This window comes from Phycisphaerae bacterium, assembly GCA_024102815.1.
In the GTDB taxonomy this organism is placed as follows: domain Bacteria; phylum Planctomycetota; class Phycisphaerae; order UBA1845; family UBA1845; genus JAGFJJ01.
The window spans coordinates 57,672-173,014 of the sequence record JAGFJJ010000046.1 but is presented as its reverse complement, the minus strand read 5'-3'; the positions used below and the strand labels follow the sequence as shown (position 1 = coordinate 173,014).

Sequence of the window (115,343 nt, the reverse complement as noted above, 5' to 3'; positions counted from 1 at the left end):
TCCTCGGGGCCGGCTCCATTTCGTGGTATTATCGCCGGTTTTGGGGTACGAACGAACGTCCGACCAGGCGCGGCCTCACGACCGTCGGGCTTCCACTCATGACGTTAATCATCGCCCTTGCGCTCATTGGGACGCTGCGTTACGTCGGTGTCATGTCCTGGACTCAGGCTATTGGCCACGGCGTGGCTCTCGGGGTCACCGCGCAGACCACGACGGGATTCACGACCACGGATATCGCCGCCTTACCCGCCGCTGCCAAGGCACTGGTAATGGTCGCCATGTTTATTGGAGGCGACTTGGGCTCCACGGCCGGAGGCATCAAGCTCATCCGGTTCTTCATTGTGCTGCGGTTGTTTCAGCGCCTACTTGTGCGCACTACTACGCCGCCACACGCAGTTCTCACGCGACGTCTGGGCGGCCGAAAACTGAGTGATCGGACCGCACTCGACGGACTCCTGGTCATTGCCCTCTTTGTCGTCACCATCCTGCTTTCGTGGTTTGTCTTGCTGCTCTACAACTATGATCCCTTGAATTCGCTCTTTGATGTTGTATCAGCCACTTGTACGGTGGGCTTATCGACCGGCGTCACCGGCCCTGTCCTGCCCGAGTTTCCCAAGATGGTCCTGTGCGTTGACATGCTGATGAGGCGACTTGAGATGATCGCCCTGCTCGTCCTCTTCTACCCGCGTACGTGGATCGGAAAGCGAGCCGATATATCATGAGAATCGTTATCATTGGAGCCGGCGACATGGGCTCCATGACTGCGCGCGCCGTGCTGGACCGTGGTGGTGAGGTGATCATCATCGAGGAAAACCGTGAGCGCATCGAGAGTCTTACCGACGACATGTCCTGTGGCTTCCTTCACGGCGATGGCAGCAAGCCGAAAATCCTCAAGGAGGCCGGCCCATCGCAGACCGATGTGCTGTTCTGCCTTACCAGTAACGACCTAGTGAACATCGTCGCCAGCGTCATTGGGCAGTCGCTGGGTTACGAACGCGTAGTGACTCGGATCGAAGATCCCTCCTACGAGGGCGTCTGCCGACAGCTCGGTCTCAAGGATACCATCGTCCCCAATCAGACCATCAGCCGCTACCTCGTCGACCTCACGCGCGGCCGGGACGTCCTCGAACTTTCCACGATGATCCGCGGTGAAGCACGCTTTTTTGAATTCCAAGCCGGCAAAGAGGACAAGGGCACGATCGGCGAGCTGGACCTGCCCAAGGATGCCCGGGCCATTTGCTTTTACCGAGACGACGAATTTCATCTCGCCGATGCCGAAAGCCACATCCAGAAGGGCGACCGCGTGATCATTCTGACGCATAGCCGGCATGTCGATGAACTGAGGAATCGCTGGCGACCACAGCATGCCAAGAACTCCGGCGAATTCGCCGAGCGGGGTGGTCACGCAGATACGGAGGAGCCTGGCGACTAGCGTCTCCGGCGGCTTACGCGTCGTTCAGGCGGCAGTTACTCCAGGTTCATAGAAGCGCACAAGATCTGGTGACAGTTGAGGTCTCTGCGGACAGGGACGGAACTTATTCCTGGACATAGGATGTAAGAGATGGCCGTGGAAATCCATGAACGCGCCGAGGGTCGAATTCTCGAGGTCCCAGTGACGGGAAAGCTGAGTCGTGAAGATTACGAAAGGTTCGTGCCCGAGCTCGAGCGACGGATTCAACAGTTTGGCAAGATCCGGCTCCTCTTCCAAATGCACGATTTCCACGGTTGGGAACTCGGCGCCCTTTGGGAAGATATCAAGTTTGACGCCCGGCATTTTCGTGACATCGATCGACTGGCTATCGTGGGCGAAGCCAAATGGCAGAAAGGCATGGCCGCGTTCTGCCGACCATTCACGACGGCCGACATCCGATACTTCGAGCATGCGGAAATCGAAAAGGCTCGGGCGTGGCTCGAAGAAGATCAGGATTAGCATCTTCCGCAGCGATACGAGTCAGATCTTGGTGGGGCCCTCGGGTGGAATGGGAGGCACGATTCGACTGGCTGGTTTCTCACCGGTCTCCTCAGGCTCCTGGCGAGGCAAGGGTTGCTCCGGGTTGTCCATCAATCCCGGGTCCCGCCTTGCGTGCTCGATTCGAAAGCCGGCCTGAATCGCCCGTTGCGCCAGTGGTGGGAGCGGCCCGGGATGATCCTCGATATACAGCACCGTACCCGGTGGGAGATCGCTCGGCTGATAGACCCGTGCAGAAAGCTCCTCCACCAGAGCCGGCGCCTCAACCCTCGCGGGCTCGACCTCGTCAGTCAGTACTCCCGTATGAACAACGCGCTCTGACGTCTTCCGTTGCTCCTCAACGTTGAATCCGGGTGCCCGCCAATAAACATGGATCGTTGACATTCGCGGCTTCCTATTTTACTCTTCAGAGATTGGGTTCCGCCGGTGTTGAAACGCCTTGCAACGCCTCTCCGGCAAGCGTTTGTCCCTCGGAACCGGTCTTCACGGCCAGATCACCCAGTGTGACGATGCCGACAACACGCTGCTCGTTGTCGACCACGGGAACGCGACGCACCTGGCGGTCCTTCATGGTCCGGGCCGCATCGGCAACATCGTCATTCTCCTGGAGCGTCAAGGCGCCGGATGTCATGACCTCGCCCACTCTCGTGGTTCGGGCGTCAAGTCCCTGCCCGACGACCCGAACGACGACATCGCGGTCTGTGATCATGCCCACCAGCTTGTGCTCCTGAACTACGGGAAGGGCTCCCACGTTCATCGCGGCCATATGCTCGGCAGCTTTCTGTGTGGGTTCGGCAGAATCGATGACTCTTACGGTTGCAGTCATGACGTCCTTGACTTTCATCGGGCAATCTCCTCAACAATCGTGGGCGTGCCGATGTCGGCAAATCAACTTCGACGATAGCTGAGTCCTTCCTCCTGAACTTCACCTGAACGCGGGATGAAATCACGAAATGCACGCGAGCCGCTGAGCCATTGTTACAACGGGGCTTCTCCGTCGGCACTCATGACCACGCATTTATCGTGGGTCGCGCGCTACGAATGCATTGGTGATGCGCGAGATGTGAAAATGGCGCGGCATGGAGGACGGCCGGGGCCGGCGGAAGCCGGGACGGCTTCCGCCGCGCGACCCGCGCAGACGAAACAAGGGAGCGCCTCAGCCGGTGCTCTGCATCGCCGATGCGATTCCGTTGATGCTGCCGAAGATCACGGGTTGAAGCGCTAATCGCTCTTCTTCATCGCCGCAGCGGTATCGACGCAGAAGTTCGATTTGCAGCAGGTTCAACAAGTCCGTGTCGCCATTCCGCTCGTCGATTGACTGCTTGATCACGAGACGATTATCCAGGAGTTCTTTCTGGCCAGTGATACGGAGTATGGCGTCTCGGGCGCGCTGAAACTCGTCGGTTAGTTGCCTCATCCGAGACGAGGAGGCCATCTCGTCGTAGCAGGCGGCGATGACAAGTCGGGCGCGGGCCATTTCCTGCTGGGCATTGTCGATCATTGTTCGGAAGTACTCCCAATTTTTGTACCAGGCTTGCATCATTCCCAGCGTTTCTGTTGATTCTTGGAGTACCTCGGTCAACGCGGTGCCAATGCCATACCAGCCTGGCACGTTGAGGCGCATCTGTGTCCACGCAAACACCCAGGGGATTGCTCGCAGATTCTGAAAATGTACTGCGCCACCGGATCGCGCCACGGGGCGAGATGCGATTGGCAGGGCGCTGATGTGCGCGATCGGCGACGCCTTTGTATACCACGTCCAGAACGAAGGGTCATCAATCAATTCTCGATACGCCGCCATGGACCGCTCGCCGAGCCTCCACATGAGAGCAAGCTCCGTGGCAGAACGCGCTTCCGCCGCGACGGTCGCTTCCGATTCCGCCAGGATCATTGCGTTGACGAGCTGCTCGAGATGGCGGTGTGTTATGCCGGGCAGGCCGTACCGAAACGAAATCACTTCGCCCTGCTCCGTCATGCGGATGCGCCCGCCCCGGCTGTCGCTCGGTGTCGCCAGGATCGCGCGATTCGACCGACCTCCACCGCGCCCGACGGTGCCGCCCCTTCCGTGGAAGAAACGGAAATCCACGCCAGCCGATCGGCATACTTGCGCTAGCTTCGACTGTGCCGTATGCAGAAGCCAGCCGGACATCAAGTAGCCCCCATCCTTGTTGCTGTCGGAATAGCCAAGCATGATCTCCTGGAACCGATTGCGTGATTCAAGGTGCTTGCGGTACGCGGCGTTCGACAGCATCTGCCGCATGACCTCGTGGGCCCGCGACAGGTCATCGACTGTTTCGAACAGCGGCACGATGTCCAGCCCGCTGCAACCGGCAACTCGCATCAACCAGAGAACTTCCAGCACATCGCTCACGCCATTGGTCATGCTGATGACGTAACTTGCCACGGCCCGTGGTTCATGCCGTCGCGCCTGCTCGACGATGCGAAGAACGGCAAGCAGATCCCGACTTACAGGGGAAACGTCCTCCACACCTGGAGACGTCTCGATGGCCTCTTCACTCATTATCCGAGTGAGCAATTCCTCCTTCGCCGCCTCGTCGAGCTCCGCATAACGCTGTTCCCTGCCCGCTTTCTGCAGAAGCTCGCCGACAACGTCGCCATGGACGGCACTGTGCTGCCGAATGTCGAGGGCAGCCAGATGAAACCCAAAGACATCGGCTTGCGTTCGCAGTTCTCCGATCCCGGTCCACTGCACAATATCGTCCAGTTTCATTCGATGAAGAGTGTCCGTCAGCAAGGAGAGATCCGCCACGAACTCCCGCGTGGAATACGCCTCTGGATTGTCGATGCCTGCCGCCAGCCGGGCGCGCATTTGAAGCAACTTGAGCCGAAATGGCTCGTGCTGCAGCCGCGCCATCGACTCTTCCGGCACGAGCCTGGCAAGATGTGTGGGTTGAACATCCGATGTCAGTTCTTCCGGAACACAGAGCCGCCGATCTGATAGGCTGAGCACGCGCGAGAGTTCGGACAGCTTATCGTCGTAGAGCCGGATGACGGCACGCCGATGTGCCAGCAGACTGGCTTGTGTGACCTCCGGCGTTACTCGCGGATTGCCGTCGCGGTCTCCGCCGATCCACGTGCGATATCGGAGAATCGGGGGAACCACAGGAGCGGTCCCGAAGTACCTACCGATGGCCTCCTCAACATCGCGCATGATAGCCGGTACGGCATGCCAGATTGAAGTCGTCAGGAAATGTAGCGATCCCTCGATCTCCTCCAAGACCGTCAGCCGCTCAATTCGCACCTCATCCGTGCCGTACAGCAAAAGTATCAATTCTTCCAGAGATTTCATCAGCGATCTGCGCTCCTCCTCGTCGTCGTTCAACTGATCGAGAGCGATAACCGCTTCGGCAATAGCCCGTTGCTTGCGAAGCAACGTTCGACGGCGCGCCTCCGTTGGATGTGCCGTGAGCGTCGGCTGAATGTCCAGACGCTGGATGATTCTCTGAAGCTCTTCGCGCGAATGGCCCCGGCCTTTCAGCGTGCAGATCGCTTCTGCGATGGATTCGCGTCGTGGCCTTTCTGTCGTTGCGGTGGCTTGACGACGACGATTGGCCCGGATGATGGCGACCTTCTCGGCCTGGTTGCGTAAATGAAATCGAAGGGTCAACGCTTTGATCAGCTCTCGGATTTCTTCAAGCGAAAGCCGAGCGACTTGTTCCCGCGCCGCTCGAAATCCATCCGTCTCTCCCTCCCCGGAGGCCTGGCGAAGCTCCTTGTAAAGTCGCAGGTGTCCGCTCGGCCCCAAGCGTACCAGCACGCGCTCCAGCACATTCTCCAGCAACGCAACGTCTCGAGTCAGTTCAGTTGTCATGCCGGGATTCTACCAGACTGAACCCGGCGCCGTCAGGGCGACGGCATGCCTTCGTCGCGATATTTACAAGGAATTCAGGTCGCATTACGCGCCCGTTCGCCGCATCACTCATGCCAGCGTACTTGCCTCTTCGAAGCCGGTCGTCTCGCGACCATGATTCCACTTTGAGATTCAGAATGTCTACGGAATTGACGCACGCTGGCCGGACCGCGAGTCGAGCCTTGCGCCTTTCAGCCGCCCTCTCCAGGGCACCGCTGAGCCCGACTAACAGAAGCGAAGCAGAGAATCCAAGTTACGTTCAGGCGCGTGGGCTATTGCGTTGGCGCTGGGAGATCATCGATTCAATGCCTTCTACCGGAACACTACGCGTCGGAACCTCGGGCTACCAGTATGACCACTGGAAGGGGCGTCTCTATCCCGAGGAAGCACCAAAGTCACGCTGGCTCGATATCTATGCGGAAACGTTCGGTACGGTCGAGATTAACAACACGTTTTACAACTTGCCCCGTCCGAGCACGTTCGACGCGTGGCGGGGCAAGTTACCGCAAGGGTTTTGCATGGCGCTCAAATTCAGCCGCTACGGTACACACCTGAAACATCTGAAAGATCCTGATGAGTATGTGGAGCGATTCGTATCGCGCGCCGAACGGCTCGGACGCCATCTCGGCCCCATCCTGGTTCAGCTTCCCCCGCAATGGCATCTGGATCGCAAGCGATTGGCCGGCTTCCTCGAAGCAATTCCGCGCAGAGTGCGCTGGTCCATCGAGTTCCGCGATGCGTCCTGGTTTACCCGTGATGTCTACAGAGTGCTTGAGCGCCATCGCGTTGCCCTTTGTATTCATGACATGCTTCCAGACAACCCCCTCGAGTTTACTACGAACTGGACATACCTGCGATTTCACGGACCGAGGAACCGCCGTAAATTCGCCGGTAGTTATCCGTATCAGAGGCTTGTCGCCTCAGCCAAGCGCGTGCGGACCTGGCTGAAGCGGGGGCGTGACGTCTATGTCTATTTCAATAATGACGAGAGGGGGCATGCGGTCAACAACGCTCGGGATTTCATCGGTTACGTCGACAATCAGTGACGCCTTGTCCGCGGCAATGGCGCGGGCCTTCAGGTCCATGCACTTGCGAGAGGTTGTTGGCCTTCGGGGCACTTACAAAATAGCGCCCGGTCCCAGCCTATTTGTGCTGGCAGTGCGGGCAGAATACCGACGTTCGGCCGCTGACTTTCGTGCGACGTAACTTTCCCTTGCAGCACGGACACTGGTTTTCGCCGCGTTGTGGTGTCAACCAGGAATCGGGCAGGGAATTGGGATCTGCCTTCCGATCAATCGCAGTCCGCAAGACGTGTCGCATGGTACGCCAGATGTCCGAGGCTCTTGCGCGGGTGATCCGACTGACATGCGTGGCTGGGTGTATCCCGGACTGGAATAAGGTCTCATCGGTATAGACATTTCCCAGTCCAGCCAGTACATTCTGATTCATCAGGCGAGTCTTGACCGATCCCTTCCCCACCGTGAGTAACTGGATGAAGTCACTCTTCTTTATCTGGAGTGCGTCTGGGCCGAGAGAGGCTCCCCCGAGAAACGCGTCCCAGTCTTCTACCAGTTGTATTCGGCCAAGTCGGCGCTTGTTGATATAGGCCAGTTGGTAGTGGTCCTCGAATTGGAGAACCAGCTTGCTGTACTTGGGCGGATCTCCGTTGACTTTGAGGTATTTAATGTTGCCGGTCATCCCGAAATGCAGGACGAGGCAACGACCACTTGCGAGCCGAACCCCAAGATACTTGCCATGTCGCGCCGTGGAATCCAGCGCGTCCGCTTTCAGCTTTCGCTGAAGGGCCTTGAGGGAGTCGCCCATGACGACGCGAGCATCACTGGCCGTTGCGCGCACGATGTTGCGATGCAGCGCTGTCGCGTTAATGTACTGACCGAAGACAGCGACGTCAGGCAATTCCGGCACTGATAGGGACTCCTGTCCCGGCGCCGCGGATCACAAGCACAGCATGAACCCAAGGAACAGCAACATCAGAGTCCGTCATGCCGATTGCAGAGCGAGCGCGGCGGCGGGTTCATGAACACGAAAGGTGAATGATTCGGCAAGATAAAGCTCGACTTTGTCGCGGTCGTGCATGGCGTATCCGATCGAAATGTCCTCACCGACGACGAGCTCAAAGTCGCCGCCTCGCGTGGAAAGAAGAACGCCGCCTTGCAGCGCCGGGCTCCAGAGCACTTCACCGCCAAGCGTATTCCGGATGATGCGAATAGGTGGATACCCGGTTGTGCCCGCTTGCATCAGGGCAAAAAAGGGTTCACCGCCCAAGACGAGCGCGTATGGGCCACCTATCCCGGATACCCTCAATGTCCTCACGCCTTCGGCCACGCTCTGCGTCAATGCTCCGGCGTCGGAAGGCAAGGGCACCGCATCGTGCGAAGAGCTCGGAGTGATTCCCTGGATGCCGCCGGCTTCGAAGCCGTGATAAATGGCCGTTTCTTCAAAACGGACCAGTTTTCCGGCAGCCTTCTCCAGGGCACTCAGATCGGGGTTGCGGCAACCACGCGTAATGTTATCGAGCTCCATCTGATTCACGACGAAGGGAATACGGAGTTCGACCAGCGGCTCCACCTTGCGCAGCCCCCAGGGGACCCCACCCGGTCCTTCTGTCTTCGAAATCTCCAGGCGACCGGAATTGGCTGCGCCCATCAACGGCTGATGTGGTCCATCGAAGTCTACCAGCCGCCGAGCGGAAAGCTGGCTCGTGAGTATACGTCGCGCCGTGGAATCAACCTCATTCCATGCCTCGGGTGTCAAAGGGGCAAGCGTTCGTCGGTGCCAATCTGTCATCATGTTGCTCAATTTGTGCTTCCCTATCCGCTGAGTCTACGCAGGCCGAGGTCTCCGACGGTATGCAGGCCTTTGCCTGCAGTCGCCCCGTTGTCCTCGGCGTTGTCTTCCAGTTCGGTGATCGGTTGCGAAGTGAACAAGTAAGTCCTGAGCTTTTCATCAATCTCCGGCATGCGCCGGCGAAGCCACTCCAGCGCCATTGCAGCGTGTTCCATCTCCTCATCTCGATTGTGTAACAGGATTTCCCTCAGGTGGTCATCCTCGCAGACATCCGCCCGCTGGTTGTACCAGTCGATGGCCTCGATCTCTTCCATCAGGCTGGACAGTGCCCGGTGGAGGTCTCGAGCGTCGGGCGACAATTCATCAACTGGTTCATGATATTGCGAAGCCATGTCATGCCTTTCTTCTCAACGCCCTAAGCGGTATTTCGCAGCGGCTCCTTGCCGATCACAACGTACTTACTCTGGTTGCGACCCCAATCCGGCGAGGCGCGGCGGCACATCCTCTTCGAGCTCCATCTTCAGTGAAAGGAACTTGAGCAGATCTTTGAGCGAAAGAATCCCGACAAGTCGTCCATCGTCTACCACCATGAACCTCGAATTGCCGTCGCGCCGCATTCTTCCCAGTGCCTTCACGGCATCCAGGTCCGGTGACATCGTGTTATCCTCGCTGCAAGGGCGTACCAGCTCCTGCACGGCCTTCTGGTCCCACTGCTGTTGTGGAATATCGCGAACCTCGCGCGATGATATGCACCCCACGAGCTTACCGTTCTGCGTCACGGGGAACATGCGGTGGTGGTAACGATAGATATAGTTCTCCACAACATCCTTCAGGCTTGTGGTGGGGGAAACGGTAATCGGCTCCGTCGACATGAACTGGCGAACCGCTTCCCCTTCCAGTGCGCGCCGAACCAGCAGTTGCCGGTAGGACAATTGCGCGGCGCCCCGAAGGAACAGCCCGATTAGGACCCACCACAAGCCGCCGATGAAGTTGCCGGTCACAATGCTTAACAAGCCCAGGACCACCAGCGTGAGACCGAAGATCATTCCAATGTTGGATGTGATGCGCGTCGCTCTTCGCAGATTCTTCTTCCATTGCCAGAGGGCGGAACGCAGCACGCGCCCGCCATCCAATGGAAACGCCGGAACAAGATTAAACACAACGAGGATAACGTTCATGAATCCGACGTATCCCAGCACACCGGTCACGGCCCGCGGCCAATGGAAGAGGCTGCCGGACGAGGCAATGCCTATGCACAGTGCGCCGATAATGACGCTGACGATCGGTCCGGCGACGGCCACTTGGAACTCGGCTCTTGGGCTGGGAGGTTCATCCTGCATTTCCGCTACGCCACCGAATATAAAGAGCGTAATTCCCTTCATGGGCATGCCGTGACGGCGCGCGACCAGGGAGTGACCGAACTCGTGTAGAACAATCGAGACAAACAGGCCGACCGTGGCGACAACACCCATGGTCCAGTACTGGGCTTGGGACAGTCCGGGGTGCGTCGTCGGAAACAGACCCTGGGCCAGCGACCAGCTCAGCAGGAGCACGACCAGCAGCCAGCTAATGTCCGCCCGCACCGGGAACCCGAATAGCGTGAATAGCTTGACGCTCTTTCCAAACATGGAGTGATCTATGCGAAGCGCAAGGTTGCCAACGTATCAAGTGGGCTATCTCTTGCCTCGCGAATCCGAAAAACTCAGTCTGCGCAGCCTTTTAAGTACCAGTCGCGCCCGACCACATCGGACCACGGGCCACGGATTCAAAAGGTGTTCGTCCCTTGAGTATGACACCATCAACCATCGTGGTCGATTCTTAATTACGCAGGCCGCCTGAGATCGCGATGAAATCTGGGTGAATGGTGCGTAATCGTCGAGAGGAGAGCGACGCTCCCTTGACGGGATTGTCCTGCGCGATCCTTGCCATTCCTCTCGGCGGCGTGAGGAAGCGTCAGACCTGACGCGGCTCAGTTGGTCTATCTGCTCGCATTTGCCCGGTCGTCGGGGGAAGCATGCAGCAACCAATAGGCCACTGGAATCACGAACAGCGTGAAGACCGTGGACGCGAACAGGCCGAAGATGAGCGACCAGGCCAGACCCGAGAAAATGGGATCGATCGTGATCGGGGCAGCCGAAAGCATGGCCGTGCCGGCGGTGAGCAGAATGGGGCGCAAACGCACGACCCGACTTTCCATGATCGCGTCGAAGAGCGTCCGCCCGCGGGCCATCGAAAGATGAATGAAGTCGACGAGGATGATCGCGTCGCGGGTGACGATGCCGGCGAGGGCGATCATGCCGATCATACCTGTGGCTGTGAAAAACACGGGATCGGCGTACGCACCGATCTGCCCGCCGGCAAGCGCATTGAGCAGCCAGAATCCGGGCATGATACCGAGGATGCTCAGCGGGATGGCCAGCATGACCACGACCGGAATCATGAATGAGCCTGTCTGCGCCACGAGCAGAACGTAGATGCCGACAAGGGCCGCGCCGAAAGCCAGGCCCAGATCGCGGAAGACATCGAGCGTGATCTTCCATTCGCCCTCGCCCGAGAAGTCAGCGCGGAATCCCCCAGGAATCCACCAGGCGATCCCTCCTCCGGAATCAAAGAACGTACGCCTGTCGACGGAAAGCGGCTGCGCTTGTTCGACCCCGCCGGCGTCAGCTGTCCCGGTATTTTGTGGCGGCTCTCTCGTTTGGTCGGCCAGCACATCGACGACGACATCGGCCGGGGGCCGTCCCGCCGTCTCCGCGAACACGTAGACAACGCGCTGAAGATTCTTGTGGTAAATCGTCTTGGCGACACGCGACTCTTCCCAACGCCCGAGTTCGGCCAGCGCGACGAGATTCCCTCCTCGCCCTTTCACGCGAATCTGGCCCAAGTCCCAGCGACTGGACCGCAAGGAACGCGGCAGGCGCAGTTCGATCATCAGCGGCTGGCGTTCCCACGGGTCGTGCACGATCCCGGCCTCTGCGCCCTCCAGGCAGAGCCGAAGCGACTCAACAATGTCCTCTACGCTGACGCCGTTGATGGCGGCTTTTTCCTGGTCGGGCACGAAGGTCAGCCTCGTCCAGTCCGCTTCAACGGAATCGTCTACGTCAACGACCCCGGGTTCCTTCGCCAGACGCGTCCGCACCGTGTGAGCGGCGCTGATGATCTGCTCATAGGTGTGATCCGGCCGGCCATACACTTCTGCGACAACGCTCGCAATCACGGGAGGTCCCGGAGGCGTCTCGACGATCTTGAGACTTGCACCATGTGCGCTGGCGATATCAGTAAGCGGATCGCGTATTCGCAGGGCAATCCCATGGCTCTGGTCACGCCGGTTCTTCTTGCCGACAAGGTTGATACGGATCTCCGCAACGTTGGGGCCCTTTCGCAAGTAGTAATGGCGAACCATTCCATTGAAATCCATGGGCGAAGCAACGCCGACGTAGGAGACAAAGTCGGCGACCTCCGGCACACTTGCCAGAAAGGACTCAAACGACCTAACCGCGGCATCGCTCCGCTCCAGGGTGGTCCCCTCGTCGAAGTCCAGCACGAGAAGCAACTCGTTCTTGTTGTCGAACGGGAGCATCTTCAGCGGCACATGCCGTGTCGCAGCCAGCATGGCTGCGAGTGCCGTCAGAAGGGCGATGACGCCCAGGAAACCCCACGAGGCAGCTCGCGAGCGAAGCAATGGCGCCATGAGCGGATAGAAGAAGCGGTACAGCGCCGTATTCCTGATTTTTCCGATGTCGTGCGGATCAGACTCCGATTCGCCTTCGCCGGGCCCTTCAGGTCTGCCGCGCTTCAGGAAGTGAAACGCGAGCCAGGGCGTAATGGTGAACGCCACGACCATCGACATAAGCATGGCCACCGGTACGTTCAGGGCCATTGGACGCATATACGGCCCCATCATGCCTGTGATGAAGAACATCGGCAGGAAGGAGACGATCACGGCGAGCGTGGCCGTGATCAGTGGAGGGCGAATCTCGGCGACGGCCTCGAGAACGATCTCGCGCGTTGCCCGGCCACGCAGGACGAAATGCCGGGAGATGTTCTCCACGTCGACGATGGGGTCGTCGACCAGTAAGCCCAGGGAGAGAATCAATGCAAACAGCGTCACGCGGTTGATCGTATAACCCAGCAGTAGATTGACGGTCAGAGTAAGCCCGAAGACCACGGGCACCGCCAGCGCGACGATCAGCGCTTCCCGCCAGCCCATGCCGAGTGTGAGCAGCGCAATGACGATCACGATCGCCACAGCAAGCGCTTCGACGAGCTCGTTGACCTTCTCGTTCGCAGTTCGGCCGTAGTTGCGCGTCACGATGACGTCGATGTCGTCGGGAACCATCTGCTGTTGGAGCTCACGCGCCGCAGTGAGAACCGCATTGGCCACGTTGACCGCGTTTGTGCCCCGCTTCTTGGCCACAGCGACGGTCACAGCGGCGTGGGGGACTTCAGCCACTGAAATTCCCACCGATTCCGAGAGCGGCGTGCCTGCCGAACCGGCGTGCATCTCGAAACCTGCCGCCGGTCCCCACGCGTGACGGACATAAGCTTCGACCTCGTCGGGGCCGTCGACGACATCGGCCACGTCCTTGAGAAAGACCGGCCGATCGTCGTGTACGCCGACTACGAGTTCAGGCAATTCCCGCGATGACGTTACGGGCATCCCGCCCGCCACCTGGAACACTTCATCGTTCCGGGTGAATTCGCCGGAAACCGCAAAGACGTTGGTGCTCTGGAGGGCCGAACGAATTTCCAGCGGCGCAAGTCCGTAAGCCTGCATCCGGTCCAGATCCAGATAAGCGTAAACAACGCGACCTCGCCCGCCAATCACGTAGGCTCGAGAGAGATCCGGTACCTCGGCCAGTCGCCGGGCCATCTCCTCGGCGACTCGGCGCAAGACGAAATCGCTCGAAGTGGCACTCGTCAGGGTGAGGGTGACGATGGGCACGTCGTCGATTTCGACCGGTTTGATCACCCAGCCCGCAACACCCGGGGGAACGATGTCGATATTCTCGTCCATCCGTTTGTAGAGTTTCACCAGGCTTCGTTCGCGATCTTCTCCGACGTAGAAGCGAACGGTGATGACAGCCCGCTCATCCCGCGACATGGAGTAGACGTATTCGACGCCGTCGATCTCGAAGAGGAGTTTCTCCAGGGGGGTGGCGACAAGCTGCTCCACTTCCCGCGCCGAGTGCCCCGGAAAGCTGACAAACACGTCTGCCAGCGGAACGACGATCTGCGGATCTTCCTCCCGAGGTGTGACGTACAGCGAAGTCAATCCGACGGCGGCGGCCAGGAGAATCAGGATCAGCGAAAGGTTGGAATTTAGGAAGGCGGATACGACGGCGTTGGTGAAGTCATGGTGCCGTTCGCTCGAAGGTGTCGCTCCCGAAGCCGCCATGTCTAGGACGCGCTCCCGTCGGCGTCAGGCAGAATCACCTGCTCCCCGGGTCGCAGCCCCGAGAGCACTTCGACGTCTTGGTCAAACGTCCGACCAAGCTGAACCGCACGGCGCTCCTTTGCACCGTTATCAGCTACATCCACGGTGGTGAGTTGGCCGACCCGTCGCACGGCGGCTTGGGGAATCACCAGAACCTCTTCTTCACCCAGCGGAATCAACAGGCGGCCGAACATTCCGGAATAGATGCCCGGCGGACAGGGACCGGTGACCTTCACCGAGAATGTGCGACTGGTCGACTCGGCCTCGGGCACGATCTCGCTGATTCGACCTTGACACCGCAGGTCGAGGGCATCGATCTCGACATTGACTGTCTGTCCGACGGATAGTCGTCGCGTCAACGATTCCCGAACGCTGGCCACGAGCTGCATATGTTCTGGGTCGAACAGCGTCACAAGGGGCTGTCCCGGCGAGACGGTATCACCCGCCTCCACTTTCTTGTCGATTACAACGCCCGTTATCGGCGCGGCAATCGTTGCATAGCTCAGAATCTCGCGCGCCTCCGCGACGGCTTGCTCCGCACGCGCCAAGTTGGCTTCTGCGGTCTTCAAGTCCGTGTCGACCCGATCCCACTCGATTTTCGCCGCCGCACCTCGCTCGCGCAGCTCCGAAACGCGGTCGAATTCGATCTTGGCTTGATCACGTGCGGCGCGGGCGGCACCGGCCGATGCCAGGGCCTGTTCGAGACGGGCGCGAAGATCGGCGTCATCGAGACGGACAAGAATGTCGCCCCGGGAAACCCGCTGCCCCGCCTTGACGCTCACTTCGACGACCTTGGCCAGGAGCTTTGAAGAAAGGGTCGTCTCATGAACGGCCCGAATGGTCCCGACAGAGGGTTCCTCGCGCTGGACACTGATTGTTCTTGCCGCAACCAAATCCGCACCGGGAGGCAAAGTCGCCCGATCCTCCCCGGCTGATGTCACATTGGTGTGCGTGTCGATCTTCGGTTGAAACGTCCCAGCCAGCCAAAGCAGCAGTGCCACGACAATGATAGCGAAGAGGATGCCGATCGCGACCCTCGAGACGATCGAAAACGCGGATCGGGATTCGTCGCTATTGCCCATAAACCACCAGCTCACAAAGACGACGAGACGCCCGCTGCCCGCCCGTCAGAAGGCGACTCTCTGCGCTCCTGAACAACACGCGGATACCCCGCGCTCCAGCTTCTTGCGCCGAAGCAATGCAAATGAGATGCCAATGGACCCGGATTGCGGTACCTGGAGCGCCTTCATCGTGGCTAAGATCTTATCGGGGAACGGTACTATCTCATGACCATTGCGGAACCGCAACGCGAATCGGCCATTGAGATTCCCGAGTACGGGAGTCTTCGAATATCGGGGGTTTGGGCCGACATCGCAATTCTGACTGACCGCTTCCCTGTTGACCCTTGCGGTGGGCATACCGATTCTTGACGACGCCATATCGGCACAAAGCCGATTCTGGCCTCCATGCTTAGCCACGCTTCACGCTTTCACTCCGTTTGGCGACTCGGCGAACACTTCAAACCGGCTCGTATGTGCCAAGAGACTGGGCGACAGGTAAAGCATGTGCGGAAAGAAACGCCTCCGCTGCTTCCAGCCCCATGTAGCGGGCAAGAACTCGTTTGTCGACCCGCGTCAGGTCGACGTAAAAGAGTCCGTCGAGTACGTCTCCGAACTCGCGATCGATGTTGAAGCCGAGCAGCTTGGCGTTGAGCTGTAAATATTGCCGTACGAGCACGGGGACGCCACGTCGGTTCTGTTCGATTTCACGAACCAGCGATTCTGCGTCATCGATGGTTCTAGCCATTACCTTCAGGAGCCGGGTCTCGGCCGGACGCAAACGAGGAAAACGCGGCGGCCGGCGGGGGATGACCAGCCCCGAGAGATTACGGTCACGGTGGTTTGCGCGGAGGAAGGCCATCAACAGTCGCTTTGTCATCGAGTCGTATTCGGCGCTGATGCTGACCGCACCGAGCAGCACGCGATAACGGGGATTGAGTCGCACGAACGCCGCGATTCCCTTCCACAGCAGCAGCAAAGCGGCGTACGAGCGCTGATACTCGGGCGTCACAAACGAGCGTCCCAACTCGACGGCGGGACCAAGTTGCCTCAGGAGTCGCTTGCCGTAGCGGAATAGCGTATTCGTGTACAAACCGGAGATGCCGAATTGCGCGACAATTTCGTCCGTCAGTCCCAACCGATATGCACCGGCCACCTGCCCTCGCTCATCATCCCAGAGCAGCAGGTGCTGGTAGTATGAATCGAATCGATCGAGATCGATGCTCAGGCCGCTGCCTTCTCCCACGGCCCGGAATGTGCATTCCCGCAGACGGCCGATTTCCCGCAACGCGCGCGGGATCCGCGCCGCCGGGCAGCAATAAACGCGAAGCGGGCCCGCTCTGACCAGCTCGAACTCACCTTGCTCACCGATTTCTCGTCGAACATTCTCGATCGGCTCCGGCGCCGCCACAGGAGCCAGCGTTCGATTCGGAGGAACCGGTGGAGCAGCAGAGTGCGTTCGACCAAGCAGAAAGGTCCGAAACCGCATATATCCCGTCAACGACGCCGCAGACTCCCGACGTTTCGATGTCTGGACTGGAATGGGGGTCCCGAGGCGCAACCAGATTGTGGAGCCCCGCTTGTTCAAGAGCTCGCGAACCATCAACGCGGTACGAACGCGCGGGTGCAGCAATCCAAGGAACTGAAAGGCAGAGCTATTTCTTCCATCGATGAAAGCAGGGACAACCGTTGCCTCGAAACGACGGATGAGACGGGCTACGGTCGGGCTCCATTCCGATTCGTCCACGGAACGGGAGGACAGCCGCAGGTGCGCCACATCCCCGGCAGGAAATACGATCAGGGCGCCGCGCTGCCGCAGCCATTCCGCCGCCGCGCGCATGGCGCCGATATTTGAGACATGAGCTTCCGGCCCGCCGTACGGATCAACCGTAATCAGATGTTCACGAAGCTCGGGTATCATCCCCAGCATCGTGTTTGCGAGGATTTTCACATCTGTGCGCACCCGGCTGACCGCTGCTGCGAGGAGCAAGCCGTCGAGCATTCCATGGGGGTGGTTCGCCGCGATGAGTAGCGGTCCCTCCGGAGGAATCAGCGCCATTTCGTCATTGGAAACGCCGAGCGTCACGCCCAAACTGTCCAACGATTGCTCAAACAAGTCCTCGTTTGTTTGCAAACGAAAGCGAGTTCGACGATAGGCATCCTCCAAGCGGTTAATGCCAAGCGCAAGCCGGACTAGCCCCCGAAGTGGTCGCGGGACCGGATCCAACGCCCTGTCGATAAACGAAGCGTCACCCTTGGGAGACACGCCGCGAATTCTCCGCGCCCGGGCATTAGCGGGGAAGGAACGACCAGTCGTTGCGCCAGCGTCTCGGTCCGTTCTTCCCAGGCAACCAATAGAATAGGTATTCGTCTCGATCTGCAACAGTCAGGCGACCGTAACAGCGAGAAATTAAGCTGTCTCTTCAAATCTGCCGGCCTTCGGATAGCAAGTGGCCACCGGAAGGGAACTTGTAATAATCGGGGCATGAGATCTCACGGCGGGGCGGCACTTGTTGGAATTCTCGTGGTTGTTTCCGGGGCCCTGGTAGCCTGGCGGGCACTGGTTCGGCATTCAGCGCCCGATTCTGCCAAAGAAGGGGCGTCTCGGGCTCCAATCGCCGTTGAAATCGCTCCGGTGGGAAGTGGGCTGATGCAGGATATACGAGTCCTCAGCGGTACGCTCGAAGCATCGACGCGGTTCGACGTCGCCGCCAAAGTTGGCGGCCTGATTCGGAAGATCAACGTGGATCTGGGGGATGATGTTCCACGGGGCGAGGTCGTTGCCGAGCTGGACGACGAGGAGTTCGTACAGGCCGCGGCGCAGGCGAACGCTGAACTCGCCGTGCGCAAAGCTGAGCTGCTCCAGGCTCAAGCAGAACTCGACCGGGTAACCTACGATTTCAATCGGCTTGATGCCTTGCGCGAGCGCGGCGTGGCTTCGGAGGTCGAGTTCAGCGAGGTCACGACCCAACTAGCATCGCGTAAGGCCGCAGTGGCCTTGGCCGAGGCACGGGTGCGACAGGCGGCTGCGGCTCTCGAAATCGCCAACATCCAACTCGGATACACGAGCGTGCGCGCTGCCTGGCAAGGCGGCCCCGATCGTGGAACCGTGGGGATGCGCTACGAAGACGCAGGCGACACATTGCAGCCCGGCGATCCCATTTTGGCAATCGTGGGGCTCGACCCGCTTAAGGCGGTCGTTTCTGTTACGGAAGGGGACTACGCTCAGCTGAAAGTCGGACAGGAGGCGACACTGACAACGGACGCCCGCCCGGGTGAAGAATTCGAAGCGGAAGTCATCCGAATCGCCCCGGTCTTCCGTGAGTCATCACGACAGGCGCTCATCGAGCTCCGCGTGGAAAACCCGCGTCACTTGCTTCGTCCCGGCATGTTCGTTCGCGTGCGCGTGGTACTGCGCGAGGCGCATGCGGAGACGATTGTTCCGGCTGCCGCACTTGTGCAGCGAGGTGGTCGGGAGGTGGTATTTGCGGCGGACGTGGATAAGGGCCTTGTTTCGGAGCATCCCGTCGAAACCGGGATTGTACGGGGTGATCGCGTCCAGATCATTCGTCCGCAGCTGACCGGCTACGTCGTGGTTCTCGGGCAGCATCTTCTGGAAGATGGCGCCGCGATTACGGTAGCTGAAACCGCGGAACCAGAATTCGAATGAATCTCCCGCGCGCCTGCGTAAACCGACCCATTACGACAACCATGATCACGTTGATCGTGATCGTGATCGGCGCCTTCGCACTGCACCGTTTGCGCATCGATCTTCTGCCCTCCGTCGAGCTCCCCACGCTGACCATTCGAACCGAGTACCGTGGGGCTAGCCCGGAGGTCATCGAGCAGCAGGTCACGCAAATCATCGAGGAGATCGTCGCCACCGTTACCGGCGTCAAGGAGATTTCGAGTACGTTGGAAGAAGGGCGGAGCTCCGTCCGAGTTACGTTCGCATGGGGCACCGAGATCGACGAGGCGGCAATCGATGTCCGATCCACGCTCGAGGACGAGCTAAACGAACTGCCGGAGGAGATCGAGCGTCCCCGCATACGCAAGTTTGACGTCGCCAGCTTTCCCGTGGTCCTGCTCGGTGTTTCGAGCGACATGGACCCCGTCGAGCTCACGGAACTTGTCGAGGACCAGGTCCGCTATCGATTCGGCCGCATTCCCGGCGTAGCCCAGGTGGACCTGTGGGGAGGATTCAATCGCGAGATTCGCATCGAGATAGACGAAACCAAAATCAATGCTCTCAACATCCCCCTGAATCTCGTTCTCTCCGCAGTGCGAGACGCCAACCTGGACCTTCCCGCCGGACGTATCGAACAGGGGCGCTACGAAGTGACCCTACGCGCACCGGCGGAGTTTGAGGACATGAGCGAGATACGGGGTACGGTCGTGGCCATGCGCCAGGGGGCGCCGGTGACCATCGGCCAGATCGCCCGGGTGTTGGACACGTACGAAAGGCTGACAGAGATCGAGCGTATCAACGGCGTTCGGGGCATTCGCGTCGCCATCCGCAAGGAGGCGACGGCCAACACCGTGGAGGTTTCGCGACGGATCCTGGAAGAAATCAGGGAAATCAACGCCGCCTATCCGCACATCAAGGTCGTGCCGGTGATCAATCAGGGGAATTTCATCGAGCGATCTATCGCCAACGTAGCCCGTTCCGTCTTCTACGGTGGCGGATTGGCCATCGTCGTGCTTCTGCTCTTTCTTCGAAACATTCGCAGCACGATCGTCATCTCCCTGGCTATTCCCATTTCGGTCATCGCGACGTTCGCCGTGCTGTTCTTCGGCGGCTTTACGCTGAACCTGATGACCCTGGGCGGCCTGGCGCTGGGCGTCGGGATGATGGTGGATAACTCGATCGTCGTCCTGGAGAACATATTCCGCCGACGCGATCAAGAGCACGAAGGGAAATATGAGGCGGCCGTTCGGGGAACCGGTGAAGTGGCGTCGGCAGTGATCGCCAGCACCATCACGACGCTGGTCATTTTTCTCCCCCTGGTCTTTGTCCGTGGCGTCACGGGGATCCTCTTCCAGGAATTGGCATTCGTCATTGTCTTCTCCCTGGCGTGCTCGCTGCTGGTTTCGCTAACCCTGATTCCCATGCTCGCTTCGAGGCTGGTCGAGTCTCCCGAGGAGCTTCATCGCAGGCATGCCGGCCGCTGGGCATGGATCGGACGGCTGTCGGACATGAGCGAGCGAGCCTTCGATGCGCTGAATGACGCGTACGCCAACCTCCTGCGGTCCGTGCTGTCGGCGCGCATACTCACTTGCGTAACGGCCGCAGTCCTGCTGGGTGCCAGCCTTCTGCTCATTCCGCTCATCGGAACCGAGTTTCTACCGCCCAGCGACGAAGGAGAAGTACGCGTCAGCGGTGAGATGGAAGTCGGTACCAAGCTGGAGCTTGTCGATCGGCAGACGAGGCGCATGGAAGAAATCGTTACCGAGGCGGTGCCCGAAGCCGTGGCGATCGTCGCGGAGGCACAGGAAAACGCCGAGGCTGACCTGCGGATTTCCTTGCTTCCTGTCGCGCAGCGGACCCGATCGAATATCGCCGTGGCCGATGATCTGCGGGGGCGACTTCTGGGCAACATTCCCGGAATGGAGATCCGCGTACGTGCTCCGCAGGGGCAGTTTCTTCTCGATCGTATTCTGGGCGGATCGGAAGGAATCATCGTGGAGATTCGGGGTTATGAACTGGGCGTGCTCGATGCATTGGCGGAGCGCGCCGCCGAGCGCATTCGTGACGTCCCGGGCGTGACCGACATCGACATCAGTCGCAAGGCAGGCATTCCCCAGGAGGAGCTTTCCGTCAATCGCGAGAAAGCTGCCGATCTCGGGCTGAGCGTCCGTGATGTTGCCGAGGCCCTGGAGACGGCGGTAGCAGGGACGGAAGCAGGCGAATTCCGCAGCGCGGGGGACTCTCACCGCATCCTCGTGCAACTCCAAGATGCCGAGAAGAAGTCGATCGATGAGGTGCTCGATCTGACCTTGAGCACCTCTTCCGGCGAACAGGTGGCTCTTCGCAACGTTGTCTCCACGACAGCCAGCCGCGGTCCGATCCAGATTGATCGTAAGGACCAGCAACGTCTGGCGACCGTAACGGCCAACATTGCCGATCGCGATCTCGGAAGCGTTGCAAGTGACATACAGGCTATGCTGGCGGCCATTCCTCGACCGGCCGGATATGAATTCCGACTCGCCGGAAACTATGAAGAACAGCAGGAGGCATTTCAGGAGTTACTTCTTACGCTCGCCATGGCCGTGGTTCTGGTTTACATGGTGCTGGCCTGCCAGTATGAGTCCTTGAGAGACCCGATCGTCGTAATGATGTCGGTTCCCATGGCCGTCATCGGCGTTCTCGTGACACTCTTCCTGACGGACACCACGCTGAATATCCAGTCGTATATCGGGTGCATTATGCTGGGCGGAATTGTTGTAAACAACGCGATTTTACTGGTTGATCAGGCTGGTAGGCTTCGGCGTGAGGGCATGGATACCCGAGCGGCCGTGAGCGTTGCCGGCCGCCGACGTTTGCGCCCCATACTGATGACAACGACGACGACTATCCTCGGGCTCCTGCCCCTGGCACTGGGCATAGGCGAGGGCGCCGACGCACAAGCTCCGTTGGCTCGTGCCGTCGTGGGTGGCTTGCTCTTCTCAACGCTGGTTACGCTTGTCCTCGTTCCTGCGGTTTACAGTCTCATTCACTCGGATTCACTTATGCAGAAGGCTGGCAATGTCGATCCAGCCGCACCCGCCGAAGGCGGGCACGCTCATTGATCGCCTGCAACGGCTGATCCGCCGCTTTCCCCGACATCACCCAAGGACCGCTCACGCTTTTCCAGTGTGCGATCCGTTTCCTCTTCAATTCGACGCTGCTCGGCAACGGCATCCACATGGGCAAGCTGTCCGCCGATTTCCTTCTTCCGACGGTCCAATGACGCCAGCGTGCGATCGCGCCCGTAGAGCAGCATCGTATCACCCGGATGAATCCGCGTGTTGCGGGTCGGCGCCCCAACATAAGCATCGCTTCGAGGCTGGATTCCCAGAACGAGTACACCCTCCTCGCGCAGGCCGAGTTCGGCCAGTGTTCGTCCGGACATCCAGTCGTTCGGCTGCACCAGAAGTTCCATGACCGAGTAGTCTCCCCCGAGATGCAGCAGGCTGGCGTAGTCGCGCACGTCGAGATCAGTCCAGCGAGCCAGCGCCCAGCGGATGATGCGCGAGAGGTGCTGATCAAGCCACTTGCTGTAGGACGCGGTCCAGAGAACAGCAATTCCAGCCACGATGACGGCGGCGCGCAGCAGAAGGCTCGACTCGCTATTACGGGGATCAACGAAGGTCAAGATCATCGAGGAAATAACGGTGATAATTCCCGCGTTTCCCAAGAGCATCAAGAACATGAGTATCTTTCGGCGAACGGGATGGTTGACCACGTTCTCTGCTTCGTTCGTCGTGAAACCCACGCCGGAAAAAGCCGAACGGGCTTGAAAGCGAGCGGACTCTCGCGAAAGTCCGGTATGCGTCAGCGCCGCCGTTGCAATTCGATTGATGAGGATGGATATGCTCAGTGCGACCAGCAATGAAATTGCGGCGATCATCCCGCGGGGCTCCGTTCGCTCCGGAGTGCGTCAACGCGGGGCGAGCCGGAGCGCCCGCAACAACCGCGCTCTTGTTGCCGTGGGCAGGCGGAGGCCGACCCTCAGTCGATTGAACTGCTGGAATGAGACCCACACCAATCGTTGGCTCCCAGACACGAGCGGCCCATGCCCGCCCACCGACAACCGTGCAAGGGTTCGGATGGGGCAGGTCAGTCTTCGGGGCTCCACCCGGCCTGAACGGGCCTGCCGGCTTCCTGCCACGCCTCCATCCCGCCGGTGAAGTCGTACACGTCCGTGAAGCCGGCGCTCTCGAGGTTGGCGGCGGCCTTCGGCGACGCATCGCAATCCTCGCTAGCGCAATATACGACCACAGGCCTGTCGCGCCCGCCGGCAGCTTTCTCCACCTGTTCAGCAAAATCCGACGCGCCCAGTGGAATCTTCTGAGAATTGGGAATATGGCGTCGGCGGAATCGTTCGCTGGGCAGCACGTTGATAACCGCCAAGTCGGTCTTCTGCTTTCGAAGTTCCATTAGTTTATCGATATCAATAGGTTGCATGTTGATCGCTCCTGCATCGCAAAAACAAAGTGTGAGTGGATTTCCCACATGGCCTGTTGCAGTGGATCGCACAGGATCGTGAATCTTTTCTGGATTGAAAGTGAATTCGGCGCAACGCGAGGTCGACCCCAACGTCAGGATCCCTGCCTAATTCAGGGGTCCGGTCCGAAAGGGGGCCGAAGGATATATTCCGGGAGCCCCAATACGAAGAAACGGCTTCGGCGGAAAACCGCATCGAGGTCGGAATCGAGGGGCCGGTACTGCGGAGTTTGCTTTCCGGGGCGGCGCAGTGTACAACCATTTGTGATGAATCGGTTTATGCTCATTCTGGCGATTGTACTTTCGCCGCTTCCGTCTCCCGGCGCCTCCGCTCGGGCAGCGGCCGAGCCCTCAGCCGAACGGTGCTGCTGTTGTGCCGCCGGGAAATGTCGGTGTGGGTGCCAGAAGCCCGCCGAGCGTGAGCCTGAGCAGAAGGCGCCCGATTCGCCGCGCCATTGTGCCTGCACGGACATCCATTTCGCGCCGCCGATTCCGACGGTGCCTTTTGCATATCGTCTGGTCCACACAGGTTATCTTGCGGTCGCGACTGAAAGTGAGCTTGGCCCGAGACTGACGCGTCAGTTCAGCGGGCATCTTGCCCACGGGCCTCCGCCGGCACTCGCGCCGCTCTCCGGCATCATCTTGATCATCTGATCTTTCCTGCTCATCGCGCAGGAGTGTTTCGCTGCGCGCATACCTGGATCAGGACCGCGACCACCCCGAGCTGAGGGCCACTTGGACTTGGCGGGCAATTCTCCCGAGCAGGAGAGGTGATTCCATGAATAGGTTTGTCCATCGCGCTTGTCTCGTGCGCATTTTTCTCCCGGCCGGCGTCCTCGTCACCGGATGCGCCACATTCAACAAGACGCAAAGCGAAGTGACTCGCGCTCTCCACGATTGGCAACGACCCCGGGCGGCGTGGGGGGAAATGCGACCTGCCCATCAGCAATCGCCCCCAGAGCTCGGCGAATCCAAGGAAGTCTTCTCGGCGGAACCGGCTCGACCAATTGACCAATATGTCCAACAGGCTTTGAGGAACAACCCGGGTATCCAGGCGGCCATATCCGATACCCAGGCGAAGCTTCGAAGGATTCCGCAGGTCACTTCGCTTCCAGACCCCACGATTCGCGCGGCTGTCCGGCCAGAGCCAATCCAGACGGCCGCAGGGGATATGTACTTCACACTGGGTGTTAACCAGACCATCCCCCTCCTGGCCAGGCTTGAGCGAGCGGGTAATGTCGCCGCCGCGGAAGCTCGCGTCGCGCTCGAGCAACTCAACATGCGCCGCCAGCAACTTGTCGCGGATGTCGAGACTGCCTTCTGGCAGGTTTATCGCATCGATCGCTTCCTCGAGATTACTCGCGAGAACCGGCAACTGATCGAGGATCTGCGGAGTGTCGTCGAGACGCGGTACAAAGTTGGCGGGGTTCCGCAACAGGACCTGCTTCGCGTCGATACGGAACTCGGCAAGCTTCGCGACGACGAGTTTCGTCTTGGCAAACAGAGGAATGCCGCCGCGGCTTCACTGAATCAACTGCGGGCTCAGCCAGCACAGAGCGATGTACGCCAGACTACAGCTACTCCGGCTCGCGACATCGCCGGCGATGTGGATCGCGTGATGGCGCTGGCCACCGATCACAATCCCTCGCTGGCGATGCTTCAACGGCGCATTGATCAGAACCAGGAGCAATTGGAACTCGCCCGATTGGGATACTGGCCTGATATCTCCCTGGGTTTTGAATGGAACTATCTAGAAGGCAGGGACGCGTATATTCCGCCGCTCAATATCACGACCGGTCAACGCCCCCCGATCAACCGCAAGAGCGAGGTTGGCGACGACAACTGGGCCCTGACGTTTCAAGTCAATCTCCCAATCTGGTCCGGCCGAGTTCAGGGAGCGATACATGAAGCCCGTGAACGGCTGGCTTCCTCGGAGAGCGAGTTGGCCGACGCCCGGAACAAAACCGCGTTTCGCGTGTTTGACGCCTGGTCGCGCATCCAGGCCTCTCGTCACTCGCTCGAGGTTCTGAATGCCGAACTGATCCCTGAAGCGCGTCAGGCCTACGAGGTTACGCTCATTGGCTATCAGTCGGGCAATGCTGACTTCGTTACGCTGATCGACGCATGGCGACGCTGGCTCGAGTTCGAACTGATGCGGCACCGAGAGACAGCCAACCTCGAGACGGCCTTTGCAGAGCTGCAGCGCGAGGCAGGCGTGCAACTGATACCTGACAGCGACGCGGACGCGTCGACCGGAGAATAGCCGATGACCGAAAGAGCAACTCCAACAACACAGGAGCTCCGCTCCATTCTCATGCGATGGTCCCTTGTTCTCTTCGCCTGCGGACTCTTCGCCGTTTGGGCGACCTGGCGACTGTCCGGCGCAGCCGAGCGGCTGCCATCTCAAGGAACAACGTCGACGACAAAGTCCCTCGAAGAGCGGGAAGTCGAGTACTGGACATGTTCGATGCATCCGCAAGTACGAGAGTCCCACGCGGGCAAGTGTCCCATCTGTGGCATGGAGCTCGTTCCCCAATACGAGGGGAACGAGGAAATCGGCCTCCAACCCGCGTCATCGTCGAGCCTCATGCAAACCGGGGGTCATGAACACAGTGAAAACGCGGAGGAAACTAGCCCCGACCAGGCATGGTACCGATGCACAATGCCGGAATGCGGCGATCAGGGTAGTTCCGATCCGAACAGCCGCTGCCCAGTCTGCGGCATGAAGCGCGAGCGCATCGACACCGGCGGCAACGGTACAGGCTCGTTCGAGATCAAGCTGAGCGACCGCGCCCGCCGACTTGCCGAGGTCGAAACCGAACCCGTTCGAGAGAGACTCCTATTCAGGCGCATTCGCACCGTGGGCCGGATCGCATATGACGAGACAAGATACAAAATGGTCAGTGCCTGGGTTGGCGGACGGATCGACAGGCTCTTCGCCGACTTCACCGGCATGCACGTGACCAAAGGGGATCATCTCGTTGAGATTTACAGCCCGGAGTTGCTCTCCTCGCAGGAGGAGTACCTCCAGGCCCTGCGCGCCACCCGGCCCCAAGCAGGTGCTTCCGGTACGCTGACGCGCCGCAACGGAGACCAGCTCCTCGATGCCGCTCGGCGGAAACTCGAATTGCTCGGCATCACGGACGATCAGATCGCAGCCATTGAGCGATCGGGGCAACCCTTGATGCATCTGGTCATCTACGCTCCCCTGGGCGGGACCGTTCTCGCCAAACAGGCCATGGAGGGCATGTACGTCAAGACGGGCGATCCGCTCTATACCATTGCGGATCTGCGCAATCTCTGGCTGCTCGTCGACCTTTACGAACCAGACCTGCCCTGGGTCAAGCCGTTTCAGCAAGTGCGTGTGACCACGCGCTCACTGCCCGGCGAGACGTTCACGGGAGAAATCTTCTTCGTCGATCCTTCCGTCGATCCCAAGACCAGAACGGTGGACGTGCGCATTCATGTCGACAATCCGGATTTGCGTCTCAAGCCCGGGATGTGGGTCACGGCGGAGATCGAAGCGGCATTGGGCCCCGATGGAGAAGGGACCATTCCGGCGCCGAGGGGCGCGTATGCCTGCCCGATGCATCCATGGGAAACGGCGGACGAACCCGGCCCTTGTCCGCTTTGCCAGATGACGATGGTTCCTGTCGGCGAGCTGCCCCAGTACTCGAAGCCCACCAGTCCATTCCCCGTGCTCAGCGCCCCGCGCGATGCAGTCATGCAGACCGGCGAGCGTGCGCTCGTCTACGTCGAAACGGCTCCCGCCACGTACCGCGGCGTCGAGGTCACCCTCGGTCCGCTCGCGCAGGCAGAGGACGGCGAGGGGTATTACCCGATTTTCTCCGGTCTTCGTAGCGGCGAGCCGGTTGTCACCCGCGGAAATTTCGCCATCGACAGCCAGATGCAGCTAGCTGGTAAGCCGAGTTTGTTCACGGTCCGCGGATTTGCAGTCGACGATTCCGATCCCATGAAGGCGCGTGGCGAATCCGCTCCCGTCGGTCAATCCTCTGCTGGACAGAGCGCAATCGTCCAGACGCACTGCCCGGTCATGGGAGGCGAAATCGATCCGACAGTATTTATCGATTACAAGGGTGCCAAGATCTACTTCTGCTGTTGGGGTTGTGATGAGAAGTTCCGAGCGGAACCCGAGAAGTACATTCCCAAGCTGCCGGAGTCGATCCAGAAACAGATTCGCGACGCCGATTCGCGGGATACAGAAAAGCAAACGCTTTGTCCGGTGATGGGGGGTGAGATCGACCCGAAAGTCTACACGGATTTCCACGGGGTCCGAATCTACTTTTGCTGTCCACCTTGCATCGACAAGTTCACGTCCGAGCCCGAGAAGTACATCGATAATCTTCCAAAAACCGTCGCTGAGAAGATCCGCCAGAGCCGCTCACATGGCGGCTGACTGAAAGGCCGCGCAGCGGGATCGCTCTTGCCCGGAGAGAATTCATGGTCAATGGACTTATACGCACATTTCTCAAGACGCCGCTCCTGGCCGCGGTATTGGCCGCAGCTCTGGCCATTTTCGGATGGCGGGCCTTTGAGGAGAACCCCAAGGACGCGATACCCGACATCGCTGAAAACCAAGTGATCGTGTTCAGTGAATGGATGGGCCGCAGCCCCAAAGACGTCGACGAGCAGGTTACTTATCCGCTTACCGTCGCGCTCCAGGGCGTTCCCGAAGTCAAGGAGATCCGCGCCACCAGTGGTTTCGGCTGGTCGATTGTCTACGTTGTTTTCAACGACAGTGTCGAATTCTACTGGGCGAGAAGCCGGGTTCTGGAGCGGCTTAACGTCGCGCAGGGGCAATTGCCCGAGGGTGTTTCGCCTCGGCTGGGGCCGGACGCCACGGCTTTGGGGCAGGTCTTCTGGTACACGGTCGAAAACGGGTGGTATTCACCCGACCGGCCGGGTCTGCGATTTACCTCCGACGGTCGTCTCACCGCCGCCTCCCGCGAAGCGTTTCTCAAGAGCGATCCGGGATTGCAGCCCTCTCTGCAGGACGCCGAACCATTCATCGACCCGATCAGCGGTACTCCGTTGCATTTCAGTGAGCTTTCCCTCGATCGTCTCCGGAGCATCCAGGATTTTGACGTCAAATTGGCCCTCGAGAGCGTCGAGGGAGTCAGCGAAGTTGCGAGCATCGGTGGGTTCGTGCGCCAGTACCAGATCGACGTCAATCCCGAAGCACTTCGCGCGTTCAATGCCCCTCTGTCCAAGCTCGTGGCCGCCGTTAAGAACGCCAACATCGATGTCGGCGCCAAGGTCATCGAAGAAAACGGCATGGAGATTCTCGTCCGCGGAGTGGGGTTTCTCGGCGGCAAAGAGCGAAACACGGCCGAGCGGAAAGTGCGCGAACGAGCAGTCATTCGAGACCTCGAGAATATCGTCGTTCATGCCGAGAACGGCACGCCCGTCTACGTTCACCAGGTCGCCACAGTCACCGTCGGGCCCGACTTCCGCCGTGGAGCGCTGGACAAGATGGGCGCGGAAGCAGTGGGAGGGGTTGTCACGATGCGTTTCGGAGAGGACCCCTTGTCGGTCATCGAGCGTGTGCACGGCAAGATCGATGCCGTGGAGCGAGGGCTTCCGCCCGGCGTGCGTATCAACGCATTCTATGATCGTACCGACTTGATTCACGAAACGATGGCCACGCTGACTGAAGCGCTTTCGCAGGAGCTGCTCATCACGGTGATTGCCGTGGTACTTTTCCTGCTTCATTTCCGCAGCAGCCTGGTCATTGCCGTCACGCTCCCGCTCGCTGTTCTTTCTGCTTTCATCTGCATGCAGGCGCTCGGCCTTCCCAGCAACATCATGAGTCTTGCGGGTATCGCCATCGCCATCGGGACAATGGTCGATATGGGCATTGTCATGCTGGAGAACATCTGCCAGCACCTCACGGACCGACGGGATGAATACACGGCTTTCGAAGCCGATACCCAAGGCACTCTTCGCGAGATGATCGATCATTCCCGCCGCAGGGCGATCGTAGGAGAAGCGGCCACGGAAGTTGGATCGGCCATTGTCACCGCTATCAGCACGACCGTCATTTCCTTCCTCCCGGTCTTTTTCCTGGAGGGTCAATCGGCCAAGCTATTCACGCCTCTGGCCTGGACAAAGACCTTCTGCATGGTCGGTGCCGTTCTTCTGGCACTGACAGTTGTCCCGCCTCTTGCGTCGATCATGCTAAGCAACCGGCGCCTGCCTCGCTCTTCGGCGCTCGGCGTGGCAGCTTCCTTCGGCGCTCTGGCGTTTGTCCTCTGGTGGCAGTCCGATGCAATCCATCCATTTTTCGGTACCGTTACGGCTGCTGTGAGCGATTACTTCGCCTGGCCGGGGGCGCGCGTCGCAATCATCGTCGCGGCGGCCATTGCACTAATCACTTTCCTTACACTTCGTGAGCAGATCAGGCCCATCGAGCGCAATCCGACCAGCCGATTCATCCATCGCCTCTATGTGCCCACCATACGATGGGTCCTGCACCACAAAATTCTGTTCCTCCTTATCCCTGTCACGTTCGTACTGTGGGGCTTGAGCATTTGGGTGGGATGGAGTGCGACGCTGGGCGCTGTGACAAGACCACTGGAACGCGTCGGCCTGATGCCGACGGAATGGACAGCGGCATGGTGGCTGACCCTGGCCGGTGCAGCCATATTCGCTTTCGCCGTGTTTCCGCTTGTCATCGATACGGTGCGCATCGGCTGTAGCCTCTGGCGCGGCGGGGGTTTCTTGAAAGTTGAAAGAAGGCGCTGGCTCAGCATGGCGTTTCGCATCGGCGCGTTCATCTTCGCTTTGCTGGCGATCCACTATACAGATGTGGTCGCACGGAGCAGCGAGACCCTCGCGGGAGTGTTTGCGCCGGGACTTACCCAGCCGTTCGGCGAGTACCGCCCATTGAAATCGTTGCTGGAGCGGGAGGGCATCGGCCAGGAGTTCATGCCGCCTCTCGATGAAGGCGATTTTCTCTACATGCCCAGCGTGCTCCCCGCCGGCTCCATCAACACGGTCATGGATGTCATGCAGAAACAGGACGTGCAATTCATGCAGATTCCGGAGGTGAATATGGTCGTCGGCAAGTTGGGGCGCGTGGAATCTCCCCTGGATCCCGCACCCGTCGGCATGCTCGAGACCATGATTCTCCTGAAACCACGCAGCGAATGGCCTACGATCGATGACCCCGAATTCGCCGGCATGCGCCGTAATCGAACGATGGAAGAAATCTGGGAAGATGTCAGGAAGGCGGGCAGTTTTCCGGGCGTTCTTCCCTCCGTGGAACTGCAGCCCATCCGGACGCGCGTCGAAATGCTCAGCACGGGCCTCAGCGCCAAGATCGGCCTTAAGATCTACGGCGACAGTGTGGAGCGTTGCGAGGTGCTCGCCGTCCGTATCGAGCAGCTTCTCCGAAATCGGCTCGCCCATGCGCGGGCCATCAACGCCGTGCGCACGAGTGGCAAGCCCTACCTTGAATTCCGCATTGACCGGGAGGCCATTGCCCGCTACGGCGTGAATATCGCCGACGTTCAACAGGTCATTGAAGTCGCTATTGGCGGGCGCAATCTGACGACAACATACGAAGGCCTCGACCGCTATCCGGTCCGCATCCGCTACCAACGCGAGCTGCGCGACGAAGTGCCCGACCTGGAGCGTATTCTCGTGCCTACACCTTCAGGGGCGCAGATCCCGATCACGCTTGTGGCTGACGTCCATCGCGTAACCGGGCCCATGAGTGTTCGTCGCGAAGGAACCAAGTACGTCAGTTACGTGACGATGAGCAATCAGGGAATCGATGAAACGACCTTGGTACAGAACGGACAACGAATTATCGACGACGCAGTCGTCAGCGGTGAGTTGCAGCTGCCCGAGGGCTACTACATGCGCTGGGCGGGGAGTTACGAGCGGAATATCCGGGCCAAGAGCCGCCTCGCCGTTCTCGTTCCTCTGGTGCTACTCATCAACTTCCTCCTCATCCATCTCCAATTCAAGCGGTGGCCATTGACACTGGTGATTTTCCTGGCGATTCCCGTTGCGTTTTCCGGTGGATTTATCCTGCTTGAGTACTGGCCGCAGCTTCAGAACGGGCTCTATGTCCTCGGCATGATGGATCGACCATTTCCCGGCGATAACATGTACCTCACGGTCGCCGTCTGGGTCGGATTCATCGCTCTCTTCGGTATCGCCGTTGACGATGGCATCGTCATCGGCACCTACCTGGATCAGGTGTTCGGAAAATCGCCGATCAGGCGCTATGCGGAGATCGAAGAGCGGGTGATTTATGCCGGCCTGCGACGGATTCGTCCTTGCCTCATGACAACGTTCACGACGCTGGCCGCGCTCGTACCCGTGCTCCTTGCGACCGGCCGAGGCAGTGATGTCATGACACCGATGGCGCTTCCTGTCTTCGGCGGCATGGCTGTCGCATTGGTTACCATTCTGGTCGTCCCCACTTGCTACTGTGCAATCAAGCAATGGAAGTGGAGGCTCGGATTGCCCGACCCGGACTTCGTCCCACCGGAAGAACGAATGTCGTGAGCACACGCGAGAACAGCGTGTGCGAATCTGTCAGCCACAATTCTGCAGCGAATTGGGCCTGAGGCCGACGAAAGGCATCCTGCCCTACAATAAGCCTGCGGCTTTCCGTCGACCATTGAACAGGGGGATCCCAACCTGAGACCGGCCCGAGAGTGCTACTGTTACGGAAAAAGAGCGCCCCGGTGCCGATTCAGACGGCAGCCGGGGCGCCAGGGAGATCACGTGTTCATTTCCCGAATTACTGGCAGACTTTCTCTCGGGACATGTTGCTCTCACCACTGTCCGACTTGCAAGCGCCGGTATTTTCCGTCACCTTCATCTGGATTTGCTGGCAAACCTGGTCGGCAATGAAGGCGCCAAGGCCGTTGCTCTTCAAGTCTCCCGTAATCACGAGGTAGTCGGCGAAGTGCGTATCGCACTCCGCGTCGTTCGTACAGTTGGATACCGTCTGGAGGCTCGGATTCAGAAACTGCACAATCCCGCCGAAATCGAGCGCTTCCGCCTGGAAGGGAGGCGTGTTTTCGCAGAAGCTCCGTTCAATACCTCGGCGTGCGTCGTTCATCAGAGTTTCCGTATTCAGGAAATCCAAGTCCGGGATCTGGAACGAACCACCGCACTGTTCACCCTGGTCTTCAGCCACGGAGCCCGGCGGCGGCTCGCTGATCCCGATGAGGTCAAAGCTCAACTGGGGGCGCATCTTGCCGTCGACCTCAACATTGCTCACACCGATGGAGAATTTGATGTCTAGGTCAAGGCAAGTTGACCAGAGCAGGCAGTCAGTATTGAAGGGAATCGAGTCGAGTGAACAATCGGGCACAGTGCTCAGATCGAGCTTGTCCAGATCTCCCTGGTCGCATCGATTCTCAGGGTCGCAGGCCGCATTGGGATCGCACGTGCCTTCGCCAAAACTGAAACCACCGACGTTTTCGTTGCTATCCCGGTTGGCGATGAGCGCCGCGCGCATCTCGCCGGTCCGGAAGATGATTTCCACGTTCGGCGTGTTTGGATCGTCATCCAGGTAGAATGCCGGAGGATTCTCCGCCCGGGCGTGGAGAACGATGTCCGTGTCGCGGTTGATCTTGCGATCCCGAGCCCGGCGGGCGGCGGTGATGCACGTCGTCCGGGCGAGCGTCAACGGATCGAACTGATCGAGACAGACCTGGCACCGATCAAACGCGTCGAAATCGGCCGCGTCCCGGCAGTCGCTCAGGCCGACGCACCGGGCCCGAAGGACGTCGTTGGCGATCGTCTCGCACGCTGGCAGGTAGTCGCTGAGCTTCAGCACACGCGTGAACTGCGCTCGAAGCTTCCCGGACTGAACGAGTGCTGCGAGGAACTGATTCCAGAAGTCGTCGGCAATGGCCATGGAAATGCTTCGCAGGTTGTTCGTCGGCGGCACGTTGGGCACGACCAACGGCGCGTTGGTGCTCAGGGTTCCGGTGATTGTTCCTGTTTGTCCGTCCACCAGGATTGGTTCAATCATGGCCGCTATGGAGATGGCGATACCGCTGGGCGTAATTTCTGCGTCATCCACCGTGTGCTCGAGCGCAAAGCCGAATTTCTCGCTGAGGTCTTCCCGCCCCAGAGCGAGATCGTCCGACTGGTTATTCATGCCGTCCTTGCCGGCAATCTCCTTGACAAAGGGGCATAGATCAATGCCCTGCTGTTGGATCACGAAACCTAGAATACGCGCGAAGCTGTTGGTCAGAATGTTGAGAACCGGCCGAAGCGGAAAGATGACATCCAGCAGAGTTCCAACGCTGAACAGCCCGCAACCGGTCTTTATGGCCGTGCCGATGTTTCCGCTGATGCCGATGTTGGCGTCGTCTCCGGGAATAAACCGTACCGTGAACGTTCCATCCTGCATGAGGATGTTCTCTTCACTGATATCGATTTCGATGGTGATGTCCGGAATCGATATCACGCCGTCATAGTCAACCTTCGTGCGGGAGACGCAGAAGAACCCGCAACTCGGGCTGCAGCATTTTCCATCGGCCCGCGAACTGAGGCGGAACTCGGGAATTCGCGTGCTGATGGTCACAAAGCCATCGTGCGGAACGACTTGGACATCAAAGGTTTCGGCGAATTGCTCCGGCGTTTGAGCAAGCTCTGGTGTCGTGCAGATTGTCACATTCGGATCACACGTCCACCACGGCATAGGCAGCTTCGTGCTGCAACAGAACTCGCGCGGCTGGAGCAGGCAGTTTGCAAGATTGAGACTGAATTCCCGCATCGTCTCATCAAAGAACTCCCGAAGCGCGCGATTGCCGTTGTCCAGCGTGACCGTATCGTCCAGCACCATCGTGAAGGCTCTGGGAATCTGTACGCCGTTGGCGAGCGGTGAGCGGCCCGCTACCGGTCCGCCCCCGGGGCGGAGTCCGCGGCCGGCGCTGATCACCGGTGTCGGAATCGCCGGTCCGACCACGAAAGGAACCAGATCGTGCGTGGTGTTGCCCATGATGTCGGCGGCTTGTGCGATGAGAATGTTTGGACCGGGATCAAATGATCCTCGCGTGCTTTGCGCTCCGGACAAGACCGCGGCCACGTCTGTTACGGGTACGTCCTCGTCAATCGGGATCGTCACTGTCTTGCTGTTTCCAGCACATTCCCCGACTCCCTGCTGAATTGTGGGTGGAGCCAGTGCGGCAACTTGGCCGTTGATGAGGACCTCGGCGATCTCCTCGCCAGCACAGACTTCGCCCGTGACGCGAATCTGGTCGGGTCGCAGTCCGCCGTTATCGATGATCTGCCCCTCCGTGGGACTGTTGATGGTGATCTCAAAGACGGACCATTCGCCGAGGTCCTTCCCGTCGTCATAGTGACACTCTGGGGTAAGTCGACCCGGGCGCGTGGGGATAAGGTCCTCAGAAGGTTCGCCGTCCACTTGGATGGCGTGTCCGCCGCAACCGGCGCCGACGATAGTCATCGTAAGTCGATTGGCCCCCTTGCTTTCGACCGACGACTCTGAGGACGGGATGGGAGTGTTAACGATCAGATCCTTGACGGTCATCATCTTACCGTTGACGTTGACCGGGCCGCTGAAAGGGCCGCCGGGTAGTTGCGTTGCAGGATCAGCCACAAGCTGTGGAATGATATCCACGCAGTCTACCAATACCTTGAGCGAGCGAGGGTTAATTCGCGGCATGGCCACGTCCACAACAGCTTCATCCCCCGCCGACGAGCTTACCACGGATCCGTCAGGCTGGATCACCTCGAGATAGGCGACATTGGAACAATACGCCTTTGCCGTTCGGGCTTCATCCCGGCACGTGACTTCCAGCAACGGAACTGGCGCGAAAACCTCATGCCACCGGCCCCGCGCGCGGTTGGAGCGCGATACGATCTTTAGATCTTCAGGATCGATACGACTGACAAGGTGAGCCCGCTCGTCCATCGCCACGTCGAGAACGCCAAGGATGTTCCCGTCGGGATCAAGGCCTTTCAGCACGGCCGAGCAAGTGACGTCGCCGACGCTGCCCGCTGTTTCCCACTCGATGACATGCCATCCGCCACAGTCCGCACCGGGCTCGCCCCGGCCGCGCTCGTTGACAGACTTACGACGATCAGGTGGGCCGTCATAGATCAGCGAACATTCGACAGTCAACTCCGATGCCTGGCATTCAGTTTCCGCATCGTCAATCAGTCCGTCGCAGTCGTTATCGATTCCGTCGGAGCAGCTGTTCCCGGCCGTGCGCCGCTCGGGAGAAGAGGCTGAAGGCATCGCGTTGCAGACGACGGCAGTTCCTTGAGGATTGCAGACAAACATGCCGTCACCGCGGCATGCACCCTGTCCAATGGAGCATGGCTGGCCAAGCTGGGCGAAGCCTTCATCCACGTTGCCGTCGCAATCGTTGTCCATCCCGTCACAGATTTCCGGCCTAATGCAGTTACTGTCATCGCAGTCGACAAATCCGTCGCAGTCGTTGTCGATACCGTCCCCGCAGGAGGCCTCCGGCTTTTCGGACGGGGGGAGTGGATTCAGGTTGCACTCGACGCCGCCTGAGGAGCTGCAAACATAAACGCCGGTATTTTCGCACGGCGTTCCCTGCGGCCCTACCGTACACGGCTGCCCGAGCTGCGGGAATGCCTCATCGATCATCCCATCATTGTTGTTGTCAAACCCATCGCATCGTTCCGCTGTCTGGCATTCAAGGTCTTCGTGGTCGACCAACCCGTCACAGTCGTTATCCAATTCATCAAAGCAACGTGGATCAGTTGCGGGATCGGAACCGCCCCCCTCCACCGCAACCTCCGGAGTGCCCGCCGTTGCATTACACACTACGGAGCCGTCTTGGCAAACGACGGTGCCGAGCCGTCGGCATACGCCCAGGCCAATAATGCAAGGTTCGCCGATGGCGACCGGGATGGGTTGGCAGGTGCCGCCGGTCATGCAGGTGCTTCCGACAGCCTGGGAGCCGGGTTCGTCAGGATCGCCCTCGTCGCAGGGACCCGTTACAACACCGTTGTCGACGCACGCTTGAATGACCTGATTGAAGTTCGCCGGTCCAGGAATGCAGTTGCAGCCGGGAGGAAGCTGGTTGGGGAATCGAAGGTCGCACGGCTGCCCGGTCCCCTCGCACTCACCTCGTGTCTCAAAGCCAAAAACCGGCACGGTTTCGTCCGGAATCAGCACGACATCACTGTCCGCGCCGTCTGCGGCCCCGTCACAATCATTGTCCAGCCCGTCGCCGCAAATTTCCGCCGCGCCGGGGTTCACCGTCGGCCTGGTGTCGTCACAGTCCGCCGCGGTTCCTGCACAATCATCGCAATTCTGCGTGCATCCGCCGGCTGCGTAGCCGTCCCCATCGCCATCGTTTGGGCATTGGGCCCGAGCCGACGCCGCGCCCGCGCCAACGAGCAGAAGGAGTGCCATCTGATAGGCAACATACGACAACATTACGCCCGGCATGTTCTTGCGTTTTCCAAACCCGCACATGTAGTTTCCCCGTCCGTTTGGCCCGGAGCCCGAGCCCTGATGCCGCCCAATTTCGGTGGACGGCAATCCGAAGTGCATTCATACTCTGGTAAAATGCCCGAGCCACGAATATACCGCTTCAGGTCATCGTGCTGCAATAGAATTGTCCGGATTCGCGTAGCACTGTCTTGCGACGGGCAGAAGGACGGTTGTGTGACGCCCCCCGTAACCCGCCGACAAACGATTGAGTTCCGGTAATTATCCCTCGGACCCCCGCCTTCGGTTACAAGGCGCAGGCAAGCACAGGTTCACCTTGAACCGCTGAGCTATTCGCGCGTACGTGTTCGGTTTCGGCCGGGGAAAGCGAGACTTGATTTGCCTCCCAGGATTGGAGTAGCATCTGTTGCGAATCGGGCCAATCCGCAATCCCGGCTGCGGGCGTCGTCGTTAGCGGCGGCGGCCGGACGGTCAGCCCCGACACCTTGGGGTCTTTACCTGAAATCGCGATCGTATTTCGGTTGCGCCCAACGTACGCGTGCGTAACCCGTAAGAGCGTCCGGCTCGTGCGGATCGAGGAGCTTGGGATGATAGGTTCGTGGATCCGAAGTCCGCTAGCCATCTTGGTCTGCTTGTGCGTTTCAATCGGGGCGCGTGGCCAGTGTGTTCAATGGGTGAATCAGAATATCGACCCGCCACCCAAGCCCCTCGGCGTACCCACGGGTTACACCTGGTCGCCGACTTTACTTACGCTCGTCTACGATAGTCGTCGGCACGTCACCGTCGCATTGGGGGGAACCGTTTCTCCCCAGAACACCGGAAAACTCCCGGTCTTTCAGTATGACGGTACCCAATGGGCTGAGGATTATGTTCTTGGCATGCCACCCTGGCGGGACGTCGGCGGCGCCGCGTTTGATATGCTCCGGGAGAAGCTGGTCATCTACGGTGGCTGGATCAGCAACACGCAACATCCCATCGATGAGCTCTGGGAGTACGATGGCACCAATTGGCAGCAGCGGGAACACGTCGAACCTTGGCCGCCTTCGACAATTGACGCCCCGATGGCCTTCGATCCCTATCGCGGCCGGCTGATCATGCTGGCTGTTTCCCACGCCTTCGACGGTACGTGGGAGACGTGGGAATGGGACGGAGACGTCTGGGATCGGGGCCCTGACTTGGGTCCGGTATCTCCGGAGAGTATGGTTTTCGACACTTGGCGCAACAAGGCCTTCTTGTATGCCGGTCAATACAACGGATATTTGGAGCAAACATGGGAGTACACGCCGGGTGCTACTGCCGCCCAGGGCGTCTGGCAGCAGATCCCGATCACCGGCGATCCCTACACGACCCGAATCTCCGCAGCGCTGGCGTACGACCCTCACCGTGGACGCATCATCCGACACGGCGGGAGAGATTCGACCAACATTTACGGCTACAACCCGGCAACCTATGTCTGGGACGTCGCTGCCTCGCGCTGGATATACGTGGATACAATGGGTTATGAGGACCGCCGGATGGCGGCAAGCATGTGCTTCGACACGTACCGCGATCGTGCTGTGCTCTACGGCGGGATCAATTCTTACATCGACAATGATGGAGTCGGCCGGTCTACCAATTTCACGGATACGTGGGAGTGGCTTCAGGAGTCACCCGCCCTCGCGGATCCGACGGCGCCGAACGATGTGACCAGTTGCCCCGGGAGCAGCGCAACCTTTGCCGTGACCGCCATCGGTGGGCCCTACGATTACCAATGGTTCAGAGAATCGAGCCCCATTCCCGGCGCATCCGGCACGATCCTCTTTCTGCCAAACGTCGGATACGGGGACGCTGGATCATATAATTTACGAGCAAGCAATCCGTGCGGCGCCATGTTCAGCCGCAACGCGTATCTCAGCGTCCCGGTGCCCGTCTCCTGGGATCGGAGCGTACAGTGGCCAGCCTGGACCTGCCCCGACGTCAGCGTCTTCATCCAGCCCAGCACTCCGGCGGGAACGGACGTTGTACTGGAGCTGCAGCGGTTCGACGGCGAGTTCTGGCAGGCGGTCCCGGGGCAACGCACGGGCGCGGGCGGCAATTTCTATCTTGCGAATCTCCAGAAGTCCGACACCGGGGACTATCGCGTCGTCGCAAGCAACCATTGCGGGACAATCGTCTCCGATCCGCACCATATTCAAGTCGGCGTTACTTTTGATGGCCAACCTGCAAGCCAGTCGCTCGCGCCCTGCGATACGGCCGTATTCTCGGCCCCCGCTCAGGGTTTCGCTTACGTGGACTACCAATGGCAGCGGAACGGGAACGACCTTGTAACCGACGGCCGGATCACCGGCGCGACCTCCTCAAATCTGACCATCGCGGGTGCACACTTTGAGGATGAGGGAGTCTATCGTTGCCGCGTCACGGATGGCTGCGAGTCGGTCTATTCCAATCCCGCCTTGCTAACCTTGCCCACGCCGGGGTGGGTCCATCGGACCAGTTCCGGACCGGTGCGTCGCCTGGCCTACACCACCGACATGGCCTACAACCTGCATCGCGGAGTAAGCGTGCTGTACGGTGGCTTCGGGCCGGGGGACTACCTCGACGACACTTGGGAATGGGATGGAGTGGAATGGACACAACGCTTTCCGGCGCATAACCCAGGTAAACGTGGCCAACATGAAATGGTATTCGACACGACTCGAAACACGGTCTTGCTCTTCGGTGGCTGGTCGGCTACGGCCGGGCTCAACGCCGACGTTTGGGAATATGACGGTATAGACTGGACGCTGCTGACGACCTCTCCCAATGGACCGACCATCGATTACGGCAAGCAGGGTGACGTTGCGTACGATTCAGCGCGTGGCAAGATGATTCTCCTGGCCGAATACGTCTACGGCCCGACGCCGACGAACCGCACCTGGGAGTTTGACTCGCGGGCTGCAACCTGGCAGGAGACTTATACCGGTAACGGGCCAACGCCCTACGACACACCGATCGTATTCGACCCTGTGCGCGGCTATACGCTTGCTCAAGAATACGGTCTCGTGGGTTCGTGGCAGGGCTCATACGCCTATGCGAACAATATTTGGTCTGCATTCAGCGGGGCGGCCGTGCTCCAGCGGTACTGGCCCGTGATGGCTTACGACACCGTACGATCGCGGCCCACGGCCTACGGATGCTGCCGCAATATTGGCTCTCCCAGTGCCTACCACACCGATACCTACGCCTTCAGCGGAGATCAGTGGCAGCAGATCCTTCCCGAATTCCATCCCAATCTCTTCGATGCCGAAGTCCCCGCCGCCATGGTGTTCGATACCCGCCGCCGTGCAATGGTCATGGTCGGCAATACCTACAACAATTCCACCGGGCAGAATCCGCTTGACACGTGGGAGTACCGCTACCTGGATGAGGTCGTATTCGATCGCCAGCCCGCCGATGTGACCGCGACCTCCGGACAGGAGGTTAGCCTCGAAGTCTTTGCAGCGGGAGCGTCCAATCTGGCATACCAATGGCAGAAGAACGGTATGCTGCTGGCCGATGGCCCGGGTCCCGACGGCTCGATCATCTCCGGTACCACGACGGCTTCCTTGTCGATCTTCTCGACCCAGCCAATGAACTCCGGCGAGTACGCCGTTCAAGTGACGAACCGATGTGGATCAAAGATCAGCGCGTCAGCCCAATTGCAAATATTCCTCAACGGAGACTGCGACGGAAACGGCAATGTGGACCTTGTCGACTTCGAGGAGATGCTTGCCTGCCTCGGTGCCCCGAACGCTCCTGTTCATGTCGGCTGTGCGTGCTTTGATCTGAACGAGGACGGTGCCGCGGACCTACGTGACTTTGCCGCGCTTCAGTTGAATTTCTTGAGGGGATGATCTGAACCTCGCGCGTCAGACGGCATCCCCATGCAAATTCTCCGAGGATCACCCGCGTGTACTGTGTATCGTCCCGTGCGTAAGATTCGATTGGTGGCCAGTCGAACGGACGCGAAGGCTCGCTTGGGGGTTTCTCCTATCCCCGGTTCACGACACCTTCCAGAAAGCGCACGAAAGCGGCGGAGATGATCGCTCGATCGTATCGCGTTTCGGCCAGACGGCGCGACGCTTTCCCCATGCGATGCGCTTCAGTGGGATCGTCCATTAGTCGCGCGATCGTGCGAAAACAGTCTTCAGCGTCACCGGCCCGATAGTTGAGCCCGCAGCCTTCGCGCTCCACAAGTTCGGCGCATTCTCCGGGGATCGTGTTGAGAATCGCCGCGCCGGCAGCCATGTAATAAAAAATCTTGTTTGGGAAATAGATCAGGGCATGCGGAAACGAAGCATTGAATCCGGCATCAGCTTGCGAGAGCAGGCACACCCACTCTTCGAACTCCAGAAACCCGGTCAGCGTAACATTTGACAGATTGTTTTCGTGAACGATTCGCTCCGCCTCCGTCGACAGCTCTCCCCGACCCGAGAGGAAGAAACGAGCACGCGTGCCGAACTTCTCCTGGCATTGGATAGCAGCCCTGACAATCGTGAGGAAATCATATGCATGACTGAGGCTGCCGGAATAGAGGAACCAGATTTCATCTTTCCCTTTTTGCCACTTGCCGCCGTATTTTTTCCTACCTGCTGCGACAGTCGCGTCTACTTCATCGAGCGTTACGCCGAGCGGGAAGACGCCCCGGTGTTCTTTGAGGCCGCCGACCGTGATCCCGCGTCGAACATAGCCTTCCGCCACGCCGACAATTCCCTTGGCAAGGCGATACGCGTGGCGCTCCATCGAATATTGGCGCGACAGCAAGAGACCGCCAAGCCACCGCAGTGGCTTCGGGAACAGTCTTCTGAAATTGTCGGGCCACTGATCCTGAATATCGATTACCGTCGAGATTCCCATGTCCTTGCCAATCTTCGCCGCCTCGGCCGCGGACCCGAGCGGTGGAGAACTTGCCAGAATAATGTCAGGCTTGGGTTCCATCACAGCGGTGCGCGCAAATTCCCGCGCATACGCCGCATGGCTCTTGAGGCGAGCAAGCGATATGTTCTTGGAGTAGCGGGGCGTCGGTACAAGGCGTATATCCATACCACGGGCATTCGCAGCTGACCGAATCGCTGCGGCGTCTACGTTCCGCTTAAAGCGATGCGAGAAGTCGCTTGACCACCACGTGACTTCATGGCCCGCATCTCGCAGGGCGTATGCCAAATGGCCGTACCGCCCGAGTTGCTCTTTCTCGCCAGGTAACGGGTCAAACGGGTTGATGAGCCATACCTTCATCGCGTATTCCGATCGCGGTAAAGTTGTTGCAATCGCCTCGCGAGCGTACCGATAAATTTCTCGAGTGTGTGTTCCCGAGCGACGGCTTGACCCGCCCGCCCGCACCGCGCTCGCAGGGCTTCGTCGCTGATGTATCGACTGATCGCATCGGCGATCGCCGTCGCGTCAGCGCAGGGAACAAGCAAGCCTGTTTCTCCCGTTCGAATCAGGTCGGGCACGCTGCCCACGCCGGTGGAGATCACCGGCAGACCCCGGGCCAGGGCTTCCAACACAACACGCGGGCTGCCCTCCGATAAGGACGGAAAAACGAAAAGGTCGGCTTCATCATATTCGGCGTATAAGGAGCCACCCATTGGGATATAGCCACGGAAATTTACCCGATCTGCGATTTGGAGTGTCGATGCGCGGTCGCGCAGCCACCGTTCCTCCGGACCTGCACCCACCAATCGAAGTTCGACAAACTTGCCGCGCCCATAGAGAATTTTCACTGCGTCCAATAGGTGTCCCAGCCCCTTCATGTGCTTCAGGTATCCAACGTACAGCAGTCGCGGAGGCTGGTGGAGCTGGTAGTCCGTACGCTCGACAATCTGTTCTTGGCTGAAAGTGCTCGAGACGATCGGTTCCATGCGATCCGTGATCTTGCTCAGCCTCTTGCACACCGCCCGCCCGTTGATCACTGACCAGGTGCGTCGCATTACGCGCGTCTGAATGGCGAAGTCAAATCGGTACGCCATTCGCGCGAATCGTCCGTAGAGCCCACGATACCGCTCGCCGACGCGGAGCACCTCCCACGGGTCAGACGTGAAGTGGTACATGAACGGCGTTCGTCGTCGCCGACCGAGAAAATAGAGCAGATACCCGTATGGAGCCGTGTTGCGGCAGTTGATCGCATCGACGCGTCCAATTTCGCGCCGGAATATTCCGTAGAGCTTCGGGAGATGCCACGTAGCTTGGATGTGCGTGCGGAAGTCCGGAAGGTCGACGATACGGACATTGGGGGCGTGTATCAAACAGCCGCGGTAATCGGTCTCGCTCGTTGCAACCGGGGCGAAGATGGTCAGTTCTTCGAAGTGCCGCGAAAATTCCTCAAGGTATCGCGCGTAAGGGCCGTACGTCTCGTAGCCGTTCTGCCCCTTGAACAGCGGTCCGTGATAAATGCCGAGCCTCATATCGCTCCGCGCTGAATCTACATTCTCGCAGATTCATCCAGTTTTGATTTCTACACGAAACAGGATGATGCGAAACCCTCGCGCCTGTTCGTATGCCGTGTGTCTTGCGTCGTCGCGGCGCTGGCAGATCATAACGCCACGGCGGGCGTCCGTCAGCCGACGCTACGGCGTAGCCGGTGTCAGTGTCGATAACGTGTGTGCCACCTGCCGGGCATCCGACTCGTATCCCGTATAGAGGAAGAGCCCATTGACGTTGGTCGGCGCGCCGTCGGACGCACTCCAAAGATATCGCCGGTCCAGGACATTCCGGATCAGAAAGTAGGGGTACAGGCCGTTGTCCGGACGTTCCGTGGACAAGTGGACGAAAGCGGCGAAGATCTCGTACTCATAGGTTATCCGGCAGTTCTTGTGTGGAGCGTCGTAGTACGTGCTCGAGGCAATTCGCGTCCTCCCAAGCAGGCCATAAAGGTTGTTGGGATGATAAGCGGCGCCATGCGAACCGGACGGTATGACAAAATCAACGTGGGCTCCCGCTGCCGCGAGCGTGATGGCTTGGCTCATCCGCTCGTAATCTGCCGGTGGAATCGGGTTGGAAAGATAGTCATCCAGCGGGACATTGCTGTAGGCCTCACAATCCAGCGCGGTGTAGTCGGCACCCAACGCCGTCGCCTCCCCTTGCACCTGCTCGATGGCGGCAATATAGAACTCCGGATCGAAGACCTCGTCCATGCCCTGAAATTCGTGGAAGTTATGCCACAACTGCCTCGACCAGATCACTTGGGCACCATATTCCCGGCATATCCGAATTGCGTTGAGCACTTCGGGATCATCGAATGCTTGCTCGACGAAATCGCCGCCGAAAAGAAACACGTGCGTAATCTGTCCCGAGGATAGCGCGTCTTCGAGAATGTTCGGGTCGTACTGGCGATCAAACGACCAGATCACCGGAGCCGGCGGTCCCGGCGGATTGCCGCTTGGCGGGTTGATGTAATTGGACTGACTTCGGTATCGGACACCATTGACCGAATAGAAGACACTGTACCAAACCGTTCGGCCGGCAGGAATCTCGATCGTCGCGCTGTAGAGTCCTTGGTTGTTCGGGCCGTCGGCGGGGATTTCCGTGTCACGGCACTCACAGCAATCGAGCAGGAGCGTGACTTCGCTCGGCTGTACACCCTGCCAGAACATCCAGGTTACCTCCGCCTCTCCCGCCGGCTGCGCACCACGCGGCTGCTCGACAAACATCACGCCTCGGCCCGACTCGGCCGGACTCACTGCGACGCTTACCGTATCGTCATCAAACTGCTCTCCCTGCGTTGCCGTTACACGGAATACGTAAACAAGCCGACTGCCGGCCGGAGGCGGAACGAATGAAATCGAGTTGCGGTCGGCTCCGTCAAGCAGAATGGAAGGGCCGGACGTCTGCCGCCATGCGTAGTGAATCGGTGCGGACGACTCTGTGGCAACTTGTGCCGTTATCCGTACGGTGGTACCCGGCGTCACCGTACGATCCGGTCCGGCATCAACGATGATCGGTCGAACGACTTCGGCGGGATCGACCGGGTCGGCTGGATCGGCCGGGTTGTCGCTCTTCGGAAACACCGTGATGGAGACCACGTCATCCGCAACCTCGTTATTCTGCACGGCTGTGATTCGGAATCCATACGCATGCTGTACGTCTGCAAATGGCGCCGCGAAAGAGAGACTAGAGGTCGTCGGGGAGCTGAGGGTAACCTCCGGACCGTAAGTCTGTTGCCAGCGGTACCGGATCGGTGCAGTGTCCTCGGTTGTAACCGTGGCACTGAGTCGTACCGTGTCTCCCGCGGTCACGAACTGGTCAGGTCCTGCGCTTACCGCAATAGTCGACGGAGCTTCGGCCTCCGGTGTCGTGATTGGTTCGGAATCGCCGGAGAGTTCCAGCCGTTGTCGAATCTCGACCGTGTCGTAATCCGGAGCCCTAAGAGTGAGCGCGACGCTGTAGTTGCCCGGCCAGGAATACGCGTGCGCAGCGCTACATCCCTCTGCCGAGCGTCCGTCGCCGAAATCCCATCGGCATTCAAGGCCGATGGGAAGCGTTGTCGGCTCAGGTATCGGGGCGAATTCGATCGCCAGGCGATCGCAGCAGAACGCCCGGGACGCTTGGAACGTCAATTCCACCGGCCATTCGTTGATGATACCTGCAGGTTCGATAACTTGTTCTTCATTCTGCGGCGGATTCAACGAATCCGGAGGACGATTCAAGTCAGGCAGCGTTGTCGGGACACTACATCCAGCGCAGAGCAGGGCGGCAAGAACAGGTCGCCGCAATCGTGATGGCCACGAAGTGTATTTCCGAACCCGTTGCGATAACAGGCCCATTCTGTCCCCTCCGAGCGGAGGCACCTTGTCGGCGCATGGACGTCGCCGGGCCGAATGCTCAGCCCGCACAAACGCCCCAACTTTCCCTTGTTGATTCTAAAATACGGGTCAGCTCGAGCGTGCCGCGCAAGTCCGATCATGTGGTGCCTACGCTTGATCTCGCGTACCATGAGCATTGCCAGATACGAACTGGCGGCCATCGCCGCGACATCAGAAGAAATCCAAACAGCCCAGTCGGTCTGCATGCGACTTCTCGGCGTGGCCGGCGCAACAGAGAAGGGCTTCGCATGCTGGAACTGGTGGGCGCTTCAAAACGATTCGGTACCACGCGGGCGTTGGAACGTACCGATCTCCTGGCCGAGGACGGACGCACGACGGTTCTCATCGGCCCCAGCGGGTGCGGCAAGTCCACAATTCTCCGCCTGATCAACGGGCTCATCGAGCCTGACACGGGGCAAGTCCGCGTCAACGGAGCACCATTGACCCATCAGAACGTCCTTGAGATGCGGCGCCGAATGGGGTACGTGATCCAGGACGGCGGATTGTTTCCGCACCTTACCGCGCGGAAGAACATTTCGCTGATGGCGCGTTACCTTCGGTGGAATCAGAAACAAATCGCGGAACGCATGGCGGATTTGGTTGCATTGACGCATTTTCCGGCGAGTGCCCTGAGTCGTTATCCGGCCGAGCTATCCGGTGGCCAGCGACAAAGAGTGAGCCTGATGCGGGCGTTGATGCTCGACCCCGATTTTTTGTTGCTGGACGAACCGCTGGGGGCGCTCGATCCCATGATTCGCGCCGAGCTTCAGCGAGAATTGCGGGACATCTTTCGAGCCCTGCGCCGCACGGTTGTTCTCGTTACGCATGACATGGGTGAGGCGGGCTTCTTCGGCGATAAGATCGTGCTGATGCGGGAGGGACGGATCGTGCAGCAGGGCGTGTTCGAAGATCTCGTCAACTGTCCCGAAGATGACTTCGTCGAGGCGTTCATCAACGCTCAGCGAAGCCCGCTTTCCAACATGGGAAAGGCAGCTTCATGAAGCAAGTCCGGCCCGCGTTCCCGCCGTTTCTTTTCGCCACCTTTGCCGGAATATTGGCCGCCATCCCGGTCCGTGCGCAGAATTCTCGCGACGAAGCAGTCTCGCCCGCGCCGACTATCCGCATCGGTTCGAAGACGTTTACGGAGTCCGTCATCCTCGGCGACATTGCCGCGCTGCTTGTTCGCAACGGCGGTGCGGACGTGTTGCATCGCAAGGCTCTCGGCGGAACACGCATTCTCTGGGAGGCTTTGCGACTCGGGGAGATCGATATTTACCCCGACTACACGGGCACAATTCGTCAGGAAACGCTGTCGCGACTCGAGCTTGACAATGACGCGCAACTGGTTTCCGCACTGGACGATTACGGCATCGGCATCACGCGCCCGATCGGATTTAACAACACGTACGAAATCGGTACGCGACGGGATATCGCTGAGAGCCTGGGTCTTCGTAACATCAGCGATCTGGCGGGATACCCCGATCTCCGTTTCGGATTCAGCAACGAATTCATGGATCGTGCGGACGGGTGGCCGAGCCTCCGCGATCACTACGGGCTCCCTCAGCGGGATGTTCGTGGCATGAACCACGATCTGGCCTACTCCGCCTTGGCGGAGGGCTCCATTGACGTTATCGACGTGTATTCCACCGACGCCCGTATTCGGCAGTTCGATGTCGTGCTACTGGGGGACAACCTCGCCCATTTTCCCGTTTATGATGCCGTGTATCTCTACCGCAAGGACCTTGAACTCCGCGCGCCGGAAGTGATCGCCTCACTTCGGCGGATCGAAGGCCGGATTGATGCGAGCACCATGCGGCGGCTCAACGCCCGTGTGACCATTGATGGGGAGCCGGACCGCAAGGTTGCCGCCGAGTTTCTGGCTGATTCCTTGGGGCTGGAGATGTCTGTTCGCGTGCAGACGCCGTGGCAGCGCATCGCGCAACGCACGAAGGAGCACCTTACATTGGTCCTTGTTTCCCTCGCAGCCGCGATCGTCGTCGGGATTCCCCTCGGCATTCTGGCGGCGCGCCGGCCACGGGGCGGTCAGGTCATCCTCGGAACCGTCGGGATCATCCAGACAATTCCGTCGCTCGCGCTGCTCGTGCTCCTGATCAAGCCATTGGGACGCGTCGGATCACCGCCGGCGATTGTGGCCTTGTTTCTGTACAGCCTGCTCCCGCTCGTGCGCAATGTCTACGCTGGGCTCCAGGACGTATCGCCATCGCTGCGCGAATCCGCCGATGCCTTGGGCTTGACCAGGAGGGCGCGACTTCTGCGCATTGAACTGCCGATAGCGGCGCGCACCATTCTGGCGGGTGTCAAGACGGCGGCCGTGATCAATATCGGCTTTGCGACGCTCGGTGCGCTGATCGGTGCCGGCGGTTACGGCCAACCAATCCTCACGGGTATCCGCTTGAATAACTACGCGCTCATTCTCGAGGGCGCTTTGCCTGCGGCCGTGCTCGCGCTCGTGGCGCAGGGGTTATTTGAGATTGCCGAGCGCGCATTTGTTTCGAAGGGATTACGACTTCGTACCGCCAACTAATGGGCGTTTTCGACTTGTAATGATCGTTTGCACGCCGCTCCTTTGCGCGGTATCATCCGTTATCATTGTTGATGCGGGCCAATCTCGGGGACAACCTATCTATAATTGCCTGGCGCGGTATCACGCGCTGTAATCATCAGTCCTAACGAAATCGCCCGTCGCCGACCGCTACGGCAGTCCCGGTCTCTGGGGGACACACGATGAAGAGCACATCGACGCTGGAATCTCCGGTAATTAGCCCGTCTGCCAGCAGGTTGGAGCCATCCGCATTGTTGCAGCGCTTCAAGAGCATTCGAGAAACGACCGAGCGGATCTGCGAACCCCTCGCCATCGAGGACTACGTTGTCCAAACCATGCCGGACGTGAGCCCCACCAAATGGCATCTCGGGCACACTAGCTGGTTCTTCGAAACACTTATCCTCAAAGTGCATGACGCGGCGTATCGACCCTTGGATGACACGTATGCATATATTTTCAATTCGTACTACAACAGCCTCGGCGAACAGTTTCCTCGCCCCTGTCGAGGCCACCTCAGCCGCCCGACGGTCCAGCAGGTCTACGCCTATCGCCATCATGTGAACGACGGAATGGAACGGCTCTTGGCCCGCGCCGAATCCTCGGAATTCGTTCAGATCGGAAACCTGGTGCAAATCGGGCTGCATCATGAGCAGCAGCACCAGGAGTTGATCCTGACCGACATCAAGAATGTGCTCTCCGTCAATCCCATGCGCCCCATCTATCGGACGCGAGTGAAGCCCTTACAGTCGCAAGTGCCTCCCATGGATTGGTTCACTTATCCGGAAGCGCAGCGGCAGATCGGGCACGAGGGTCCCGGTTTCGCATACGACAACGAAACGCCGCGACACCCGGTTGTCGTTGGCGCGTTCCGATTGGCCAGTCGCCTCGTTACCAACGGCGAGTATCTCGAGTTCATCAATGACGGCGGCTACGAGCGGCCGGAACTATGGCTTTCCGATGGCTGGTCGGCACGGAACGAGCAGCAGTGGCGCGGGCCGCTGTACTGGGAAAGTCGCGGTGACCGCTGGCTGCAATTCTCGCTCGGTGGTTGGAACGAGGTCAATCCCGCGGAGCCGGTCTGTCACGTCAGCTACTACGAAGCCGACGCTTACGCACGCTGGAAGGGCATGTGGCTGCCCACGGAAGCCGCTTGGGAGGTTGCGGCGCGCGACCTGCCGGTTGAGGGCAACCTTCTCGAAGAAGCCGCATTCCAACCGCAGCCGGCGGTACCAGCCGGTGCGCAACCAGCCCTGATGCAGATGTACGGGGATGTTTGGGAGTGGACATGCAGCCCTTACATGCGGTATCCGGGCTTTAGACCCGCCGAGGGAAGCTTGGGCGAATACAACGCCAAGTTCATGGCCAATCAGATGGTCTTGCGCGGCGGATCATGCGTCACGCCGAAGACGCATATTCGCGCAACGTACCGGAACTTCATGCCGCCTGGCGCGCGCTGGCAGTTCAGCGGAATCCGACTTTCCCGGGAGGTTCAATCATGACGGTATCAAAGGAGCGATCCGAGAAATCACTGAAGTCTTCAGCGGTACGCAATAGCCTGTTTCATGACGCAGTGGCCGGATTGCGCGCCCGACCGAAGGCGCTCCCGCCGAAGTACCTCTACGATGACCGCGGATCGCAACTGTTCGACGATATTTGCGAGTTGGACGAGTACTATCCCACACGCACGGAAATGGCGATCATGCAGGCGAGCATCGGGGAGATCGCTTCGGAACTCGGATCTCGTTGCGTGTTAATTGAGCCGGGAAGCGGAAGCAGCCTGAAAACCCGCCTGCTCCTGGAAGAGTTGGATGACATTAAGGCGTATGTGCCGATCGATATCGCGCGCGAACATCTGGAGCGGGCAGTAGAGCGCCTGCGCAGCCGGTATCCTGAATTAACGATCGTACCTGTCTGTGGAGATTTCACCCGCAGAATGGAATTGCCGCTGGATGGATTCGACGGAACCCGCCGTGTGGTCTACTTCCCAGGTTCCACGATCGGTAACCTGCACAAGCCCGAAGCTCGCGACATGCTCCGGAATTTCGCTGATATGAGCGGCCGGCGCGGAGCGGTGCTGATCGGAGTCGATCTCAAGAAGGACGTAGGAGTCCTGGAAAGGGCCTATAACGACGATCAGGGCGTTACGGCCGAGTTCAACCTCAACTTGCTGCACCGCATGAATCGCGAATTAGGTGCCGATTTCCGCATCGACCGGTTTCGGCACCGGGCCGTTTACAACGGTGACAAGGGACGCGTTGAAATGCACCTCATCAGCAAGGAGCCACATGAGGTTCAGCTCGACGGCACGGTGATCCGCTTCGATAAGGGCGAGTCCGTGTTGACGGAGTGTTCGTACAAGTACACGCCGGAGGAATTCGCCGGTCTCGCCCGCTCCGCCGGGCTGGAGGTTCGCAACGTCTGGCTCGATGACAACGCCCTTTTCAGCGTTCAATATCTCACCGCGGCATAACGTCAGAGCTCGTTTTTCGCCCGGATCGTTGCCGCCGGTGCGCTTGCGGGGCTGGCCTCGCACCTCGCCGAATCGACAGCTATGATAAGCCGATAGATCCTCAGGCGGCCGGCGTGTGCAGTGCGCGCCCGGTAGGGTCCGATAGTATGGGGATCAGCGCACTGCCCAGGCCCAGTGACCTTACGCGGCTCGAGATGCCCCTTTAAGATGGTCGCAATCCCGTGACGGCTGCCATATTGGTCATCACCGTCTTCGTCCTGCTCAGCGTGCTGGTGGTTCAGCCCAAGCTGGCCGCGCTGCTCTCGTGGCCCATCATTCTCGTCTACCCGCACTTGTATCTCTTCTACGAAAGCCCGCTCCCCTGGAACATGGGCTATGACGATTTGTTCATTTGCGGCGCCTTCCTGATCGTCCTTGTTCGTCGCAATCTGTTGCAGGGGGTCCCCCTTCGAATCGGGCTCAGTGTTTTGGGCGCGGGTACCTACGTTCTGATCTGGGCGGTCGCGCACTTCAGCGGCTGGTCGATGATGCCCGAACTTGAGCCCGTGGACGTCGTCAAGCCTATTCTCAAAGCCGTCATCTTCTTCCTGTTCACATTCGTGCTCGTGCACTGTATCGATGACGTGCGCGACCTGCGGCGCGCGCTCGTTGCTGTCATCGCGAGCTTCACCGCCGCGGCGATTACAGTGATTCTGCATGAAAAATTCCCCGATCAGATGGTGATTTTCACCGGCGGCAAGACGGAGCTCTACCAGTTGTGGTGGGGGCGAGCGCCGCGAGCGGTCGGTTCGCTCGTCAATCCCAATACTGGCGCAATCGTCCTCGGCATGACAATCGTCCTGTCCATGCGGCTCGCCACGGTTTCGCGCTCACTCGTGCGCAAGATAACGCTGCTCGTGTGCGTCGCCCTGATGCTCGCGGCCATGGTCCTCACGGAGTCAAGAACCGGTGCACTTGCAACTGGTGCGACGCTCGGAGTGATGTTTGTATTCAGCCGATCGCGCTGGTTGTCGGGCGGCGTGGTGTTGGGTCTGTTCGGCCTTATTGTCCTCGATCCGGGCCTCTTCCTGGCCTTCTGGGAGCGAATCAGCGAGACCTATAATCCGGCCGCGGGCGGCGAGTTGGGAGGGAGTCTGCAGGCGCGACTCGACACCTGGGCCGAATACTGGAAGTCGGCCACGCCGCAGGTTTGGGTCTTTGGTCAGGGCTTGATCGTTCCCACCACGCGGATTGGCTTCCATCCGCACAGCACATATGTCAGCGCTCTGTTCGTCCACGGCATCGCCGGACTGATCTGGTTCCTCGCGTTCTTCGGCGTCATCATTGTTCGGGCGGTTCGCGTGATTCGCGCTCGAGTGGAGCCACTTCAGAGCATCTGCACGGGAGTGCTGTGGGGTTTGATGGTCTGGTTCATCGGCGGGTTGACGCTCGACTTGCTCAGCACCTTCCATCCGCGGTACCTGTATTTCTTCTTCGCCGTCGTCGTGGAGCGTTCATATGCATTGCTGAAGGCGAGGCAACCCGTCACGGACAGCGTACCAGCACAGGTTTCCCGACGTTTCGGCCCACCTGCGGCCGGGAGGTTGCCGCGACCAGCAACTGCTTTCTTCGGCTCGACCAATCGACAGGCATGATTAATTCCATGAGCGACGTTCAATCATTATTTCAGGCTTCGCAGCGTGATGCGTACGACTTCTCTCACGGACCGGAACTGGTCACCTCGCGTCGAGGCGCCGCCGAATCACTGGGCCTGGATGCTTCGACGGCGTCACGTTGGGAGCGGATTCAAGCAGGCTTTCTCCAGCGCGCGAAGCGTAAAGAAAAGTACAACAGGGAGATGCTCGAGCGCATGCGGCAGCGCTACGGTGCCGTTATCGAGCGGCTGGGCGGGCTCACCGGAAACGTGCTCGACATCGGCGGCGGATGGGGGCTGTATCGACAGTGGTGGCGACCTGCGGACGGCGGGATGTTCATCGTTCACGATCCGGGCGTGGACCGCATACTGTCCGGCCCGCATGAGACGCACCTTTCATGCTTCGAGCGAGCCTTTACGCTGCCTATGACGTTCGTCGAGGGTGTGGGCGAGCACCTGCCTTATTGCGATGGTACGTTTGACGCATGCATCATCGCGGCGGCGCTGGACCACTGTGCGTCTCCGCCGGGCGTCATCTCGGAGGCTCATCGCTGCCTCAAATCGGGCGGCCGACTGCTATTGTTCCAGGATTGCAGTGAGCGCAAAGTCAAGGAGGCCGTCCGCTTCGGGCGCCGTGCCGCCCGGTACGCAACGAGACCGGGGCTCTTGGTCCGAAAGCTACTGGAGCGATGGTCCGCGCCACCCGGCCACATGCACCATTTCACAATGGACGGACTCGCGTCGTTAATGAGAGACTGCGGCTTTTCGACCGTGGACGTGCAAAGCGTGGACGAGCCGGTTTTTCTGTTTGTTGGCACGAAGGGTGAGTTGCCTGCCGAACCATGAACCGATCGCGCGAACGGAACGCCGATGCACCATCTCCCCACGATTGCCGACTCGCCGAACCCAGCGTCCGCCATGCGATCCGGGGCCGTTGACATCACGACGACCAAACGAAGCCAGCGGGCCACGTTGGTTCTCAATGCCGCCATGAACGTCTTGGCACGGCTCGTGACAGTTGCCAGCCGGTTCGTGCTCGTTCCATTCATGCTCGCGGTTCTCGGCCGCGACTATTACGGCGCCTGGATTATCGTTGGCCAGGTCTTCGCCTACTCGCGTTTTCTTGATCTCGGCCTGCAATCGTCAATCTCCCGCCAGGTTGCTGTCTATCTCGCACGTCGGGAAGTGGACCAGTTGAACCGACAGGTCAACGCCGCAGCTGCCTACTATTTCTTTGTCGGATTCCTGCTGGTGGCGCTTACCGTCGTCTTTTCCATCTATTACCCCGTCTGGTTCGAGGTTGATCCGAAGTATGCGTCCGCCGCGCGCTGGATGGTGCTTTGTTCGGGACTTGGGCTCGCGGCGACGATTCCACAGAACGCATACGGCGCGGTGTTGGCTGGATTGCAACGCTTCGACGTCATCAGCGGATCGCAGATTGCCGTCGACGTATTGCGGTTGGTGCTCGTGCTGGCGGTTCTCTCGTCGCTGAGTATCGGAAGCGCATTGGTGATTCTTGCCGTCATTCACGGCGGATCGCTGCTCGCCGGGTCGGTCTACCGAACGGTAGCGGCACGGCGCTTGTGCCCCCACGTGCGAATTCAGCCTTGGCGACTCGACCGATCCCTCCTGGCCGACCATCTTACGTTCGGCGTCAGTAGCGTCCTGTATATGATGTCCATCGCTGCCGTGCTCCAGCTTGCCCAGATCCTGGCAGGCGCGCTGATCAGCAAGGAAGCGGCCGCCGATCTGAATGTGGCATCCCTCTTCCTGATCACCGGCCACAGCTTCGTCATTGCGCTTGGAATCGGAGCGCGGGCTGCCGCCAGTCGCTACGAGGGCGAACGCAACGAGGCGATGCTCCGCGAGCTTCTGCTACGTTCGACGCGCTACTCCGTGCATCTGACGTTCGCTGGTATCCTTCTCGTTTGGCTGTTCTGCGAGCCCCTCCTTCGCCTCTGGATTGGCGACGAGCTGGACCATCCCGCTCTTGTGGAGAAGCTGGCGACCGCCTGCCGGGTGATGTCGATCGGTTACGGTGCATTCTGGCTCGCCTTGCCAGCGTATCATGTATTGAACGGGATGGGACGGCACGCTGTTCCCGCCGCGCTTGCGGCTGCGGCCTGTGTACTCTCGATCGGATTGGTGCTCATCGCGGTCGCGCAGCCGGGCGCCGATATTATCGGACTCAGTTGGGCCCTGGCACTGCCGACCGTGCCGCTCGTGGGACTGGCCGTCCCTTGGTATTGCTGCCGGCAGACCAAGCAGCCGATTCTATCGTATGTGGGAAGCGGTTTTCTGGTTCCGATAATGGCGTCATTCCCGATGCTGCTGGTGGCCTGGGCGTTTTGCCGCTTCGCTCCGGCCGAAAGCTGGATGGCCCTAATCGGGCAGGGAGCGGCCTGCGTTCTGGTACTCGTTCCGGCGACCTGGATTTTCGTCCTGCGGCGGGGCGATCGGCGGTACGCGATTTCGTCCGCGCATTCGCTGTTGCGCCGCCGGTCGGCGTCCCAGAGCCACCATCCGCGAGACTCGGCTCCGTAAGCCGGATTACAGGAGTAGGTTACATGGCCCGACCAGAGGTCATTCGGGAGGGTTCAGCTCCGCAGCCACCGCTGCTCAAGCGGGCACTGCGAAAAGCCCGCCGTGTCTTCGCCATGTATCGACTGGAGCAGGAGAAGCGACGGTATCGGCGTGACCATCCGAGCGAATCGGCGCCCCGCGTTGCCTTCGTGCTCGGGTGTCAGCGATCGGGCACGAACATGGTTCTGAGGACCTTGAACCGATCATTGGAAGCCGATGGCATCGAGGAGACGGATCCGCGGGCGTTTTGCGATTGCCGATTCAAGGACAAGTCCACGCGCGAAACTCTCGTGGCCGGCAGCACGGCTCGCTGCATCATCTTCAAGCCCATCTGTGACTCGCACAATGCCCTGGAGATGTTGAGCGATCATCCCGGAAGCAAAATTATCTGGATTTACCGCCACTACCTCGACGTGGCCACGTCGTCGGTCGTCTACTGGGGCGACCAACTCCAGACGTACATCGAGGACCTGTTTGACGGTGGTGGGGATTGGGATGTTGCGCAGTGGAACCGTGAGAAGGTAAGCAGCGAGTGCATCCAGGAGATGAGAGAGGCTTCGGCTGGAAGGCCCTCGCCACACGGCGCCGCGGCGCTTTTCTGGTACATGCGTAACCGCACGTATTTCGACCAGGAGTTGCAGAATTCGCCGGATGCCATGCTCGTACGCTACGAAGACGTGGTGACCGATCCCGATCACTACTTTCAGCGGATGTGCGCGTTTCTCGATGTACAGTTTCGCCCGGAAATGGTTGCCGACGTCTTCTCTTCCTCCGTGCGGAGACGGAAATCGCCTCCGATTAAGGACAGCATCATCACGCTGTGTGACCGGATGTGGGATCGCCTGAACCGGGCGCGAGAAGGTGCAGGCCGGACCGAGGTCGCGGCTGTCGGATTGCAGTGAAATGAGTTCAATGTATCCAGTGGGCCCGATCTTGAAGCGGCTCGCGTGGTGTTTACTTCTCGTGCTTGCGGCGGCGGGACGACTCGACGCGCAGGAAAACGGCGCGCCTGCATCCGGAGGCGAGCGGCATCCTTCACTCTACGGTGCCAAGGACCTCAGGCTGCTCTATGCGCTTCTCGTCCTCAAGGACGATACGCTGGCCCAGGACCGCGCCATCGTCGAGGCGCTCGAGCACGCCGACTGGTTTACGCATGTAGTCCTCGTCACGCTCTCGTGGCAGGAGCGACCGGAGGCCGTACATCATCCACTGGTCCGCCAGGCTGTGGCAACGTGTCGCAAGCGCGGCGTTCGGGTGGTCTGGGGTCGATGGCTCTGGGTTGCCTGGCCGGATGGCGTGTCCGATCCTCCCGGACCGAGCGCGCACCGCGACCCTTCGTTCTACGTCAAAGCCATTCGTCGTCTTCGTGTCGAGGCGGAAGAGCTCGGGGCGGTGGGGACATTCTTGGACGTGGAGCCCTACGGCCGTTGCGCGCAAAAGGCCATGAAACGGAGAGACCTTACGGATGAAGACCGAAAGGCGATAAGGGACGCCGTCGCGCAGGCCGTTCAACAGGCCGGACCCGTCGATCTCATCTACCCGACAAGCTCATCGCGCCGAACGCATTACGCTTGGCCGTTCGCGGAGCTTGGCCTCCTGCGGATGGACGCAAAGACGTATTACACGCCGCGCGCCGACGCTGACCTGCCCCCGATCCGAGCGCCCCGGGGCTTCGAGCACCGGCCGAATCTGTGGGGCGTGAACGTCGGCTTGGGCCGTCCTGAAGATGTTGAAGGTCCGCATAAGAAGCTGACGATCGCGCAGGCAAAGGCCTTGGATGTGGAAGTCATGAAGCGGCGTTTCCCCCAGTGCCGCGGCGTGTGGGTCTATGCCGATTACGATTTGCTTCCTGAAGTCTTACGCCGATGGGATCGTGATGGAAAGCCCTGAGAGCGGGCGAGCTTTGCGTTCCGTGTATGACGACTGAGGGCAAACCCAACATCTGTTTCCTGATTGGCGGGCGCGAGGGTGGCGGTGCGGCCAATGCCACGCTCTGGCTCCTTCAGCGGATCGATCGTTCGAAGTTCACAGTGCGGGTTGCGGTTTGCGATGACGGGCCGTTCACGAGTCGCATCGAAGCGGAAGGCCAGCCCTGCGATCGACTCGGAACGGGCTGGCCACCCAACCTGCGCCGCCAGACCAGGACAGATATCAGCGTTGCTCCTGCGGGTTATTGGCGCTCTGTTTCCTGGCTTCGGCATACCGTAGGACGATTCAAACGCTATCTTCGTCGCGAGCAGATCGATCTCGTCCACACGAACTATCATCATTACCATATCGTCGGCGCAGCGGCATGCCGCGTTGCAGGCGTGATGTGCCTTTGGCATTGGCACCTGCCGCTCGAACAGCCCCCGAAACTCCAGGACGGCAGGGAGCCCCACCCAGGTAAGAGGCTCCGGCCTGATCCACGGTGGGCGGTGATTCGCGCATTCAGTCCGCTTGTTCGCACCCTCATGCGCAATCGTAGCTGGTCGATCGCCAACAGCCGCGCGACCGCCGATAGCATTCGGCCCATAGTGGGCGACCGCATCGACGTGATCTACAATGGCTTGCCCTTGGAGAATCTGCGCAGCGAAGGGGGGCGCCTCCGCGAGATTCTCGGGTTGCCCGATGCGACCATCGTCGGCTTCGTCGGCTCTATGCAGCCGCGCAAAGGACACATCCATTTCCTCGAGGCAGCCCACAGTATTTGTCCGCGCTACCAAAACGTGCATTTCGTCTACATTGGCGGTCAGACCGTTGCCCGTGAACAGGACTATCATGATTTCATCTTGCGGAAACGGACCGAATTTGGCCTGGAAGATCGCGTGCACTTTCTCGGTTCGCGTTCCGATGCGGCGGAACTGACCGCCGGTTTTGACATAGCGACCGTATGCAGCCTGCCGCCCGGCGAGGGTTTTGGGCTGGTTATCACCGAAGCCATGGCTCACGGCGTACCTGTCGTTTCTTCCAGCACCGGGGCGGCAGTCGAACTGATCGAACATGGCAAGACGGGCATACTCGTCCCAGCGGCCGATTCCGGCGCTCTGGCCGACGCGATCGAGGACCTGCTTGGTGATGCGGAAAAACGGCGGTCGATCGGCGAGGCCGGTCGCGTTCGCTGTTTCGAAGAATACGACATGCGCAAGACGACCCGCCGAATAGAGACTCTGTACGAGCGGCTCCTCACCGAAAGGCGGCGTTCGATCAACGCGGACTCTCGAATTCAGTGATCCTCTCCCGCCGCCACACGGCGCAATGTCTTCGGTCGCATACAAGAAATGACGAGTAAACGAACATGCAACGCGATTCGGGGCGTGTCCGGCCTTTGACCCCGCCTCCCGAACGCATATCCTCCGCTCAACGAAGACCGAAGCCCTTTGAGGAGAATGAAGATGGAAAAGCGAAGGGTCCAGTCATGTGGCGCCATGGTGGCGGCTTTTCTAATTGCCGTACTGACGTTTCTGCCGATTGCTGCACGTGCGGATGAAGCGGGCGGCATATCCCGGTTCATCAAGATCAAATCGCCGGGCAACGCCCAACTTGCCCCTGACGGAACGCTCTACTTCGTCCACAACCCGGACGGTATCCGCCAGCTCTTCAAGGTTCCCAACGGCAAGACGCAGGAGGACGCGGTGAAACTGACCGATTTCCGCGACGGTATCGGCGGATACAACCTCAGCGACGACGGCCGGTGGATTACCCTATCTGCTGCCGTTGGCGGGAGCGAACAATACGACCTTTTCTTGCTCGACACCCAAAACCGGAAACTCGAGCCAGTTCTCGAGAAGCCGGATGTCGTGTACGGAAGCTCGGTTTGGAGGCGGGACAGCAAGGGATTCGCTTACCGGGCCAACGATCAGAAGCCCGCAGAGTTTCACGTCTATTACTATCACCTGGACGAGCGCAAGTCGACCCCGGTTTATGCCGGCAAGGGCAGCAACGCCCCTGTCGATTTCCGTCGCGACGCCAGCAAGCTCGTGTTTGCCACCTATCACTCCGCGTCCTATTCTCAGTTGTTCGAGGTCGACCTGAGAAGTAAGCAGCAGCGAGAAATTACACCGGCAGGGGAAGAATGGTCCTTCGAGCCCATCGGCTACACTGCTGACGAGAAGGAATTCCTGGTCAATACGGACTACAAGGGCGATCTCAAGCAAATCCATGCTATCGATTTGGCCACGGGAAAGATCAGGCCGTTGCTTCCCGACCTGGTGGGAAAGGAGGTCGACTCCGGCTCGCTCAATCAGGACCGGACGATCCTGGCGGTGCGCGTTAACGATGACGGCTACAGCACGCTGCAGCTACGCCGCGCGGGCGGTGACTTTGCCCCGCTTGCCACGCCGGACATTCCTCGCGGATTGGTTGGCAATGTCGTTTTTCAAGCGGACACGCTGCTCTACTCCTTGAGCAACGCCAATACGCCCGGAACGGTTTTTCGGTGGAGCATGTCCGCGCCGGACAACGCGCCGGTCCCGCTTACCGAGCCCGACACTCAGGGCGTCGATGTCGCTCGCTTTAGACTCCCGCAATTGGTTCGCTATCCGTCATTCGATCAGCGGAGTATTCCCGCCTTCGTGTATCTTCCTTTCGATCACAAGCCAGGAACGACGATTCCCTTCATCACGTACTACCACGGCGGTCCGGAAAGTCAGTTTCGCCCCGGCTTCAATCCCGCCTTTCAGTATTTCGTTTCACGAGGATTCGGGATCATCGCGCCGAATGTACGCGGGTCCAACGGCTACGGCCGCGCCTACCTTGCGGCGGATAACTACAAGAACCGCGCGACCAGCGTGCGCGACGGCGTCTGGGCGGCGAAGTACGTAATCGATCAGGGGCTTTCCGAACCGCGCAAAATCGCGGCGTGGGGCGGTAGCTACGGCGGATTCATGACCATGGCAGTGATTACCGAAGCACCGGAGCTCTACGGCGCGGCCTGCAATGTCGTCGGAATCGTCAATTTCGAGACCTTCCTTAAGCAGACCAAGGACTATCGTCGCCATTTGCGCGAGGCCGAGTACGGTCCGCTTTCCGATCCCGAGTTCCTCCGTTCCATCTCCCCCCTGTACAAGGTCGACCGCATCGACATGCCCTTGATGATCGCCCACGGATTGAACGATCCGCGCGTACCCGTGGGCGAGGCCATGCAGGTCGCTGTCGCATTGAAAAAACGGGGCGTCGACGTCGAAGAGCTCTACTTCCCCGACGAGGGCCACGGCTTCGCGAAAGAGGGCAACCGTTTGCTCTACTATGAACAGTTGGCCAAGTTCTTCGAGGAACACCTGCGGTAGGCGAAGGTTGTGCCATGCGGTTGAATCAATGTGCCGGTGGGCGATTACCCGCTCGTCAGGATGATGATGTAGTCTCCTTCCTGGACGACATAGGTCTTGCCCTCCTTGCGGACCCTGCCGGCCGCGCGGGCGCTTTTCAGATCTCCGTACTCCATCAGCTCGTCAAAGGAGATCGTCTCCGCGCGGATGAAACCCTGTGCGATCTCCGTATGAATGCGAGCCGCGGCGTCGAGTGCGCTTCCTCCCTTGCGCAGCGACCATGCGTGTACGTCCTCGCCCCCGCCGGTTAGGAACGTAAGGTAGCCTGCCGCATCGTGGCAGGCGCGGATAAAGCGGTCGCGGACCAGTTCTTTCAAACCCAGGTCGGCCAGGAACGCTGTCCGATCGGCCGGTTCGAGCTGCGCGAGCTCCGCTTCGATCGAGCAGCTCACGGTCACCACCGAATGAACATGCTCGAATGTCATGTCGAACACCTGCCCGGCCTCGTCGTCCGAGACATTCAACACGCATAGGATCGGCTTTTCCGTCAGGAACGCGAAGCTGGCCAGCAGCTTGCGCTCCTCCTCCGAGTGCCCCGCCGCTGACAGAGGCTGGTTGGACTCCAGTGCCTCGCGGCATCGCTCCAATAGCGCCAGTTCGCGCTTCTCCTGCTCGTGCGTACGTGTAGGCTTCTTGAGCGACGCGAGCAGCCGATCCACGCGCGTCGTAACGGCGTCCAGGTCGGCAAAGATCAACTCATCCCACATGGCCTGGAAATCCGCCCGCGGGTCGATTCGTCCCGACGGGGGAGGCACCGACGCATTCTCAAACATCCTCAATACGACGACCAGCAGATCGGCCTGCCGCGCGTTTGGGAGCAGTCGCCGCCATTCCTGTTGGCCTTTGGGATCGTCCAGTGAGCAGCCGGGAATATCGACAAACTCGATTGTCGATTCCACGATTTTCTTGGGACGAAAGATCTCCGCGAGCTTTTCAAGCCGTTCGTCGGGAACATGTATCACCGCGTGGCGCGGCTCGGGCGGGGCAAATGGATCCACGGCACGTCGGGTCAGCGCGGCGAACAATGAGGACTTTCCGGAGTAGGGCAGACCGATCAGCGCGGCATTCATTCAGCCATTTCTCCCGTCCAACCGGCCCGTCAGATATCAAACTCCGCGTCCACCAGCGCATTGTGAATCGACGTGACTTCGTACTGCCCAGAGACATCAGTGATGTCGAATTCCACAACGTCGCCGATGCGCTTGCCCATCAGTCCCTGGCAAAGCGGGGCAAGATAATTGTACCAGCCTCGGGAGACGTCCGCCTCCCACGGGCCGAAGAACGTCATGGTCATTTCGTGACCGTCTCCTGTCCGACGGAACTTGGCTCGCGTTCCCGGTCCGATGAACTCAGTTGAAATGTCCTCCGGGTCCAGGACCTTCGCCTTGGCCACCTCGTCGTTCATCTGCGCGAGCCGGCCGCGGAGCAGGTCCCGCTCCTCCAGCGCGAATTTGTATTCCGAGTTCTCACTCAGATCGCCATGTTCGGCGGCCGCGCCAATCGCCCGGGCGTTGTCCCGCATCTTGACGTTTACGTGGTGCTCGATTTCAGACTGCTTGCGAGCGAGCCCGGCGGAGGTGACAAAGATCACGTCTTCGCGCTTCCACGCGGGAACCGCTTCCTCCCGAATGACGGTCGTCGGATGGCGCCGCGCTACCTCCCGCAACATATCCTCTCGCACCGCCCGCCCCAGCGATTCGCAGCGCGAAAGCTGCGTTCTCAGCGCCGCGGCCATCTGCGGCTCGATCTCTTCCAGGCAACGCATGAATCGCTCGTACTTCCGCGCCGACAGTACGGACCGTGCCCGACCCGCGAATTCTTTTTCTTGTTCGCGTGCGAAAGCGTCGCTGCGCCGCGTCTCATCCAGAGTGCGCAGCAGCCTTGTAAGCAGTGTGATCAATGCCACCGTCGGAATGTACTCGCGGTCTACGCCGCCGTCCCACAGCCAGAGCAGCGCTTCGAAGTGCCGTTCGGGTTTGAAGAGAATCTGCTCGACGAGGGGCTCGAACTCCGCCACGCCGCACCCGTACGAGGCCAACCGCTCCCCAACGACGTCGCAGGCCGAGAGCACAAGATTCGGAAACGCCCGCAGCAGGATGGCCTGCGCGTCGTCACCCTTGGCTCGTTCAAGACAGCTACACACCAACTCTGCCGTCGCTCCATCGGACACTTTCTCGAGCGCCTCATGTGGTGCGTTCAGCGCCGCAAAGTAGTCCAGTGCCGCCTGCGGAATTTCATCCTCGCCGGCAAGCTGGGCCGCGCGAAGCGCACAGAGCCACGTCGTCGTGGCCTTGCGATCCCCGGCCGCGCTTTGCCGTGATGCCCGATCCGTCATCGATTTCAGGCAATTCTTCAGCACCTCCGCTGAAGGCTCTTCCCCGCGTGTACGCGAATCGCGTATGTATGATTCCAGCACCGCAAGGCGCTTTTCCGGACTGGAAGTGCGCTGGAATTCCTCGACGAAGATGTCGTGATGGCTGTCCGGTGACGCCAGATACGAAATCTTGACCGGTGATCGGCCCTCCATAACCACGTGTGACGACTTCTTCAAAGCCGCCCGCGCCTTCGTCCACCATTTCTTCCAGTTTTCTCCGGCGATGATATGGGGGACCAGGCGGAGTTCGAGATCGTCACTGTCAATCGAGCCGCCTGAGTTTCGGCACAGTTCAATCACCACTCCGGCAGGATCGTCCTCCAAGCGTGATGCCAGTTCTTCGGACGCGAATCGACGTTGAACGCGAAAATCGGTCGCCGCCGCCGGGGCAAAATTGTCCGCGAGGCGCTCGGCGGACAACTGGCGCCGTCCGCCCGGCATGACCGTTAGCTCGAACGACCAGTCCGACGGGTCTACCTTTTCGACCCGCGCCGCCACGTCCTCATCACGTCCGACCAGGTAGCTCCCCTCTTGTAGTGTGAGGCAGACCTCCACGGTTCGCAGCGCCCGTCGGACGGGCCGGCTCTGCTCCGACCCGGCGTCCAGACCGGCGACTTCGATCAGCGCCTCCAACCCCTCGCGATTGGCGAATGCCTCGCGATAGAGCGCAACCGTTTGGGTCCGCAACTCGGCACTCTGGCTCAGCGACAGAAGCAAGGGGCCGGCCACGCGAAGCGCCTCCTCCGCACCGTGGGCTTCCTTCACCGACTCAATGGCGTCCCACGCCAGCGCTTCAGCCATTTCCTGGTTGCCTGCTCGAACCAGCTCCTCCAGGACCGTACCGTACTCCGGCAGGCGTTCAACGGGGACTGTCCCCTCCTCCATGAGTCGTTCCCATTCCTCTTCGACCTTCCGGAGGTTGCCGCTGCCGACCAATTGCACCAATGATTCCGCTTGCATAGATCTCGCGATTTTCTTGAGGACACACTCTTGGCCCGGCCGAATGACCGATCCGTCAGTATCGCAAGGGAGGTGCGTGCTGTCGAGACGCTGAAATGGGGCTAGAGGGCGGGGGCCATTTCGGCCCCATGTGCAGTGGGAGTGGATCGCGGACAATTCGGTCCTTTTTCGCCGTGCCATAGAGCGAGATAACGCCGGGCGGTCTCCGTCCACGACAGCCGCCGCGAAAACTCGAACGCCCGCTCCACTGTTTCGCGCATGTCACGGGGATCCTCGGCCAGTTTCCGGACGCGATTGGCCAGATCGGTACCGGAAGAGGCAGCGAAAAGGAACGGGCTGAAGGATTCGCCGCAGAGATAGTCTCGCTTGAGCGGGTGCCCGTAGGCCGAAAGCACAGGCCGGCGCCTCGCCATCGCCTCCTGGATGACCATCCGCCCGTCCACGAACGCGAAGGCATGTCGCCCAAGAAGCTGCTGCGCGTCGGGAATTCGGCCCAGGAATCGGACGGAGAGCCGCTCCCGCCGGACGCGGGCTTCCAGATTCTCTCGGAGGCTTCCGTCGCCGCAGACATCCAGCCGGAACTGCCCAGTCCGCTGCGGATCGAGCTTCGCCACCGCATCGAGGTAGGTCTGAATTCCCGTATCCAGTTCCAGGCGGCCGACATAGATGGCCGAGTTCGGTTCCCCGGGCGCGGGATGGGCAATCTCGTCCGCCAGAGGCCGAAGTCCCTGCTCCGGGCAAATGTCCGCCGCGACATCCAGCCAGCGCTCGATGAAGCGTCCGTCGTGTGCCACGCCGGCCACCCCCTCCTGCCCCCGTGCCGCGCGCCGCCGGTGCTCCTCCGGCACCGGATACTTCATCCCCATTCCGTGGCGTATCAGGTAGATGCGCCTGCGATCGACCAGCCCGTCAAGCCAGGGCTCCGCATACTCCCAGACGTGCGTATTGCTGACGCTGACGGCATCGGCCCTGCGGAACAGATCGCGGTTCCGGCGAAACCACCAGCGGCAGCGGATGCCGCTCCGCGTTGCCGGGAATCGCAGAACAGGGATCCCTTCGTGCTCGCCCCTCGCGGGGAGCCTGTCCGCGTGGGCCGCGGCAACCACCAGAGGATCGTGTCCGAGTTCGCGAAGGGCAACGGAAAGTTCGTGGACGTACTTCTCCACGCCGCCCACGCTGGGCCAATAGCGGTGAACAATGAACACGATTCTCATGTCGACGCCATGTTGACTGAAGAAAGCGCGACTTCGCGGACATCGCATCGCCGCTCACCGAACACTAGCGCCGGCGCTTTCGCGGGCCGCTTCGTAACCGCGTAGAGATTCGGCAGTACCTCGCCGGGCGCAAGCGCAACCCGGAGGTCCGCTCCGAGTTCGTGCTCGATGAACCGCGCGATTTCCGGCATCTTGTAGTCATGGAAGAGAATCAAACCGCCCGGTGCCACGTGCCGGAACCAGTCGCGAAAATCCGCCCGGACACCTTCATATGAATGGTCCGCGTCGATCAGCAGCACCCGAATCGCCCGGCCTCCATACTGTTCGGCCACGTTTGACGTGAGCCCCACGTGAACGTCAATTCGCTCTTCAACTCCGGCGCGGCGGACCTGGTCGCGGAATGCCTCCAGCGTATTTCCACCGAACCGTTCGATGGATGGGTAGACTGCGCCGCCTTCCTTCGTTCCCTGAAATGTATCGACCGCGTGGACGCACCCCGAGCCGCGGGCAACGCAAGCTGTTGCAAGATAGGACGTGGTTAGTCCCACCCAAGAGCCGAGTTCCACGACATCGCCGTCCACAGGCCATGTCACCGCCATACGATACACCGCCAGCAGCTCCTCCGCGGGCATCATTCCATCGCCGCAGTTCCAGTGAATGCGCGACCACAGGCGCATCAGGCCCGCCACCGCATTGTGGTCGAGTTCCAGTGCATCAAGCGGCATGCGAAAGTCCCGCATGTACCCGATACGTCGCGCCATCCGAACAGCGGCGCGCACCAGCGCATGTCCGCTTCGTGTTTGACATGTTCCGTAATAGGCGCGGCCCCATCCCATGCGCGTTCAGTCCGTTTCCTGCGGTGCAACCGAATCGGACGCCTTCCACGCCATCGCCAGAAGCACGAGCCCCATCCATCGATCCCAGATCGATCGCGACGCGCTCCAGTCCGGCCGGTACGGCGTGAATTGCTTCACCCAGTGATCGCCCACCGATTGCCAGAATCCGAAGGTGTGCAGCGCGACTTCCTCAAACCCCGCCTGGACGCAGCGCCGCCCGAGCTCAGTTTTCGAGTAGGGTAGCTCCGTGCCGTAAGGCCAGCGCCCGCGGCGCTCGAGATAGAATTTCCAGATGCGGTAGGGGATACACGCGGCGTGCGGAACACTGATCACAGCCAGTCCACCCGGACGCAATGCGTTGAGATGGGCCCGCACTGTGCGCGTGCGGTCGTCGCCTCGGAAGTGCTCTATAACGCCCAGTGAAGAGGCGACGTCGAACGAATCCTCGACGCTCCGATCATTAAGAAAATCGCCTCGCAGAAACTCGGCCTGCAGTCCCAACCGATCGAACCGCCGCTGTGCGGCGTCTAGCGCCGTGTCACTGTAGTCAAACAGCGTAACGTTGGCGCCCTGTTCGGCCATCAGCACCGATAGATCGCCCCGTCCGCTTCCCAACTCGATGCAGCGCAGCCCGCGAAACGAGCCGAACCGGCCGGTGACCGCGCCGCGCACCAGCTTCCATCGAGGCCCGCGTCGCTCCCGGTCCAGGATCGCGTCGTCCTTGACCACGGGCACTTCGCGCTGCCAGACGCGGTCCCACACCGCCGGGTCGTGCGCCGTTGTGTTGACTGTTACGGAGGGCGCGGTCAAGAAACGGGCTCCGGTGACGACAGGAATTCTCCGCCTTATGGACGAGCGCGGTCGTCACCGGCTTATCGGACGAATTCGGAACGGTCTTGAACACCGGGGGAAGCGCCGAGCGACCGTACGGAAGCCGCTCCGGCACGAAGAAGATTGGAGACAGTGCTTCCCTTGTGCGTCGCCGCTTCGAGAAAGCGGGCGGCACCTTCACGATGTGCGCCTCGTCGAGTCAGGTCATAGCCCAGTTGCGTGTTGATCCGGGCGAGGTGTCGATCCAGTACGGCGCGTTGCTCGCCCGTGAGCGGCGACAATTCGTCCTTCATTCTTCGCAGCAGAGCGCGCAGGCGGACATGATTCCCGTGTACGTCGGTGCGCGACAGGCTTCCTTGCACGTGATGATGCAGGCACAGCGCTTCATCGACGAATCCGCAGCGACATTCTCGTGACACCTTCAGGTAGAAGAGCCACTCCTCCGCGTAAGAGACTCCTTCTGGGAAGCGGATAGTGCTTCCGAGCATGTCGCGACGGACCAGTCCCGTAATCGTCGAGATGAAATATTCGTGCAGCAGCCAGTTGAACAGGTCGGGCGGGCAGATCTTGTCACTCTCTCCAACATGCTCGACGGGCAGCAGTCGCGGCAGCCGGCATTTGGTGTCGAAGGCACTCGGCTGTCGCTCGCCGTTCAGATCGACGTAGGCGTAATCGCCAAAGACCAATCCCAACTCCGGCCGCCGTGCAAACATCGCCAGCTGTCGTTCCAGCTTGTGCGACAGGAACTCGTCATCCGCATCCAGAAACGCAATGAATCTGCCCCTCGCCTCCTCGATCCCACGATTTCGTGCGGCGCTGCTGCCCGCTTGCGGCTGACGTAAACTCCGCATTCGCTCGCCGATGTCGTGCGCGAGTTCCTTGATAATCACCGGCGTATCATCCGTACTGCCATCGTCAATCAGCACGATCTCCCAGTCGTGGGTCGTCTGCTGGCAGACGGACGCCACGGCCCGCCGCAGCCACTGCGCCGCGTTGTACGCCGGTATCACTACCGAAACCAACGGCGCTTCGGTCATCCCAGCGCTCCCGCCGACATGGGTTCTTCGATAATCGCCGTCGACTCCGCGGTTCCTTCACCAACGAGTCGATCCAATACCTCGGCCAATTGCCGGGCTGTCGTTATGCGGCTGAAAGGTGCGATCGACTCGAGTGGCGCTCCGGGGATCGGTTGCCCCGCGCTCCAGGCGCGAAATATTCGCGTGAGTGCCGTGTAAATGGCATTGCCGTCCAGTCCCGACACGAGCCCGCCCGCGCAACCACGCACGATCTCACCGCATTCGCAGCCTTCCGGCCCGACGACCAGCACCGGCTTTCCCGATGCCAGACATTCGTACAGCTTGCCCGGAACGGTCGAATCACCATTGACTCCGTCCGGAACACAGACCAGCAGCACGTCCGCTGTTCGCATCTCGTGGACCGCGATTTCGTGCGTCACGTGCCCGGTATGTTCGAACCGGATCTCCCCTCGTTCCAATCTCTCGTGCACGTCTGGCGAAACGTGGCCTACGAGTCGCAGGTGGAACCGGTTCCGCTTCGGACCGAGTGCGTAGCAAAATCGTTGCAGCGCCGCCAGGAACCCATCGTGAAATACCCACCGGTCCAGTCGGCCTACAAACGCCAGCGTCATATGCGGTTGTCGCGGCGCCGCTTCCCCGGGATCAGCGAAGTCGTCCGGATCGAATCCGTTGGGAATCGTGACAAACTTGTCCCGTTTTCTTCTGGGCAAGTGCCCGGCGAGAATCTCCGTCTGCCGTGCTGTGACGCCGACGACGATGTCTGCCAGCTCCAGGATTTCCTGTTGAAGGCGGTCATGTTCGCGACGTCGTCGATCCGATTTCTCGCTGTAGCGGTAGTCCTCCGTCCACAGATCGCGGAAATCTGCGACCCACGGCAGACCCGTGCGACGTTTCAGTTGCATGGCCAGCAGATGGTTCGACGCCGGACTGAACGTGGAGAACAACGCCTCGACGTTTTCCCGCTCGACCGTCTCCAGCGCCGGCCGAATGCTCCTTCGCGCCCAAGACGCGAATGCATCCGGTAGCGCCCGATGCGACTCCATTTGCTTGATCCGCCATCGAAGCCCCTCAGGGACGATTCCCGACCTCGCGGCGGTCCGCCAAATGCCCCGCAGTCCCGAGCTTGACTTCACGGCTTCCGACTCCCCGTTCGGAAATCGCACGACGCGAACCGACTCCGGCAATCCGACCAGCAGCGTCGGATCGTGCGGCAGCCCGGCATAAGTGCCCACCGTCCAAACCATCGGATCCCATCCGAAGCGCCCGAGATATTTCGCGAACTTGACCGGCCTTTGCACCCCCGCACCGCCCGCCGGGGGAAACGCCGCCGAGATCATGAGCACGCGATGATGTATGCCTACCGTCGACATGCCAGTACCGATATTCTGCAGAACAACGTCAAGGAGCCATCAAACAACCAAGCGACTGGATTTGCCCCATCCAAACACCGGCCGCGCCGCCGCTCGGCTTCCTATCGGCTAACTCGCTCGCCGGGTGTCAGCGGCGCGTCGCGATCACATCACAACGGACCGACCCGGCGGAGTCGCATCGAACTCAAACCATGACGCACCGTTTTTCTCGGGCCCGCGCGTATGCCTCGTACCACTCCTGGGACCGCTGGGTCCAATCGAATTCCGCCAGGACTCGTGCCCGACCCGCTGCGCCCATGGCCGACCGTAAGTCTCGCTCTTTCAGCAATCGAACGACCGCTGAAGCGAGCGCCGCCGTGTCTCCCTGGGGTACGAGGAGGCCCGTTTCTCCATCGGCCACGGCGTCGACCAACCCACCGATCCGTGAAGCCACGACCGGTACGCGCATGGCCGACGCCTCGAGCGCTGCAATGCCGAAGCTCTCACAAACCGATGGAATCACGGTGAGGTCCCACCGGGCCAGGAAACTCGGCAATTGATCCTGTGGTTGCGGCGGATGCCACACGCAGCATTCCGCGAAGGCGCCCGGGACCGCCATCTCCTTGCAGACCGCCAGCTCCGGACCGTCGCCGATCATCTCAAACCGAACGTCGGGGACGACCTGGCGAACGGATGGGATCGCCGCCATCAGGGACTTCGGTCCGTACACGGCGCGGAATCCTTTGAAGAACCCGACTGTTGGTGGACGCGCCTCTCGCGGTCCAGCCGGAAACCGATCAAGGTCAAACAAGGACAGGTCTACACCGGGACACAGCACCTTCACTTCAGACCGATGCAACCCCGCGAGCCGTGCCACTTCTCCGGCAAACCATGGTCCCCACGCATGCACCAATGCCGCATGGCGAATCAGCTCGATCCGACTTGCCCTCAATTCCTCATCCGCAGATTCCTCCCCTGGAGGCGGCGTGATGTCCGACCCCCACGGGGCGACGACGACGCATCCTTGATCGAGAATCTCCGCATCGAATCCCCAATCGTGAAGGAAATACAACGCCACGATATCGAACTCGCGGACGAATCTGGTCAGGTAGTGCCGCCAACGCGATGCCCATCGCCTTGGATTTCGCAGACTCGCCGCTGGAACGCTGAACCGCTCTACCGTCGCCCCCGGAACGTCCGCGACCTTTCCGGTGACAACGTGAACAGTCGCCCCACGCGCCGCAAACGCCGCCGCCGCTCGCTTCAGGTGGATCGCATGAGCATCACCGAAGATGCACAGGCGCATGGGCCACCTCCACGTCATTCACGTTGCCGGTCGTGTCCGGACTGTGCTGGGCGGGAACCATCTTGTCCGTAAGAGCGGTGCCGTTCATTGCGGCGCTACAACGAGCGGGAAGCAACCATTCATGATCGACACACACGCGACCCGTTGCCTTCCCGCTATCATCAATCAACAACGGATACCGAAACGGCGTGTCCACTTCCGTTGTTCCTCGCTCGGCGTCCCAGACACGGATGTTCCACGCGTACTGCCCGCCTTGGAGTCGCAGGGGTGCCAGGCGAAGTTCGATATGCTGCTCACCCTTCGTTCCAGGTATGGCCGTCCTGCTTCGACCGGAGTTGACACTCAGCACTTGATCCCCGACGCCGGCCCGCAGATTCACTTCTACCACCATGCGGGGAATCGCCCGCCGCAAACGCAGAGTCATTTCAATTCGAGTTGGCTCATCCGCCCGCGTCCACGCCACCTCCTCATCAAGCTCATTCAGCAGACGAAATCCGATGACCTCCACGTCGGGCTTGTGGTCCGCCTCCGCACCGTCTCCGCACACGTCCGTGGGCCTGTCTGCCAAGCTGCGCGACATGGCATCCAGATACGCACCCACGGCATCCCGCGCGGGACCTTCGAACACCGCCCGCCCGGATTCAAGAACGATCGCTCTGCAACATACAGCCTGCATTTGATCCAGATTGTGGGTCACGAATATGACACTCACGCCCCGCTCGATCAGCTCCCGAATCCGCTCCATGCACCGCAGCCGGAAAACCGCGTCGCCCACCGAGAGAACTTCGTCGACCAAGAGAACGTCCGGATCAACGTGGGCCGCGATGCTGAACCCCAGCCGCGCATACATGCCCGAGCTGTAGCGTTTGACCGGCGTGTCCAGGAACCGTTCCAGACCTGCAAATGCCACGATGGCGTCCAATTTCGACCGAATCTCCCTGCGGCTCATGCCCAGGATGGCCCCGTTGAGAAATATGTTTTCCCGTCCCGTGAGGTCGCCGTGGAAGCCCGCGCCGACTTCGATGAGCGCGGCCAGTCGTCCACGAACGTCAATTGTCCCACCATCCGGCGACAGGATGCCGGCCAGGAGCTTGAGCATCGTGCTCTTACCGGCGCCGTTCGGTCCGATAAGCCCCAGCGCCTCACCTGATATCGCCTCAAAGCTGACGTCGCGTACGGCCCAGAATTCTCGGGTTTGCGCTCCGTGCCGCCCCCCCTGGGCCGCGGACCACGCGTCCCGGAGCAGCCGACCGAGCGATCGGCACGACGAACCGTAGCGGAACCGCTTGGCAACGGACCGCACCTGTATCGCGGCATGATCCATCAAATCACCTCCGCGAATCGTCGCGACGCACGGCGGAAGCAGATCCAACCCGCCGCCAGTACCAGAAGCGCCACAAAAATCGCGTAGCAGAATGAGGATCGATCCGGCATCCGGCCGTGCAGTAGGCAGTCCCGGTAGGCTTGCATGAGCGGCACCATCGGGTTCCACGAAAGCAACGCGCTCAGTTGCGAGCCGTCATTCGGCACGGGAACCACGACGCCCGAGAGAAACATCCACAATTGAACGACCACGCCGACTCCCTGCCGCACGTCGCGGTAAAAGACGTTGGCCATGGCCAGCAACATTCCCAACCCCACGGTCAGGATAGTCTGCACGAGTACGACGGCTGGCAGCAGCAGGAGCGTCCACCCGACTCGAATGTGCCACGCGCCGGTCAGGTGAAAGTAGATCCCCAGCCCTGCAAGCACACCCAGGGCGATGGCGAAATCCAGCAGCCCGCTCGCCACGGCCGACAGCGGGAACACCTCGCGCGGAAAGTAGACCTTTGTGACGAGATTGCGATTGGCCACCAGCGCGTTCGCGCATCCCGTCAGGCTCTGCGCGAAGAACGTCCACGGCACGAGCCCAGTGAAGACGAACAGGGCATAGGGCATCGGCTCGCCGAGACGCCCGCGCACGTCCACCGCCCGCGTGAAAACGAAGGTAAACACAAGCATCATCGCCACCGGCAGAAGCACCGCCCACGCCAGTCCCAGCAACGATTGCTTGTAGCGCACGCGCACGTCCCGCCATGCCAGGCTCACCAGCAACTGGCGAAAGCGCAAGAGCTCCCGCATCGGGGCAATGGCGTTCGCAGCGCGCACCGCAACCTCCCGCGACGCCGTCTCACAAGGACGGGGTCCCTTGTCTTATCGGTCTATTGTCCTTGGGTCTGAACCGATGCCTTTTGAAGATTGCTCAGCTTGCAGGGAATGCCGTGCGGATCCCCATGCTTCAATTGATAATCCCTCGTCGAATCAGCTCGAACTTGGCGAATTGTCGCAGTTTGACACACCCAGCGGCCGACTCCGGTGCCTGGGCTGTTCGAGTTGCGGTAGCCACTTGCGTGGCGTTTACCTCTTCCGGATCGGGCAACGCCACGATCTCCTTGAGCTGCTTGATTGAGATCCGTGCAGCTTTCTCCTTGATGACATCATGTAGCGCCGCGAAGGTTTCGTCCCGGGCCATGCCCGATTCCGCGAGGCGAAGCAATGGTTCGACGGCGGCCGAACCCAGAGACCTCACCCACGCCCAATCCTCACGCACGATCGCCACGACAGCCTTCTCAGTATCATTGCGAGGGTTCCATCCAAGGCGCTCGAGCATCCACACCGCCGACTGGCGGATGACGATGTCCGGGTCACGCAGACGTTCTACCAGCGGCTCGATCGCACGCTGATCACCGGCGTCGGCCAGTGCCGCTGCGGCGACTTCGCGAAGCGCCGGGTCCTGATTCTTGTCCCGCAGAATTGCTACCAGTGTCTCAATGCCCGCGTCCCCCATCTCGCAAAGCGTCCGCGCTACCGACTGGCTCACCGAGTAGAATCGCATGGCCTCGCAAAGCGGCTTGAGGGCCTCCTGTCCCAGCCGTGCCACCGCCTGCCAGTCCTTCAACGCCATCAACCGCAGCGCCGTACGTCGAAGATCCGGATTCGGGGCCTGCAGCATCTCCAGCGCCCGTGCCGCAGCCTCCCGGACGCACCAGACGCTTTCATCCAGTGCATTTAAAAGCGAATCTACAGCAGCGGTTGCCCCCATCTTTCCCAGTGCCTTGGCCGCAGCGCAGCGAATGATCACATTCTGCTGGGCGTCGAGCATGGCTTGACAGAGCGTCTTGATGGCCTGATCCGTCCCGATACGCACCAAGGCCATGACCGCCCGCTCCCGCGCCGTCGTTGAACCCTCGTTCAGCGCTTCACAAAGTGGTGCAATGGCTGCGTCGCCAACGGTTACGGCATCGGACCAACTCTCATTGATCACCGCCAGGCATGCCAGGGTCGATTCAGACAACCCGTCCCACGCGTAGCGCTTCAGTGCCCACGCCGCCACGCGTCGCGTTTCCAGTGGCAACGATGAATCCCGGACCGTCTCCTCCAGCAGCGCGATCGCCTCCGGCGAACCCACCTGCCCGAGCGCATCCGCCGCATCCCGCGCCGCCCGTGGCGTATCGTGGTGGATGACTTCCCTAAGGGGCTCGAGGGCTGCGGGTCCGAGCTCCGCTGCCGTCAAGTAATCGTCATTCAGGATAGAGACCTGGGCCTGCTGGTTGACTGTCAGATGCTCCCAGAACAGCCTTCGCAGTGCGGCGGCGGCAGCGAAGCGAGTCTGTGCATCCTCGGACTCCATCGCCTGAGTCAGCCATGGCAACACCGCCTCAGCCCCCAGATTGGCCAAGGCGGGGAAAATACAATCGAGAACGATTCGTTCACGCTCGCAGAGCAGTCGTTCTACGAGCGCCTGCGCGGCTCGAGGGTCGCCGATTTCTCCCAACGCCTTCGCAGACGTCGCCCGCACGTCGGCATCGTCGTCGCCCAGCCCGTCCAGCAATGGACTGACGAATCGACGATCCGGATGCGATGACACCTTCTCCAGCGCGCGGATGCGCGTGGTGAAGTTGTTCGATTCCAGGGCCCGAACCCGCCACCAGCGAACAAGCGTGTTCATACGCGTGCCAGGTATGAAGGAACCGACGAGCCAAACACGACGCGGCGCCGGACACGCACACCCACGTCTTGCGCCCAACGCTGCCGCGTCCGACAATCCCTCCCTTCAAAGCATACGAAATGAAATGGTTACGGCGCAGGAAAAGGGCGATAGAAGCCTTGTTATGGGAACATCCGCGCGTCAGTCGACCTGGATCCAGATCCACTTGGCGTGATCGGGATCGACCGCGTAATCCACCGGCAGCGGCGGCGAAGCAAGCTCCCGATAACGCCGGCCGGCCAAGCCACGCCGAATCCGTTCCCGCAATCCGCGCCAGGACATGCGACGGAAGTTCATCGATACAAGGAAGATTCCGCCGGGTCGCAGAACCTCGCTGCTCTGCGCCACCAGTCCGCTCAGGTCCCGGGAGATCGAGAACGATTGCTTTCGGTTTCGACCATGCGCAAATGTCGGCGCGTCCAGAATGATCAAGTCAAACGTTCGATTCTGCTTCATGGACCGCTTCAGAAAGTCTGAAGCCGAAGAGCGCTCGAACGCGAACGCGCCGGGATCGAGCCCGTTCGCCCGGAGATTCTCCTTGCCCCACTCCAACGCCTTGGACGAGAGGTCGACGCTCACCACCGACCGGGCGCCGCCTACCGCGGCCGCTACCGAAAAGCCGCATGTGTACGCGAACAGGTTCAGCACATCGCGCCCGGCCGAAAAATCTCGAACTGCTTTCCGGTTGTCCCTTTGGTCCGGGAATAGCCCCACAGAATAGGACTGATCCGGACGCACCAGAAACCTCAGCCCATGTTCCGTAGCCAGCAAGTCTCCCACCAGGTCCCTGCCGGCTAGCAGCAGAGCTGAGTCCGCCGGCTCGGCACCCGACGCGCCCGCCGTCGAGGCGGAGGTTTTCGCGTAAACCGCCCGCAGACCCAACGCTTCACGATACCACCGCGCCGTCTCCCGCAGACGATCCGCAGCGCCGGATGTCTTGCCGTCAGTGAAAATGAACGCCTCTGCGCCGAATCGTTCGACGATCAGCCCCGGCATCTCCTCCTGCTCGCCGCTCAGAAGGCGGTAAGCGTCCGTGGTCTCGCTGCGGAGAAGAGGAAGCCGTCGAGCGAGCGCCGCGACCAGAGGTCGCGTAAAGTCCCGTTCTCCGCGGACTGCCGCCGAATAATCCGGGGGCAAACACTGCAACCGCGCTCCATCCGGCAGCGCGCCGCGCGGAAAGCCGACGCGCACCAGGTGCAGACAGGTCCCTGTGACGAGTCTTCGCGCGTGCCGCGGCTCATGAAGGGGATCACCCACCAGTCGGTGCCCGGCCGAGCGAAGTTGCGCTCGGAGCGCGTGTGTAGTGGGAGCGGTTGTCCGGCAGACCACGAGTGAGCGCCGCTCGCCCGCAAATAACCCCTGTATCGTCGTGTTGACCCGTTCCGGGGTTGATCCCTGGGGAGTCGAGACTGCCGCATTTCTCGCGCCGCCTTGCTTGCTTCGAACTTCCCTCCGACGCGATCGACCCTTTGATGAACCGTGTCGTTCCGTGATACTGATCGCTCCCCGCCCCACGCGCCCCATAACCACCGCGTGATACTCCTGCCGCACCCGACCACTCCGCCAGACCCCCCGCAGGGCACGCGCAGTCTCCGCATCCCGCGCCAGCATCAGCAGGCCGGATTCATAACGCGCCAGCCGGTTGACCGGTAGCAACTCTTCTTCGCCGAGGAAGGCGCGAAGAATCTCCACGACCCCGTCCACGCTGCTTTCCGGCAGGCGGCTCGTATCAAGCCCGGCGGGCTTCTCGACCACCAGCAACTGCCGGCTGTCGTGAATAATGGGAAGCACATCGTCCCATCGCAATCGGCCGTGACGTTTCTCCAAGCGTTTGCCAGTTCCCGTTGCCATCGCGATCTCTGGGAGACCATCCTCCGGGTTCGGACGCCAAATCCGTCAACCCGGTCATACCCGCCAGCATACGCTCGCGTGCCGATGACCGATAGAGTCGGTGCGTACGAGCCTCTCCCTGGCAGTCGCCAAATTTCGTCGCCGTTAGAAAAGCTGGCCTATCGACCCTAGGATAAGTACGGGCTCCGTTTGCTGCTGTTCGAGAAATGATGCCGGCCCGGATTACCGGCCGCGCTGCGATTCGAATCGTATACTCGGGAGGGAGGCACGGCACGGCGCCCGAGTGCCCTGGTGGTTGGAAACGCGGCAGGCGCTTGATCCGCCCCGCATGAACGTGCATGGTGGGTTATGGACTGGGAAACGCTACGCGACGAATTCCCGATCACGCGGAATTACAACTTCATGAATCACGCGGCCGTGGCACCGCTCAGCCGCCGCGCTGCGGAAGCCGCCCGCCGTTACATTCAGCACGCCGAGGAGAACGCCTACCTGCGCGGGGGGTTCTTCCGTCAGGTCGACCGCGTTCGCGGGCTGGTCGCCGATCTCATCCATGGCAACGCCGATGAGATCGCCTTCACCAAGAACACCAGCGAAGGGATCAGTTTCGTTGCCAACGGCCTGAGCTGGAAGAGTGGCGATAACGTCGTTACCACCAATGTCGAATTTGCCGCGAACATGTATCCCTGGCTTGCCCTGCGCTCCCGGGGCGTGGAAATTCGAACCGCCCTCGAGGAGGACGGGAGGATCCCCCTCGAGCGTGTGCTTGAGCTCATCGACAGCCGCACCCGTGTCGTGGCGATTTCATCGGTCGAATTTGCCAGCGGTTTTCGCAACGACCTGGCCACTATCGGCGAGTATTGCCAGGACAAGGGGGTCTTCTTCTGTGTGGATGCGATTCAGTCGCTTGGCGCGTTCCCCATCGACGTCCAAGCGATGAACATCGACTTCCTCGCTGCCGACGGACACAAGTGGCTGTGCGCCCCGGAGGGGGCGGGCCTGCTCTATGTGCGAAAGGAACTCCAGGGACACCTTCATCCTTCAACCATCGGCTGGTTGAGCATGAAGGAGCCCTTTGCATTCGATAAGTACGCGTTCGAGTTTGCCGACTCGGCCCGCCGCTACGAAGCCGGAAGCCTCAATCTGTGCGGGGTATTCGCCCTGGGTGGCGCCATCGAGTTGATCCGCGAATTGTCCGTGGAACGCATCGCCAAGCGGCTGCTCATGCTGAGCGATCGCCTCGTCGAAGGGCTGCGTCGCAAAAACTACCGCGTGATCAGCTCTCGCAGCGCCACCGAGGCCAGCGCCATCGTTGCCTTCATCTCCGACACGCACGACCACCAGCAGGTGCAACGCCACCTCGAAGCCGAGCACCGCATCGTCATCGCCGTTCGACATGGACGCCTGCGGGCAAGCCCCTATGTCTACAATACCGAGCGCGAAATCGACCAGCTCGTGGAGGCATTACCCGCCCACTAGCGCGAATCAAGATCGTGGGCGGCGAGCCAAGGGCTCCTACCCGCGATAGGCCCCGCCGATACTCAGGACTTTCGCGCCCTCGGGCATAACGAACTTGAACCGTTCCTGATCAATTTCGGGATTGAGAGCGACGTCGGTGTAGTCCACCGAGAGGACTTCCGATCCATCCGGACCAAAGCCGCGCATTCGACGCGTGACTCCGGTCTTCTTGTCAATGAAGACGTGCAGTTGCCTGTACGCACGTGAACTCTCCGGCGGTGCATCGACTTGGACAACGAACATGGGCTTGCCGTCGATCTCGGCCTCCGGAAGCACCGTCATCTTCTCGCCCGCCTTTGCCAATTCCAGCATGCGAAGTCCATTCGGGCTCGTCAGTAGCGAATTGGCGCTCTGCGGAATCACGATGGTCTCGCCGTTGACTTCCCGCACCGAATAGGCTTGATCGCCATTGATGTACATATCGACCTTGAGAATCATACTCTGCGAAACGCCGCGATAGTCGATCCTCTGCGCGTAGCGGATCAGCTCCTTGCCCTCCGACTGGGCGTACTCAATCTTGCCCTTCGAGTCCGACGTCGCCAGCTGCGTCTTGGAAACCGTATGCACATCCGCCGTCAGACTCTTGATCTCCGCCGCCCGTTCCGCGACCGCCTTTTCCACCTCGTCCAGCGTTGGCGTCTCGGCGCCGAGCACGACGCCCGAGAACGCGAGTGTAGCCAGAAGGAAGAGTGATCGAATAATGTGCATCGCAGGCTCCGACATGCCGTGTGATTAAACCCTGCTGACCCAGTTCGCCCCCGCGGAATCAAGTGAGTCCACCTTAACCTTCGGCGAGAGGCGACGCAAACCCCCAGTTGCGCCGGCGTTACGACCCTGATTCACCCGGCGGTTCCTGCATCCGCTCCAACAGACGGCGGCGAAGCGGGCTGGGCTCTTTCCGGTTTGAACCTGACTCGTCCGCTTCCGGATCAACGCGCGTCCCTCGTCCGAAAACCAGCAACACAAACAGCAGGAACCCCGACCCCGCGACCAGCCCCCAATACCATTCCACCCCGTAGGCACTGCACAGCACGTCACCCAGCCCCATCGATGCTACCGCCGTAACCAACGCGTAGGGCATCTGTGTCCAGACGTGCTCCTCGTGCCGGCAGCCGCTGGCAAGCGACGAGAGCACCGTCGTGTCGCTGATCGGCGAGCAGTGATCGCCGAATATCGAACCGGCCAGCACCGCCCCGACCGCGCCATAGAACTGCACCGCTGCGAATTCCGGTGAGATCCCCGGCTCGTGCTCGATGAGCCGAACGGTAATCTCCACCACCGTCGGACAGAGAATGCCCATCGTCCCCCAAGAGGTTCCCGTCGCAAACGAAATAAACGCCGCCGACGCGAAAACCGCCAGCGACATCCACTGCACCGGAAACGCGGCCGCCTTCAAATGCCCTGCAACGACGCTTCCCAGTTGCAGGTCGGTCAGTACCTCCGACAACGACCACGCCAGCACCAGGATCACGATCGCCGGGAACATGCGGGACATGCCTTCCAACCCGGCGTCCATGCTCTCCCGCAGCTTGCACGCCCTCGCCACCGATGCGAGCACGACCGCCACGACGGCGCTGGTCAGCGCTCCATAAAGAATCGACAGATAGCTGTCCGCGTGTTCCACCAGGATGTTCAGCTTGCGCCAAAGTGCATCCGCCTTGGCCAGTGCATCCGGGTCCGTGGCGTAATAGCCTGTGATCATCAGTACACCGACGGTCGTCCCGATGAGCACCAGAACGGGCACGATCCCCAGTACCCAGTTCGGCGTCGGACCCGCTTCGCCGGTCGAATTCCCGAACGGTTCCTGCCCTTTCGACGCAAGACCCTCCGCCGCGCGTCGCTCCGACGCCCGCATCGGACCGAAGTCCCGTCCCGTCACCGCCACCAGCAGTACCATCACCAGCGCGAGAATCGCGTAGAAGCGGTAGGGCAGGCTGTTGATGAACACCTGCATGCCGTTCAAAACGCCCACTCCGCTGCTGTCCATAAGGAACGGCGGGACGAAATCTCCTGTCGCGGTGTCTAACCCGAGTTGAATGTACCCGATCTCCGTGCCGACCCATGTCCCGATCAGCGCCAGCGACGCTACCGGCGCCGCCGTCGAATCCACGATATACGCCAGCTTCGCCCGCGAGAGTCGCAACCGATCGAACACCGGCTGCATCGTCGGGCCGATGATCATCGTGTTGGCGTAGTCATCGAAGAACACGACCAGGCCTGCCAGCCACGCGGTCAGCGTCCCCCGTCGTCGCGAATTCGACGACCCGGCCACAAGCCGAACCATTCCCGCCGTGCCGCCGCTACGAGCCATCACCCCGACGGTGAATCCGATCACCAGCGTGAACACGACGATCATCAGGTGTTCCGGGGTCGCCTTGTCCGATTGCCGGAGGGTGCTAAAGAAAACGTGTTCGACAGCGAGCCGCGCCCCGGCAATCCAGGAGGGTACCCCCGCAAGCGCGTCATCAGGCGGCAGGCACGGCACGAGCATGTACGCCCCGACGAGAAGTCCAATGACAAGTGCGGGGATGACTTGACGCGTGGCGATCGCCAGGAGGATGGCCACGATCGCCGGCATGGCCGACCACAATCCGTAACGCTCACCCGGACTCAGCTTCGATGGCTTGCTCGGCGGCGGCGGATTGGACGGGTCAACCGGCGCCGCATCGTCACCCGGCGGCGGAGAAACATCTGCGGTTGCGGGTGTTTTCGCCGATTCGGCATCGACCGAGTTCGCATTCGTCGCGGTTGGCGGTTCCTGGGCCGATGCGCCGGGAAATGCAATCGCTACGCCAACCAGCAGCAGGCATCCGACAGCCCAAGGCCCCAAGCTCCACTTCCGCGATCGTTTGACCCTCCGTGGTTTCAGTCGCATGGGAGTCCCTCTCCGTTCGCTCCGAGCGCGTCAAAGCGGCTTTCGATTGCGGACGAGCCTGCCCGTCTCGATGGACCCTTGCGCGAGAGGCGAACGGTCACTGACTTCGTTTCCCGGCCACGTGTCCGACGCCATCTCCCGGCATCCCCGGAGCCCGCTCCATTCGTCCCCGGAATGCGTGCGCCCGATTGCGTCCGCGCGCCCCCGGGCCCGATCTCCTACGATTCGATCCCCAGATCATGCTTCGTGAACAGCGCCACGAACGCAAACCCGGCCCCCTCGATGTTCTCCCTCGCGCCTTCCTGCCGGTCGATCACCGCCACGATCCGCTCGACCGTCGCCCCAATCTCCCGGATCAGCTTGGCCGCCTCCAGCACCTGCCCGCCCGTCGTGGCGATGTCCTCCACCAAGAGCACGCTGTCGCTCGCCGTGAGCTTTCCCTCGAACGGCTTCGAAGTCCCGTAGTCCTTCTTCGCATTGCGGATGATCACGAAGGGCTTGCCGCAGGCCATCGACGTGGCCGCTGCCAGCGGCACCCCGCCCAACTCCGCCCCGGCAACGAGCGTAGTCGACTCACCTACATATTTCGCAAACAGTTTGCCCAACTCACCCAGAATGTCCGGCTGGGTCTCGAAAAGGTATTTGTCCAGATAATACTTGCTCTTCCGCCCGGAGCGCAGCGTGAAATCACCCTCCAGGTAGGCCGCCTCTTTGATTCGCTTCGCAAGGTTCATGCAACAATCTCCCCGCGGAATCGGTCTTCCCGGCTACGTTGGGCCCGACGTGCGGATCAGATTCCGGCCCGCAAGTCATTTCTTGCGCGCGGGTGCCATGCCCACGTTTCGCTTCGACGCGTAGGCATGTCGGTCATCGACTCCTGCCACATACCCGATTCCCCCTTTCATACAGCCAACTCGCTCTCTCGACCCAGCAAACTCGCATACTTCTTCCGCACCGGTTCCACGTGATCCCGCACAAATCCATCTACCTGCTGCGGCGCCAGACCAATGAAAGCCGCCGGATCAACCGCCTCGTCAATGTTAACCCCCGCAAACGCCGAATCGGAGCGCAAGCGATCCAGCAGGTCGTTGGCCTTGCCCTCATTCTTCACCCGCGCGGCCGCCGCCTGGGCATGCTGACGGATGCGCTCGTGCAGCGCCTGCCGATCTCCGCCTGCGGCAACCGCAAGCATCAGAATCCGCTCCGTGGCCATGAAGGGCAACTCGGCCCGCAGCCGATTTTCAATGACCTTCGGATACACGACCAACCCGCGCGCGACATCCGCCACAATTCGCAGCATCCCATCCGTCGCCAGAAAGGCCTCGGGCAACGCCAAACGTTTGTTGGACGAATCGTCCAATGTTCGCTCGAACCACTGCTCCGCCGCCGTCTGAAGCGGCGAATTCACCAATGAGAGCACGAAGCGCGCCAGCCCCGTGGCCCGCTCACAGCGCATCGGATTGCGCTTGTATGCCATCGCACTCGAGCCGATCTGGTCCTTTTCGAATGGCTCCTCGATCTCCTTGAACCCCGCGAGAAGCCGGACGTCATTGCAAAACTTGTGCACGCTGACCGCAATCCCGCTCAGCGTGCCCACAATTTCCGCGTCGACTTTCCGCGAATACGTTTGTCCCGTGACCGGCTCCACCCGGTCGAACCCGAACTGCTGTGCCACGTCGCGCTCTAGAGCGACGACCTTCTCGTGGTCACTTCCGCAAAGATCGAGAAAACTCGCCTGCGTACCCGTCGTTCCCTTGACTCCACGGAATCGTAGCGTCCCGATGCGATGTTCCACTTCCTCCATGTCACGAACGAAGTCCCAGCACCACGTCGCAGCCCGCTTACCCACCGTCGTCGGCTGGGCCGGCTGGAAGTGTGTCAGGCCCAGGCAGGGCAATTCCCCGTACTGCGATGCAAAGCCCCCCAGCCCGTCAATGACGTTCGCCAGCCACTCCGCGATCCACCGAAGTGCATCCCGCTGGATGATCAGATCCGCATTGTCCACGACAAATGCGCTGGTCGCCCCCAGGTGGAGAATCCCTCGCGCCTTGGGCGCGATCTCTCCCCACGCGTGGATGTGCGCCATCACGTCATGCCGGAGGTGCTTTTCGAGCTCCGCCGCCCGGGTGAAGTCAATCGACTCCAGCGTTTGCTCCAGTTCCTCAATCTGCTCGCCCGTAACGCCCAGTCCCGTCCGCTGCTCGGCCTTGGCCAGCGCGATCCACAACCGTCGCCACGTGAGAATCCGATGGCGGGCCCCGAACAACTCGCTCATCCACCGCGAGGCGTAACGCTCCACAAGCGGAGATTGGTATACGTCGTGATTGGACATCCCAAGGCCCGGTGAGATAGCCTGTTGTGTCGCCGGCGATGGCGATGCGAAAGACGCATTGTAACCGCGCGCCGCGGCCCGGTCACGGACCCCTGTCGCCGGCTCGCCACTGGAACCAATCGCCTCCGCACGCGAGTGTGATTTGTGATTTCTGTTGGAGTGCCGCGATTCGAACGTTAGCCCGGTGACGCCATATGACCTGTCGAACCATTGCAATCTTGCCGATTCTAGCCCTATTGCTCGTCGCCGGTTGCGTCCCCCTGATCAGCGACGGCGCCGCACGCCCCGATCCTCCCGGCGACCTTGCCGTCTCCATCACCGGCCCGTCTTCGCTTCCCGAGGGCACCACCGCTTCCCTCACCGCGATGGCCGCCTCCGGCACGCCTCCCTATGTCTACCGCTGGATTCAGAATGACGGCCCGGCCGATCTCGACCTGCAATCCTCGGACACCCCGGCGATCACCGCCTCGCGATTTCCCGAACCCGGCCGGTACTCCTTCCGGGTTACTGCCACGGATGCCACCGGCGCCACCGGCCGGGCATTCTTCGCCATCGACGTCCGCAGCGTCCTCGATACCGACGTCCCCGACCTCGCCGTCATCGGCGAGCCGACTCCACTCCGCGTGGACGTGGCCGATGAAGTCAAAGAGTACGCGGTCGCGTGGCAGATCATCTCCGGCGACGCAACGATCGAAATTCCCGAGGACGAGCAGACCGCACTCACCGTTTCCGCTCCCGAAACCGTGAATCTGCGGGTCAGGGTCGTCGCCAACGCGGAGCCTGACCTGGAGGCCACCCGGGACTTTGAAGTCGTCGCCGTCCCCAGCCTGTCACCCCGGGTCACGATCGAAACGCGCTTCGGCGCCGTCACGCTCGAACTCGATGGCCAGGTCGCCCCCCGGCACACCGCCGCCTTCCTCCGCTACGTGGACGACGGCTTCTACGACGGCCTCCTTTTCCATCGCATCGCCTGCCAGTCCCCGACCGCCACCGACGACTGCGAGCTCTTCGTCCTCCAGGGCGGCGGGTACTTCCGCGCCGAAAGTGGCGACCTGGAACTCCGCGAGCCGACCCGTGGCACCATCCCCGCCGAAGTCAACGACGTCATCACCAATGCCATGCCCTATTCCGTCGCCATGGCCCTCCGCGCCGTTCCCGGAACGAGAGACTTCGACGTCGACTCCGCCGCCACCGAGTTCTTCATCAACCTCGCCGACAATGCCTTCCTCGACGAACAGGGCTTCACCGCCTTCGCCCGCGTCGTTGACGGCACCGATGTCGTCGACACGATCACCGCGCTCGACCGCGAACAGAGCCCCATCATTACCGGCGAGGTTTCCCTACCCGTTGAAGACGTTATCATGGAGCGCGTGTATCGGGCGCCGCAGCCATAAAGCACGCACCTTGTCACGGAACCGACGGCATGGTCACCTTTGAAGATCCCACTCGCACACTCGAAGACCTCTCGGCCCGGATCGTCGCCCTCCGGGACTCTCTTTGACTACGACGCCAAGCTTGAAGCGCTCAAGGCCGTCGAGGCCGAAATGAGCGCCCCCAACTTCTGGGATGATCCCGAGAAAGCCCGGGAGACCGTCGGCCGCCTGAAATCCGTCAAGGCCGTCGTCGACCCCGTCCGCGGCGCCGTCGCCCGTGCCGACGACCTCCGCGCCATGTCCGACCTGCTCAACGAAGAAGACGATCCCGCCATCGCCACGGAGCTCGACGAAGGCCTCGCCGGGCTTCAGCGCGAGGTCGATCACATCGAGTTGCTCACGCTCCTTGCCGGACCCAACGACGCCCGCAATGCCTATTTCAACATCCAGGCCGGCACCGGCGGAGACGACGCCTGCGACTGGGCCGAGATGATGCTCCGCATGTACCTCCGCTTCTTCGAGCGCAACGAGTACGACGTGGAAGAGCTGTCCATGCGCTACGGAGAGAATGCCGGCATCCAGTCGTGCAGCCTGCTCATCAAGGGCCCGTACGCTTTCGGCTATCTCTCCTGCGAAATGGGCGTGCACCGCCTCGTGCGCATCTCACCCTTCAGCGCCCAGGGCAAGCGCGAGACCAGCTTCGCCTCCGTCGACGTGCAACCCGAGCTCGACGACATCGAGATCGATATCGATTGGGACGAGGACGTTCGCGAGGACACCTACCGCGCCGGCGGCAAGGGCGGCCAGCACGTCAACAAGACCTCCTCGGCCGTCCGCCTCACCCACCTCGCCACCGGCATCGTCGCCCAGTGCCAGAACGAGCGATCCCAGCACAAGAACCGCAACACCGCCCGCCGCATGCTCGCCGCCCGCCTCTACCAGGTCGAGCAGGCCAAGCGCGACGCCGAGCTCGCCAAGTTCTACGGCGAGAAAGGCCAGATCGGCTGGGGCAACGCCATCCGCAGCTACTTCCTCTACCCGGAGCAGCGCGTCAAAGACGCCCGCACCGGACACGTCACCTCCAACACCCAGGGCGTCCTCGACGGCGAAATCCTCGACTTCATCGACGCCGAACTCCGCCGCCGCGCCGCGGCCAGACATAAGTAAAGTCCGGATTGTGGCCCATACTTGCAGTGCATCCCCCGACGCACCACTTCATCGTGTGCCACGCTCACGTCTCGCATACGTGCCCTTACGGGTTGTCGGGGTTTAGCACTCGAGCTTGGCTGAACCGCCTCGCTCATCGACTCTGAAATGACTCCAAGACGGTCAGGAAATGCACCACATCGGCCAGATCGACGTCGCCGTCCTCGTCATAATCGGCCGGCGTACACTCGATCGTTGCATCCTCGTCGGGACCGCTCAGACATGCCGCAAATTCACTGAAGTCCACCAGGTCTAGGTCGCCATCGCAATCCAGTTCGCCGGTCACTGGCTGACCCGGGACGGCCAGCCGCGAGTGCTTGACGACCCCATTCCCACCCGAGCCGTTCGGAACGAGGTAGAGGTCCATTCCATCCTGCGAGACGCCGATGCCAAGGTCCGGACCCGGCGTGCTCAGGTCAGGCTGATAGACCGGGGGACCAAAGGCGGCCGAAATGGAGGAACGAGTACTCTTCCAGACGTCGTAATTACTCGACCCCGACGGACCAATCGCCGTGAAATAGAGCGTCCGTCCGTCCCCTGTAAGCGTCGATGACCGCGCCGAGTAACCCTCTAGAGACGCGATCGGATGGGGGCTCGTCCATGGATCATTGACCGAATTTCGCGACGCTGTCCAGAATCGCATGGCACCTGACCGGTCCGAAGCAAAAACGCAGTGCAGTTCATCCGCGGTCAGCGTTATCCGCTCATCGCGCGATGTTGTATTGAGGCTGCTGATGAGAACCGGCGCACCCCACGCCGTTTGCCGATTCGCGCGTTCACTCACCCAGAGATCGCTTACTCCGCCCCCGACCTTTCGTGAAAAATAGAGTCGTCGCCCATTGCCGGATACTACGGGGAAATAGTCATGGAGGTTATACCCGAGAATACTTACTTCATTGACCCGAACGGGGGTGGCAAATGTCTCGCTGGGATTGGTTCGAGAGGCCTGGTAGATGTCCCCTTGCGCAAATCCGTCCCGCTCACTTCCGATGTACATTTCCAGGCCGTCCGAGGAAATGGACACATCCCAATCCTCTCCGGAACTGACCTCCGGGATCAGCTGGGGCGTTGTCCACTTCACGGGCGGAAAGTCACCCAGTGACAGATCGGCCCCCGAGGCCGCCGATTTCGGATCGCTCGTCTCCGTCGCACCGCTCAACCCCCGCACACCGTCATTACCGTATGGTGAGGAGTCCGCAACGACCTGGCCGCTCCGTTCCTCCGCACGCCAATAACCCGCCAGACCCGGCTCGTCGCCGTGCAACGCCCGTTCCATATATCCACGGATGTCGCAGTAGCTCAGCGTCGTACGCCACAAACGAACCTCATCGATTCGACCATCGAACCCCGCTTGACCGCCGCCCATGCTGCCAAAAATCACCGGGGCGGATGCATTCGATTCCATCAGGACCGATATCGGCTGCCAGTCCCGCTCGAGTCCGTTCACGTGCAGCCGGATGATTCCTTCCGCCGGATCGTAGACGCCCGCAACGTGTGTCCATTCAGCGCCGATGGGCGCCGCGATTCGCTGGATCGTTCCAAACGCGTTTCCCACGCGAAAATGAACCTGCCCGTCCCAGACCTCCAGTGCATAGGGAACACGCCCGCTTCCAGCCAAGACCTGTGCGACCACCGGGACGGGGTTTTCGAAATCCGGATCTCGGGCCCATAGCCACGCCTCAATCGTCCAGCCGCCCGTGCCGGAGTAGCCGAGCTCCGCCGCCGCCGGCACCACGACCAGATCATCGACCCCGTCAAAATCCAGAGACGAGCCGGACTCCGTCACGTGGTATTGAATCGTTACCCCAAGCGACGCATCCGCCGATTGGTCCCCGAAATCAAAATGGGCGTGGATGATTTCAGTTACATCCACATCCGTCACCGCGTATGTGTGTAAATCACCCAGCGATCCGATGGAGGCGAAGTCGCCATGCTCCAACGAAAACTGCGCGAAGAGAGTTACGTCGAACTCGAGCTCTTGATCAAACCCGGCAATCGCGTGGTAGTATGTTGTCGACCACTCCTCCACAGTGGTGGGGCCTTCAATGCGCAGCGACGTCAATTCCTGAGCGAGACTGTATTGCCCTCCGATAATCAGCACCGTCGCCGCTAACCATCCGGCCTTTGACAACATGGCTTGTTCCTTTATATGAATCGCGTGGCCCATATCGTAACGGGGCGGATCGCCCAGTTCCAACGAGTAAATGATGACGAAGCCCCCGGAATTCGTGAAGAATATTAGTTAGTACGGCTGACGAAATAGCAGAGACGACTGACGGCGGCGTCCGCCAGCAGCCGGCCACGTCCTCCCTTCGTGGACGCACCCCATCCCGAACCGGCGTGGCCCGTCTTTTGCCACCCGCCCCGAACTCTGTGGCCCGCTGCCCCACTGCCTCTCTTCCCCTTCGTGCCTCCGTGGCTTCGTCGCTTCGTGGCTTACCTCTTGTCTCGTGCCCACTTGCCGCGCGTGATCACTTTATTTGCGCATTCGACTGAGCGCCCCTGCGCGTTATTACCTGTAGAGGAGCGCGATGCTCCGACAGCCCGAACGAGTGTTACGCATAACCCGTGAGGCAGACTCGCTCCGCCCACGGGCTGGAGAGCGTTGATGAACATCTCGAACCTGAGAGATGCCCACCCCGCCTGCCCCCGCCTTGGTGGACCCCGCTCTACGGGAATGCGCCCGTTCCCCGTAGCCCAACGCGCGCCGCCGCCTCTCGCGGCTGCCTACCAACTCCGACACTTTTTCTAATGGCCGTGGTCCGACCGTTGTGGCATGATCATGACGGTTAAGTACCACAATCGATAAGGAGTACTCCCATGCCCGGCCGCGAACCAGCGCTCTACCTCCAGGAAGAGATTCTCCTCCTCGCCCTGCGCGACGAGGCGGGCACGGTTGCCGCCGACCACACCTACCACTTCGCCCTGGGTGGCGCGATCCTGTCCGAGCTGCTGCTCGGCAATCGCATTGCCATCGACGAGGGCAGGTCCCGCGACCACACGGCCGGCTTCGGCGCATGGCTCAGGCAGGCATTCACGGAGAAGAATCTCGTCGATCTGGCGGACAACCGGCCGCTGGGCGATCCGCTGCTGGACGAGTGTCTCGGTCGCATCGCCACGGCCAAACGCCGCGCTTCCATGAAAACCTGGATCACGCGCTTCGCCCACATTGGCAAGCTCCAGCATCGCATCGCCGAGGGTCTCTGCCGCCGCGGCGTTCTCCGCGCCGATACTGGAACGATCCTGCTCATCTTCAAGCGGAGGATCTACCCCGAGCTCGATCCCCGCCCCGAGCGCGCCGTCATCGAGCGCCTCCGCAAGGCGATTTTCACTGACACCCGCGAGATCGATCCCCGCACGGTCGTACTGATATCCCTTGCCGATAGCGCCGGCGTCCTCCGCATTCCGTTCGGCCGCAGGGAACTCCGCGCTCGACGCAAGCGCATCGAACAGATCACCAGTGGGGAACTTATGGGCAAGGCCACGAAACAGGCCATCCAGGCAGCCCAGGCGGCCGTGGCTACGGCCGCTTGCGTTCCCGTCATCGTGGCCGCCACGGCCTCCAACTGACCGTTGTACGTGGCCGTCACAAACTACCCTCGACCCATTGCGGGCAGCGAGCAGTCGGGACAGTGGCAACGTACGTTTCACAGTCTTCCCGGTATTCAGGCGCCCCCAGGGGCGCCAAACTGAATCAAGTGATGGTGACAATATAGTGTCACACGAGTTCGATTAGGTCATACACAAAGCCTCGGCCTGAGCGCCTGATCAGGGGACACGGCTGCACTGAAGAACCGACTCAACACCATGAACGAAGGAAAACCCGGAATTATCAATCGAGCCCTTCGATTCCCGGAACAGCGCCTCGTTGGGTCGGCCGGTGCTGCGGTATCTGCAACATGCACTCACCTTGGAGTCTCTTGCGAGGCTGCGACCACTTACCGGCCGTGTTCCTCGTTTAACATCGAGGTCTTCGCTGGTGTAACGAACTGCCTCAATTGTGGTTTGCCAGGGTTGACCCTGCCGGCAGCAATTCGATTGCCCGGTTCCCTCGCGGCAAAGTTCGCTCGCTTTCCAGGACTCTGTTGATAATCCGCTCGCGAGAACTTTACTCAGAATTCTGTTGGCGAATCTGGCCTCGGTGTTACCATTGGATTCCGCACGAAGACCAAGGGATCCGTATTGCACTCTTGAGATTGCCGGGGGGAGATAATGAAATACTCGATGCAGATCATCGCGTCTTGGGCGGTCGGAATTCTTGCGTTACCCGGTGCATTCGCCCAGTCCACCGGCGGACCGACGTTGTGCGTTGAGATCCAGGCCGGCGCATATCCTGATTCCACCTGCTACGACGAGGGCGAAGTCGTCGACGCACGCATTGCTCTGGGCGCCAGCACTGAGCCTGTCGCGGGCGGAAGGATCGTGCTGCAGTACGACCCGGCCTGCTTGGATCTTGTACACGTCGGCGCGTGCCCGGGCAGCCCGTACGCACACGTGTTGACAGCCGCGGTGAACGAATCCTTGGGGACCATTGTTTACGCCGTGTCGAGTGCGAGCAGATCGGACCGGGTGGAGAGCAGCAATGGCAGCATTCGATTGCCGCAGGCCCAATTGACGGGACCGGCAGACCTCGGTTGCCTGACATTTGTCAAGACGGCCGACTGCACATCGTGCGCCGTCTGCTTGGTCGAAGATAATCCACAAGACACGTACCTTTGGAATGCGATCGGGACGTTGATCACGCCCGACGCCTGCGGTTGCAGCGCACCCCTTCGCCGCAACGGCGATCTGTCACTCACCTCGCCGAGCGGTGGCACCTACACGGCCGACTGCGACACCTTGGCGCGACTGGTAACCTGGAGTGCGCCCGTAGCTGCCAATGACTCATGCGATACGGATCCGTCGATGGTGTGCACCGCGGTACATGACGGGGGACAGGCGATTCCCGCGAGTACGATCACGAATGGTGGCCTGCTGCCGGTGGGCACAACATCCTTCGCTTGCACGGCATGGAACGACTGTGGCGATACCGTGACGGGCGAATGGGTCGTGGAAGTGGAGAACGAGGTTGCTTTGGATGTCGTGGTCGAACTGTCACCGGAGATGATTGCCGACACGTTTAACCGCTGCATCAACTTCAACCTCTTCACTGATTGCGGCACGATGCCGGAGACCGTGTGCGAGACCGTGCATTTCGGCGAACCGCCGGCGCCGGACCACTTGGGCCGCGCCACGCTCACGGTGCCGGCTGCCAACTATTCTTGCATCGCGGCACAGGATATCCTGCACACGCTGGCCGCCTGTGACGTGCCAGTCTGCAATCCCGCCCAGTGGGACAGCGACAACGAGCGCGAGGGAACGGGCAAACTGTCAGTTTCGTATGTCGGCGACCCCGGCCAGGGCGGCAACTGGCTGACCGGCGGAAACCTGGATGCCTGGAAGCCCGGCATCTCCTTCAGCAGCGCCAATACGATCAATATCCTGGACTACGTAACACTCATGAGCGAGATCGGGAACGGCGCATCCTACCCACCGCATGGCGACACCGAGTGCGATTCCTCCAGCTGCACGCTCCCCGGCCCGCACGGCGATATCAACGCCGATGGCATGGTGGACAGTCTGGACTTCTCCTTTGTGGTCGACAACTTTCTGATGCAGAGCCCGCCTTGCTGCTGTACCCCGCCCGCTGCGACTGCCCCGGGGGCACGCACATCGATCACGGTGAAGGAACTGGGCGAAATGGGCCTGGGCCAGGCAGCGGTGTACGCGGATATCGACCGAAACGCCGTGGTCGACATGGAGGACATTGCCCTGTACATGCAGGGAACAGAGCCCGACGGAGGGAGCGCCGGCTCCTCACAGGGTAATTAGGCCGGCCCGCGGAGACGACTTTCGGACATGCCGCGGCGGCCGATGCCGACCGGTGCGGGTCGCCATGATCGGCTCTAAAACGGCACCACGTCGTCGCGCCCCTGGTAGCCTTCATAGCTCTCGGGACCGACGTAATGGTTGGCAAACCGCGTCAGCTTCTTGTTGAAGGTAAGCGTGACGGAGCCCGTCGGGCCGTTGCGCTGCTTGGCCAGGATCAGCTCAGCCAGACCCGCTGACTCTTCTTTTTCTGGGTGATAGTACTCTTCACGGTGGATAAGCAGGACCATGTCCGCGTCCTGCTCGATGGCCCCGGACTCGCGCAGGTCGCTCATCAGCGGCCGCTTGTCCGTGCGACCCTCGGGCATGCGGTTGAGCTGGGCCATGGCGATAACCGGAATGCCCAGTTCCCGGCCCAGGCCCTTGAGCCCCCGGCTGACCGTGGCGATCTCCACCTGGCGACTCTCCGCCTTGGGGGTGTGCATGAGCTGGAGGTAATCCACGTACACGGCCTGGATGTCATACTGCTGTTTGAGCCGCCTGGCCGCGGAGCGCAATTCCATCGCGGTCATCCCCGGCGTATCGTCGATGTACAGGGGGGCGCTGGCGAAATCCTCGCAGGCCTCCACGAGCGTGCGCTTGTCCGCCTCGCCAAGCATGTGCCGGCGAAGCTTCTGCGCATCGATGCCCGTATGGGCGCAGACCAGTCGCTGCGTCACCTGGTCGGCACTCATCTCCATCGAGAAGAATGCCACGGGCCGATGCTGGTGCATGGCTGCATTCAAGGCCATGCCCAGGCCCAGTGCGGTCTTTCCCATCGAAGGCCGGGCGGCAACGATGATAAAGTCACCCGGCTGGAATCCCGCGGTCAGCTCATCGAGCTGCGTGAAGCCCGACGGCAAGCCCGTCAGAGGACTGCCGTCACGCTCCTGAATGAGATTCTTCAGGCGAATGATCGCGTCTTTGACCGCGATGGTGTGACCGGCGCCGCGCCGTTCGGTGACCTCGAACATGCGCCGCTCGGCGAAGTCGAGAATTTCCCGGGTTTCTTCGACGGCGCTGTAGGACTTTTCGGTGATCTCGTGGGCGCAGCGAATCAGGTCGCGCAGCGTGCCCTTGTCGCGAACAATGCGGGCGTAATGCTCGGCATTCGCCCAGTCGGCGAAGCTCTCCGCAAGCTGGATCATGTAGGCGTGGCCGCCCACGAAATCGAACAGCTCGCGGCGACGTAGTTCGTCGGAAACGGCCACCAGGTCGATGGCCTTGGCGGGGTTGTCGTAGAGATCGACGAGGACTTCGAAGAGATTCTGATGGACGGGGAGGTAGAACCAGCCGCTGTCTTCCCGGCCGATGAGGGGGATGACCTCGGCGATGGCGTCCCGGCTCATCATCATCGAGCCGAGCAGCGCCATTTCAGCATCCAGATCGTGGGGCGGCAGCCGATCGGACAGCGCCGCACCCACGGGCTTGGCTCTAGTCGCGCTCGGACTCGTCGCCATCGCCTTCGGCCTCCATGCGCGGGGCGTGCTGGGCCGATGCCTCCGCCTTCAGCGATTCCTCGTCACCTTCCTCGCCCGGTGCCTTCTCGCGCAGTACCCAGACCTTGATGGTCGGGCGGAGGTCCTCGGCCAATCGCAGATCCACGCTGACCTTGTCGAGGTTGCGAATCGACCGGTCGAGCACGATCCAATCAGGCTTGACGTAAAGCTGCTCGCCTGCCAGCGCCTCGGCGATCTCCCGGGTTCCGACGGAGCCGTACAGGTGGCCTTCCTCGTTGGCCTTGGCGTAGATGGAGACCTCCACACCTTCGAGCTTTTCCGCGAGTTTCTCCATTTCGGTCCGGCGCTGGGCGCGCTCCAGCTCGGCCTGTCGGCGAGCCTCGGCCAGGCGGCGCATGTTGGCGTCGGTGGGTTCCGTTGCCAGACCCTGGGGCACCAGATAGTTGCGGGCGTAGCCGGACTTCACCTCGACAACGTCGCCCACGATGCCGAGCTTCTCAACGTTCTTACAAAGTAGCACTTTCATGGTGCCCGTTACTCCATCTTTCCAACGCAGCGCGATACGCACATCGATCGCGCCCGAACTTCCGACCTCTCTTCGATTGATCCCTCCAACGACACGAAGCCGCTGCGGGATCGGTGCCCCTAGAAGGGGATATCATCATCCGATGGGGGCGGGGGCTCGTCGTACCCCGGCCCGCTGTCCTGGCTTCGCCCGCCGACCGGTGCCGGCTGACCGCGGCGCTCCGAGCCGCGATTCTCCGGACCGCGCGATTCGTTGCCCTGGCCGCCCACAAACGTGAAATTGTCGACCAGGACTTCGTGTTTGCTGCGCTTGTCGCCTTCCGGCGTCGTCCATTGGTTCAGCTGCAATCGTCCCTCGACCAAGACCGAGCGTCCCTTGCTCATGTACTGATTGAATGTTTCGCCGCCGCGCCCGAACACGGTGCAATCCACAAAGCACGTTTCCTCTCGCTGATTGCCGTCCTTGTCCCTCCAGCGATGGTTTGTGGCCAACCCGAACTTGCACACCGCCACGTTCGATGCGGTGTAGCTGAGCTGTGGATCGCGCGTCAGGTTACCGAGCAGGATGATCCGATTGAAACTGGCCATGTCGGTCCTCTCCAGTCAGCGCCAATCTTGCACCGTCGCCGCAGCGACTCCGTGCAAACCAGCCAATTCGGGAACTAGTCCGAACCGCCGGATGCCACGGATTCCTCACGTGCCTGATCTCGGTCGCGGTCGCGGTCCCGGTCGCGACGACGACGGTCGTCTCCGCCGCGATCACCGCGGAACGATCCCTCGCCGCCCGAATCATCACCGTCGCCCCGCGAGCCCTCATCCCCTCCACCGGGCTCGCCGTCGAGGGATGCGCCGCGGGCCTCGGCCGCCCGCTCCATCATCTCCGGCGTGATGCCGTCGGCCCGAAGGACGAGCGCCCGGAGGACATTCTCTGACAGGCGGATGTCGCGCTCCAGGGGGTCAATCTTCTCCGGCGCGGCGCGGAAGTACGTCAGCACGTACACGCCGCGCTTGCGACCCTTGACCTTAAACGCCAGACGACGCTCATCCCATTTCTTGCAGAAGACCAGCTCTGCCTCGGCTCGGGACATCAGCCGCTTGATCTCGGCTTCACAATCCTCCCACGACGCGCCGAACGTCGGGTCGAACAGATACATTGCTTCATATTGATTGGGCGTCAAGATCGAACTTCTCCTCTACGCAAACCACTGCGTCACTGGGCGCTTACGACGTCGGTATCACGTCACCGTTGAACATGCTCATGGTCCGCTCGGGCCCGTTGGTCACCCAGCTCTCAGCCGCTTCCGCGGAGCGAACCCGAACAATGGCCATGACCTCTTCCTCCTCGGGCGGGAACCGACCCAGCACATAGGAGGCGCCGTCGCCGACGGCCGCCCCGATTCCCAAACGCAATCGACAGAACTCCTCCGAGCCCAGCCGATTGATCAAGTCCTGCAAGCCGTTATGACTTCCCGCGGAACCGCCGGCACGCATCCGAATGCGGCCCACCGGAAGCGCCAGGTCGTCGGTGATGACCAACAGGTCGGGCAGCTCCAGCTTGTAAAAGCGACCGGCTGCCATCACCGCCTGCCCCGAGCGATTCATGAACGTCGTGGGTTTCATCAAGCCCACGCGCTCGCCCGCGAACGCCGCGAGGTCGAACCAGCCGTGAAACTTCTCGGCCGAGAGGTTCGCGCCCCAGCGTTTTGCCAGGATGTCGACCACGTCGAACCCGACATTGTGTCTCGTGCCCGCGTACTGCGGACCAGGATTGCCGAGTCCCACGATCAGCTTCACGGCAGCACTTTTCTCGCCGGTCAAGCGGCGGCCGACATTCGAGGCCTGCTAATCTTCTTCCTCCTCCTTCTTCGCACGCGTGATGCGCTCCGGCTCGGCCGAGGTCTCGCCTTCCGCTTCACCCTCCTCAGCAACCTCCTCCTCTTCGACGCCCTTGGCTCGGACAATGGCGACGATGGCATCCGGATCGGTGATGGCCTTGACACCCGGCGGAAGCTCGAGGTCCTTCACCAGCAGCGATTGCCCCAATCCGAGGTTGGTCACGAGCGGGTGGAGAACGTCCGGAATCTCGGTCACACGACATTCGACCTCGATGCTGGCCAGCACCGGGTCGAAGATACCGCCTTCCGATACACCCTTGGGCGTGCCGCGCGGCTCAACGCCAACGTTGACTCGGACGCGCTCGTGAACATCGACGCGCATCAGGTCCACGTGGATCACCTCCGAATCCAGGTGATTGTGCTGCACTTCCTTGATCAGGTACTGCTGGGCTTTGCCGTCAACCTTCAAGTCCAGCGTGCGCGCACCGTGGTGCAGAGCGACTTCGACGTCGTGGCGGTTGAGAACCACGTATTCCGGCGGTTGGTTGTGCCCGTAGATCACCGCGGGGAGCAGACCCTCCTCGCGCAGGGCGCGTGAGGGACGAGTTCCGAGATTCTCCCGGCGCCGGGCTGTCAGGTGTACGACTTCCATCTTGTTTTCCGTTTCTCCGCCGAGCGCCTTGCCGTTCCGCAGGCGGGCGCTCGATCATGACCATTCCACGCGAAATCCGGCGTCGATCAGCAAAACAAGGCACTGACCGAGCGATGTTCATGAATACGCCGGATGGCTTCTCCTACCAGATCCGCCACGGACAATACCGTGAGATTCTTCAAACGCCGCGTGACCTCATCCCGCACCGGGACGGTGTCCGTCACGACGATTTCGTCGACGTTGGCTTCGACCAGCCGATCCAGTGCGGGACCGACGAACAGACCATGCGTTGCCCCGACGTAGACGCCCTTCGCACCGCACTCGCGAACGATCTTGGCGGCCGAACACACCGTGCCGGCCGTGGTGATCATGTCGTCGAACATCATCACGTTGCGACCTTTCACGTCACCGATCACGCTGACGGCGATGGCCTCGTCGCCCGAGACGCGCCGTTTATGAATCACCGCGAGATCGCTGCCGAGGCGCGAAGCAAAATCATTGCCGAACTTGATGTTCCCCACGTCGGGCGAGACGAGCACCGGATTGGGGATCTTCCGGCCGAGAAAGTGGTTGGCAATCACCGGCGCGGCCGTCAGGTGGTCCAAGGGGATGTCAAAGAACCCTTGAATCTGGTCGGCGTGCAGGTTCATGGTGAGCACGCGATTGGCCCCAGCCTTGGTGAGCATGTTGGCGACGAGCTTGGCGGTGATGGGCGTGCGACCTTCGGCCTTGCGATCCTGCCGGGCGTATCCGTAGTACGGAATGACCGTGGTGATTCGCTTGGCGCTCGCCCGGCGAAGCGAGTCCATGAAGATGAGCAGTTCCATCAGGTTGTCGTTGACCGGCGGACAGGTGGATTGAACGATGAAGCAATCCTGCCCGCGCACGTCGTCTTCGATCTTGACGATCGTTTCCCCATCGGGGAACCGGCCCGTCGTGGCCCGGCCGGGCCTGAGCCCAAGGTAGGCGCAGATCTTCTCCGTGAGGGTACGGCTCGCCGAGCCGCCGAAGACAACGACGCCCGAGGCGTCACGGTCCGAAGATCGTTGGCTTGCCCAACTCATCATGCCCGCCTGGCTCCACCCATTGGCTCTGCCGCCCGCACGTCGCCTGTTTCGATCCGCTCTCCGCGGCGAACGTGCGCGTAGGGGCCGATCCGGCAGTTCGATCCGACTCTGGCACCTGCGCCGATCAGGGAGAACGGTTCGATGACGGAATCGCGGCCAATTTCCGCGCCGACCTCGATCCACGTGTTGTCGGGATCGACAATGGTCACGCCGGCCCGCATGAAGGAAAGCTGGATGCGGTCCTGCATGACCCGTCCGACCCGGGCCAGATCGAGCCGCGAGTTGATGCCCTGGGCATCTTCCCCGGCGGCACGAACCGACGCCAACACATGTTCACCGTTCTTTCGAAGCACCTCCACCGTATCCGTAAGGTAGATTTCTCCGGTGTCCGGATTCGGCTCTACGTTATTCAACGCAGCGAACATCCGTCGGCTGTCAAAGCAGTAGTAGCTGATGTTCACTTCGCGTATTTTCCTCAATTCGTCCGAGCAGTGCTTGTCTTCCACGATACCGAGGAACCCGCCGGAATCGTCGCGAACGATACGACCATAACCGGTCGGATCGTCAAGCTCTGCTGTGGCCAGGACCAGGGCATCCCCCGATTCCGCCTGTGCGCCACGGAGTTCCGCCAGCGTCTCCCGACGGACCAGCGGCATATCCCCGGCGATCACGAGCACCTGGCCCTCGTGATCCGTCAACGCATCGCGGCAGCATTGAACCGCATGTCCGGTGCCGTGCTGCTCGCGCTGCTCGATCCATTGCAGGTCGCGATCCTCGGCGAACTGCTCCTTCACGCGATCCCTGCCGTACCCGACGACGACAAGAAGGCGCTCGACGCCGGCGAGCCGGCAGGCCTGAAGCACGAACTGCAGCATCGGTCGGCCGCAGATCTCGTGCAGCACCTTGGGCAGGTCGCTGTTCATCCGCGTGCTTCGACCTGCCGCAAGGACAATTGCCGCCGACACGATAATTCCCGCGAGTACCTGAACCCCTGGGTGCCACACATGCGGCACTCCGAACTACCCGGCCAGGACTCGAACCTGGAATACCAGGACCAAAACCTGGTGTGTTACCATTACACCACCGGGCAACCGTCCGGCCGTCGAAACGGCGACGGATCGTAAACCGGTCCGGCGGATGCCAAAGACCATAGGACCGCGTGCGAGCGAAAGGGTCGCGGCTGCGGTCTCGCAACCGAGGCTTGAACACGCCGCCGCGAAGTGGCATGCCCACCAGCCGCCGCATTTCTGCGGCAGCCTGCCCTGATGTTGCGAGCAAACGGGCACGCCCCTCGGGGCAACCCGTAAGCAGAGCGGGAAGCGTAATGTTCACCCTGCGGTCCGTCAATGGACGCGGAGCGCTGCTGACGCCCGGAAAGGGTTCGTCGAGGTGTCGTCATATCGATCGAGATTGGGCTGGCAAGGGCGAGCGTTGAGGAATTGGGTAATATGAAATGGTTCCGATAAAGTAAATTGGGTAGTATGGCCGATAATATTGGCGATAGTTTGTGGCATTTGCGGTCATGTTCAGCCAGGGAGTGGAACCGTGAACACGAAGAGCAAGGCGGCTGTGATTTATCGGACGTGTGCAACGATTCTGGGCGCCGGCATGCTGCTGGCCGGCTCGTGTCAGGCGGTCGGGAACGAGGTCGTCCGAGCCGGTCTGAGCGCGGTTGTGAATCAACTGAATCCCCCGCAGGAGGATCCGTCCTTCAGCGACTGGTTCCGCAACGAAGTCGATCACATTTTCTAGCACGTTGAAGTATCGCTCCAGTCCGCGGTCGCTGGCGTCGCTTGTAACGACCAGAACCGAGTCATCTTCCGCTGGGTCCAGGGAGGGACGCCGCAGCACGGGGTCGGCGGATAGCACTCTCGCAAGGAGGTGAGAGTCCCCGCCGACTCGTGCGGCTGCTGCCGGAGGAACGACTGCGCACCCAGCGCATCAACCCGGACCACACTTCACTACTCACGCTATCTTCTGTATATTCCGCTCCATGACCCTCGGAACCGGCGTGTCCGACGCACCATGGACGGTTCGTCGCCTGCTCGATTGGACCGCGGGCTATTTCGGCCGGTTGGGCCTGTCGGAGGCGCGCCTTTCGGCCGAGGTGCTCCTGGCCCACGTTCTCGCCTGCAAACGTATCGAACTCTACACGCGATTCGATGCCGTCCCCGATGAGCCGAGCCTGGCTCGATTCCGCGAGCTTGTAAAGCGGGCGGGGTCGGCCGAGCCTATCGCCTACCTCGTGGGCGAACGGGAGTTCTATTCCCTGCCCATCAGGGTCACGCGGGAGGTGCTCATCCCTCGACCTGAAACTGAGACGCTCGTCGAACGCGTGATCGATCATTGCCGGGCGCTCTCGCTGAAAGAGCCGAAACTGCTCGATTTGGGGACGGGTAGCGGGTGCATCGCCGTGGCGGTTCTGCGGCACGTTCCCGGTGCTCGAGTCGTGGCCAGTGACGTTTCTTCGGCAGCGCTGAACATCGCGCGGGAGAACGCCGAGCGGCACGGGGTGCACGAGCGAATGACGCTGGCGGAGGCCGATCGGCTGGCGTTGCCAGCGGAGGTGATTCCTGCGGGCGGGTTTGACGTGATCATGTCCAATCCGCCGTACATCGGCGCGGGGGATGTCGGCGGGCTGGAAGCGTGCATTCGCGACTTCGAGCCGCATGCGGCGCTGACGGACGGAGAAGACGGGTTGTCGTTCTATCGAATGCTGGCGGAGGACAGTGCCGCTTTACTGGCGCCTGGCGGAGCCGTGTTCGTGGAGATCGGCAACGGACAGGCGGCCGAGGTGATCCGGTTGATGACGGCAGGCGGGAAGTTTGAGCATTGTCGGACGTGGAAGGACCCGGTGGTGGGGGCGGAGAGAGTGTTGTGGTTCAGAAAAAGCCACGAAGCGACGATGCCACGGAGCCACGAAGGGGAAGAGAGGCAGCAGGCAACCGGCAACAGGCAACCGGCAACAAGCAATAGGCAACAGGAAGAGGGCGCGTAGGCACGAAGCAGATGAGGACTGGGCGGCGGGTATAGCCCGCCCTGCGCGATGGCAGGAGATCGCAGGGGAGACAGACCATGGATCGGTTCGAAATCGTCGGGGGAGCTCGGCTCAAGGGTGCGGTGCAGATCAGCGGTGCCAAGAATGCGGCACTGCCCATCATGGCGGCGACGCTGATGGTCGAGGGCGAAACCGTGCTGCGCAACGTGCCCGACCTGGCCGACGTGCGGCAGATGCTCACCCTGCTGGAAAAACTCGGCGTGAAGAGCCATCGCGGCGAGGACGGGCGGCTGCATCTTCGCGTCGACGACGAGATGAACGTCCACGCCGATTACGACCTCGTGAGCAAGATGCGGGCGAGCGTCTGCGTGATGGGCCCGCTTTTGGCGAAGCGGCGGCGCTCGCAGGTCTCCATGCCCGGGGGGTGCGCCATCGGGGACCGGCCGATCGATCTGCACGTGTCCGGGCTGATCGCACTCGGCGCCGAATCCGACCTGGTCAACGGCGACGTGGTCTTGCGCGCCAAGAAGCTCAAGGGTGCGGACATCTTCCTGGGCGGGCGGTTCGGCTCGTCGGTGACGGCGACGGCCAACGTGATGATGGCGGCGGCGCTGGCCGAGGGCCGGACCGTCATCGAGGCCGCGGCGTGCGAGCCGGAAGTGACCGATCTGGCGAATTTCCTTAATGCCTGTGGCGCGCGGATCACGGGGCAGGGTACGCCGCAGATCGTGGTCGACGGCGTTGCGTCGCTCCAAGGAACGGAGCATCGCGTGATTCCCGACCGTATCGAAGCGGGGACGTTCATCGTGGCCGCGGCGATCACCAATGGTGACCTGGAACTTCACGGGGCGCGGATGGATCATCTTCGGGCGGTGGTGGATCGCCTGCGACACGTGGGTGTCATCATCGAGTCGATCGAGAAGGGCATCGGCGTTTCCTCGGCGCGGCGGCTCGAGCCGGTGGAGATCACCACGCAACCGTATCCGGGATTTCCCACGGACCTACAGGCGCAGGCTATGGCACTGCTCTGCCTGGCGGACGGAAACAGTGTGATTACGGAGAAGATATTCCCGGATCGGTTCCTGCACGTGGGCGAGTTGAGTCGCATGGGGGCCCATCTGCGAAAGGAGGGGCCGACGGTGATCGTGGAAGGGGTGAAGCGGTTTATCGGGGCGCCGGTGATGGCGTCGGACCTGCGGGCGTCGGCCGCGCTCGTCCTGGCAGGATTGGCGGCCAAGGGCACGACGGTGGTGCAGCGAGTGTACCATATTGATCGGGGGTACGAGAAGATCGAGCAGAAGCTGGCGGGGGTGGGGGCAACGATCCGAAGGGTGAGCGACGGGCAGGGGTAGAATGGGGAATGCGGAATTGAGGAGGCGGAATGGGGAATGAAGAGGTGGGGGATCGGCAACTCCGTCGGCGTCACTTTTGCATTGAGGTGGTGCGCCCAAGACGGTACGATGGTCTTGGATGAAGTCGAGTGCATATCGTGAGTGGCGGCCGGAATCATTCTGCCGGCTTTCGTTCGGGATGAGAATAATGAAGTTGACGAACGTCGCAATCGTGGTTCTGGGCGTTTGTACGATCGCTCACGCAACCCGGGCGGACGGCGTCATCATCCAGACTGTCCCCGTGGGGAATTTAGGAAACGCGCCGGAATTGTCGGGGGCGGCGGCCGGTGGCGAGGGGCCCACGGATTTCTGCGGGTACGTAGACCACGATTACGCCATCGGCAAATACGAGATTACCGCCGGTCAGTACACCGCCTTTCTCAACGCCGTGGCCACGACAGATACGCATGGGCTTTACAACACCGCGATGTGGAGCGATGCGCAGGGCTGCCACATTTCACGTGGCGGTTCGCCGGGCAGCTATGTGTACGCGGTCGATCCGGATTGGGCGGACCGGCCGGTGAACCTGGTCTCGTGGGGGGACGCGGCGCGGTTCTGCAATTGGCTGCACAACGGTCAGCCCACTGGTGCGCAAGACCTTGGTACGACGGAGGACGGATCGTATTTGCTGAACGGCGCGTCAAGCAATTCCTCGTTGATGGCGGTGGAGCGAAAGGCCGGCGCCACGTGGGTCATTCCAACTGAAGATGAGTGGTATAAGGCCGCCTACCACGCGAATGACGGGGCGACGGGAAACTACTTTGATTATCCCGCGGGCAGCGATGCCGTGCCGGCGAACGTGGTCATGACGCCGGACCCGGGCAACAACGGCAATTTCTTCGACACGACGTTCTCCGTTTCTGCGCCGTATTACCGAACCCCGGTGGGAACTTTCAGCAACTCGGCGAGTCCCTACGGAACGTTCGACCAGGGGGGCAACGTCTGGGAATGGAATGAGGAAGTCGTCTCGGATGCGGACCGTGGGGCGCGCGGCGGGTCGTTCGCGAGTGCCTCGGAACGGCTGCACGCATCAACGCGAAGTTTCGCGCTGGCTTCGCAAGAAAGCGTGGGGATCGGTTTTCGCATAGCACGGGTTGGCGCCGATCCCGTGCCGGCAGCGTCTCAGTGGGGCGTGGGAGCGTTGGCGCTGTTGGTGCTGACGGCCGGTACGCTTTGCATCCGGGAGTGGTCGTAAGACGGTTGGCGGGCAAAGCGTGGTCCGGTTCGCGAAGCAAGAGAGGCTTGCGAACCGCGCGGCTGGCGCCACAGGAACCGCATGCCTCACAAGACTACTCCCATTCAATCGTCGCCGGGGGTTTGGTTGACACATCATAGACGACGCGGTTGATGCCGCGGACCTCGTTCATAATGCGTGAAGCAATGCGGCCGATGACCTCGTGGTCGATGTGCACCCAGGCCGCGGTCATGAAGTCGGTGCTCTCCACGAAGCGGACGGCGACGATATGCTGGCCGGCGTAGCTCTGGTCGTCGCCCATGACTCCGACGGTACTGATGGGCAGGAGCACGCCGAACGCCTGGGCGATCTTGCGATACCACCCGGCGGCGCGGATTTCCTCGAGGATGATGTCGTCGGCCGCGCGGAGCAGGGCGAGTCGCTCGCGGGTGATCTCGCCGATGATGCGCACGGCCAGTCCGGGCCCGGGGAAGGGATGTCGCCAGACGATTTCCGGCGGCAGGCCGAGGTGCTCGCCCACGCGGCGGACCTCGTCCTTGAACAGATCACGGAGGGGTTCGAGGAGTTCGAAGCCGAGTTCGGCGGGGAGGCCGCCGACGTTGTGATGCAACTTAATCTTGGCCGTCTTGCCCGCCTTGCCCTGACCCGATTCGATGACATCCGGGTAGAGCGTGCCCTGGGCGAGGAAGCGGGCGCCGGGAACCGTCTGCGACTGCTCGCGGAAGACTTCGACGAATTCGTGGCCGATGATGATGCGCTTTTGCTGCGGATCGACCACGTCGCGGAGCTTGTCGAGGAAGCGGTCGGCCGCGTGAGCGACGCGAAGGTCGATCTTGAAATGCTGTCGAAAAGTGGCCTCGACGAGATCGGTCTCACGGTTGCGCATGAGGCCGTTGTCCACATAGATGCAGACGAGGCGGTCGCCGATCGCCTGGTGGATGAGTGTCGCCGCGACGGCACTGTCCACGCCGCCGGAGAGCCCGCAGATGACGCGGTCGCCCGGGCCAACGCGCTGGCGGATGCCCTCGACGGTGTCGTGGATGACGTTGCCAATCTGCCACTGTCCAGTGCAGCCGCAGATGTCGTAGAGGAAGTTGCGGATGATCTGCCCGCCGGCGGGGGTGTGGGTGACCTCGGGGTGGAACTGCACGCCGAAGAAAGGCGTCGACCGGTGACGGACGGCCGCGAACGGGCAGGTTGCCGTTCGAGCCAGCGGGAGAAAATCGGGCGAGAGTTCGGTGACCACGTCCCCGTGGCTCATCCAGACCGTCGTTTGCGGGGGGACGTGAGCAAGGAGCTGGCCGGGCTCGAGTACCTCGAGGTCCGTCCGTCCGAACTCGCGTGTCGACGAAGCATTGACCAGTCCGCCAAGCAACTGGCAGCCGAGCTGCATGCCATAACAGATGCCCAGTGCCGGCAGGCCCATGGCGAGGATCTCGTCACGGCAGCGGGGGGCATCGCCGTCGTACACGCTTGAAGGCCCGCCGGAGAGAATAAGGCCAACGGCGTTGAGGGCGCGGAGTGATTCCGCTGTGACATCAGGCGGGACGATGGCGCTGTGAACGTGGTTCTCGCGGACGCGGCGGGCGATCAGTTGGACGTATTGGCCGCCGAAGTCGAGGATGGCGATGGTTGGTGGCGTCATGGGGCGAGTCGTTTCTGCGTTCCGCCGCGAGGGTCTCTGCTTGTCGACGATGCTGAACATATCCCGAGGCGGTCAGAACTGCACGCCGAGGGCCTTGAACAGGGGCGGCAGACCCCAGTGCAGGGCCGCCCACCAGCCAGCCACCGCCAATCCGAGCAACGGCAACGGGGCGACAATCAGGCACGCGACCAGCCCGCTACGCGATTTGGGCGGTGCGGTCCCTCCCAGCCGGATCAGCCAGAACCACCACAGGATCACGCCCAGGGCCGCGGGCAGGCTTGCTGCGGCCGTTATTACGTTGGGCGGAATGCGGATCGCCGATTGGCTGATTTCCGTCATACGACCGATCGGCTGAAGCGTGGCAATGATCCCTGCAGGCAAGAACGTCAGCAGGAACACCGACCCGTAATGAACCGCGGCAGACATCCGCTGTTCGACCCGATGTGCCGGTGAAAGTGAGCGATTGGCCAGCCCGCGCAGCAGGGAGAGCATCAGAACAAGTGCGACCCAGGCAAGCAGGAATCCGATGACCGTGGCGATGACCGACTGGGCCGCGTTCCACCAGAGATCGACGGGCTCCTCGATGGGGATGTCAGCGGGGAGCGGGCGCGGCGCGCCTGCGACATGCAGCCAGCCAGCGCCGGCGGGCTCCGTGGAACCGGTGGGCTCAAGCGCCGCGCTGGAGCGTACCCCGCGCCAGCCCGTTTGACCGAACTGCATCAACCCGAGTCCCGCGGCGGCAAACAGGAGGACGATCGTCGCGAACCGCCTTGACGAAGCCGAGGCGCGGATCAAGGCCAGATGCTTGAGGCGGGGCGTATCGGCAAGGGCAACCCAGCGTGCCATCGCCCGTAGTCCGCCTTCACCTTCCGCGTAGGCCTGGGCATAGGGCGTGCGATCTTCGCCCGTAATCCCGCGGCTCTCCGTGAATTCGAACTTGCACAATGGACAGCGCGGCGGGGGCGGATCATTGAGCTTCTGACCGCAGGCCGGGCATCGACGCAAGTCGGTACGGGCACCCGCCGGCGGCTCGGTCATGTCCCTTCGATCCATCATGGCCATGCCAAGTACATGTCAGCGGCGAAGTCCCTTTCCTGGGCGAAGAGTGTTTGCACGGCGTCAGCCGGTCGGAGCCGCGTCGCCGGTTTGCGGGTTCTTCTCATCAGTCGCCACGGTGGTACACACCCAGCACACGTCGGCGGGAACCGCGTCAAATCGTCGGCTGTCACAGCGATCCCATTCTCCATCGCTGGCCATCGTCTGCCAGGGCAGGTTGACCACCTTGCTCACCGGCGCCGCCACGAAATTCACTGCGAATCGGCTTGGCCCGTAGACGGCGTACCACAAGTCCTCGAGCGTCCATGCGAACTGTCCGTCGTCCGGCGGATATTGATCCACATAGGGGTCTTCGAAATAGAGGGGCCAGTGCAGAACCGCTCCACTGGCTGTTTCTCGTTCCATCATCGCATAATGACGATGGGCCTGCGTTGCCGTTGCCTCAAACGCCATCGCCGCATCCACGGAGGGCGTTGTAACCGGCGGTGCGTGGGCCAGGCAGTCACGCCAGGGGTTCTCCACGAGCGCACAGCCGGTTGACAGCGACAGTACCGCGGCGCCTACCGCGGCAGCGATGTAATTTGGCTTGACCGTTCCCTGGTTATTCATATTCCTGCTCCAATGCATAGTTGGGAGACTCGCGCGTGATGGTCACGTCATGCGGATGAGACTCGACCACCCCGGCCGACGTGATCCGCATGAACTGCGTATCCGTCCGCAATTCGTCGATCGTCCGCGTTCCGCAGTATCCCATGCCCGAACGCACGCCCCCAACCAGCTGATAAACGAAGTCGGAAAGGGGTCCGCGGAAGGGAACGCGCCCTTCAATGCCTTCGGGAACGAGCTTGCCCGTGGGCTTGCTGCTCGACTGGCCGTAACGCTCCGCCGATCCCTTCACCATGGCGCCCAGCGAACCCATCCCGCGGTATTCCTTGAAACGCCTTCCGCGCCACGTGACCGATTCGCCCGGCGCCTCTTCCAGGCCGGCGAAGAGCGAGCCGATCATGACGCTGTTTGCTCCGGCGGCAAGTGCCTTGGTAATGTCCCCCGATTGGCGGATGCCGCCGTCCGCGATGACCGGGATTCCCTTGGCGAGAGCAACGGAGCAGACGTTCATGATGGCCGTGATCTGCGGAACGCCAACGCCGGAAACCACTCGGGTTGTGCAGATGCTCCCCGGGCCGATTCCCACCTTCAGGGCACTCGCCCCGGCGTTGACAAGATCACGTGCGGCGTCGGCTGTGGCGATGTTCCCGGCGATCACTTCGATCTCGTACCGCTTGCGAACCTCGCGGACGGTTTCGATCACATTCGTGCTGTGGCCATGCGCTGTGTCCACCACGACGACATCCACGTCGTTCTCGATCAGCGCCGCGACGCGATCGTAGTCGAAAACGCCCACGGCCCCCCCGACGCGCAGCCTGCCGCGCTCGTCCTTGCAACTGACCGGATAATGCAAGCTGCGCTCGATGTCGCGCATCGTAATCAGGCCCGCCAGCCGATTGTCGCGGTCGACCAGCAGCAGTTTCTCCACCTTGGCACGCTTGAGAATCTGGGACGCTTCTTCGAGACTCGTGCCCGGAGGGCCGGTGACCAGCTTGCCCGAAGTCATCACATCGCCCACCCGCAGATTCTCACTCTCGAGGAATTTCATATCCCGGCGGGTGATGATCCCCACCAACCGGCCGCCGTTCTCAACGATCGGCACGCCGGAGATGTTCTGAAGGGACATGACCTCCTTGGCCCGCGAAACGGGTGCATCCGGCGAGAGCGTGACCGGATCGAGGATCACGCCGCTTTCCGATCGCTTGACCTTGTGGACTTCCCGACATTGCGCCTCGATCGACATGTTCTTGTGAATGATGCCGATCCCGCCCTCCTGGGCGAGGGCAATGGCCAGGCGCGACTCCGTGACGGTGTCCATGGCCGCCGAGACCAACGGGATGTTGAGTCGAATCTTCGGTGTCAGCCAGGTGCTGACATCGATCTGATCGGGCAGCACGCCCGACTTGCGGGGAAGCAGCAACAGGTCGTCAAAAGTCAGCGCATCGCCTGCGATTCGGTCGGAAGTTGGGGAAGGACCATCGTGGCCGCGAGCCATTCAGGGAAACCTCGTGTGGAAAGTCGATTTCGAGGGTGATAAACCGGGACGTGTCGATCGTCAAGGGTGTGCCCGAGGGAAGACAGCTCTTCGGGAGACTCTCCGCCCGCGCCCAAAAGTTCGGTATCAGCAGATCACGGGCCGAGTATGTGGCTCGGCCGGGCCGCCTGCTTCGTCAGCGACGGAAGCCCCTGCTCGAGAATCAGCTTGATCTCGTCAAGATCGATGTAGCCGTCGAAGTTGAAATCGGCCTCCGCCAGGCGCCATCCAAGCCCGGGGCCCAGCAGATTAACGGGAATTCGAATGATGCCGGGGGGACCGACGTCTTCGCTACAGCAGCTCGGCTCATCCTCCAGCAGCCAGTTCCGCTCAATCACGTCGGCATCGAAGCTGTCGATGGTTCCGTCGCCGTTGATGTCGCCGTGGATGCCCACCTCTTCGCATCGTACGTTTGGGTCGATCGAAACCGGATCGGGCGGTAACCAGACGGTCATGAGCGCGGCGTAATCCAGGGCGTCGATGACATGGTCGCCGTTGAGGTTGCCGCCGATGAGCCAGTTTCCGGCCAGCGACGGGTCTCCCGTAAACCGCGCGATGTAACGCCCGGACTCGACGCTCAAGTCCGCCACCGAACGCAGCGTGTGCATTGGATCGCGAGCAGTCACGCACTCGTAGCTGCCGGCGGGAATGTCCATGGCGACATTCCGGGCGAATCCCGGCAGGTCGAACGGTCGTCCGAATCGCAGCGTGTGCGAGACGACGACGGGTTTTTCGATGCAGCTCGAGTAGAACGCGAATTCGATGCACCGTTCGATGGGGCCGGCCGCCATGGTCGGCGCTAGCTGCACGTCCACCTTGAAAGGCGAAGTCTCGGCGATATCGACCGTCCAGGTACAGGCGTCCTCCAGTCCGCAGGTGCTGGATGTCGAGCACGTGAAGATTGTCGTGCTGGCAGGGAAAAGTCCCCCCGTTTGCGCAAGCCCATCGAGGGACAGACCAAGTGAGTTTTCGGCAACGCAATCCACGGGGAGGGCACCGTCGCAGGCATCATCCGCCACAACCGGAGACCAGGATACAAAGCGTGAAAGCGATCCGGCCTCGACGTCCATGGAGACATCCGACGGGCAATTGATCGTCGGCGGTCCTTTTACGAGCGAGAAGTCTCCCGTGCAGCAGGGGATAAACGGAATCGTGTCGCCGTCCGAGTCGGACAGGATCGTCACGCGAGGATTCTCGTCGAGGTAGCAGATGTCCGTGGTCGCGCACGCGGCGATGGCCCTGAAGCGCATCGTGGCCATGACCGCCGGGCCGTGGGTGCCAGGGTGTCCGAAGTTCGTGACCACGGCGTAAAAGACCCTGCCGGTTGTCGTGTTGATGAGCTTTCCGACCGACATGGTGAACGGGGATTCGGGGTCGTACACGACGCCCGGTTTGACATCGATGAACTCTAGAAGACTCGGGTCGTAGCGAATCTGGAATTGGCCGCCGCTGACCAGGTGCGAGCTCTTGCCCAGGACGATGTTGACCCGGAATTCCTGTCCTTCAATGAAGCAGGTACCGTCGGGAATCGCGGCATTGACGGTTTCCACGCACAGCTCGGGTTGCTCGACACACTCGCAGAAGCCCTGCGCCAAATCGCAGGGAGAGCCGAAGCAATCGTCGTCGCTCGTGCACGCGATCTGGTCCAGCGGAACGCCGAGGCACTGGCCGCTGAGGTCGCAGCGATCGTCCACCGTGCAGATGTCCCCGTCATTACACGTCGTGGCGTCATCGCAGAGCTGCCGCAGCATGTCCGCGATGGACTCGACAAGATCCGAGCCCGGATCCTGCGACTGAAACGTCGTTCCCCCGGTCCCCGCGGCAAGATCCGCGGCGAGCTTCTGCACGCAAAGCGACGCGCCCGTCCCCGTGATCGGGGAGACAATCACGTCGTTGTTGTTTGCGACTTCGATGGCGTTTGAGACCGAATCGCGGTCGTCGCCCGGATCGTTGCACCCGTCGGGGAGGTCGCCGTTGCAGGGCCCCTCGTCGCTGATGGGGATAATCACGTGCTTCGTGCCGGCATTCCAGGCGAATCGCTCGGCCACGATGGCCGTCGCCGGACCCCAGGACTCGAAGGCGGAAAGGGGTTGCGGAAACGGGCAGGTGTTCATCGTTCCCGGCACATCGCCCCCAAGAAGACTTACGACATCATTGCTCAGGCAGGAGAAGGGCCCGCCCGGTGTTTCAGAGATGCCCAGAAAATGAGGATATACGATGATTCCTTCAGCGGTGAGATCGCTGACAATCTGGGCCATCTTGGTGCAAAGTGCCGCGGCTTCGTCACCCATCGATCCGGACGTGTCGAGAAGGAACACGACGTCGAGCGGAGGGCACGAGGCGATTGGATCGCAGGCGACACAATCGGGCACCGGCGTGTGGACGCAGGTTCCGTTATCGCAGCGATCCGTTGTACAGACGGTGTGGTCGACGCAATCGGCGTCGGCCGTGCAGGTCCCCCGCGATGAAACGGCCTGCTTTGCGCCGGATAACGCACGCAGCTCCCGCGGCGCCGCGTCGACGCCGGACACGGCAACGATCAGCGCAAAGGCAACGGCCGAGGCGACAGCGAGCGCGCTGGCCGCCGGAATACGCCGGACCGCGATCCCCAACCCTGGAGTGGTGGGCATGGCCTCCTCGGATTCACCACGGTATAGGCTCTGGGTTTGCTTCCGTGTCCCCCCGCGCGGAATCGTCCACTTCATCCCCCGACCGCTGTAAGCGCCGCCCCCCCAGGAGCAACTCGTCGGCGCTCTTCGGCCCCCTCAAGTCCGTTCAGAGGTGGGATCCTCGACAGTGATGGCCCGATCCGGTTCCCCTGTATTCTGGAGGAAGATTCGGATCCGGGTCCGCACCGTCATGTCATCATAGGCCGCGTTTGGGCCCCGCGTCGCCATGGGCGGGCAAAGATTCTCCGCGCTGCTGAACCGCTGCAACAAATTGGTCGTCCGATAGTTACGAACGGCTGGCCGCTTCGGCCCACCCCCGGACGGCCCGGTAAACTGATGCGTCCCGGCGAGCCTCGCAACATCGCCAAAGCCCCTTGGATGACAACTCACAGGACACATCAAGCCATCCATGTTACCAATTCCGCGCCTTCCATTCAATTCCCAATTCACCGGGCTTGCCCAGCCCGATCAGATGCTCCAACCGGGATTCAGAGCGGATTCTTCGTTTGGTGCAAACGCGAAACACGCGTGGCAACATGGTGAAGAATTGAATTGGTACCCGCGTTGAAATGTGCTAGAGTGCTGGGCATGCGGTAAGGGAGGGAAAGACCGCGCGCGTTGGAGCCGTCCGGGAGGGGCCTTTCTTGAGCTCGACTAGCCGAGCTCAGCGGACGGCTTATTTGCGCGGCATCCCATTCTTGAATAGTTTGGTCAATGCACGATTCAGAAGCTGGGAGGGTTTGGCGCCCGTACCTGCGCGCATTGCGTGCCGGTCGGTTGCATCAGACTCGCTTCGTTCACGCTCAAGAAGAAGGCAGGTAAACATGCGTCGCGTCCCCCGACTGACGAGCATCGCACTACCTTTGGTTGCGCTTTTCAGTGTGTTCTCCGCCGCGGACGCTTTGGCGGGCACCACCCCGATAACTCCGGGGAATCCACAGGTGATGGATGTATTGGAGAACCTGTATCCTCCAGGCACCACCTTTACGCGCGTACAGGATTATTCCGGCTCCAGCGCGTCCTATGAAGGGGCCACGCTCGAGCTGCTCCAGGGAACCGTGAACCTCGTCGGCCGCACCGACCAGACCTGGACGGACGGCATCGTCATCATCAACGCCAAAGTGAAATTTGCGGCTTTCAGCCACGCTTTTGGATGGGAGCGCAACAACGTCAAGACAATCCTGTTCAACGTGACCGGCTCGCAATACGACGTGGATGGACAGGCGGCCGGTATTTCTCTTGCCGGGGGCGATTTCCATTGGGTTGACAACACCTCCGGGGGGAACTGGTCGTCGGACGTTTCGCGCAACAGCGACGGCCTCGATCACATGATCACTTTCCTCGTGGATGGCCCGACGATCCAGACCACGACATGGGTGCTTTGCTGGGATGATCAGAACACGGGCGGCGATCGCGACTTCAACGACTTGATCATCGAGGTCGTGGTCGATGGCTGTATCAACGATCCCTACAAGCTCACTCCGGGTGTCTGTGGTTGCGGCGTTCCCGACACGGACAGCGATGGCGACGGCGTGGCGGACTGCATCGATGGATGCCCTGACGATCCGGATAAGACGGAGCCCGGCCAGTGCGGGTGCCACAACGAAGACACCGATAGCGACGGTGACGGGACGGCCGACTGTGTCGACGGTTGCCCGGACGATCCCGACAAGACCGAACCCGGGCAGTGCGGTTGCGGGGTCTCGGACGACGACGGCGACGGCGGAAGCAGCGGCGTCTGCGGGAACCAGGTCTGCGAGCCTGCCGCGGGCGAGGACTGTCTATCGTGCCCCTCGGACTGCAAGGGAAAACAGCACGGGTCGTGGAACCAGCGGTATTGCTGCGGTGATGGGGACGGTCAAAATCCGGTCGGATGTGATGATCCCCGGTGCACGCGCCATGGGCGAACCTGTGAGGACGGCGCGGCCGACTGCGCCGATGCCTGCCCCGACGATCCGAACAAGACGGAACCAGGTATTTGCGGTTGTGGTGTCCCGGACACAGATAGCGACGGCGACGGCACAGCCGACTGCAACGACTCGTGCCCCAATGACGCCAACAAGACCTCGCCCGGCATCTGCGGATGCGGTACGCCGGACATCGACAGTGACGGCGACGGTACGGCTAATTGTCACGACGCTTGTCCGAACGATCCCAATAAGACGAATGCAGGTATCTGCGGCTGTGGCGTGAGCGACGAAGATAGCGACGGCGACGGTACGGCCGATTGCCACGACGGCTGTCCGAATGATCCGAACAAGACCGCGCCGGGCGTCTGTGGTTGCGGCGTGAGTGACGCGGACAGCGACGGCGACGGCGTGGCCAATTGCAACGATGGTTGCCCGAATGATCCGAACAAGACCGCTCCGGGCATCTGCGGCTGTGGCGTGAGCGACGCGGACAGCGATCAGGACGGCGTTGCCAACTGCAACGACGGCTGTCCGAGTGACCCGAACAAAACGAACCCGGGTATATGCGGGTGCGGCGTGGCCGATTCGGACAGCGATGGTGATGGCGTGGCCAATTGCCACGACGGTTGCCCGAACGATCCCGACAAGACGAGCCCCGGCGTTTGCGGGTGTGGCGAGTCCGACGTCGACAGCGACGGCGACGGGACGGCCGACTGCAACGACGATTGCCCCGGCGATCCGTCCAAGACCAGCCCCGGCATCTGTGGTTGCGGCGTCAGCGACATGGATTCCGATGGCGATGGCGTTGCCGATTGCAACGACGCCTGCCCGAATGACCCCGGCAAGATCACGCCCGGTGCCTGCGGCTGCGGCATCAGCGATGTGGACAGCGACGGGGATGGTACGGCCGACTGCAACGACGCCTGCCCCAGCGATCCGAGCAAATCGCAACCCGGCGTGTGCGGCTGCGGCGTGGCGGATACGGACACTGACGGTGACGGCACGGCCAACTGCAACGACGGGTGTCCGAACGATCCAAATAAGGTCAATCCGGGCGTCTGCGGCTGCGGTGTGAGTGATGTCGATTCGGACGGGGACGGTGTGCGGGACTGCAATGATGGCTGTCCGAATGACCCCCAGAAGACCACGGGTGGACAGTGCGGCTGCGGCGAGCCCGACACCGATACCGACGGCGACGGCACCGCGGACTGCCACGACAGTTGTCCAAACGATCCCGACAAGACGAGCCCCGGTGTCTGCGGCTGCGGCGTGAGCGATGTCGATTCGGACGGTGACGGTGTGCGTGATTGCAACGACGGCTGTCCGAACGATCCCAACAAGACCATGGCCGGACAGTGCGGGTGCGGCCAGCCCGACACGGACTCGGACAACGACGGCACGGCCGATTGCAACGACGGCTGTCCGAGTGATCCCGGCAAGACCAGCCCGGGCATCTGCGGTTGCGGAACGCCGGACACGGACAGCGACAACGATGGCGTGGTGAACTGCAACGACGGCTGCCCTGATGATCCGGACAAGACGAATCCGGGGGTCTGCGGTTGCGGTGTTTCGGATGTTGATACCGACGGCGACACGGTTCCGGACTGCGTGGATCAGTGCAACGGCGGGCCGGACGTCGATTCCGACGGCGATGGCGTGCTCGATTGCCAGGACGGCTGCCCGAACGACGGGAACAAGACTTCGCCGGGTGTTTGCGGGTGCGGCGTGTCCGACGTGGACAGCGATGGCGACGGCGTCCGCGACTGCAACGATCAGTGTCCGAACGATCCCAACAAGACGCAGCCCGGCCAGTGCGGTTGCGGCGCGCCGGACGACGACTCCGATGGGGACGGCACCGCGAATTGCAACGACGGCTGCCCGAACGATCCCAACAAGACTTCGCCGGGCGTTTGCGGCTGCGGTGTTTCCGACGTGGACAGCGATGGCGACGGCGTCCGTGACTGCAACGATCAGTGCCCGAACGATCCAAACAAGACGCAGCCCGGCCAGTGCGGTTGCGGTGTGGCGGACACGGACAGCGATCTGGACGGTACGGCCGACTGCAATGACGGCTGCCCGAACGATCCAAACAAGACCAGCGCCGGTATTTGTGGTTGCGGCGTTGCGGATACGGACTCCGACGGCGACGGCACGGCCAACTGCCACGATGGATGCCCGAATGACCCGAACAAGGTCAGTGCCGGCATCTGCGGATGCGGCGTAAGCGACGCCGACAGCGACGGCGACGGTACGGCCGACTGCGACGACGGTTGTCCGAGCGATCCCAACAAGACGACGGCCGGCGAGTGCGGTTGCGGTCTGGCAGATACGGACTCCGACGGCGACGGCGTTGCGGATTGCAACGACGCCTGCCCGCTCGATCCGAATAAGGTGACACCGGGCGTCTGCGATTGCGGTACGCCGGATACCGATTCCGACGGTGACGGCACGGCCGACTGCAACGACGGCTGCCCAACCGATCCTGACAAGGTCGCGCCGGGCGTCTGCGGCTGTGGTACAGCCGACACGGACAGCGACGGTGATGGCGTCGCGGATTGCGTGGACGGGTGCCCGAACGATCCCAACAAGACCGCTCCGGGGATCTGCGGCTGCGGGGTGGGCGATGGCGACACCGATGGCGACGGCACCGCGAACTGCAATGACGGCTGTCCGAACGATCCCAACAAGACCGCGCCGGGTATTTGTGGCTGCGGCGTGGCGGACGCCGACGCCGACGGCGACGGCACGGCCAATTGCAACGATGGCTGCCCGAACGATCCCAACAAGACCGCGCCGGGTGCATGCGGCTGCGGCGTGAGCGACGTGGATTCCGATGGCGACGGCGTCGCGGACTGCAACGACGATTGCCCGAATGATCCGAACAAAACCTCGCCGGGTGTCTGTGGCTGCGGTGTGGCCGATGTCGATTCCGACGGCGACGGCACGCTGGATTGCAACGACGGCTGTCCGAACGATCCGGACAAGGTCAGCGCCGGCGTTTGCGGCTGCGGCGTGGCGGACACGGACTCCGACGGCGACGGCACGCCGAATTGCGTGGACGGTTGTCCGAATGACCCGGGCAAGACGGAGCCCGGCCTGTGCGACTGTGGCACGCCGGATACCGATACGGACGGCGACGGTACGCCGGATTGCCACGACAGTTGCCCGGACGATCCCGACAAGACCGAGCCGCTGATTTGCGGCTGCGGCGTCACCGAGGGCGACGGCGACGGCGATGGATTCCCGGATTGCATCGACGGCTGCCCGAACGATCCGAACAAGACTTCGCCGGGCATCTGCGGCTGCGGCGTGGCCGATGACGACTCCGACAACGATGGCGTTGCCGATTGCAACGATCAGTGCGAAAACGCGCCGGACGTGGACACGGACGGCGATGGCTGGTTGGACTGCGATGACGGCTGCCCGTTCGATGCGGACAAGTCCGACCCCGGCCTGTGCGGCTGCGGCGTCGCGGATACGGACAGCGACGGGGACGGCGAGCCGGACTGCACCGACACATGCCCGAACGACCCCAATAAGATCGAGCCCGGCCAGTGCGGTTGCGGTGTGGCCGATACCGACAGTGACGGTGACGGCGTCGCGGACTGCAACGACGGTTGCCCGAACGATCCCAACAAGACGGCGCCGGGTG

The 115,343-nt window shown here is 61.2% G+C and carries 77 protein-coding genes and 1 tRNA gene (2 of these 78 cut by a window edge); 31 read left to right on the top strand and 47 right to left on the bottom strand.

What is annotated here, in order from left to right; translation table 11 throughout:
- The 3 genes from J5J06_10860 to J5J06_10850 all read left to right on the top strand — a co-directional run.
- On the top strand, positions 1–722 hold the end of the coding sequence (locus J5J06_10860; GenBank protein ID MCO6437578.1) for a TrkH family potassium uptake protein. The gene continues 754 nt to the left of window position 1, outside the view; 722 of the gene's 1,476 nt are visible here — the last part of the coding sequence; the start codon falls outside the window, past its left edge; its stop codon occupies positions 720–722.
- Positions 719–1,432 (top strand): TrkA family potassium uptake protein, encoded by a 714-nt coding sequence (locus J5J06_10855; protein ID MCO6437577.1) that lies wholly within the window; start codon positions 719–721, stop codon positions 1,430–1,432. Before J5J06_10860 ends, J5J06_10855 begins: the two co-directional genes overlap by 4 nt.
- Before the next feature lie 129 nt (positions 1,433–1,561).
- Positions 1,562–1,930 carry an STAS/SEC14 domain-containing protein gene (locus J5J06_10850; protein MCO6437576.1) on the top strand — a complete coding sequence of 123 codons (369 nt, stop codon included), beginning with the start codon at positions 1,562–1,564 and terminating at the stop codon, positions 1,928–1,930.
- 21 nt (positions 1,931–1,951) lie between these two features.
- Here J5J06_10850 and J5J06_10845 read toward each other — a convergent pair whose 3' ends face one another.
- The 3 genes from J5J06_10845 to J5J06_10835 form a co-directional block, all read right to left on the bottom strand.
- Positions 1,952–2,353, bottom strand: coding sequence for a hypothetical protein (locus tag J5J06_10845; GenBank protein ID MCO6437575.1), 402 nt, complete (start codon positions 2,351–2,353; stop codon positions 1,952–1,954).
- 22 nt (positions 2,354–2,375) lie between these two features.
- Positions 2,376–2,813, bottom strand: coding sequence for a CBS domain-containing protein (locus tag J5J06_10840; protein ID MCO6437574.1), 438 nt, complete (start codon positions 2,811–2,813; stop codon positions 2,376–2,378).
- A gap of 312 nt (positions 2,814–3,125) precedes the next feature.
- Positions 3,126–5,801, bottom strand: coding sequence for a phosphoenolpyruvate carboxylase (locus tag J5J06_10835; protein ID MCO6437573.1), 2,676 nt, complete (start codon positions 5,799–5,801; stop codon positions 3,126–3,128).
- Positions 5,802–6,145: 344 nt separating this feature from the next.
- On the opposite strand from J5J06_10835, the gene J5J06_10830 reads away from it, so the two are divergent.
- Positions 6,146–6,886 carry a DUF72 domain-containing protein gene (locus J5J06_10830; protein ID MCO6437572.1) on the top strand — a complete coding sequence of 247 codons (741 nt, stop codon included), beginning with the start codon at positions 6,146–6,148 and terminating at the stop codon, positions 6,884–6,886.
- Between the two features lie 97 nt (positions 6,887–6,983).
- Here J5J06_10830 and J5J06_10825 read toward each other — a convergent pair whose 3' ends face one another.
- From J5J06_10825 to J5J06_10795, 7 genes are all read right to left on the bottom strand, one after another.
- The gene (locus J5J06_10825) at positions 6,984–7,766 is read right to left on the bottom strand and encodes a formamidopyrimidine-DNA glycosylase (protein ID MCO6437571.1); all 783 of its coding nucleotides are present in this window, start codon (positions 7,764–7,766) and stop codon (positions 6,984–6,986) included.
- A 75-nt stretch (positions 7,767–7,841) separates the two neighbouring features.
- The gene (locus tag J5J06_10820; GenBank protein MCO6437570.1) at positions 7,842–8,651 is read right to left on the bottom strand and encodes a bacteriocin family protein; all 810 of its coding nucleotides are present in this window, start codon (positions 8,649–8,651) and stop codon (positions 7,842–7,844) included.
- Between the two features lie 20 nt (positions 8,652–8,671).
- Positions 8,672–9,040, bottom strand: a complete 369-nt coding sequence (locus tag J5J06_10815) for a ferritin (protein ID MCO6437569.1) — start codon at positions 9,038–9,040, stop codon at positions 8,672–8,674.
- 66 nt (positions 9,041–9,106) lie between these two features.
- A complete protein-coding gene (locus J5J06_10810) occupies positions 9,107–10,276 on the bottom strand; it encodes a site-2 protease family protein (protein MCO6437568.1) in 1,170 nt (389 codons plus the stop codon).
- Positions 10,277–10,626: 350 nt separating this feature from the next.
- Complete coding sequence (locus J5J06_10805) at positions 10,627–14,046, bottom strand: efflux RND transporter permease subunit (protein MCO6437567.1); 3,420 nt, start codon at positions 14,044–14,046, stop codon at positions 10,627–10,629.
- Positions 14,047–14,048: 2 nt separating this feature from the next.
- The gene (locus J5J06_10800; GenBank protein ID MCO6437566.1) at positions 14,049–15,167 is read right to left on the bottom strand and encodes an efflux RND transporter periplasmic adaptor subunit; all 1,119 of its coding nucleotides are present in this window, start codon (positions 15,165–15,167) and stop codon (positions 14,049–14,051) included.
- Positions 15,168–15,603: 436 nt separating this feature from the next.
- Positions 15,604–17,277, bottom strand: coding sequence for a lysophospholipid acyltransferase family protein (locus tag J5J06_10795; protein MCO6437565.1), 1,674 nt, complete (start codon positions 17,275–17,277; stop codon positions 15,604–15,606).
- Positions 17,278–17,793: 516 nt separating this feature from the next.
- Between J5J06_10795 and J5J06_10790 the strand changes: the two genes are divergently transcribed.
- A complete protein-coding gene (locus tag J5J06_10790) occupies positions 17,794–18,813 on the top strand; it encodes an efflux RND transporter periplasmic adaptor subunit (protein MCO6437564.1) in 1,020 nt (339 codons plus the stop codon).
- Entirely contained in the window at positions 18,810–21,932 is a 3,123-nt protein-coding gene (locus J5J06_10785; protein ID MCO6437563.1) for an efflux RND transporter permease subunit, read from the top strand. The genes J5J06_10790 and J5J06_10785 overlap by 4 nt, the downstream gene beginning before the upstream one ends.
- Here J5J06_10785 and J5J06_10780 read toward each other — a convergent pair.
- Positions 21,926–22,753, bottom strand: a complete 828-nt coding sequence (locus tag J5J06_10780) for a TrkA C-terminal domain-containing protein (GenBank protein MCO6437562.1) — start codon at positions 22,751–22,753, stop codon at positions 21,926–21,928. The genes J5J06_10785 and J5J06_10780 overlap by 7 nt on opposite strands.
- Before the next feature lie 209 nt (positions 22,754–22,962).
- Positions 22,963–23,310 carry a rhodanese-like domain-containing protein gene (locus tag J5J06_10775; GenBank protein MCO6437561.1) on the bottom strand — a complete coding sequence of 116 codons (348 nt, stop codon included), beginning with the start codon at positions 23,308–23,310 and terminating at the stop codon, positions 22,963–22,965.
- An 817-nt stretch (positions 23,311–24,127) separates the two neighbouring features.
- On the opposite strand from J5J06_10775, the gene J5J06_10770 reads away from it, so the two are divergent.
- Genes J5J06_10770 through J5J06_10760 form a run of 3 tightly spaced genes read left to right on the top strand, consistent with a single transcriptional unit; the run spans position 24,128 to position 31,890 of the window.
- On the top strand, positions 24,128–25,612 hold the full coding sequence (locus tag J5J06_10770; GenBank protein ID MCO6437560.1) for a TolC family protein: 1,485 nt from the start codon (positions 24,128–24,130) through the stop codon (positions 25,610–25,612).
- A gap of 3 nt (positions 25,613–25,615) precedes the next feature.
- The gene (locus J5J06_10765; GenBank protein ID MCO6437559.1) at positions 25,616–27,766 is read left to right on the top strand and encodes an efflux RND transporter periplasmic adaptor subunit; all 2,151 of its coding nucleotides are present in this window, start codon (positions 25,616–25,618) and stop codon (positions 27,764–27,766) included.
- A 44-nt stretch (positions 27,767–27,810) separates the two neighbouring features.
- Complete coding sequence (locus J5J06_10760) at positions 27,811–31,890, top strand: efflux RND transporter permease subunit (GenBank protein MCO6437558.1); 4,080 nt, start codon at positions 27,811–27,813, stop codon at positions 31,888–31,890.
- Positions 31,891–32,128: 238 nt separating this feature from the next.
- On the opposite strand, the gene J5J06_10755 is transcribed toward J5J06_10760, so the two are convergent.
- Positions 32,129–36,799, bottom strand: a complete 4,671-nt coding sequence (locus J5J06_10755) for a putative metal-binding motif-containing protein (protein ID MCO6437557.1) — start codon at positions 36,797–36,799, stop codon at positions 32,129–32,131.
- 677 nt (positions 36,800–37,476) lie between these two features.
- Here J5J06_10755 and J5J06_10750 point away from each other — a divergent pair.
- On the top strand, positions 37,477–40,653 hold the full coding sequence (locus J5J06_10750) for an immunoglobulin domain-containing protein (GenBank protein ID MCO6437556.1): 3,177 nt from the start codon (positions 37,477–37,479) through the stop codon (positions 40,651–40,653).
- Positions 40,654–40,789: 136 nt separating this feature from the next.
- Here J5J06_10750 and J5J06_10745 read toward each other — a convergent pair whose 3' ends face one another.
- The 3 genes from J5J06_10745 to J5J06_10735 form a co-directional block, all read right to left on the bottom strand.
- A complete protein-coding gene (locus J5J06_10745; protein MCO6437555.1) occupies positions 40,790–41,962 on the bottom strand; it encodes a glycosyltransferase family 4 protein in 1,173 nt (390 codons plus the stop codon).
- Positions 41,963–42,030: 68 nt separating this feature from the next.
- The gene (locus J5J06_10740; protein MCO6437554.1) at positions 42,031–43,203 is read right to left on the bottom strand and encodes a glycosyltransferase; all 1,173 of its coding nucleotides are present in this window, start codon (positions 43,201–43,203) and stop codon (positions 42,031–42,033) included.
- A 162-nt stretch (positions 43,204–43,365) separates the two neighbouring features.
- A complete protein-coding gene (locus J5J06_10735; protein ID MCO6437553.1) occupies positions 43,366–45,360 on the bottom strand; it encodes a PKD domain-containing protein in 1,995 nt (664 codons plus the stop codon).
- A 488-nt stretch (positions 45,361–45,848) separates the two neighbouring features.
- Between J5J06_10735 and J5J06_10730 the strand changes: the two genes are divergently transcribed.
- From J5J06_10730 to J5J06_10680, 11 genes are all read left to right on the top strand, one after another.
- On the top strand, positions 45,849–46,601 hold the full coding sequence (locus tag J5J06_10730; protein ID MCO6437552.1) for an ATP-binding cassette domain-containing protein: 753 nt from the start codon (positions 45,849–45,851) through the stop codon (positions 46,599–46,601).
- Positions 46,598–48,145, top strand: coding sequence for an ABC transporter permease subunit (locus J5J06_10725; GenBank protein ID MCO6437551.1), 1,548 nt, complete (start codon positions 46,598–46,600; stop codon positions 48,143–48,145). The genes J5J06_10730 and J5J06_10725 overlap by 4 nt, the downstream gene beginning before the upstream one ends.
- Before the next feature lie 200 nt (positions 48,146–48,345).
- The gene (gene egtB / locus J5J06_10720; GenBank protein ID MCO6437550.1) at positions 48,346–49,662 is read left to right on the top strand and encodes an ergothioneine biosynthesis protein EgtB; all 1,317 of its coding nucleotides are present in this window, start codon (positions 48,346–48,348) and stop codon (positions 49,660–49,662) included.
- Complete coding sequence (gene egtD, locus J5J06_10715) at positions 49,659–50,633, top strand: L-histidine N(alpha)-methyltransferase (protein MCO6437549.1); 975 nt, start codon at positions 49,659–49,661, stop codon at positions 50,631–50,633. Before egtB ends, egtD begins: the two co-directional genes overlap by 4 nt.
- 221 nt (positions 50,634–50,854) lie before the next feature.
- On the top strand, positions 50,855–52,267 hold the full coding sequence (locus J5J06_10710) for an O-antigen ligase family protein (protein MCO6437548.1): 1,413 nt from the start codon (positions 50,855–50,857) through the stop codon (positions 52,265–52,267).
- Positions 52,268–52,275: 8 nt separating this feature from the next.
- A complete protein-coding gene (locus J5J06_10705; GenBank protein MCO6437547.1) occupies positions 52,276–53,112 on the top strand; it encodes a class I SAM-dependent methyltransferase in 837 nt (278 codons plus the stop codon).
- A gap of 24 nt (positions 53,113–53,136) precedes the next feature.
- Positions 53,137–54,810, top strand: coding sequence for a lipopolysaccharide biosynthesis protein (locus J5J06_10700; protein MCO6437546.1), 1,674 nt, complete (start codon positions 53,137–53,139; stop codon positions 54,808–54,810).
- A gap of 23 nt (positions 54,811–54,833) precedes the next feature.
- The gene (locus J5J06_10695; protein ID MCO6437545.1) at positions 54,834–55,751 is read left to right on the top strand and encodes a sulfotransferase domain-containing protein; all 918 of its coding nucleotides are present in this window, start codon (positions 54,834–54,836) and stop codon (positions 55,749–55,751) included.
- 1 nt (position 55,752) lies between these two features.
- Positions 55,753–56,739, top strand: coding sequence for a hypothetical protein (locus J5J06_10690; GenBank protein MCO6437544.1), 987 nt, complete (start codon positions 55,753–55,755; stop codon positions 56,737–56,739).
- Between the two features lie 26 nt (positions 56,740–56,765).
- Complete coding sequence (locus J5J06_10685) at positions 56,766–58,061, top strand: glycosyltransferase (protein ID MCO6437543.1); 1,296 nt, start codon at positions 56,766–56,768, stop codon at positions 58,059–58,061.
- 162 nt (positions 58,062–58,223) lie between these two features.
- Complete coding sequence (locus J5J06_10680) at positions 58,224–60,116, top strand: S9 family peptidase (protein ID MCO6437542.1); 1,893 nt, start codon at positions 58,224–58,226, stop codon at positions 60,114–60,116.
- A gap of 44 nt (positions 60,117–60,160) precedes the next feature.
- On the opposite strand, the gene ychF is transcribed toward J5J06_10680, so the two are convergent.
- The 12 genes from ychF to J5J06_10620 all read right to left on the bottom strand — a co-directional run bounded on the left by ychF (position 60,161) and on the right by J5J06_10620 (position 75,940).
- Positions 60,161–61,225, bottom strand: a complete 1,065-nt coding sequence (ychF, locus tag J5J06_10675; protein ID MCO6437541.1) for a redox-regulated ATPase YchF — start codon at positions 61,223–61,225, stop codon at positions 60,161–60,163.
- A 29-nt stretch (positions 61,226–61,254) separates the two neighbouring features.
- The gene (locus tag J5J06_10670) at positions 61,255–63,489 is read right to left on the bottom strand and encodes a GreA/GreB family elongation factor (GenBank protein ID MCO6437540.1); all 2,235 of its coding nucleotides are present in this window, start codon (positions 63,487–63,489) and stop codon (positions 61,255–61,257) included.
- A gap of 101 nt (positions 63,490–63,590) precedes the next feature.
- Positions 63,591–64,703 carry a glycosyltransferase family 4 protein gene (locus J5J06_10665; GenBank protein MCO6437539.1) on the bottom strand — a complete coding sequence of 371 codons (1,113 nt, stop codon included), beginning with the start codon at positions 64,701–64,703 and terminating at the stop codon, positions 63,591–63,593.
- Positions 64,700–65,428, bottom strand: coding sequence for a class I SAM-dependent methyltransferase (locus J5J06_10660; GenBank protein ID MCO6437538.1), 729 nt, complete (start codon positions 65,426–65,428; stop codon positions 64,700–64,702). The genes J5J06_10665 and J5J06_10660 overlap by 4 nt, the downstream gene beginning before the upstream one ends.
- 117 nt (positions 65,429–65,545) lie before the next feature.
- Positions 65,546–66,349: a class I SAM-dependent methyltransferase gene (locus tag J5J06_10655; GenBank protein MCO6437537.1), complete on the bottom strand. Its 804-nt coding sequence runs from the start codon at positions 66,347–66,349 to the stop codon at positions 65,546–65,548.
- A 62-nt stretch (positions 66,350–66,411) separates the two neighbouring features.
- Positions 66,412–67,407 carry a glycosyltransferase family 2 protein gene (locus J5J06_10650; protein ID MCO6437536.1) on the bottom strand — a complete coding sequence of 332 codons (996 nt, stop codon included), beginning with the start codon at positions 67,405–67,407 and terminating at the stop codon, positions 66,412–66,414.
- Complete coding sequence (locus J5J06_10645) at positions 67,404–68,777, bottom strand: glycosyltransferase (protein ID MCO6437535.1); 1,374 nt, start codon at positions 68,775–68,777, stop codon at positions 67,404–67,406. The genes J5J06_10650 and J5J06_10645 overlap by 4 nt, the downstream gene beginning before the upstream one ends.
- A 184-nt stretch (positions 68,778–68,961) precedes the next feature.
- Complete coding sequence (locus J5J06_10640; protein ID MCO6437534.1) at positions 68,962–70,062, bottom strand: glycosyltransferase family 4 protein; 1,101 nt, start codon at positions 70,060–70,062, stop codon at positions 68,962–68,964.
- The gene (locus J5J06_10635; GenBank protein MCO6437533.1) at positions 70,040–71,386 is read right to left on the bottom strand and encodes an ABC transporter ATP-binding protein; all 1,347 of its coding nucleotides are present in this window, start codon (positions 71,384–71,386) and stop codon (positions 70,040–70,042) included. The genes J5J06_10640 and J5J06_10635 overlap by 23 nt, the downstream gene beginning before the upstream one ends.
- Positions 71,386–72,210, bottom strand: coding sequence for an ABC transporter permease (locus J5J06_10630; GenBank protein MCO6437532.1), 825 nt, complete (start codon positions 72,208–72,210; stop codon positions 71,386–71,388). The genes J5J06_10635 and J5J06_10630 overlap by 1 nt, the downstream gene beginning before the upstream one ends.
- Positions 72,211–72,340: 130 nt before the next feature.
- Complete coding sequence (locus J5J06_10625) at positions 72,341–74,050, bottom strand: HEAT repeat domain-containing protein (GenBank protein ID MCO6437531.1); 1,710 nt, start codon at positions 74,048–74,050, stop codon at positions 72,341–72,343.
- A gap of 180 nt (positions 74,051–74,230) precedes the next feature.
- A complete protein-coding gene (locus J5J06_10620; GenBank protein MCO6437530.1) occupies positions 74,231–75,940 on the bottom strand; it encodes a class I SAM-dependent methyltransferase in 1,710 nt (569 codons plus the stop codon).
- Positions 75,941–76,288: 348 nt separating this feature from the next.
- On the opposite strand from J5J06_10620, the gene J5J06_10615 reads away from it, so the two are divergent.
- Positions 76,289–77,416 carry an aminotransferase class V-fold PLP-dependent enzyme gene (locus J5J06_10615; protein ID MCO6437529.1) on the top strand — a complete coding sequence of 376 codons (1,128 nt, stop codon included), beginning with the start codon at positions 76,289–76,291 and terminating at the stop codon, positions 77,414–77,416.
- 36 nt (positions 77,417–77,452) lie between these two features.
- Here J5J06_10615 and J5J06_10610 read toward each other — a convergent pair whose 3' ends face one another.
- From J5J06_10610 to J5J06_10595, 4 genes are all read right to left on the bottom strand, one after another.
- Positions 77,453–78,163, bottom strand: coding sequence for a hypothetical protein (locus J5J06_10610; GenBank protein MCO6437528.1), 711 nt, complete (start codon positions 78,161–78,163; stop codon positions 77,453–77,455).
- A gap of 118 nt (positions 78,164–78,281) precedes the next feature.
- Positions 78,282–80,330: a Na+/H+ antiporter NhaC family protein gene (locus J5J06_10605; protein ID MCO6437527.1), complete on the bottom strand. Its 2,049-nt coding sequence runs from the start codon at positions 80,328–80,330 to the stop codon at positions 78,282–78,284.
- 218 nt (positions 80,331–80,548) lie between these two features.
- Positions 80,549–81,064 carry an orotate phosphoribosyltransferase gene (pyrE, locus tag J5J06_10600; GenBank protein ID MCO6437526.1) on the bottom strand — a complete coding sequence of 172 codons (516 nt, stop codon included), beginning with the start codon at positions 81,062–81,064 and terminating at the stop codon, positions 80,549–80,551.
- Between the two features lie 167 nt (positions 81,065–81,231).
- Positions 81,232–82,662: an adenylosuccinate lyase gene (locus tag J5J06_10595; GenBank protein MCO6437525.1), complete on the bottom strand. Its 1,431-nt coding sequence runs from the start codon at positions 82,660–82,662 to the stop codon at positions 81,232–81,234.
- Between the two features lie 218 nt (positions 82,663–82,880).
- Between J5J06_10595 and J5J06_10590 the strand changes: the two genes are divergently transcribed.
- Positions 82,881–84,056 (top strand): peptidylprolyl isomerase, encoded by a 1,176-nt coding sequence (locus tag J5J06_10590; GenBank protein MCO6437524.1) that lies wholly within the window; start codon positions 82,881–82,883, stop codon positions 84,054–84,056.
- A gap of 39 nt (positions 84,057–84,095) precedes the next feature.
- Positions 84,096–85,202: a peptide chain release factor 2 gene (prfB, locus tag J5J06_10585; GenBank protein ID MCO6437523.1), complete on the top strand. Its 1,107-nt coding sequence runs from the start codon at positions 84,096–84,098 to the stop codon at positions 85,200–85,202.
- Positions 85,203–85,335: 133 nt separating this feature from the next.
- Here prfB and J5J06_10580 read toward each other — a convergent pair whose 3' ends face one another.
- On the bottom strand, positions 85,336–87,375 hold the full coding sequence (locus J5J06_10580; GenBank protein ID MCO6437522.1) for a PD40 domain-containing protein: 2,040 nt from the start codon (positions 87,373–87,375) through the stop codon (positions 85,336–85,338).
- Positions 87,376–88,061: 686 nt separating this feature from the next.
- Between J5J06_10580 and J5J06_10575 the strand changes: the two genes are divergently transcribed.
- Together J5J06_10575 and J5J06_10570 are read left to right on the top strand one after the other, a co-directional pair.
- Entirely contained in the window at positions 88,062–88,811 is a 750-nt protein-coding gene (locus J5J06_10575) for a GPP34 family phosphoprotein (protein MCO6437521.1), read from the top strand.
- A 642-nt stretch (positions 88,812–89,453) separates the two neighbouring features.
- Positions 89,454–91,112 carry a hypothetical protein gene (locus J5J06_10570; GenBank protein ID MCO6437520.1) on the top strand — a complete coding sequence of 553 codons (1,659 nt, stop codon included), beginning with the start codon at positions 89,454–89,456 and terminating at the stop codon, positions 91,110–91,112.
- Between the two features lie 74 nt (positions 91,113–91,186).
- Here J5J06_10570 and dnaB read toward each other — a convergent pair whose 3' ends face one another.
- From dnaB to J5J06_10525, 9 genes are all read right to left on the bottom strand, one after another.
- Positions 91,187–92,608: a replicative DNA helicase gene (dnaB, locus tag J5J06_10565; GenBank protein MCO6437519.1), complete on the bottom strand. Its 1,422-nt coding sequence runs from the start codon at positions 92,606–92,608 to the stop codon at positions 91,187–91,189.
- Positions 92,583–93,134: a 50S ribosomal protein L9 gene (locus tag J5J06_10560; protein ID MCO6437518.1), complete on the bottom strand. Its 552-nt coding sequence runs from the start codon at positions 93,132–93,134 to the stop codon at positions 92,583–92,585. The genes dnaB and J5J06_10560 overlap by 26 nt, the downstream gene beginning before the upstream one ends.
- A 119-nt stretch (positions 93,135–93,253) precedes the next feature.
- Positions 93,254–93,721 carry a single-stranded DNA-binding protein gene (ssb, locus tag J5J06_10555; GenBank protein ID MCO6437517.1) on the bottom strand — a complete coding sequence of 156 codons (468 nt, stop codon included), beginning with the start codon at positions 93,719–93,721 and terminating at the stop codon, positions 93,254–93,256.
- A 74-nt stretch (positions 93,722–93,795) separates the two neighbouring features.
- A complete protein-coding gene (rpsF, locus tag J5J06_10550) occupies positions 93,796–94,311 on the bottom strand; it encodes a 30S ribosomal protein S6 (protein MCO6437516.1) in 516 nt (171 codons plus the stop codon).
- A 43-nt stretch (positions 94,312–94,354) separates the two neighbouring features.
- On the bottom strand, positions 94,355–94,951 hold the full coding sequence (locus J5J06_10545) for an aminoacyl-tRNA hydrolase (protein MCO6437515.1): 597 nt from the start codon (positions 94,949–94,951) through the stop codon (positions 94,355–94,357).
- Between the two features lie 24 nt (positions 94,952–94,975).
- Positions 94,976–95,620: a 50S ribosomal protein L25 gene (locus J5J06_10540; protein ID MCO6437514.1), complete on the bottom strand. Its 645-nt coding sequence runs from the start codon at positions 95,618–95,620 to the stop codon at positions 94,976–94,978.
- Positions 95,621–95,706: 86 nt separating this feature from the next.
- A complete protein-coding gene (locus J5J06_10535; protein MCO6437513.1) occupies positions 95,707–96,684 on the bottom strand; it encodes a ribose-phosphate pyrophosphokinase in 978 nt (325 codons plus the stop codon).
- Positions 96,684–97,652 (bottom strand): bifunctional N-acetylglucosamine-1-phosphate uridyltransferase/glucosamine-1-phosphate acetyltransferase, encoded by a 969-nt coding sequence (locus J5J06_10530; GenBank protein MCO6437512.1) that lies wholly within the window; start codon positions 97,650–97,652, stop codon positions 96,684–96,686. The genes J5J06_10535 and J5J06_10530 overlap by 1 nt, the downstream gene beginning before the upstream one ends.
- A 54-nt stretch (positions 97,653–97,706) precedes the next feature.
- A tRNA-Gln gene (locus J5J06_10525) sits at positions 97,707–97,777 on the bottom strand.
- A 455-nt stretch (positions 97,778–98,232) separates the two neighbouring features.
- Here J5J06_10525 and J5J06_10520 point away from each other — a divergent pair.
- The 4 genes from J5J06_10520 to J5J06_10505 all read left to right on the top strand — a co-directional run bounded on the left by J5J06_10520 (position 98,233) and on the right by J5J06_10505 (position 102,271).
- The gene (locus J5J06_10520) at positions 98,233–98,439 is read left to right on the top strand and encodes a hypothetical protein (GenBank protein ID MCO6437511.1); all 207 of its coding nucleotides are present in this window, start codon (positions 98,233–98,235) and stop codon (positions 98,437–98,439) included.
- A 259-nt stretch (positions 98,440–98,698) separates the two neighbouring features.
- Positions 98,699–99,685: a peptide chain release factor N(5)-glutamine methyltransferase gene (gene prmC / locus J5J06_10515; GenBank protein MCO6437510.1), complete on the top strand. Its 987-nt coding sequence runs from the start codon at positions 98,699–98,701 to the stop codon at positions 99,683–99,685.
- A 77-nt stretch (positions 99,686–99,762) separates the two neighbouring features.
- A complete protein-coding gene (murA, locus tag J5J06_10510; protein ID MCO6437509.1) occupies positions 99,763–101,037 on the top strand; it encodes a UDP-N-acetylglucosamine 1-carboxyvinyltransferase in 1,275 nt (424 codons plus the stop codon).
- A gap of 187 nt (positions 101,038–101,224) precedes the next feature.
- A complete protein-coding gene (locus tag J5J06_10505) occupies positions 101,225–102,271 on the top strand; it encodes an SUMF1/EgtB/PvdO family nonheme iron enzyme (GenBank protein ID MCO6437508.1) in 1,047 nt (348 codons plus the stop codon).
- A gap of 94 nt (positions 102,272–102,365) precedes the next feature.
- Here the strand turns inward: J5J06_10505 and guaA are convergent, their stop codons facing one another.
- The 5 genes from guaA to J5J06_10480 form a co-directional block, all read right to left on the bottom strand.
- On the bottom strand, positions 102,366–103,916 hold the full coding sequence (gene guaA, locus J5J06_10500; GenBank protein MCO6437507.1) for a glutamine-hydrolyzing GMP synthase: 1,551 nt from the start codon (positions 103,914–103,916) through the stop codon (positions 102,366–102,368).
- Positions 103,917–103,988: 72 nt separating this feature from the next.
- Entirely contained in the window at positions 103,989–104,954 is a 966-nt protein-coding gene (locus tag J5J06_10495; GenBank protein MCO6437506.1) for a hypothetical protein, read from the bottom strand.
- A gap of 81 nt (positions 104,955–105,035) precedes the next feature.
- A complete protein-coding gene (locus tag J5J06_10490) occupies positions 105,036–105,581 on the bottom strand; it encodes a hypothetical protein (GenBank protein ID MCO6437505.1) in 546 nt (181 codons plus the stop codon).
- Positions 105,574–107,073, bottom strand: coding sequence for an IMP dehydrogenase (gene guaB, locus J5J06_10485; protein MCO6437504.1), 1,500 nt, complete (start codon positions 107,071–107,073; stop codon positions 105,574–105,576). Before guaB ends, J5J06_10490 begins: the two co-directional genes overlap by 8 nt.
- A gap of 134 nt (positions 107,074–107,207) precedes the next feature.
- A complete protein-coding gene (locus J5J06_10480; GenBank protein MCO6437503.1) occupies positions 107,208–109,742 on the bottom strand; it encodes a hypothetical protein in 2,535 nt (844 codons plus the stop codon).
- Positions 109,743–110,605: 863 nt separating this feature from the next.
- On the opposite strand from J5J06_10480, the gene J5J06_10475 reads away from it, so the two are divergent.
- Positions 110,606–115,343: the 5' portion of a DUF4114 domain-containing protein gene (locus J5J06_10475; protein MCO6437502.1), read on the top strand. 3,107 nt of this gene lie beyond the right edge of the window; only the first 4,738 of its 7,845 coding nucleotides appear in the window; the start codon lies at positions 110,606–110,608; the stop codon falls past the right edge of the window.

What these genes read in the sequence shown, in the direction of transcription:
- J5J06_10855 (MCO6437577.1), top strand. Translation starts at nt 719, where the DNA reads ATGAGAATCGTTATCATTGGAGCCGGCGACATGGGCTCCATGACTGCG.
- J5J06_10850 (MCO6437576.1), top strand. Translation starts at nt 1,562, where the DNA reads ATGGCCGTGGAAATCCATGAACGCGCCGAGGGTCGAATTCTCGAGGTC.
- J5J06_10845 (MCO6437575.1), bottom strand. Translation starts at nt 2,353, where the DNA reads ATGTCAACGATCCATGTTTATTGGCGGGCACCCGGATTCAACGTTGAG.
- J5J06_10840 (MCO6437574.1), bottom strand. Translation starts at nt 2,813, where the DNA reads ATGAAAGTCAAGGACGTCATGACTGCAACCGTAAGAGTCATCGATTCT.
- J5J06_10835 (MCO6437573.1), bottom strand. Translation starts at nt 5,801, where the DNA reads ATGACAACTGAACTGACTCGAGACGTTGCGTTGCTGGAGAATGTGCTG.
- J5J06_10830 (MCO6437572.1), top strand. Translation starts at nt 6,146, where the DNA reads ATGCCTTCTACCGGAACACTACGCGTCGGAACCTCGGGCTACCAGTAT.
- J5J06_10820 (MCO6437570.1), bottom strand. Translation starts at nt 8,651, where the DNA reads ATGATGACAGATTGGCACCGACGAACGCTTGCCCCTTTGACACCCGAG.
- J5J06_10815 (MCO6437569.1), bottom strand. Translation starts at nt 9,040, where the DNA reads ATGGCTTCGCAATATCATGAACCAGTTGATGAATTGTCGCCCGACGCT.
- J5J06_10810 (MCO6437568.1), bottom strand. Translation starts at nt 10,276, where the DNA reads ATGTTTGGAAAGAGCGTCAAGCTATTCACGCTATTCGGGTTCCCGGTG.
- J5J06_10805 (MCO6437567.1), bottom strand. Translation starts at nt 14,046, where the DNA reads ATGGCGGCTTCGGGAGCGACACCTTCGAGCGAACGGCACCATGACTTC.
- J5J06_10800 (MCO6437566.1), bottom strand. Translation starts at nt 15,167, where the DNA reads ATGGGCAATAGCGACGAATCCCGATCCGCGTTTTCGATCGTCTCGAGG.
- J5J06_10790 (MCO6437564.1), top strand. Translation starts at nt 17,794, where the DNA reads ATGCAGGATATACGAGTCCTCAGCGGTACGCTCGAAGCATCGACGCGG.
- J5J06_10785 (MCO6437563.1), top strand. Translation starts at nt 18,810, where the DNA reads ATGAATCTCCCGCGCGCCTGCGTAAACCGACCCATTACGACAACCATG.
- J5J06_10780 (MCO6437562.1), bottom strand. Translation starts at nt 22,753, where the DNA reads ATGATCGCCGCAATTTCATTGCTGGTCGCACTGAGCATATCCATCCTC.
- J5J06_10775 (MCO6437561.1), bottom strand. Translation starts at nt 23,310, where the DNA reads ATGCAACCTATTGATATCGATAAACTAATGGAACTTCGAAAGCAGAAG.
- J5J06_10770 (MCO6437560.1), top strand. Translation starts at nt 24,128, where the DNA reads ATGAATAGGTTTGTCCATCGCGCTTGTCTCGTGCGCATTTTTCTCCCG.
- J5J06_10765 (MCO6437559.1), top strand. Translation starts at nt 25,616, where the DNA reads ATGACCGAAAGAGCAACTCCAACAACACAGGAGCTCCGCTCCATTCTC.
- J5J06_10760 (MCO6437558.1), top strand. Translation starts at nt 27,811, where the DNA reads ATGGTCAATGGACTTATACGCACATTTCTCAAGACGCCGCTCCTGGCC.
- J5J06_10755 (MCO6437557.1), bottom strand. Translation starts at nt 36,799, where the DNA reads ATGCCGGGCGTAATGTTGTCGTATGTTGCCTATCAGATGGCACTCCTT.
- J5J06_10740 (MCO6437554.1), bottom strand. Translation starts at nt 43,203, where the DNA reads ATGAGGCTCGGCATTTATCACGGACCGCTGTTCAAGGGGCAGAACGGC.
- J5J06_10730 (MCO6437552.1), top strand. Translation starts at nt 45,849, where the DNA reads ATGCTGGAACTGGTGGGCGCTTCAAAACGATTCGGTACCACGCGGGCG.
- J5J06_10725 (MCO6437551.1), top strand. Translation starts at nt 46,598, where the DNA reads ATGAAGCAAGTCCGGCCCGCGTTCCCGCCGTTTCTTTTCGCCACCTTT.
- egtB (MCO6437550.1), top strand. Translation starts at nt 48,346, where the DNA reads ATGAAGAGCACATCGACGCTGGAATCTCCGGTAATTAGCCCGTCTGCC.
- egtD (MCO6437549.1), top strand. Translation starts at nt 49,659, where the DNA reads ATGACGGTATCAAAGGAGCGATCCGAGAAATCACTGAAGTCTTCAGCG.
- J5J06_10705 (MCO6437547.1), top strand. Translation starts at nt 52,276, where the DNA reads ATGAGCGACGTTCAATCATTATTTCAGGCTTCGCAGCGTGATGCGTAC.
- J5J06_10700 (MCO6437546.1), top strand. Translation starts at nt 53,137, where the DNA reads ATGCACCATCTCCCCACGATTGCCGACTCGCCGAACCCAGCGTCCGCC.
- J5J06_10695 (MCO6437545.1), top strand. Translation starts at nt 54,834, where the DNA reads ATGGCCCGACCAGAGGTCATTCGGGAGGGTTCAGCTCCGCAGCCACCG.
- J5J06_10690 (MCO6437544.1), top strand. Translation starts at nt 55,753, where the DNA reads ATGAGTTCAATGTATCCAGTGGGCCCGATCTTGAAGCGGCTCGCGTGG.
- J5J06_10685 (MCO6437543.1), top strand. Translation starts at nt 56,766, where the DNA reads ATGACGACTGAGGGCAAACCCAACATCTGTTTCCTGATTGGCGGGCGC.
- J5J06_10680 (MCO6437542.1), top strand. Translation starts at nt 58,224, where the DNA reads ATGGAAAAGCGAAGGGTCCAGTCATGTGGCGCCATGGTGGCGGCTTTT.
- ychF (MCO6437541.1), bottom strand. Translation starts at nt 61,225, where the DNA reads ATGAATGCCGCGCTGATCGGTCTGCCCTACTCCGGAAAGTCCTCATTG.
- J5J06_10670 (MCO6437540.1), bottom strand. Translation starts at nt 63,489, where the DNA reads ATGCAAGCGGAATCATTGGTGCAATTGGTCGGCAGCGGCAACCTCCGG.
- J5J06_10665 (MCO6437539.1), bottom strand. Translation starts at nt 64,703, where the DNA reads ATGAGAATCGTGTTCATTGTTCACCGCTATTGGCCCAGCGTGGGCGGC.
- J5J06_10660 (MCO6437538.1), bottom strand. Translation starts at nt 65,428, where the DNA reads ATGCCGCTTGATGCACTGGAACTCGACCACAATGCGGTGGCGGGCCTG.
- J5J06_10650 (MCO6437536.1), bottom strand. Translation starts at nt 67,407, where the DNA reads ATGACCGAAGCGCCGTTGGTTTCGGTAGTGATACCGGCGTACAACGCG.
- J5J06_10645 (MCO6437535.1), bottom strand. Translation starts at nt 68,777, where the DNA reads ATGTCGACGGTAGGCATACATCATCGCGTGCTCATGATCTCGGCGGCG.
- J5J06_10640 (MCO6437534.1), bottom strand. Translation starts at nt 70,062, where the DNA reads ATGCGCCTGTGCATCTTCGGTGATGCTCATGCGATCCACCTGAAGCGA.
- J5J06_10635 (MCO6437533.1), bottom strand. Translation starts at nt 71,386, where the DNA reads ATGGATCATGCCGCGATACAGGTGCGGTCCGTTGCCAAGCGGTTCCGC.
- J5J06_10625 (MCO6437531.1), bottom strand. Translation starts at nt 74,050, where the DNA reads ATGAACACGCTTGTTCGCTGGTGGCGGGTTCGGGCCCTGGAATCGAAC.
- J5J06_10620 (MCO6437530.1), bottom strand. Translation starts at nt 75,940, where the DNA reads ATGGCAACGGGAACTGGCAAACGCTTGGAGAAACGTCACGGCCGATTG.
- J5J06_10615 (MCO6437529.1), top strand. Translation starts at nt 76,289, where the DNA reads ATGGACTGGGAAACGCTACGCGACGAATTCCCGATCACGCGGAATTAC.
- J5J06_10610 (MCO6437528.1), bottom strand. Translation starts at nt 78,163, where the DNA reads ATGCACATTATTCGATCACTCTTCCTTCTGGCTACACTCGCGTTCTCG.
- J5J06_10605 (MCO6437527.1), bottom strand. Translation starts at nt 80,330, where the DNA reads ATGCGACTGAAACCACGGAGGGTCAAACGATCGCGGAAGTGGAGCTTG.
- pyrE (MCO6437526.1), bottom strand. Translation starts at nt 81,064, where the DNA reads ATGAACCTTGCGAAGCGAATCAAAGAGGCGGCCTACCTGGAGGGTGAT.
- J5J06_10595 (MCO6437525.1), bottom strand. Translation starts at nt 82,662, where the DNA reads ATGTCCAATCACGACGTATACCAATCTCCGCTTGTGGAGCGTTACGCC.
- J5J06_10580 (MCO6437522.1), bottom strand. Translation starts at nt 87,375, where the DNA reads ATGTTGTCAAAGGCCGGATGGTTAGCGGCGACGGTGCTGATTATCGGA.
- J5J06_10575 (MCO6437521.1), top strand. Translation starts at nt 88,062, where the DNA reads ATGCCCGGCCGCGAACCAGCGCTCTACCTCCAGGAAGAGATTCTCCTC.
- J5J06_10570 (MCO6437520.1), top strand. Translation starts at nt 89,454, where the DNA reads ATGAAATACTCGATGCAGATCATCGCGTCTTGGGCGGTCGGAATTCTT.
- dnaB (MCO6437519.1), bottom strand. Translation starts at nt 92,608, where the DNA reads ATGGCGACGAGTCCGAGCGCGACTAGAGCCAAGCCCGTGGGTGCGGCG.
- J5J06_10560 (MCO6437518.1), bottom strand. Translation starts at nt 93,134, where the DNA reads ATGAAAGTGCTACTTTGTAAGAACGTTGAGAAGCTCGGCATCGTGGGC.
- ssb (MCO6437517.1), bottom strand. Translation starts at nt 93,721, where the DNA reads ATGGCCAGTTTCAATCGGATCATCCTGCTCGGTAACCTGACGCGCGAT.
- J5J06_10540 (MCO6437514.1), bottom strand. Translation starts at nt 95,620, where the DNA reads ATGGAAGTCGTACACCTGACAGCCCGGCGCCGGGAGAATCTCGGAACT.
- J5J06_10535 (MCO6437513.1), bottom strand. Translation starts at nt 96,684, where the DNA reads ATGAGTTGGGCAAGCCAACGATCTTCGGACCGTGACGCCTCGGGCGTC.
- murA (MCO6437509.1), top strand. Translation starts at nt 99,763, where the DNA reads ATGGATCGGTTCGAAATCGTCGGGGGAGCTCGGCTCAAGGGTGCGGTG.
- J5J06_10505 (MCO6437508.1), top strand. Translation starts at nt 101,225, where the DNA reads ATGAAGTTGACGAACGTCGCAATCGTGGTTCTGGGCGTTTGTACGATC.
- guaA (MCO6437507.1), bottom strand. Translation starts at nt 103,916, where the DNA reads ATGACGCCACCAACCATCGCCATCCTCGACTTCGGCGGCCAATACGTC.
- J5J06_10495 (MCO6437506.1), bottom strand. Translation starts at nt 104,954, where the DNA reads ATGACCGAGCCGCCGGCGGGTGCCCGTACCGACTTGCGTCGATGCCCG.
- J5J06_10490 (MCO6437505.1), bottom strand. Translation starts at nt 105,581, where the DNA reads ATGAATAACCAGGGAACGGTCAAGCCAAATTACATCGCTGCCGCGGTA.
- guaB (MCO6437504.1), bottom strand. Translation starts at nt 107,073, where the DNA reads ATGGCTCGCGGCCACGATGGTCCTTCCCCAACTTCCGACCGAATCGCA.
- J5J06_10480 (MCO6437503.1), bottom strand. Translation starts at nt 109,742, where the DNA reads ATGCCCACCACTCCAGGGTTGGGGATCGCGGTCCGGCGTATTCCGGCG.